91 protein-coding genes, 3 pseudogenes and 1 riboswitch are annotated in these 115,343 nt (G+C 72.2%); of the genes and pseudogenes, 56 read left to right on the top strand and 38 right to left on the bottom strand.

Annotation, left to right across the window (positions count from 1 at the left end; translation table 11 throughout):
* Nucleotides 1–90: 90 nt before the first annotated feature.
* The 4 genes from ACIF9R_RS27075 to ACIF9R_RS27060 all read left to right on the top strand — a co-directional run bounded on the left by ACIF9R_RS27075 (nt 91) and on the right by ACIF9R_RS27060 (nt 5,404).
* Nucleotides 91–1,494 carry an MmgE/PrpD family protein gene (locus ACIF9R_RS27075; RefSeq protein WP_399984973.1) on the top strand — a complete coding sequence of 468 codons (1,404 nt, stop codon included), beginning with the start codon at nt 91–93 and terminating at the stop codon, nt 1,492–1,494.
* A gap of 68 nt (nt 1,495–1,562) precedes the next feature.
* Entirely contained in the window at nt 1,563–2,402 is an 840-nt protein-coding gene (locus tag ACIF9R_RS27070; RefSeq protein ID WP_399984972.1) for an alpha/beta fold hydrolase, read from the top strand.
* Nucleotides 2,403–2,423: 21 nt separating this feature from the next.
* Nucleotides 2,424–3,596: a hydroxylase gene (locus tag ACIF9R_RS27065; protein WP_399984971.1), complete on the top strand. Its 1,173-nt coding sequence runs from the start codon at nt 2,424–2,426 to the stop codon at nt 3,594–3,596.
* Between the two features lie 593 nt (nt 3,597–4,189).
* The gene (locus tag ACIF9R_RS27060; RefSeq protein ID WP_399984970.1) at nt 4,190–5,404 is read left to right on the top strand and encodes an MFS transporter; all 1,215 of its coding nucleotides are present in this window, start codon (nt 4,190–4,192) and stop codon (nt 5,402–5,404) included.
* 163 nt (nt 5,405–5,567) lie between these two features.
* Here the strand turns inward: ACIF9R_RS27060 and ACIF9R_RS27055 are convergent, their stop codons facing one another.
* From ACIF9R_RS27055 to ACIF9R_RS27045, 3 genes are all read right to left on the bottom strand, one after another.
* A complete protein-coding gene (locus ACIF9R_RS27055) occupies nt 5,568–6,380 on the bottom strand; it encodes a helix-turn-helix transcriptional regulator (protein WP_399984969.1) in 813 nt (270 codons plus the stop codon).
* Between the two features lie 380 nt (nt 6,381–6,760).
* The gene (locus ACIF9R_RS27050) at nt 6,761–8,230 is read right to left on the bottom strand and encodes a multicopper oxidase domain-containing protein (protein ID WP_399984968.1); all 1,470 of its coding nucleotides are present in this window, start codon (nt 8,228–8,230) and stop codon (nt 6,761–6,763) included.
* A gap of 184 nt (nt 8,231–8,414) precedes the next feature.
* The gene (locus ACIF9R_RS27045) at nt 8,415–9,482 is read right to left on the bottom strand and encodes a multicopper oxidase family protein (RefSeq protein ID WP_399984967.1); all 1,068 of its coding nucleotides are present in this window, start codon (nt 9,480–9,482) and stop codon (nt 8,415–8,417) included.
* Nucleotides 9,483–9,718: 236 nt separating this feature from the next.
* On the opposite strand from ACIF9R_RS27045, the gene ACIF9R_RS27040 reads away from it, so the two are divergent.
* Together ACIF9R_RS27040 and ACIF9R_RS27035 are read left to right on the top strand one after the other, a co-directional pair.
* Nucleotides 9,719–10,522 carry a YcnI family protein gene (locus ACIF9R_RS27040; RefSeq protein ID WP_399984966.1) on the top strand — a complete coding sequence of 268 codons (804 nt, stop codon included), beginning with the start codon at nt 9,719–9,721 and terminating at the stop codon, nt 10,520–10,522.
* 128 nt (nt 10,523–10,650) lie between these two features.
* Nucleotides 10,651–12,777, top strand: a complete 2,127-nt coding sequence (locus ACIF9R_RS27035) for a copper resistance protein CopC (RefSeq protein ID WP_399984965.1) — start codon at nt 10,651–10,653, stop codon at nt 12,775–12,777.
* 334 nt (nt 12,778–13,111) lie between these two features.
* Here the strand turns inward: ACIF9R_RS27035 and ACIF9R_RS27030 are convergent, their stop codons facing one another.
* The 7 genes and pseudogenes from ACIF9R_RS27030 to ACIF9R_RS27000 all read right to left on the bottom strand — a co-directional run bounded on the left by ACIF9R_RS27030 (nt 13,112) and on the right by ACIF9R_RS27000 (nt 19,635).
* On the bottom strand, nt 13,112–14,320 hold the full coding sequence (locus tag ACIF9R_RS27030) for an MFS transporter (protein ID WP_399984964.1): 1,209 nt from the start codon (nt 14,318–14,320) through the stop codon (nt 13,112–13,114).
* Nucleotides 14,320–14,820 carry a GNAT family N-acetyltransferase gene (locus ACIF9R_RS27025; RefSeq protein ID WP_399984997.1) on the bottom strand — a complete coding sequence of 167 codons (501 nt, stop codon included), beginning with the start codon at nt 14,818–14,820 and terminating at the stop codon, nt 14,320–14,322. Before ACIF9R_RS27025 ends, ACIF9R_RS27030 begins: the two co-directional genes overlap by 1 nt.
* Nucleotides 14,821–14,874: 54 nt before the next feature.
* Nucleotides 14,875–16,077 (bottom strand): annotated as a pseudogene (locus ACIF9R_RS27020) (type III PLP-dependent enzyme); the annotation flags it as partial.
* A complete protein-coding gene (locus ACIF9R_RS27015) occupies nt 16,035–17,351 on the bottom strand; it encodes a DUF6271 family protein (protein WP_399984963.1) in 1,317 nt (438 codons plus the stop codon). The gene ACIF9R_RS27015 and the pseudogene ACIF9R_RS27020, both read right to left, overlap by 43 nt.
* Entirely contained in the window at nt 17,348–18,373 is a 1,026-nt protein-coding gene (locus tag ACIF9R_RS27010) for a phytanoyl-CoA dioxygenase family protein (RefSeq protein ID WP_399984962.1), read from the bottom strand. Before ACIF9R_RS27010 ends, ACIF9R_RS27015 begins: the two co-directional genes overlap by 4 nt.
* A gap of 123 nt (nt 18,374–18,496) precedes the next feature.
* Nucleotides 18,497–18,709, bottom strand: a complete 213-nt coding sequence (locus ACIF9R_RS27005) for a hypothetical protein (protein ID WP_399984961.1) — start codon at nt 18,707–18,709, stop codon at nt 18,497–18,499.
* Between the two features lie 161 nt (nt 18,710–18,870).
* On the bottom strand, nt 18,871–19,635 hold the full coding sequence (locus tag ACIF9R_RS27000; RefSeq protein WP_399984960.1) for a GntR family transcriptional regulator: 765 nt from the start codon (nt 19,633–19,635) through the stop codon (nt 18,871–18,873).
* A 372-nt stretch (nt 19,636–20,007) separates the two neighbouring features.
* Here ACIF9R_RS27000 and ACIF9R_RS26995 point away from each other — a divergent pair, with 372 nt between their 5' ends.
* The 4 genes from ACIF9R_RS26995 (at nt 20,008) to ACIF9R_RS26980 (ending at nt 24,687) form a co-directional block, all read left to right on the top strand.
* Nucleotides 20,008–21,285: an extracellular solute-binding protein gene (locus ACIF9R_RS26995; RefSeq protein WP_399984959.1), complete on the top strand. Its 1,278-nt coding sequence runs from the start codon at nt 20,008–20,010 to the stop codon at nt 21,283–21,285.
* Between the two features lie 88 nt (nt 21,286–21,373).
* Nucleotides 21,374–22,360 (top strand): carbohydrate ABC transporter permease, encoded by a 987-nt coding sequence (locus tag ACIF9R_RS26990; RefSeq protein ID WP_399984958.1) that lies wholly within the window; start codon nt 21,374–21,376, stop codon nt 22,358–22,360.
* Nucleotides 22,357–23,187 (top strand): carbohydrate ABC transporter permease, encoded by an 831-nt coding sequence (locus tag ACIF9R_RS26985; RefSeq protein WP_399984957.1) that lies wholly within the window; start codon nt 22,357–22,359, stop codon nt 23,185–23,187. Before ACIF9R_RS26990 ends, ACIF9R_RS26985 begins: the two co-directional genes overlap by 4 nt.
* A gap of 9 nt (nt 23,188–23,196) precedes the next feature.
* Nucleotides 23,197–24,687 carry a glycoside hydrolase family 3 protein gene (locus ACIF9R_RS26980; RefSeq protein ID WP_399984956.1) on the top strand — a complete coding sequence of 497 codons (1,491 nt, stop codon included), beginning with the start codon at nt 23,197–23,199 and terminating at the stop codon, nt 24,685–24,687.
* 72 nt (nt 24,688–24,759) lie between these two features.
* Here ACIF9R_RS26980 and ACIF9R_RS26975 read toward each other — a convergent pair whose 3' ends face one another.
* Complete coding sequence (locus ACIF9R_RS26975; protein WP_399984955.1) at nt 24,760–25,350, bottom strand: YdeI family protein; 591 nt, start codon at nt 25,348–25,350, stop codon at nt 24,760–24,762.
* 387 nt (nt 25,351–25,737) lie between these two features.
* Between ACIF9R_RS26975 and ACIF9R_RS26970 the strand changes: the two genes are divergently transcribed.
* The 10 genes from ACIF9R_RS26970 to fxsT all read left to right on the top strand — a co-directional run bounded on the left by ACIF9R_RS26970 (nt 25,738) and on the right by fxsT (nt 42,423).
* Nucleotides 25,738–26,133 (top strand): cell division protein SepF, encoded by a 396-nt coding sequence (locus ACIF9R_RS26970; RefSeq protein ID WP_399984954.1) that lies wholly within the window; start codon nt 25,738–25,740, stop codon nt 26,131–26,133.
* A 742-nt stretch (nt 26,134–26,875) separates the two neighbouring features.
* Nucleotides 26,876–28,084 carry an ATP-binding protein gene (locus tag ACIF9R_RS26965; RefSeq protein WP_399984996.1) on the top strand — a complete coding sequence of 403 codons (1,209 nt, stop codon included), beginning with the start codon at nt 26,876–26,878 and terminating at the stop codon, nt 28,082–28,084.
* Nucleotides 28,077–28,451 carry a nucleotide pyrophosphohydrolase gene (locus tag ACIF9R_RS26960; protein ID WP_399984953.1) on the top strand — a complete coding sequence of 125 codons (375 nt, stop codon included), beginning with the start codon at nt 28,077–28,079 and terminating at the stop codon, nt 28,449–28,451. Before ACIF9R_RS26965 ends, ACIF9R_RS26960 begins: the two co-directional genes overlap by 8 nt.
* Before the next feature lie 206 nt (nt 28,452–28,657).
* The gene (locus ACIF9R_RS26955; RefSeq protein ID WP_399984952.1) at nt 28,658–29,128 is read left to right on the top strand and encodes a DUF6099 family protein; all 471 of its coding nucleotides are present in this window, start codon (nt 28,658–28,660) and stop codon (nt 29,126–29,128) included.
* Between the two features lie 108 nt (nt 29,129–29,236).
* Nucleotides 29,237–30,160, top strand: coding sequence for an LLM class F420-dependent oxidoreductase (locus ACIF9R_RS26950; RefSeq protein ID WP_399984951.1), 924 nt, complete (start codon nt 29,237–29,239; stop codon nt 30,158–30,160).
* Nucleotides 30,161–30,325: 165 nt separating this feature from the next.
* The gene (locus ACIF9R_RS26945; protein ID WP_399984950.1) at nt 30,326–31,795 is read left to right on the top strand and encodes a 3' terminal RNA ribose 2'-O-methyltransferase Hen1; all 1,470 of its coding nucleotides are present in this window, start codon (nt 30,326–30,328) and stop codon (nt 31,793–31,795) included.
* Nucleotides 31,792–34,386, top strand: a complete 2,595-nt coding sequence (locus ACIF9R_RS26940; RefSeq protein ID WP_399984949.1) for a polynucleotide kinase-phosphatase — start codon at nt 31,792–31,794, stop codon at nt 34,384–34,386. The genes ACIF9R_RS26945 and ACIF9R_RS26940 overlap by 4 nt, the downstream gene beginning before the upstream one ends.
* Nucleotides 34,387–35,257: 871 nt before the next feature.
* Nucleotides 35,258–36,811, top strand: coding sequence for a hypothetical protein (locus ACIF9R_RS26935; RefSeq protein WP_399984948.1), 1,554 nt, complete (start codon nt 35,258–35,260; stop codon nt 36,809–36,811).
* Entirely contained in the window at nt 36,808–37,890 is a 1,083-nt protein-coding gene (locus ACIF9R_RS26930) for an AAA family ATPase (RefSeq protein WP_399984947.1), read from the top strand. The genes ACIF9R_RS26935 and ACIF9R_RS26930 overlap by 4 nt, the downstream gene beginning before the upstream one ends.
* A complete protein-coding gene (gene fxsT, locus ACIF9R_RS26925; protein WP_399984946.1) occupies nt 37,891–42,423 on the top strand; it encodes an FxSxx-COOH system tetratricopeptide repeat protein in 4,533 nt (1,510 codons plus the stop codon).
* A gap of 177 nt (nt 42,424–42,600) precedes the next feature.
* Here the strand turns inward: fxsT and ACIF9R_RS26920 are convergent, their stop codons facing one another.
* Nucleotides 42,601–43,923 carry a cation:proton antiporter gene (locus tag ACIF9R_RS26920; RefSeq protein ID WP_399984945.1) on the bottom strand — a complete coding sequence of 441 codons (1,323 nt, stop codon included), beginning with the start codon at nt 43,921–43,923 and terminating at the stop codon, nt 42,601–42,603.
* Between the two features lie 612 nt (nt 43,924–44,535).
* Between ACIF9R_RS26920 and ACIF9R_RS26915 the strand changes: the two genes are divergently transcribed.
* The 4 genes from ACIF9R_RS26915 (at nt 44,536) to argF (ending at nt 49,065) form a co-directional block, all read left to right on the top strand.
* Nucleotides 44,536–44,757, top strand: coding sequence for a hypothetical protein (locus ACIF9R_RS26915; RefSeq protein ID WP_399984944.1), 222 nt, complete (start codon nt 44,536–44,538; stop codon nt 44,755–44,757).
* A 93-nt stretch (nt 44,758–44,850) separates the two neighbouring features.
* The gene (locus ACIF9R_RS26910) at nt 44,851–46,674 is read left to right on the top strand and encodes an HEXXH motif domain-containing protein (protein WP_399984943.1); all 1,824 of its coding nucleotides are present in this window, start codon (nt 44,851–44,853) and stop codon (nt 46,672–46,674) included.
* Nucleotides 46,675–46,773: 99 nt separating this feature from the next.
* A complete protein-coding gene (locus tag ACIF9R_RS26905; RefSeq protein ID WP_399984942.1) occupies nt 46,774–47,997 on the top strand; it encodes an arginine deiminase in 1,224 nt (407 codons plus the stop codon).
* 60 nt (nt 47,998–48,057) lie between these two features.
* Nucleotides 48,058–49,065 (top strand): ornithine carbamoyltransferase, encoded by a 1,008-nt coding sequence (gene argF, locus ACIF9R_RS26900; protein ID WP_399984941.1) that lies wholly within the window; start codon nt 48,058–48,060, stop codon nt 49,063–49,065.
* Nucleotides 49,066–49,109: 44 nt separating this feature from the next.
* Here argF and ACIF9R_RS26895 read toward each other — a convergent pair whose 3' ends face one another.
* On the bottom strand, nt 49,110–49,553 hold the full coding sequence (locus ACIF9R_RS26895; protein ID WP_399984940.1) for an ATP-binding protein: 444 nt from the start codon (nt 49,551–49,553) through the stop codon (nt 49,110–49,112).
* Between the two features lie 337 nt (nt 49,554–49,890).
* On the opposite strand from ACIF9R_RS26895, the gene ACIF9R_RS26890 reads away from it, so the two are divergent.
* A complete protein-coding gene (locus ACIF9R_RS26890; RefSeq protein ID WP_399984939.1) occupies nt 49,891–50,718 on the top strand; it encodes an enoyl-CoA hydratase family protein in 828 nt (275 codons plus the stop codon).
* A 140-nt stretch (nt 50,719–50,858) separates the two neighbouring features.
* The gene (locus ACIF9R_RS26885) at nt 50,859–53,207 is read left to right on the top strand and encodes a bifunctional salicylyl-CoA 5-hydroxylase/oxidoreductase (protein ID WP_399984938.1); all 2,349 of its coding nucleotides are present in this window, start codon (nt 50,859–50,861) and stop codon (nt 53,205–53,207) included.
* 38 nt (nt 53,208–53,245) lie between these two features.
* Here the strand turns inward: ACIF9R_RS26885 and ACIF9R_RS26880 are convergent, their stop codons facing one another.
* A complete protein-coding gene (locus tag ACIF9R_RS26880) occupies nt 53,246–54,070 on the bottom strand; it encodes a PaaX family transcriptional regulator C-terminal domain-containing protein (RefSeq protein WP_399984937.1) in 825 nt (274 codons plus the stop codon).
* Between the two features lie 34 nt (nt 54,071–54,104).
* Complete coding sequence (locus ACIF9R_RS26875) at nt 54,105–55,715, bottom strand: AMP-binding protein (RefSeq protein WP_399984936.1); 1,611 nt, start codon at nt 55,713–55,715, stop codon at nt 54,105–54,107.
* 117 nt (nt 55,716–55,832) lie between these two features.
* Here ACIF9R_RS26875 and ACIF9R_RS26870 point away from each other — a divergent pair, with 117 nt between their 5' ends.
* The 3 genes from ACIF9R_RS26870 to ACIF9R_RS26860 all read left to right on the top strand — a co-directional run bounded on the left by ACIF9R_RS26870 (nt 55,833) and on the right by ACIF9R_RS26860 (nt 58,283).
* Nucleotides 55,833–56,960 carry an acyl-CoA dehydrogenase family protein gene (locus tag ACIF9R_RS26870; protein ID WP_399984935.1) on the top strand — a complete coding sequence of 376 codons (1,128 nt, stop codon included), beginning with the start codon at nt 55,833–55,835 and terminating at the stop codon, nt 56,958–56,960.
* Entirely contained in the window at nt 56,957–57,355 is a 399-nt protein-coding gene (locus ACIF9R_RS26865) for a RidA family protein (protein ID WP_399984934.1), read from the top strand. Before ACIF9R_RS26870 ends, ACIF9R_RS26865 begins: the two co-directional genes overlap by 4 nt.
* A gap of 103 nt (nt 57,356–57,458) precedes the next feature.
* Complete coding sequence (locus ACIF9R_RS26860; protein ID WP_399984933.1) at nt 57,459–58,283, top strand: alpha/beta fold hydrolase; 825 nt, start codon at nt 57,459–57,461, stop codon at nt 58,281–58,283.
* 63 nt (nt 58,284–58,346) lie between these two features.
* Here ACIF9R_RS26860 and ACIF9R_RS26855 read toward each other — a convergent pair.
* Nucleotides 58,347–58,430: pseudogene (locus ACIF9R_RS26855) on the bottom strand (DUF5999 family protein); the annotation flags it as partial.
* 96 nt (nt 58,431–58,526) lie between these two features.
* On the opposite strand from ACIF9R_RS26855, the pseudogene ACIF9R_RS26850 reads away from it, so the two are divergent.
* From ACIF9R_RS26850 to ACIF9R_RS26840, 3 genes and pseudogenes are all read left to right on the top strand, one after another.
* A pseudogene (locus ACIF9R_RS26850) lies at nt 58,527–58,987 on the top strand (nucleotidyltransferase domain-containing protein).
* Between the two features lie 252 nt (nt 58,988–59,239).
* Nucleotides 59,240–59,680, top strand: a complete 441-nt coding sequence (locus ACIF9R_RS26845) for a DUF6299 family protein (protein WP_399984932.1) — start codon at nt 59,240–59,242, stop codon at nt 59,678–59,680.
* Nucleotides 59,681–59,789: 109 nt separating this feature from the next.
* On the top strand, nt 59,790–60,575 hold the full coding sequence (locus ACIF9R_RS26840; RefSeq protein WP_399984931.1) for a hypothetical protein: 786 nt from the start codon (nt 59,790–59,792) through the stop codon (nt 60,573–60,575).
* Nucleotides 60,576–60,865: 290 nt separating this feature from the next.
* Here ACIF9R_RS26840 and ACIF9R_RS26835 read toward each other — a convergent pair whose 3' ends face one another.
* A complete protein-coding gene (locus tag ACIF9R_RS26835; RefSeq protein ID WP_399984930.1) occupies nt 60,866–61,927 on the bottom strand; it encodes a PucR family transcriptional regulator in 1,062 nt (353 codons plus the stop codon).
* 237 nt (nt 61,928–62,164) lie between these two features.
* On the opposite strand from ACIF9R_RS26835, the gene ACIF9R_RS26830 reads away from it, so the two are divergent.
* The 4 genes from ACIF9R_RS26830 (at nt 62,165) to ACIF9R_RS26815 (ending at nt 70,669) form a co-directional block, all read left to right on the top strand.
* Entirely contained in the window at nt 62,165–62,380 is a 216-nt protein-coding gene (locus ACIF9R_RS26830) for a hypothetical protein (protein WP_399984929.1), read from the top strand.
* Nucleotides 62,381–62,476: 96 nt separating this feature from the next.
* The gene (locus tag ACIF9R_RS26825; protein ID WP_399984928.1) at nt 62,477–64,555 is read left to right on the top strand and encodes a flotillin family protein; all 2,079 of its coding nucleotides are present in this window, start codon (nt 62,477–62,479) and stop codon (nt 64,553–64,555) included.
* A gap of 70 nt (nt 64,556–64,625) precedes the next feature.
* Nucleotides 64,626–69,620, top strand: coding sequence for a DNA repair ATPase (locus ACIF9R_RS26820; RefSeq protein ID WP_399984927.1), 4,995 nt, complete (start codon nt 64,626–64,628; stop codon nt 69,618–69,620).
* 335 nt (nt 69,621–69,955) lie between these two features.
* A complete protein-coding gene (locus ACIF9R_RS26815; protein WP_399984995.1) occupies nt 69,956–70,669 on the top strand; it encodes an SGNH/GDSL hydrolase family protein in 714 nt (237 codons plus the stop codon).
* 2 nt (nt 70,670–70,671) lie between these two features.
* Here the strand turns inward: ACIF9R_RS26815 and ACIF9R_RS26810 are convergent, their stop codons facing one another.
* The 4 genes from ACIF9R_RS26810 to ACIF9R_RS26795 are packed head-to-tail and all read right to left on the bottom strand — an operon-like array spanning nt 70,672 to nt 73,478.
* Complete coding sequence (locus tag ACIF9R_RS26810) at nt 70,672–71,520, bottom strand: energy-coupling factor ABC transporter ATP-binding protein (protein WP_399984926.1); 849 nt, start codon at nt 71,518–71,520, stop codon at nt 70,672–70,674.
* Nucleotides 71,517–72,266: a cobalt ECF transporter T component CbiQ gene (gene cbiQ / locus ACIF9R_RS26805; RefSeq protein ID WP_399984925.1), complete on the bottom strand. Its 750-nt coding sequence runs from the start codon at nt 72,264–72,266 to the stop codon at nt 71,517–71,519. The genes ACIF9R_RS26810 and cbiQ overlap by 4 nt, the downstream gene beginning before the upstream one ends.
* Before the next feature lie 7 nt (nt 72,267–72,273).
* Entirely contained in the window at nt 72,274–72,771 is a 498-nt protein-coding gene (locus tag ACIF9R_RS26800; RefSeq protein ID WP_399984924.1) for an energy-coupling factor ABC transporter substrate-binding protein, read from the bottom strand.
* Nucleotides 72,768–73,478 (bottom strand): energy-coupling factor ABC transporter permease, encoded by a 711-nt coding sequence (locus ACIF9R_RS26795; RefSeq protein WP_399984923.1) that lies wholly within the window; start codon nt 73,476–73,478, stop codon nt 72,768–72,770. The genes ACIF9R_RS26800 and ACIF9R_RS26795 overlap by 4 nt, the downstream gene beginning before the upstream one ends.
* Before the next feature lie 29 nt (nt 73,479–73,507).
* A riboswitch (cobalamin riboswitch) is annotated at nt 73,508–73,691 on the bottom strand.
* Nucleotides 73,692–73,894: 203 nt separating this feature from the next.
* Between ACIF9R_RS26795 and ACIF9R_RS26790 the strand changes: the two genes are divergently transcribed.
* The 5 genes from ACIF9R_RS26790 (at nt 73,895) to ACIF9R_RS26770 (ending at nt 79,367) form a co-directional block, all read left to right on the top strand.
* A complete protein-coding gene (locus tag ACIF9R_RS26790; protein WP_399984922.1) occupies nt 73,895–75,484 on the top strand; it encodes an ABC transporter substrate-binding protein in 1,590 nt (529 codons plus the stop codon).
* Nucleotides 75,485–75,504: 20 nt separating this feature from the next.
* On the top strand, nt 75,505–76,473 hold the full coding sequence (locus ACIF9R_RS26785) for an ABC transporter permease (RefSeq protein ID WP_399984921.1): 969 nt from the start codon (nt 75,505–75,507) through the stop codon (nt 76,471–76,473).
* Between the two features lie 146 nt (nt 76,474–76,619).
* Nucleotides 76,620–77,513 (top strand): ABC transporter permease, encoded by an 894-nt coding sequence (locus ACIF9R_RS26780; RefSeq protein ID WP_399984994.1) that lies wholly within the window; start codon nt 76,620–76,622, stop codon nt 77,511–77,513.
* A gap of 170 nt (nt 77,514–77,683) precedes the next feature.
* Nucleotides 77,684–78,703, top strand: a complete 1,020-nt coding sequence (locus ACIF9R_RS26775) for an ABC transporter ATP-binding protein (protein WP_399984920.1) — start codon at nt 77,684–77,686, stop codon at nt 78,701–78,703.
* Entirely contained in the window at nt 78,696–79,367 is a 672-nt protein-coding gene (locus tag ACIF9R_RS26770; protein ID WP_399984919.1) for an ABC transporter ATP-binding protein, read from the top strand. The genes ACIF9R_RS26775 and ACIF9R_RS26770 overlap by 8 nt, the downstream gene beginning before the upstream one ends.
* 75 nt (nt 79,368–79,442) lie before the next feature.
* Here ACIF9R_RS26770 and ACIF9R_RS26765 read toward each other — a convergent pair whose 3' ends face one another.
* Entirely contained in the window at nt 79,443–80,195 is a 753-nt protein-coding gene (locus ACIF9R_RS26765; RefSeq protein WP_399984918.1) for a futalosine hydrolase, read from the bottom strand.
* A 52-nt stretch (nt 80,196–80,247) separates the two neighbouring features.
* Complete coding sequence (locus ACIF9R_RS26760) at nt 80,248–81,810, bottom strand: acyl-CoA carboxylase subunit beta (RefSeq protein ID WP_399984917.1); 1,563 nt, start codon at nt 81,808–81,810, stop codon at nt 80,248–80,250.
* A 308-nt stretch (nt 81,811–82,118) separates the two neighbouring features.
* On the opposite strand from ACIF9R_RS26760, the gene ACIF9R_RS26755 reads away from it, so the two are divergent.
* The 4 genes from ACIF9R_RS26755 to ACIF9R_RS26740 are packed head-to-tail and all read left to right on the top strand — an operon-like array spanning nt 82,119 to nt 86,884.
* Entirely contained in the window at nt 82,119–83,924 is a 1,806-nt protein-coding gene (locus tag ACIF9R_RS26755; RefSeq protein ID WP_399984916.1) for a thiamine pyrophosphate-binding protein, read from the top strand.
* On the top strand, nt 83,896–84,549 hold the full coding sequence (locus ACIF9R_RS26750) for an SRPBCC family protein (RefSeq protein ID WP_399984915.1): 654 nt from the start codon (nt 83,896–83,898) through the stop codon (nt 84,547–84,549). The genes ACIF9R_RS26755 and ACIF9R_RS26750 overlap by 29 nt, the downstream gene beginning before the upstream one ends.
* Complete coding sequence (locus tag ACIF9R_RS26745) at nt 84,546–85,544, top strand: 3-oxoacyl-ACP synthase III family protein (RefSeq protein WP_399984914.1); 999 nt, start codon at nt 84,546–84,548, stop codon at nt 85,542–85,544. Before ACIF9R_RS26750 ends, ACIF9R_RS26745 begins: the two co-directional genes overlap by 4 nt.
* A 47-nt stretch (nt 85,545–85,591) precedes the next feature.
* A complete protein-coding gene (locus ACIF9R_RS26740) occupies nt 85,592–86,884 on the top strand; it encodes an aspartate aminotransferase family protein (protein WP_399984913.1) in 1,293 nt (430 codons plus the stop codon).
* Between the two features lie 353 nt (nt 86,885–87,237).
* On the opposite strand, the gene ACIF9R_RS26735 is transcribed toward ACIF9R_RS26740, so the two are convergent.
* Nucleotides 87,238–87,654, bottom strand: a complete 417-nt coding sequence (locus ACIF9R_RS26735; RefSeq protein WP_399984912.1) for a DUF6069 family protein — start codon at nt 87,652–87,654, stop codon at nt 87,238–87,240.
* Between the two features lie 213 nt (nt 87,655–87,867).
* Here ACIF9R_RS26735 and mqnE point away from each other — a divergent pair, with 213 nt between their 5' ends.
* The 5 genes from mqnE (at nt 87,868) to rfbB (ending at nt 92,546) form a co-directional block, all read left to right on the top strand.
* Nucleotides 87,868–89,034, top strand: a complete 1,167-nt coding sequence (gene mqnE / locus ACIF9R_RS26730) for an aminofutalosine synthase MqnE (RefSeq protein WP_399984911.1) — start codon at nt 87,868–87,870, stop codon at nt 89,032–89,034.
* Between the two features lie 43 nt (nt 89,035–89,077).
* Nucleotides 89,078–89,374 (top strand): ferredoxin, encoded by a 297-nt coding sequence (locus ACIF9R_RS26725; protein WP_399984910.1) that lies wholly within the window; start codon nt 89,078–89,080, stop codon nt 89,372–89,374.
* Nucleotides 89,371–90,267 (top strand): menaquinone biosynthetic enzyme MqnA/MqnD family protein, encoded by an 897-nt coding sequence (locus tag ACIF9R_RS26720; RefSeq protein WP_399984909.1) that lies wholly within the window; start codon nt 89,371–89,373, stop codon nt 90,265–90,267. The genes ACIF9R_RS26725 and ACIF9R_RS26720 overlap by 4 nt, the downstream gene beginning before the upstream one ends.
* Nucleotides 90,268–90,367: 100 nt before the next feature.
* Nucleotides 90,368–91,573, top strand: a complete 1,206-nt coding sequence (mqnC, locus tag ACIF9R_RS26715; RefSeq protein WP_399984908.1) for a cyclic dehypoxanthinyl futalosine synthase — start codon at nt 90,368–90,370, stop codon at nt 91,571–91,573.
* Between the two features lie 13 nt (nt 91,574–91,586).
* Nucleotides 91,587–92,546 (top strand): dTDP-glucose 4,6-dehydratase, encoded by a 960-nt coding sequence (gene rfbB / locus ACIF9R_RS26710; protein WP_399984907.1) that lies wholly within the window; start codon nt 91,587–91,589, stop codon nt 92,544–92,546.
* Nucleotides 92,547–92,612: 66 nt separating this feature from the next.
* Here the strand turns inward: rfbB and ACIF9R_RS26705 are convergent, their stop codons facing one another.
* Genes ACIF9R_RS26705 through ACIF9R_RS26685 form a run of 5 tightly spaced genes read right to left on the bottom strand, consistent with a single transcriptional unit; the run spans nt 92,613 to nt 98,719 of the window.
* Nucleotides 92,613–94,082, bottom strand: a complete 1,470-nt coding sequence (locus ACIF9R_RS26705) for a cytochrome P450 (RefSeq protein ID WP_399984906.1) — start codon at nt 94,080–94,082, stop codon at nt 92,613–92,615.
* The gene (locus ACIF9R_RS26700; protein ID WP_399984905.1) at nt 94,079–95,320 is read right to left on the bottom strand and encodes a macrolide family glycosyltransferase; all 1,242 of its coding nucleotides are present in this window, start codon (nt 95,318–95,320) and stop codon (nt 94,079–94,081) included. Before ACIF9R_RS26700 ends, ACIF9R_RS26705 begins: the two co-directional genes overlap by 4 nt.
* Nucleotides 95,317–96,534: a macrolide family glycosyltransferase gene (locus ACIF9R_RS26695; RefSeq protein ID WP_399984904.1), complete on the bottom strand. Its 1,218-nt coding sequence runs from the start codon at nt 96,532–96,534 to the stop codon at nt 95,317–95,319. Before ACIF9R_RS26695 ends, ACIF9R_RS26700 begins: the two co-directional genes overlap by 4 nt.
* Complete coding sequence (gene rfbA, locus ACIF9R_RS26690; protein WP_399984903.1) at nt 96,531–97,412, bottom strand: glucose-1-phosphate thymidylyltransferase RfbA; 882 nt, start codon at nt 97,410–97,412, stop codon at nt 96,531–96,533. The genes ACIF9R_RS26695 and rfbA overlap by 4 nt, the downstream gene beginning before the upstream one ends.
* Nucleotides 97,409–98,719: a macrolide family glycosyltransferase gene (locus ACIF9R_RS26685; RefSeq protein ID WP_399984902.1), complete on the bottom strand. Its 1,311-nt coding sequence runs from the start codon at nt 98,717–98,719 to the stop codon at nt 97,409–97,411. Before ACIF9R_RS26685 ends, rfbA begins: the two co-directional genes overlap by 4 nt.
* 166 nt (nt 98,720–98,885) lie before the next feature.
* Between ACIF9R_RS26685 and ACIF9R_RS26680 the strand changes: the two genes are divergently transcribed.
* Both ACIF9R_RS26680 and ACIF9R_RS26675 read left to right on the top strand, forming a co-directional pair.
* Nucleotides 98,886–100,532: a beta-N-acetylhexosaminidase gene (locus tag ACIF9R_RS26680; RefSeq protein ID WP_399984901.1), complete on the top strand. Its 1,647-nt coding sequence runs from the start codon at nt 98,886–98,888 to the stop codon at nt 100,530–100,532.
* 136 nt (nt 100,533–100,668) lie between these two features.
* Nucleotides 100,669–101,754, top strand: a complete 1,086-nt coding sequence (locus ACIF9R_RS26675) for an arylcarboxylate reductase (RefSeq protein WP_399984900.1) — start codon at nt 100,669–100,671, stop codon at nt 101,752–101,754.
* A gap of 91 nt (nt 101,755–101,845) precedes the next feature.
* Here ACIF9R_RS26675 and ACIF9R_RS26670 read toward each other — a convergent pair whose 3' ends face one another.
* Both ACIF9R_RS26670 and ACIF9R_RS26665 read right to left on the bottom strand, forming a co-directional pair.
* Nucleotides 101,846–102,805, bottom strand: a complete 960-nt coding sequence (locus ACIF9R_RS26670; RefSeq protein ID WP_399984899.1) for an ACP S-malonyltransferase — start codon at nt 102,803–102,805, stop codon at nt 101,846–101,848.
* 124 nt (nt 102,806–102,929) lie between these two features.
* Nucleotides 102,930–103,667, bottom strand: coding sequence for an FkbM family methyltransferase (locus tag ACIF9R_RS26665; RefSeq protein ID WP_399984898.1), 738 nt, complete (start codon nt 103,665–103,667; stop codon nt 102,930–102,932).
* 136 nt (nt 103,668–103,803) lie between these two features.
* Between ACIF9R_RS26665 and ACIF9R_RS26660 the strand changes: the two genes are divergently transcribed.
* Nucleotides 103,804–104,988, top strand: coding sequence for an alpha/beta hydrolase (locus ACIF9R_RS26660; protein ID WP_399984896.1), 1,185 nt, complete (start codon nt 103,804–103,806; stop codon nt 104,986–104,988).
* Between the two features lie 26 nt (nt 104,989–105,014).
* On the opposite strand, the gene ACIF9R_RS26655 is transcribed toward ACIF9R_RS26660, so the two are convergent.
* The 7 genes from ACIF9R_RS26655 to ACIF9R_RS26625 are packed head-to-tail and all read right to left on the bottom strand — an operon-like array spanning nt 105,015 to nt 111,682.
* On the bottom strand, nt 105,015–106,151 hold the full coding sequence (locus ACIF9R_RS26655; protein WP_399984894.1) for a DegT/DnrJ/EryC1/StrS family aminotransferase: 1,137 nt from the start codon (nt 106,149–106,151) through the stop codon (nt 105,015–105,017).
* The gene (locus tag ACIF9R_RS26650; protein ID WP_399984893.1) at nt 106,148–106,588 is read right to left on the bottom strand and encodes a sugar 3,4-ketoisomerase; all 441 of its coding nucleotides are present in this window, start codon (nt 106,586–106,588) and stop codon (nt 106,148–106,150) included. The genes ACIF9R_RS26655 and ACIF9R_RS26650 overlap by 4 nt, the downstream gene beginning before the upstream one ends.
* A 34-nt stretch (nt 106,589–106,622) precedes the next feature.
* On the bottom strand, nt 106,623–107,846 hold the full coding sequence (locus ACIF9R_RS26645; RefSeq protein WP_399984891.1) for an aminotransferase class I/II-fold pyridoxal phosphate-dependent enzyme: 1,224 nt from the start codon (nt 107,844–107,846) through the stop codon (nt 106,623–106,625).
* A 35-nt stretch (nt 107,847–107,881) separates the two neighbouring features.
* Nucleotides 107,882–108,685 (bottom strand): ABC transporter permease, encoded by an 804-nt coding sequence (locus ACIF9R_RS26640; RefSeq protein ID WP_399984889.1) that lies wholly within the window; start codon nt 108,683–108,685, stop codon nt 107,882–107,884.
* Nucleotides 108,682–109,656 carry an ATP-binding cassette domain-containing protein gene (locus ACIF9R_RS26635; protein WP_399984887.1) on the bottom strand — a complete coding sequence of 325 codons (975 nt, stop codon included), beginning with the start codon at nt 109,654–109,656 and terminating at the stop codon, nt 108,682–108,684. The genes ACIF9R_RS26640 and ACIF9R_RS26635 overlap by 4 nt, the downstream gene beginning before the upstream one ends.
* Nucleotides 109,656–110,912 (bottom strand): macrolide family glycosyltransferase, encoded by a 1,257-nt coding sequence (locus ACIF9R_RS26630; RefSeq protein WP_399984886.1) that lies wholly within the window; start codon nt 110,910–110,912, stop codon nt 109,656–109,658. Before ACIF9R_RS26630 ends, ACIF9R_RS26635 begins: the two co-directional genes overlap by 1 nt.
* A gap of 20 nt (nt 110,913–110,932) precedes the next feature.
* The gene (locus ACIF9R_RS26625; RefSeq protein WP_399984885.1) at nt 110,933–111,682 is read right to left on the bottom strand and encodes a thioesterase II family protein; all 750 of its coding nucleotides are present in this window, start codon (nt 111,680–111,682) and stop codon (nt 110,933–110,935) included.
* Between the two features lie 267 nt (nt 111,683–111,949).
* On the opposite strand from ACIF9R_RS26625, the gene ACIF9R_RS26620 reads away from it, so the two are divergent.
* The 3 genes from ACIF9R_RS26620 to ACIF9R_RS26610 form a co-directional block, all read left to right on the top strand.
* Nucleotides 111,950–113,329, top strand: coding sequence for an NDP-hexose 2,3-dehydratase family protein (locus ACIF9R_RS26620; RefSeq protein WP_399984884.1), 1,380 nt, complete (start codon nt 111,950–111,952; stop codon nt 113,327–113,329).
* Between the two features lie 187 nt (nt 113,330–113,516).
* The gene (locus tag ACIF9R_RS26615) at nt 113,517–113,756 is read left to right on the top strand and encodes a DUF5988 family protein (protein WP_399984882.1); all 240 of its coding nucleotides are present in this window, start codon (nt 113,517–113,519) and stop codon (nt 113,754–113,756) included.
* A gap of 36 nt (nt 113,757–113,792) precedes the next feature.
* Nucleotides 113,793–115,343: beta-ketoacyl synthase N-terminal-like domain-containing protein (locus ACIF9R_RS26610; protein ID WP_399984880.1), on the top strand; the 1,551-nt coding region annotated here is incomplete at its 3' end.

The raw sequence follows: 115,343 nt of genomic DNA, 5'->3' as shown, positions 1-115,343 counted from the left end.
CGACCGATCGGGGCGTGCTGCTTCAACACTGGGCACGTCGGGTCGCCGAGGGGCCCGAAGGACCCCCGTGGAACCCTAGAGAGGACAGCCGTGAGCGTTGCCTCGCCCGCATCGCAGCAGGCCGGCGCCACCGCGCAGCTGGTCGGCTTCGTCTGCGACCCCGACCGCCGCCCGGAGCCCGCACCCCGGGCGGCCCTGCGCGGGCTGGTGGCCGACACCGTCGGCGTCGCCGTCGCCGGGCTCGCCACCCCCGCCGCCGTGCTGGTGCGCGACTGGGTGGAGGACCAGGTTCCGTCCGGCGCGCCCGCACCGGCCGGGACGGCGACCGTCTGGGGTACGGGGAGACGGCTGGGGCCGGCCGACGCCGCCCTGGTCAACGGCACCGCAGCGCATGCCCTCGACTGGGACGACGCCGCCCCCTCCATGGCGATGCACCCCGCGGCGGTGCTGCTGCCGACGCTCTTCGCGCTCGCCGCCCGCCGTCCGGTGACCGGCGGCGAACTCGTCGCCGCGTACAGCGTCGGCTCCGCCGTCTTCCGCGCGGTCTCGGAAGTGCTCCCGCACGCCGTCCACTACGGCCGGGGCTGGCACAACACCTCCACCACCGGACGGCTCGCCGCCACTGCCGCCGCCTCCCGGCTGCTCGGCCTGGACACCGGCAGGACGGCCCACGCCCTGGGCATCGCGGCCTCCCAGGCGGCGGGGAGCCTGGCCAACTTCGGCACCATGACCAAGCCGATGCACGCCGGCCTCGCCTCCCGGGACGCCGTGATGGCCGTCGGGCTCGCCACCCGGGGCTTCACCGCCCACCCCGCCCAACTGGAGGCGCGCGGCGGCTTCCTGGACCTCTTCGGCGACCACGACCCCGAGCGCACCGCGGTCCTGGGCGCACGCCTGGAACACTGGATGACCGCCTGGGTCGACGACTACGCGATCAAGGCCTACCCCTCCTGCTTCGCCACCCAGCGCGCGATCGACGCGGGGCTGTCCCTGCGCGAGGAACTGGGTGCCGGCACCGACCGGATCGCCCGGGTGGAGGTGACCCTCGAACACGGCGGCACCCGGCCCCTGCGGGACACCCGGCCGGGCAACGGGCTCGAGGCCAAGTTCTCCCTGGAGTACACCCTCGCCGTCGCCCTGCTGACCGGGGACGTACGGCTCGACGACTTCACCGACGCGGCCCTGGAGCGCCCCGGCGTGGCCGGGCTGATGTCCCGTATCGATCTCGCGGAACGGCCGCCGGCCGACGAGCCCGGCCACACCGTCGTCCGGCTGCGCACCGACGACGGCCGGGTCCTGGTCCGCGACGTCCACCACTCCCGCGGCGACTCCCACCGGCCGCTGTCCCGCGACGAACTGGCCGCGAAGTTCCACCAGTGCGTGGGGCACGACCCGGTGGCCCGGTCCTGGTTCGACGCGCTCCACGCGGTCCCGGACGCCGATGAGCCGCGTGACCTGCAGACACTCCTCGCCGGACCGCCCGTACGGGGTTGACCCGGCCCCCGTCTCCCACCGGCCGCGTTCCGCCTCGCGCCGTATCCGATACCAGGAGAATCCCGATCATGACCGACATCTTCACCGAGGAAGCGACCAGCCGCTTCGTGGAACTGCCGAGCGGGCGGGTCCACTACCACGAGTACGGCGAGGGCCACCCGCTCGTGCTGCTGCACGGTTCCGGCCCCGGCGCGACCGGCTGGAGCAACTATGCGGCGAACATCCGCGAGCTCGGCAAGCGGTTCCGCTGCCTGGCCGTCGACATGCCCGGCTGGGGCAAGTCCGACCCGGTCGGCTACGACGACCGCGACCATGCCGCGACCGCGCTGGAGTTCCTCGACGCGCTGGACATCGAGAAGGCCGCATTCATCGGCAACTCGATGGGCGGAGCCACCTCGGTCCTGTTCGCCGCGACCCACCAGGAGCGGGTCAGTCACCTCGTCACCATGGGCGCGGGAGTCGGCGGCGCCCACCTCTTCGTGCCCGGCGGCGGCCCCAGCGAGGGCGTGAAGGTGCTGCAGCGCACCTACCGCGAACCCACCGAGGCGAACTTCCGCGACCTCGTCGACGTGATGACGTTCGACCCAGCGCACGCCTCGGAGGAGCTGGTCCGTCTGCGCCACAGGGCGGCCGTCGAACGCCCCGACCACCTCGCCAACTTCGCCGCCGGCATCGGCAGGCCCCGCCCGCACATGGCCACGCACGCCCAGATCGCCGGCATCACCGCACCGTCCCTGCTCTTCCACGGCCGCGACGACCGGGTCGTGCACTACGAGAGCTCGCTGAAGCTCGTCTCCCTGGTGCCCCGCTCCCGGATGGTGCTGCTGGCCGGTTGCGGCCACTGGGCCCAGCTCGAGCACGCCGACGAGTTCAACCGCACCGTCACCGACTTCCTGCTCCACAACTGAGGAAGAAAGGCCCCTTCAGTCATGCATGAGGTACACGAGCGGATCCTGGCCCGCGCCGAGGAGATCGCCGCCGAGGCCGGACCCAGCGATGAGCTGGGCCGACTGACCGACAAGGCCGCCGAGGTGCTGCGCTCCAGCGGCGTCATCCGGATGCTCCAGCCGGCCGAGTTCGGCGGCCACGAGGCAAGCCCGGTCGACTTCTTCCGCACCCAGCGCGACATCGGCATCCGGTCCTCCTCGGCGGGCTGGGTGGCCGGCGTGGTCGGAGTCCACGCGTTCGAGGTGGCGCAGATGGACATCGAGGTGCAGAAGGAGATCTGGGGCGAGAACCCGGACACCTGGATCGCCTCGCCGTACGCCCCCCTGGGGCGGGCCACCCCCGTCGACGGCGGGTACCGGTTCTCCGGCCGCTGGCCGTTCTCCTCGGGCACGGACCACTGCCAGTGGATCATCCTGGGCGGCCTGATCGTGGACGAGGACGGCACGCCGGTCCCGGGCGGACTCCGTCACTTCGTCCTCCCGCGGGCGGACTACGAGATCGACCAGGACTCGTGGGACGTGGTCGGGCTGCGCGGCACCGGCAGCAAGGACATCGTCATCGAGGACAAGTTCATCCCGGAGCACCGGATCCTCGACCCGGTCCCGATGGAGGACGGCGGCCTGGCCCAACAGGCCGGGCGGGGCGGTTCGCCGCTGTACCGGATGCCGTTCCACCCGATGTTCACCGCCGGCATCACCACCGCGACGGTCGCGATGGCGCAGGGCGCCCTGGCGGCGTTCGTCGCCTCCATGCGGGGCCGGGTCACGGCACGCGGGGTACGCACCGCGGGCGACCCGCACCAGCTCGCCGTGCTCGGCCGGGCGATCTCCGACCTGGAGGCCGGTGAGATCCAGCTGTTCGGGGACATCGAGCGAATGTGGGAGCGGGCGCAGCGCGACGAACGGTTCCCGGCCGAGGAGCGGCTCCGGGTCCGCCGCAACCAGGTCCGTATCGCCCGCCGCGCGGTCGACGCCGTCGACGAGCTGTTCCTGCACGCCGGCGGCTCGGCACTGCGCAGCGGCTCCACCCTTCAGCGGTGCTGGCGCGACATCCACGCCGCGATGAACCACGCCAGCAACAACGCCGACCCGATCTACCAGGCCTACGGTCTGAACGCCTTCGGCCACCCCGTACCGCCGTCAGTGCTCTTCTGAACCACCCACCGCCCGCAGCGCCCCGCACCGGGAGCAGCCCTGACCAGCCGTGACGCCGCCGCTGCCGTGGCCGAGGCGGGGGCTGTCCCGGAGGATGCCGCCCGCACCGGCACCCCCGTCCCCGGTGCGTGCGCTGCTTCCCGAGGTGGACGTCGACGCCGCCTACGCGGTGCAGCGGCTGAACCTGGACCGTGCTGTGGCGGGCGGGCGCCGCTCGGTGGGCCGCAAGATCGGCCCGACGCCCCCGCCGTCCAGCGTCGACTCGGCGTCGGCCAAACGGACTTCGGCGTGCCGTTTGCCGACATGGCCCCGGCCGCGGGCTGAGACGGAGCGGCTCGGTGGGGGCCGGGCGGGCGCGTGCGCCAGGACGACCGGCGGGTGACGGCGGCGGAGTCGCCGGTCGTGCCTGCCCGCTCTCACGGAACGCCGCCGTCAGCGGTGCGTCGGCCCGTTCGACCCTCACGCCGACTGCCCTCCGCGACGCGCGTGCGCGGTGCCGCCGGAGCGCCGGGAACAGCCGGAACGCCGGCCCACCTGCGCGGTCGGAGGGACAGGAGTGTACGAACGTACGCTCCCGGCGGTAGGCTCCCCGCATGACTGTTGACGTACTGCGCGAGCCCACCCGGGCCGACCGGCGGGCCCGCGCGGCCGTGGCGGTGCTGTTCCTCACCAACGGCGCCCTGTTCGCCAACCTGCTGCCGCGCTATCCGCAGATCAAGGACGATCTCGGGATCGGTAACGCAGCGTACGGGCTGGCCGTCGCCGCGTTCCCGACGGGCGCCATCGTCGCGGGCCTGGCGGCGGGGGTCCTGGTCCGCGCGCTGGGGTCGGCGCGCGTCGCCGTGCTCGGCACGCTGCTGACGGGCGCGGGGGTACTGGCGGCGGGAGTGGCCGGCTCGCCGGCCCTGTTCGCGGCGGCGCTCTTCCTGGCCGGCGCCATGGACGCGATCACGGACGTCGCCCAGAACGCCCACGCTCTGCGGGTGCAGCGCCGCTACGGACGCAGCATCATCAACTCCTTCCACGCCATCTGGTCCATCGGCGCCGTCACCGGCGGGGCCATGGCCGCCGGTGCGATCGCCCTCGATCTCTCCCGGGGACAGCACCTGCTCGTCTCCGGAGTGGTCTTCGGCGCCGCCGCCTGTGTCGCCCTGCGCTACTGCCTGCCCGGACCCGACACCGGGCCGACGGTGGAAGAGGCCACGGCGGCCGGCCACGACCCGGGGCAGGGGCAAGGCGGGGGAGCGGTGTCCCGGCGTACCGCGTACCTGCTGACCGCACTCGTCCTCATCGCCACCGCTGGCACTCTCGTCGAGGACGCCGGCAACTCCTGGGCCACGCTGTACCTTTCCGACTCCCTGGACGCGTCGGTGACCCTGGCGGCCTGCGGATTCATCGCCCTCGTCGGCGCGCAGTTCATCGGCCGCCTGATCGGCGACCGGCTCGTGGACCGGTTCGGACAGCGGCAGGTGGCCCGTGCCGGCGGTATCGTCGTGGCGGCCGGCATGGGCCTGGCGCTGGCCGTGCCCACGGTCCCCGGAACGATCCTCGGCTTCGCCGCCGCCGGGTTCGGCGTGGCGACCCTCGTGCCGGCGGCGATGCACGAAGCCGACGAACTGCCCGGCCTCAAGCCCGGATCGGGACTCACCATCGTCTCCTGGCTGATGCGCCTGGGCTTCCTGTGCTCCCCACCCGTCGTCGGACTCGTCGCCGACGCCACCAGCCTGCGGGTGGGCCTGCTCGTGGTGCCTCTCGCCGGACTGCTCGTCATCCTGCTGTCCCCGGTCCTGCGGGCACGACGCACCTGACCGCCGGCCGCCGGAGCGTGTGGCGGGTACGAAGGGTGGCGGACATCGCCCCGCACACGCTCCCGGAGCTCCCCTGCGCCCCCGCGGTGCTCACCCCGGGCACCGGGAGGACGTCATGCGGGGCCGCTTCGCCGCCGCGCTCGGGCCTGGATGCCAGGAGGCCCTAGTCCTGCTCGCTGTCGGGAGGCGTCACCGTCTGCGGGTCTCCGATGTGCGGTTCCGGGGACTCGGGAGGCTCGGGGCCCTCCCCGGTCGCGACTGCCCCGGCGGGTTCGAAGAGGGCGAGGCAGGGCTGGTCGGCGGTGTGCGACACCTCGAGGTCGACGGCGTGCAGCGGCGCGCCCATCTCCTTGAGCGCGCCGCGGATCAGGCCGAGATGGACCGAGCAGGCCACGTCCGGGCGGTCGGCGGCCACCGAGCGGAAGGGGCAGTTGTGGACCCGCAGAACGGTCAGCTCCTCGCCCGGTTCGATGTCGAAGCCGAGCTTGTCCATGACCGTGGTGACCTTGTCGAAGGCCTGCTCGGCGGAGATCGACGTGAACGGCGCGGGGCGGTCGGTGAGATGGCGGCCCCATTCGACGCCGGCGGCGACGGCGTCCTGCGAGGGGTTGGCCGAGGTCGCCGCCAGGTGGCCGGCCAGGATCTGGGCCAGCAGCCGGTAACCGTTGTGCCCGTCGGCTGCCTCGGCGGTTCCGGCATCGCCTCCGGCGGTCTCCTCGGCCGTCCCGGCGGTGACGGGCTCGTAGGCGAGCTTGGGCCGTCCCGGACCGCTGTGGTCGGCCCTTCCCTCCCGGACCCTGCCGTCCTTGGCGAGCCGGGTGAGGTGGAATCGGACCGTGTTGGCGTGCAGACCCAGGTCGTCGGCGAGCTCCTGCACGGTGAGCGGGCCGTCCGCGCCCCGCAGGGCTTCGAGGATGGCGGTCCGGGACGCTCCTGCGGGGGCGGGCCGGCTGCTGGAGGGCTGAGCTGGAGCCATGGTGTCAACGCCCGAAAGAATCGTGGAAACCAGAGTTGGTCTGAGAAATTCTCCTTCAGCCTAACAAGACCGGGCTCCTTGGCCACCGGCTTCTCCGGAGCGTTCCGTGCGGGTCGGCCGTCCTGTGCGCGGCCTGTGCCCAGGCTGTCCGGAGGACGGGGCCGGGGGCGCGGGGGGGGCCCCCCCCCCCCCCCCGGGCGGCGCCGGGCCCTGCCCCCCCGGGGCCCCGGGGGGGGCCGGGGGGGGGGCGGGGGGGGGGGGGGGCGGGGCCCCCGGGGGGGGGGGGGGGGGGGGCGGCCCCCGGCCCCCCCCCCCCGGGGCGCCCGGGGCGCCGGCGCCTCCCGTCCCGCTGTCGGGGCGGGTGTCGTCGGGACGGGTTCTCAGTGTGCCGCCGGACCGCCGTCACCGGCCACGAGCAGGCCGGCCGCGCCGCGCGAGAGGTCCTTCATGATGTGGTTCACGAAGGTGTAGGTGCCTGCCTTGTCGACGGTGAACTCGACGAAACCGCCCTGGGTGGTGGACAGGTCCAGGGTCTGCGAGCCGCCCTTGTCGGCGCTGCCCGGCTTCAACAGGTACGCGCCCTCCTTCCACACGGTGTCGAAGATCAGGCCGACGGTGTGGAACGCGAGGGGTTCGTTGATCGCGGCGTTGTCCAGCCAGATGCGGACCCGGTCGCCGACGTCCACCTTGACGGGATTGTGGACGTACTGGTTGAAGTAGCCGTTGAAGACGACGCCGTCGTTGGTCCCGGCCATCATCTTGTTGAGGTCGGCGGCCTTGCCCTCGGGGCCCAGGTACAGCTCCGACTGGACCAGGACGATCTCCTTGTCCACCTTGGGCAGGTTGGGCGGGTCGACGATCACGGCACCGAACATGCCGTTGCCCATGTGGTGGATCATCGGGGCCGCGCCGCAGTGGTAGGTGAAGATGCCGGCGTAGTTCGCCTTGAACTCGTAGACGAGGGATTCGCCCGGCTTGAGGTCACGCATCTCGACGTTCGGCGCCACCTTGGAGGCGTGGAAGTCGATGGAGTGGTTCATCGAGCCGTCGTTCGTCAGCTTGACCCGGAAGGTGTCACCCACCTTGCCGCGGAGGGTGGGGCCGGGGGCCGTGCCGTTGTAGGTCCAGAGGGTCTGGGTCACCCCGGGGGCGACCTCGGACTTCTTCTCCTTCACATGCAGGTCGACCTCGTGGACCGTCTTGCCGTCGGCCGGCTTCACGGTCGGGTCGACGGCCTTCCAGTCGGCCGAGGGCTTGGCGTTGGCGTCGATCTTGGCGTTGCCCGCGTTCGGGTCCGCCTTGGTGTCCGCGAGGACGGCGTCGGAGCCGCCGCCGGCGGCAGCGCCCTTGACCTTGATGTCGAGCACCATGCCGGCGGCCTTGTGGCCCTCGACGGTGCACCATGCCTGGGTCGTCTCGTTGATCGGGCCCCAGTCGAGGGTGGTCGCGGCACCCGGCTTGATCATCGGGGTGTCCTCGCCCTTGAGCGCGATGGTGTGGTCCATCGCCCCCTTGTTGACGACGTTGAGCTTGACCTTCGCGCCGGCGTCTATCTCGATCGAGGACGGCTTGACGTAGAGGTCGCCGAGTTCGATGTCGAAGGTCATGGTCTTGCCCGCGCCGGCCTGTGCGGCGGCCTGTGCGGCGCCGGGTCCCGCCGCGGACGAGGTGACCGGCGCCGGGTCGGGCCGGAAGACCCCGACCACGATCAGGCCGAGGACGAGGCCGAGGGCCAGCGCGGCGCTGATGACCGGGACGAAGGGGGTGACGGCGCGCAGCAGGACCTGTGCCCGTGGTCTGCTGTCCGGCTGCTGGTGAGGATCGGTGGGTGGGTCCGTGCTGATGGACACGGTGAGGCTCCAGTCTTGTCTTGACGGGGGTCGGAGGACCGGGTGGGGGAAGCCGGTGCCCCGACGGGGAGTGCGGCGCGGGGAGCCGGGAGGCGCGGGGCGCGGGAAGCGCGGCCGGCGCCGGATCGGCGGTCGGCCCGGGCCGGGTGAGCTGCCTCAGTCGGGCGGGTCGTGTGCCCGCTCGTCAGCTCACGATCATCTCGGTGAACATGCCGAACATCCCGGTCTTGCCTTCGGAGTGCGGGAAGATGTGGCAGTGGAAGGCCCACTTGCCGGGCCTGTCCGCCTTGACGAGCACGCTGTACCGCTCACCGGGTGCGACCAGTACCGTGTCCGCCTTGTAGGGGCTGTCGAGTGGGAACCCGTCCTTGGCGACGACCAGTTGGTCGAGTCCGTGCAGGTGCATCGGGTGCGCCATGGTGCCCGCGTTGAAGTAGTGGATGAGGACCGAGTCGCCCTTGCGGACCCGGACCGGCTCCGTCGCGGGGAACGACTTGCCGTTGAGGGTCAGTCCGATGGCACCGGCGTCCTGGAGCTCGATCGGGATCTCCTGGGCGATCTTCGTCTTGTCCGGCAGCGGCATGTCACCGATCAGGAAGGCGCCCCACAGTCCGTTGGTCACCTGCTCGGTGCCGTTGTGGTGCGAGTGGTACCAGCCCACGGAGGCCCGCTCGGCCTTGATCTTGTAGGTGAAGGACTTGCCGGGGGGCACCGGGTCCTGGGTGATGTTGGCGACGCCGTCCATCGCGTTCTCGATGGGGATGCCGTGCCAGTGGATGACCGTGGATTCCCGCAGTTCGTTCTTGAGTACGACCTCGACCTTGTCGCCGACGTCGACGTGGAGGGTGGGTCCGGGGACGGCCCCGTTGTACGACATGGCGTCGACGACCTTGCCCGGCTCGACCTCCCACTTCACGGACTTGGCCGTGAGCGTGAACTGCTTGGTGCCGTCGGCGAGGACCTTGGGCTCCAGGGGCTGTGCGCCCTTGCCCTCGGTCTTGGCCGGGAACGACTTGTCACGCTTGGCCATCTCCCGGTCCATGGCCTGCCAGTCGTGGGCCTCCTCCCCTCCCGGGGCGGCGGCATCGGCGGAGGGGGAGTCGTCGTGGGTGGTGCCTTCGTGGTCCGAGGCCGCCGCGCCGGCGGCCGACGAGGCTGGGGCGGGTGTGGTCTCCGTGGTGATCGACCACCAGGGGACGGCGAGTGCGACCCCGAAGGAGAGGGCGCCTGCCAGCACCTTTTTCCTCAACATGCTGCCTTCCTCAGGCTGTGCGGATGTTGAAGTAGTTTTTATCAGAGAAATTTAAGAGTGGACGTGTCTGCAACGTCACACCCGGACTGTACGGATGTCCGGTGTGTCCTTGAAAGTCGCTATCCACCTGCACGTATGTCGACGGATGGAGGTCGGTGCGTCCTCGGCGGCAGGCGTTCTGTTATTTATAGTAAGAACCTCGAGACTCTCAACGCCGTCCTGTTCTGGAGACACCCATGCGCCGTACCCTGCCCCGAGGAGCTGTCAGCGCCCTGTCGGTGGGCATCGTCCTGCTGATGGCGGCCGGCCCCGCCGCCGCTCACGTCGGCGTCCACCCGAAGAGCGCCGAGGCCGGGAGCTGGGCGAAGCTCACCTTCCGGGTCCCCACCGAGCGTCCCGACGCCGCCACCACGAAGGTCGAGGTCGTCCTGCCGACGGACCAGCCGGTCACCGCCCTCTCCGTCCGGCCGGTTCCCGGATGGACCGTCAAGGCGGAGAAGCGGACCCTGCCGAAGCCGCTGACCCACGGTGACAAGACGATCGACGAGGTCGTCTCACGGATCGTCTGGAGCGGCGGAGAGATCAACCCCGGCGAGTTCCAGGAGTTCGACATCTCCCTCGGCCCGCTGCCCGAGGACGGCGACCGGATGGTCTTCAAGGCGCTCCAGACCTACGACAGCGGCGAAGTCGTCCGCTGGATCGAGGTGCCCGGCAAGGACGGGGAGGAGCCCGAGCGCCCCGCGCCCGTCCTGACGCTGACTCCCGCGGCGGACGAGGCCGGGGCTTCGGCGGCATCGGCCCCCGGAGAGGCGGCCGCGGCCGCGAAGCAGCAGGCAGGGACGCAGGGCGACGCGGCGAAGGCCGCTGCCGGTCCGGCGGACGGCGACGAGGAGAAGCCGGCGGCGTCCGCTTCGGGGGACACCGAGGACGGGACGGCCCGGCTGCTGGGCGGCGCGGGTCTCGCGGCCGGGCTGACGGGTCTGCTGGCGACGCTCGCCGTGGCGCGGCGCCGTTCCGGCCGGAACTCCGGCCGCGCCTGATGGTGGACTCCCTGGCGAAGCGGAAGCGCGGGCCGGCCGCTCCCTCCGCCGGAGGGCCGACCACTCCTCCGGCGCGAAGGGTGACCGCCGCTCCGGTGCGAAGGGTGACCGCCGCTCCGGTGCGAAGGGTGACCGCCGCTCCGGTGCCCCCGCCCCCGGTCCGGTCGGCGGGCTCCCCCTCGCCGACCGGCCGGGTCCGGGTTCCGACCGGCCGGATCCGGGCGCTGTGCGCGCTGTTCTGTGCGGTCGTCGCCGTTCCGTTCCTGCTGGTGGCGGCCGCGGCGGCCCCCGCCTCCGCCCATGCCGAACTGGTCGGCACGACCCCGGAGGCCGGGGCGGTCCTGGACCGGGCGCCGGAGCGTGTCACTGTGCGGCTCAGCGAATCTGTCGAGGCCGCTCCCGACGGGCTGCGCGTGATCGGCCCCGACGGCGACAGGGTCGACAGCGGGGACACGGCGGCGGTGCCCGGAGAGCCCGGCGCCATCGCCGTCACCCTCGTCGAGTCCCGTACGGGAGAGGGGACGTACACGGTCTCGTGGCGGGCCGTGTCCGCCGACGCCCACCCGGTGCACGGGGCCTTCACCTTCGGCGTCGGCTCCGGCCCCGGTCCCGGCGACGCGCCGGCGGACGCCGACCGGGACTCCGATCCACTCCTCGCCGGTCTGGTCACCGTCGCCCGCGGGGCGGGCTATGCGGGCCTGGCGCTGCTCGTCGGAGGCATCGGCATGCCGCTCCTGGCGGCGCGGGGCACGGACAGGACACCCTTCGACCGGCTGGCGGTGTACGGAGGGACCGTCATCGTCACCGCCGCGTGCGTGGGCCTGCTCGTCCAAGGCCCGTACGCGGCGGGGGAGGGGCTCGGGTCCGTCATGGACCCGGCGCTGCTCGAGTCCACGGCGACCAGCCGGTCGGGTATCGCGCTGGAGGCGCGGATCGTGCTGACCGTCCTGGTCCTGGGGTGGCGGAGCGCGCACCGGCGGCGGCCCGCGGCGTCTCGGCGGCACGCCGTGCTCCGGGCGCTTTCGGTACTGGCCGGGCCGGCGGCCGTGGCCGCCACCTTCAGCGTCTCCGGGCATGCCGCCACCGGGCGGCGGGTCCCGCTGGCGCTGGCTGCCGACCTGGCGCACCTGCTGGCCATGGGGCTCTGGCTGGGCGGGCTGGTCGCCCTGGCCATGCTCTGCGCGCGGCGGGCCGGTCCCGCCTCCCACGCGTCCGCTGCGGTGACCGTCGAGCGGTTCTCGGTGGCGGCCGGCTGGTACGTCGCCGTCCTGGTGGTGACGGGGCTGATACAGGCGCACCGTCAACTCGAGGGCCCGGCCGACCTGATCGGGAGCGGATACGGGCGGCTGCTCGTCGTCAAGGTCCTGGCCGTCCTCGCCGTACTGGCGGTGGCGTCCCGAGCACGACGCTGGACCCGGACCCGGACCCGGACCCGGACCCACGCCCGGGCCCGTACCCGGGCCCCGGGGAACGGGGAGCCGCACCTGGACGGGGAGTCGTATCCGGCGGATGGGGAGTCCCACCGGGATGGGGAGCCGCCCCCGGACGGGGAGCCCTACCGGGATGGGGAGCCGCCCCCGGACGGGAGGCCCTACCGGGATGGGGAGTCCCACCGGGATGGGGAGCCGCCCCCGGACGGGAAGCCCTACCGGGATGGGGAGCCGCCCCCGGACGGGAAGCCCTACCGGGACGGGAAGCCCTACCGGGACGGGGAGCCCCACCAGGACGAGGAGCCGCATCCGGCGGACGGGGAACCCCACCCGGCGGCGCCGGACGTGCGCGCGCTGCGGCGGATCCTCGCGGTCGAGGCCGCGGGAGGCGCGGTGGTCATCGCGCTGTCCACGCTCCTGGCCGGCTCGGTCCCGCCGCACGGCGCCCCGGCCTCGGCGGCTGCTCCGGCGGCCGTACGCGTCACGGCCGACTACGACAGCGGTGGGCGGGACGGCCGCGGCACCGCGACGGCCCGGATCACCGGGCGGACCGACGGCGGTGTCGCGGTGGAGCTGCGGCTCAGCGACCCCTCTGGCGCGCCGGTGCTGCCGCGGGAGATGACGGCGTCCTGGTCGCTGCCCGCACTGGGCCTGGGTCCGCTGCCGGCCGGTCTGGCGCCCGCCGGTCCTGGCCGCTGGAGCGGTTCCGTGCGGCTGACGCCTGCCGGCGACTGGCGGCTGGCCGTCACGGTACGGACCTCCGACGTGGACATGGCCACCGTGGTGTTCGAGGACATCACGGGAGGCACGGGCACGGCCAGGTAGGCGTCCGGGGTTTCGCCCGAGCGATGGCGACCACCGTGGTGTCGGACCGCACGCTTGAGGCGGCGGGCGTGGAGCCGAGGGACACGGCCCCGCTCCCCGCCCGCGGTCCCCTCGCCGGACTGCTGGTCGTCCTGCTCGCCGGAGTGCCGCGGCCCCGGCGACCCCGACCGCCGGGCGCACCCGCGCCGGGAGACGGACAGCCTGCTGTGTGTGCCGTGACGGTGTGGCTTTGGGGTCCCCGCACCGTGCGGGGCCCCCGCGGCGTTCAGTGCGCCACCGTCTCGGTTTCGGCCCTGGCCCCGCTGTCCCGCACCGTGCGGGGCCCCCGCGGCGTTCAGTGCGCCACCGTCTCGGTTTCGGCCCCGGCCCCGCCGTCCCGTTCCTTCCAGGTGACCCGGCTCGAGCACACCGCAACCAGTACCGCGGAGGCCGCGACCACCGCCATGGCGACGGTCAGGTCGGTGTGACCGGCGACGAAGCCGATGAGCGCCGGGCCCGCGAGAAGGCCGGTGGTGCCCAGGGCGGCGACCAGGGCCAGGGCGCCCGGGCCCTCGGCCGCGGCGGCCACGTAGAGGCATGGGGTGACCGCCGCCATGCCCAGGCCGGCGCACGCGAAGCCGATGAGCGCCGGCCAGGTGCCGCCGGTCAGCAGGGCGAGAGAGAGCCCGGTGCCCGCCAGTACGCTGCCCGCCCGGACCAGGAGCGCGTCGCCCCACCGGCTCCGCCAGCCGTCGCCCAGCAGACGGGCCACCACCATCATCACCGAGAAGAAGGCGATGCCCAGCGGCGCCAGCCGCCCCGACGCCCCGGTCTCCTCGGTGAGGTAGAGCGCGGACCAGTCGTTCATGGCACCCTCGGTGACCGTGCCGAACACCATGGCGCAGCCCAGCCAGAGAGCCGTGCGGGAGGCTCCGGTCAGGCTTCTGAGGCCCGCCCCGTTGGTCTTGGCGGGCCGGTCGCCGGGCGGGGGAGCCGAGCTCTCGGCGAGGACCCGGGGTCTGGAGGCGGCCAGCAGCAGGACCAGCAGCACCGCCGCCACCGCGAAGTGCGCGGTGACGGAGTGGGTGACGGCGTTCGTCCCCGAGGCGAGCAGCGCGCCGCCGAACGCCCCGGCGCTGAACATCGCGTGCAACTGGGCCATCGCGGCCCGGCCGTAGTGCTCCTCGAGGGCGGCGCCCCGCGCGTTCATGGCGACGTTCAGACAGCCGACGGCCACACCGTCGACGAAGATCACCGCCAGGGCGAGCGGGTAGCCGCCGGCCGCGGCGAGCGCCGGCAGCACCGCCACCAGCACTCCCGCGGACCACACCGCCAGCAGGCGTGAGCCCAGCCGCCGCATCAACGGCGCGACCAGGGGGAAGGACACCGCCGCCCCGACACCGCAGATCATCAGCAGCAGCCCCAGCTGCGTTTCGCCCAGGCCGAAACGGGATTTGAGCGCGGGCAGCCGGGAGGCCCAGGTGGCGTACTGGAAGCCGAGGAAACAGAACAGCGCGGCCGTGGCCAGCTGGTCACGGCGGAAATCGCCGGGGGTGGGCAGCATCAGTGGTCAGGACCCCTCTTCAGATCTTCAGAGCCAGAGCCGCCGGAGCGGTGGTACGGGACCGGGCGGGACAGGTAGACGGCGCCGTCGCCGTAACTCCCGTGGAGTTCGGCACCCGGGTCGGGCCGGAAGCCGTGCCCGGCCCAGAAGCCCTCGGTCCCGCCGACGGCGATCAGCGAGATCCGCTCGTACGACAACCGCCCGGCGGCCGTGCCGAGATGCCGCAGCAGCCTGCTGCCCAGCCCTCGGCCGCGGAGGCCCTCCGCGATCACCAGGTCGTGCAGATGCAGATTGCGCGAGTCGAACGTCTCCTCCTCCGGGCGGGTGAGATCCGGGTAGCGGTACCGCGGGTAGGGCAGGGCGAGTACATAGCCCACGACGCGGCCGCCGTGCTCCAGGACGAAACACGTCTCCGGGGACGCGCGACCCCGGGAGCGCAGCGCCTCGGCCCCCTCGGACAGCGCGGCCGGCGCGTACACCTCGGCCTCCAGGGCGACCATCCGCGGCCAGTCCTCCTCGGTGACGGCACGGACGCGTACCTCCGCGGCGCGCTCGCCGACGCAGACGCGGGGGAGCGGGCCGAAGCCGTTGAACCCCTCGGTCATGTAACTGGCGGCGTACGCCCCGGCGGACAGCACCCACACCGGGTCGCCCGAGGCGACACCCCTCGGCACCCGCACCCCGCGGTACTCGTGGGCGTAGGCGTCGTCGCTGTCGCAGGTGGGCCCCGCGACGACGACCGGCACCGAGGCGGCGTCGGTCACGTCCGGGTGGGACGGGAAGACCAGCGGGTACCGCACCCCGTCCATCTCGTAGAGCCCGTTGAACTTGCCGCAGCTCAGGTACAGCCAGTGCTCACGGTTCCCGTCGGGCTGAAGGCGGGACGTCAGCCGGGAGACATGGGCCCTGATCGCGCCGTGGTCGGCGACCAGATGGCGGCCCGGTTCCACGACGAAGTCCAGGGGACGGGGGGACAGTTCCGCCAGCCGTTCCATGCCCTCGCGCAGCACGGCGAAGATCTTGTCCAGCGGAGGGTCCAGCCGCTCGCCCCGGCGGTCGGCGTAGCCGAGCGCGGGCAGACCCCCGCCGAGATTGACGTGGTCCGGCACGATCCCGCGGCCGTGCAGCGCGCTGAGCACCTCGGCGAGGGCCGCGAAGGCCTGCTGCCATGCCTCGGTGGTCATCTGCTGCGAACCGACGTGCACCGAAAGACCGGCGGGGACGAGACCCGCGTCCCGGGCGGCCTCCAGCACCCGTACGGCGTCGTCCGCCGAGCACCCGAACTTGCGGCTCAGTCCCCACAGCGCGCCCTCGCCCGTGGTCGCCAGCCGGCAGAACATCCGGGAGCCCGGCGCGTGTTGGGCGAGGGCCGCCACGTCCTCCGTGCTGTCCGTGGCGAAGTCCCGCACCCCGAGTGCGTACGCCTGAGCGATGTCCCGGTCGGACTTGACCGTGTTGCCGTAGTGGACGCGTCGCGCGGGCACATCCGTCGCCAGTGCCCGGACGATCTCCTGGGGGCTCGCCGCGTCGAAGCCGGCGCCCCGGCCCGCCAGACGGGCCAGCACCTCCTCCACCGGGCACGCCTTCATGGCGAACCGCACGTCGACGCCGGGCAGTTCCCCGGTCAGCGCGTCGTACCGGTCGGCGATCCCGTCCAGGTCGTAGACGAGCGCGTCCTCGGTCGCGGCCGCGAGCGCGGCGCGCAGGGTCCCGTTCACCGCAGAGCGCCCCGGCTCGCGTCCACCAGCGCCTCCCAGACGCCGATGAGCTGCACGAACTCCTCGGTGTCCAGCGCGGCCTCGTCCAGCAGCCGCTCCCGGCCGGCCGTCATGCCGTGCGCGAACTCGGCGTACCTCCCGCCGAGCCGGCCGTACACCGCGGCCACGGTGTCCAGCCGGCGCTCGTTCTCCGCACTGTCCAGCCGCACGCTCTCGGAGAGGAACGCGGCGAACGGCGCGGGGTCGAGCCGGCCCTCGTCGTCCAGCAGCGAGGTGCCCGCGTCGGCCATCCGGTCGTAGACGTAGTGGAAATACAGCATCGACAGCAGGAACTTCACGAACCGGGTCTGGTACGCCAGGAATCCGGCGTGGGTGCGGCGCTCCCCGGTGTAGTAGTTCTCGATGTGCCGGTTGTGCAGGACGCCGGGCAGGGCGGCGTCGTACACGGCGTGGATGAGGAAGTAGTCGCTGCCGATGGTCGCGGTGGCCGGCGGCAGCGGCAGCCGCTCGTACACGTCCCGGTCGAACGCGATGTTGGACATGTCGACCCGCATCGGGTCGACCAGTGTCAGCGTCGAGCGGTCACCGGTGAAGGGCATCAGCCCGGCGCCCTTGAAGGACTCCTCGGCCAGCTCCCGCCGCTGCTCGGCGGACCAGTGGCCGGGCGCCCAGAGTCCGACGACCTCGTCGTACGCGTCCTTGTCGAGCTCGCGGATCCCGCCGACGTCGACGGAGAGTTCCCCGATGAAGGAGGCACCCACCATCGAGACGGGGCGGTGGGCGAGCGCGGGGTCGAGGGCCACCTCCGTCACCCCGGAGAAGGCGTCGAAGGCGCGTTTGCCCAGGGAGGTCAGCTCGTGGTGGACGGGGTACACGGGCTCGCCCCCGAAGACCTGGTAGGCGCAGTCGGAATCGCGCCGGTGCACCGAACGGCAGCCCAGCGCCGCCGCGATCAGGAACGCCCGGTTGGTGCAGGCGCCGTAGGAGAGCGCGTCCGGGAGCAGGAGACCGAGGATCCGTTCCGGCTCCGGGAGCGCGGCCCGCTCGATCGCCCCCCGCAGGAACTCCCGTTGTGCGGACTCGTCGAGATGGTGCACGACGACACCCGGGTCGCCGGGCAGCGCGGCGACCGTCCGGGCGTGCCCCGCCCGGGTCGCCGGGTCGGAGGAGTCGAGGATCAGCAGCCGCACCTCGACGTCGAAGTGCGCCGCGGCGTAGGCGGCTTCGGCGCCGATGGCCGTGATGGTCGCGGAGCACTCCCGGTCGGTCGGGAGCGCCAGACATATCCGGTGCACGTCGGTCCCCCGCCTCATCGTGTCCGCTCGTGCCAGCTGTCGAGCCCCAGCAACGTACGGCCCAGCCCGTCGAGTTCGGCGGGCCCGTAGCGCAGGGACTCGTGCTTCGTGGCGTCGCCGAGCAGGGTCGCGTTCCAGTCGGGTGTGCTGAGCGTGCGCCAGGACTCCACCCGGGAGCGGCGCAGTTCCTCGTGCTCCTCCAGCGCGGGCATCATCGACAGGTACTGCACCGCCCGCACCCCGTCGGCGGAGGAGTTGCCGGCCACTCCGTGTGCCAGCATGCCGTTGAAGATCAGCAGGTCACCGGCACGCAGCTGGGGCCGGACCACCGGGAACTCCGTACGGTCGGTCCCGGGCCGGATCGGGTCACGGCCGGCCGGCTGCCCGAGCCTCCACTCCTCGAACCGGCGGAAAAGCTCCGGTGAGCACTGGAAACCCCCCTGGTCGGGTTCCGTGTCGGTGAGCGCGATGACGCCCTGCACCCGCTGCGGCGGCACGCTCGCCGTGGTGTCCACGTCCCAGTGCAGCTCGATGTCGAAGCCCTCGTCGGTGGGGTCGATCAGGGAGCGCGAACGGTTGCGCACATTGGGCGGATTGAGGTTGAGGCGGTCCAGGGTGACCCACAGTTCCTCGCAGTCCCAGACGTCCACGAAGGCGTCGTGGATCCGCCGGGTCTGTCGGCTGTCCCAGATCAGCTGGTGGTGGTACGCCTCGACGAAGCCGTAGACGAACAGGTCCCGGTCGAGGTCCGAACGGAAGGTGCGCTCCTGGTACCAGGTCTCGGGGCGCTGGGGGTCGAGGCCCTGGAACTCCCAGGCGAACTCCAGCAGCAGCTTGGCCGCGTCGGGGGAGATCGCCTCCGGGACCACCACGTAACCGTGACTCTGCCAGGACGCGAACTGCTCCTCGGAGAGCACCCGCAGCGGCAGGTCCTTCCTCAGATGCCTCAACTGCGTCTCGGCGAGGTAGGTCTCACCGTCGGCACTGAAGTAGGGGCGTTCGGAGGCGGCGCGGTGTAAGAAGCGGTGGTGCGTCGTCATGCGGTACTCCGGAACTCTGGATCGCTCACGGCATGCGGACAGAAGGAAGGAACAGAAGGAAGGAGCAGGAGGAAGAAACAGGAAGGGAAAGGGCGGGACGAGGGAGCCGGTGACCGGCCGGTACTACACGGTCCCCGTACGGTCCGGCGGTACCCCGGCCGTGGTGGCCGGCGGCGGCGCGGCCGGTGTGGGGGTGTTGGTGGTGCTGACATCGATGTCGCCGACCGGGACGGTGAGGCATGCCCGCCCCCGGTCCGGCGCCGTCGTCCCCCCAGAGCCGGGCCGGAGGACGGAGTGCCCCCACCGTGGCAGTCGCGGGCGGCTGCTCTCGGCCATGCGGGACCTCCGTGCGGGGCTGTGCACGCGGCGGGACGCGGGAAGCGTGCGCCGCGAATGGTTCAGACCACTGGGATGGTGGACTGGACCAATGTGCCCTGTCAAGAAAGGTGTTTCCCAACTCTCTTTCATATAAAGGAAGTTGAATAAAAACCGCCGGGTCAGGGCCCCGGGCGGGTCAGGGTCGCCGTGAACTTGTAGCGCGAGCCGCGGTACACCGAGCGGACCCACTCCACCGGCGTGCCCATCTCGTCCCGCGAGTGGCGGGACAGCAGCAGCATCGGCAGCCCCACGTCGGTACCGAGCAGTCCGGCCTCGCGCGGGGTCGCCGGCGAGGTCTCGATCGTCTCGTCGGCCTCCGCCGGCCGCACCCCGTACACCTCGGCGAGGGTGGTGTAGAGCGAGGTGTAGCGGGAGAGGTTGCGGCGCAGCTGGGGGAATCGCCGGGCGGACAGATGGGTCGCCTCGATCGCCATCGGCTCACCGCCTGCCAGCCGCAGCCGCTCGATCCGCAGCACCCGGTCCTCCGGCTCCACCTCCAGCAGGGCCGCCAACTCCTCGTCGGCGGCGACGTAGCCGATCTCCAGCACCTGGGAGGTGGGATGGAGTCCCTGGGCCCGCATGTCCTCGGTGTAGGAGGTCAGCTGGAGTGTCCGGTAGACCTTCGGGCGGGCGACGAACGTGCCTTTTCCCTGGATCCGGTCCAGCCGCCCCTCGCTCACCAGTTCCTGCAGGGCCTTGCGGATCGTGGTGCGGGAGGTGCGGAACTCGACGGCGAGCAGGCGCTCGGCCGGCATCGGGGCGCCGGGCGCGCGCTCGTCGGTCATCTGCAGTAACCGCTGCTTGATGCGGTAGTACTTCGGAACGCGACCGGTACGGCCCGGCGCTCCCGTTCGGGCCTGGGCGCTGCTGACGTCCGTGCTCATGACCTGCCTTCCGGCTGCGGTGTCCGGCGCGCGGACGGCAGGTGCCGGCCGCGGTGCACGTCGGCGGACGGCCGGGTTCGGCGCCGCACGCTCGGCGATCCCGTTATAACGGTGCGTTCTCGCTTTGGTCTAGTCCAACCCTCGAGGCGTCCCTGTTTGGGGTGAGTTCTGCCGCCGTTCGGGAGTGTCCGAGCCGTTACTCGGGCGTGAGTCCATGACCCTTGACAGGGCCATAGGTCTAGGCCAAGCTCCCCCTTGCTGGTCTAAACCATTTAGAGGAAGCCGGGTCCCAGCCCGCCGAGCTGTTGCGCCGTTGTGGGGGTCACTGCCGAGGGCGTGGGTGTGGAAGGCATTCCTGAGGAGGGGTGGCGCGTGAAGCGCAAGCTGATAGCCGCGATCGGGGTCGCGGGCATGCTGTTCTCCGTCGCTGCGTGCGGCGGCGACGACGGTGGCGGCGACAAGAAGGCCGGCGCGGACGGTTATGCCGGTGAGACGCTCACCGTGTGGGTGATGGACGGCTCGTCGCCGGACCAGTGGCAGAAGGACCTCGCCACGGAGTTCGAGAAGAAGACCAAGGCGAAGGTCACGTTCGAGGTCCAGCAGTGGAACGGCATCCAGCAGAAGCTGACCACCTCGCTGTCCGAGGAGAACCCGCCGGACGTCTTCGAGATCGGCAACACCCAGACCCCGGCCTACGCCAAGACCGGCGGCCTCGCCGACCTCGCTGACCTCAAGTCCGAGATCGGTGGCGAGTGGACCGAGTCCCTCAACGAGTCGTCCGTCTTCGAGGGCAAGCAGTACGCGGCGCCCTGGTACTTCGCCAACCGGGTCGTCCTCTACAACAAGAAGGTCTGGGCGGACGCCGGCCTCAAGGACACCCCCAAGACCCGCGACGAGTTCTACGCCGCGCTCAAGACGATCGGTGACAGGACCGACGCCGAGCCGATCTACCTGCCGGGCCAGAACTGGTACCACTTCGTCGGCCTGGTGATCGGCGAGGGCGGCGAGCTGGTCAAGAAGGACGGCGACAAGTACGTCTCCAACCTCGACGACCCGAAGGTCGCCGCCGCCGCGGAGACGTACAAGAAGTTCCAGGCGCTGTCCAAGGCGCCCAAGGACAAGGACGAGGCCACCCCGCAGCAGGGCGAGGTCTTCGCCGACGGCAAGGTCGGCGCGTTCATCGGCATGGGCTGGGAAGCCGGCATCGCGATCGAGGCCAACCCGAAGATCGAGAAGGACATCGGCTACTTCACCATCCCCGGTGCCACGGCCGACAAGCCCGAAGGTGTCTTCCTCGGCGGCTCCAACCTCGCGGTCGCCGCGGGCAGCAAGAAGCAGGAGCTCGCCAAGGAGTTCCTGAAGCTCGCCCTCTCCGACAAGTTCGAGGGCCAGTTGGCCAAGCTCAACGGCGTCATCCCCAACAAGGAGTCGCTGCAGAGCAACCTGAAGGGCAACGCCCCCGCCGAGGCCGCCGCACCGGCCGCCGCCGTCGGTGGCACCACCCCGCTGATCCCGGAGTGGGCCGCGGTGGAGAACGCGCCCAACCCGATCAAGACGTACCTGACCGCCGTGCTGAACGGCAAGTCCCCGGCCCAGGCCGCGGCGCAGGTCGAGGGCGAGTTCAACAAGCGCCTCTCGCAGCAGCAGTAGGCGCGGCGAGCGCACGGAGCGGGCGGGGGCCGGCCACTCGCCGGCCCTCGCCCCGGCGTCGAGTATGTCGAGAAGAGAGATCGCGAGCATGACCGTGCAGACCGAACGGCCGCCCTCCGGCCCGGCGGACGTCCGCAAGGCGGACGACGGGGGACCCGGCGGGCGGACACCGAGAGCGGCGTCGCGCGCCGGCGCTCTCGCCCCGTACCTGTTGCTGCTGCCCGCCTGCGTGGCCTCCGTGCTGCTGCTCGGCTGGCCGCTGCTGAAGGATGTACTGCTGTCCTTTCAGAACCTCAACATGGGGCAGTTGATCCAGCGCGTCACCGAATGGAACGGTGTCGACAACTACCGGGCGGCCCTCACCAGCGAGGACTTCTGGCGGGTCACCCTCCGCTCCATTCTGTTCACCGCGGCCAACGTGGTTCTGATCATGGTGCTGGGCGCGCTGGTCGGCCTGCTGCTCGCCCGGCTCGGCAAGTGGATGCGGTTCACGCTGATGCTCGGCCTGGTGCTGGCGTGGGCCATGCCGATCGTGGCCGCCACCACCGTCTACCAGTGGCTGTTCGCGCAGCGCTTCGGCGTCGTCAACTGGGTCCTGGACAAGCTCGGCTGGCACTCCATGGCCGACTACAGCTGGACCAGCAGCCAGATGTCGACGTTCTTCGTCGTCACCGTGCTGATCGTGTGGATGTCCATCCCGTTCGTCGCGATCAACCTCTACGCGGCGACCACCACGATCCCCAAGGAGCTCTACGAGGCCGCGTCCCTCGACGGCGCCGGCGCCTGGCGGAGCTTCACCACGGTCACCCTGCCGTTCCTGCGGCCGTTCCTCTACGCCACGACGTTCCTGGAGGTCATCTGGGTCTTCAAGGCGTTCGTGCAGGTCTACCTCATCAACGAGGGCGGCCCCGACCGGCTCACCGAGATCCTGCCGGTCTACGCCTACGTCGAGGGCGTCGGCAACCAGCACTACGGCATGGGCGCGGCCATCGCCGTCCTGACCATCCTGATCCTGCTCGCGCTGACCGCCTACTACCTCAGGATCGTGCTCAAGCAAGAGGAGGACGAGCTGTGAAGCGCTCGCTCTTCGGCCGCCTGTGGCCCAACGTCACGGCCGTCGTCCTGTTCATCGGCTTCGTCTTCCCCGTGTACTGGATGTTCACCACGGCCTTCAAGCCGACCGGCGACATCATCTCGCAGGACCCGGTCTGGTTCCCCACCGACATCACCTTCGAGCACTTCGGGACGGCGACCGACGTCGACCACTTCTGGACCTACGTCACCAACTCGCTGACCGTCACCGTCCTCGCCGTCGTTTTCTCGATGATCATCGCGCTGGCCGGTTCCTTCGCCCTCGCGCGGATGCGGTTCAAGGGACGGCGCGGCTTCGTCATCGGCTTCATGCTGGCCCAGATGGCGCCCTGGGAAGTCATGATCATCGCGATGTACATGATCGTGCGGGACGCGTCCATGCTGAACAGCCTGGTCCCGCTGACGCTCTTCTACATGATGATGATCCTGCCCTTCACCATCCTGACGCTGCGCGGCTTCGTCGCCGCAGTGCCGAAGGAACTGGAGGAGTCCGCGATGGTCGACGGCTGCACCCGCTCCCAGGCGTTCCGCCGGGTCATCCTGCCGCTGCTCGCCCCCGGCCTGATGGCCACCTCGCTGTTCGGATTCATCACTGCCTGGAATGAGTTCGCCCTGGTCCTGGTGCTCAACAAGGATGCCGAGTCCCAGACCCTGCCGCTGTGGCTGTCCAGCTTCCAGAGCCAGTTCGGCAACGACTGGGGCGCCACCATGGCCGCCTCGTCGCTCTTCGCCATCCCGATCCTGATCCTCTTCGTCTTCCTGCAGCGCAAGGCCGTCAGCGGCCTCACCGCGGGCGCCGTGAAGGGATAACGCCACCCGATGACGACATTCACCACCGGCACCGACACTCTGACCCGGGACGCGCTGGCCGTACTGCAGCCGGGCTTCGACGGCACCACCGCGCCCGACTGGGTGCGCCGCCGACTGGGCGAGGGCCTCGCCTCCGTCGCCCTCTTCGGCCGTAACGTCACCACCGCCGAGCAGGTCACCGCCCTCACCGCGCAGTTGCGGGCCGAGCGGGACGACCTGCTGGTGGCCATCGACGAGGAGAGCGGCGACGTCACCCGCCTGGAGGTACGCACCGGCTCCTCCTTCCCCGGCAGCCACGCCCTGGGCGCGGTCGACGACACCGGCCTGACCCGCGGTGTCGCCCGCGAACTCGGCCGCAGGCTCGCCGCGTGCGGCGTCAACTTCAACTGGGCGCCGTCCGCCGACGTCAACGCCGACCCGGACAACCCGGTGATCGGCGTCCGCTCCTTCGGCCGGGACACCGCCCTGGTCGCCCGGCACACCGCCGCGTACGTGGAAGGGTTGCAGTCCACCGGCGTCGCCGCCTGCACCAAGCACTTCCCCGGCCACGGCGACACCAGCGTCGACTCCCACCACGCGCTCCCGCAGATCGACCTCGACGCCACCACGCTGCACGAGCGCGAACTCCAGCCGTTCCGGGCGGCGATCGCGGCCGGCACCCGGGCCGTCATGAGCGCCCACATCCGGGTACCCGTCCTCGACCCGGACCGTCCGGCCACGCTCTCCCGGCGCATCCTCACCGACCTGCTGCGCGGCGAACTCGGCTATGAGGGTCTGATCGTCACCGACGGCATGGAGATGCGCGCCATCTCCGGTACGTACGGTCTCGAACACGGGGTCGTCCTCGCCATCGCCGCCGGCGCCGACGCGATCTGCGTGGGCGGCGGGCTGTGCGACGAGGGCACGGTGCAGAGCCTCCGGGACGCGCTGGTGCGCGCCGTACGCTCCGGCGAACTCCCGGAGGAACGGCTCGCCGACGCCGCCGCCCGGGTGCGTGCCCTGGCCGAATGGACCGCCTCGGTACGGCGCTCCCCGGCGGCCGCGGTCGACCCCGAGCCGGAGATCGGTCTTACGGCGGCCCGCCGGGCGGTGACCGTCACCCGCGCCGCCGGCTCCTCGCCGGTCACCGGGCCGGTGTACGTCGCCACCTTCAACCCGGCCCCGAACATCGCCGTGGGCGACGAGACCCCGTGGGGCGTCGGCGCGGAGCTGGAGCGGCTGCTGCCGGGCACCATCACCGGCCACTTCACCGGTCCCGACGCCGGTGACGCGGCCCTGAGGGCGGCGGCGGGCCGGCGCGTCGTCGCCGTGGTCCGCGACGAGCACCGGCACCCCTGGATGCGCACGGCCCTGGACACCCTGCTGACCGCCGACCCGGACACCGTGGTGGTGGAGATGGGCGTACCGCAGTCCGCCCCACGCGGAGCCCTGCACATCGCCACCCACGGCGCGGCACGCGTCTGCGGTGTGGCGGCGGCGGAGACGGTCACGGCGGGCTGATCCGCGGGTCCGGCCGCGTGGGTGGGGGCGTGGGCGTAGGCGTGGGCGTGGGCCCACGGCGGTCCGGTCCGGCTATGGGTGGAGCTTCTTTCCCTCGGCGAGCATGGCGACGAACTTCTCGATCCGGGCCGCGCGGGTCTGCGGCCGTTTGGCCTCCTCGACCCGGTGGAGGATCGCGTAGCGGTTGCGGCTGTCGAGGGTGCCGAAGAACTCCGCGGCGCCGGGGGCCGCGTCCAGCGCAGCCCGCAGATCGTCGGGGACGGCCGCCGTGCTCTGGCTCGCGTACGCGGCCTCCCAGCGGCCGTCCGCCCGCGCCCGCTCCACCTCCCGCAGGCCGGACGGCCGCATCCGTCCCTGTTCGATGAGGTCGAGAGCCTTCTTCCGGTTGACCGCCGACCATCTGCTGCGCGGGCGGCGCGGAGTGAAACGCTGGATCCAGTACGTGTCGTCCAGCCCCTTCTTGTGGCCGTCGATCCAGCCGTAGCACAGCGCGGACTCCAGCGCGGTGGCGTAGTCGACACCCACGATCCCGGAGCCCTTCTTCGCAATCCTCAGCCACACCCCGCCGTCGTCACCCTGATGCTCTTCCAGCCAGGCTTCCCAGTCCCCCTGTGTCTCGAAGGCGACAACGGGCCCCACGACACCATCCACTTCACCGGCCATACGCCCATGCAATCGGCCCTCGGGACGCCGGTCAACGCCTTGCACGTTCCGCGGGAGGCGGCCCGCGGGCCGGCCGGACCGGTGGGAGGCCGGGGTCGGCAACTCGGCGCGGTGGACGGTCCCGTGGCCGCCGCCGTCGAACGCGTGGCGGCGGCACGCGGCGGTGTGACGCGCCCGGCCCACGCCCCGCCGGCCTCCACGTTCCCGTGCGCACGGCTCCAGTTGTCGCCCGGGACCCACGCCCCGCCGGGTGTACGCGTGGGCGCCCCGGGCAAACGTCGTGGCAGGCGGGCCGTGCGATGGCGGAGCGTGTCGTTATTGGGCCGAACGGGTGACCATGGGTAAGAATTGCCCGATGCAGACAGCCAGTGCGACAGGGGACGGAGCATGCCGGTGAGCAGCCACGATGTCACCGACGAACAGTGGGAAGGGCTCGCCCAGGTCGTTCCGCTGCGGGGCCGCGACGCGTGGCCGTCCGCGGTGGGCCATCGCGCCCTGCCCGAGGCCGAGACGGAGGCGCGGCGCCGCTTCGTCGTCCTGCGCGTCAACGTGTTCGCGGACGCCCGCGACGTCGCCGAGACCCTGATGTCCGGGATACCGGTGCTGCTCGACCTGAGCAGTGCGGAACCCGATGTCGCCAAACGCATCCTGGACTTCAGCACGGGCGTCGTCTTCGGCCTGGCCAGCGGAATGCACCGGGTGGACCGCAACGTGTTCCTGCTGACCCCGTCCGGGACGGAGGTCACGGGGCTGATGGAGGGAATGGGGCTCCCGGGGATCTGAGCGGACCGACGACCGAGGGCACACCGGGGCCGGGCCGCCCGCCGCCCGGGGGCGCGTACGGTGCCGGGGGCGCGAGCGGCGGCTGAGCCCGCGCCGCCCGATCGTAGGAAGGCCCACCCAGCGGAACGGTTCGCCCCGCACCGCATCCCCTACGGTCCCGCACATGACCCCACACCCCCGCCCCCGCCCAGGCACACCCCGACCGCCCACCCTTTCGCCCCCGCACCGGATTCCGCCCCCGGCCCAGATCCCGCCCGCAGCCCCCACCCAGACCTCGGCCCCGGCTCCGACCTCGGGCCCGGCCCCGGCCTCGACCTCGGGCCCGGCTCCGACCTCGGGCCCGGCCCCGGCCCCGGCTCCGACCTCGGCCCCGACCCCGGCCCCGGCTCCGACCTCGGCCCCGACCCCGGCCCCGGCTCCGACCTCGGCCCCGACCTCGGCCCCGGCCCCGGCCCCGGCTCCGACCTCGGCCCCGGCCCCGGCCCCGGCTCCGACCTCGGCTCCGACCTCGGCCCCGGCCCCGGCCCCGGCTCCGACCTCGGCTCCGACCTCGGCCCCGGCCCCGGCCCCGGCTCCGACCTCGGCCCCGACCTCGGCCCCGGCCCCGGCCCCGGCTCCGACCTCGGCCCCGGCCCCGGCCCCGGCCTCGACCTCGGGCCCGGCTCCGGGCTCGGGCCCGGCCTCGACCTCGGCCTCGGCCTCGGGCCTGGCCCCGATCCCGGAGCCGGTCGCGTCGCCCGTCCTGGGCAAAGGCGTCGGTGCGGGACCCGGTCGGGCCGGGGGCGGTCCGCGTTCCACGCCCGCCGACCCGCCCGGCGGGGCAGCGCGGCGCCCCGCTCTGCCGCGGGTCACCGAGCTGCTGCTGTCCGCGTTCGCCGGGCACCGTGGCGTCGCGCTTCCCCTTGGGGCGCTCACGCTGATCGCCGGGCGCAGCGGGAGCGGCAAGAGCAGTGTGCTGCGGGCGTACGAGGCGCTGGCCCGGCTCGGTGGCGGGGCCGAACTGGGCGAGGCGTTTCCGGAACCCGGCGCCTGTGTGCCGGAGCGGGCCCGTGCCGACGCGCAGCGCCGCCGTGGTTTTCGCATCGGCTGCACGGCGGACGGCCCGGAGGGACCGGTGCGGCTGGAGATCGCCGTACAGGCCGAACCCGAGCTGCGCATCGTGGGCGAGCGGCTGACGGCGGGCGGGCAGGTCCTGCTGCAGACCGCCCTGCGCGACCCGGGCCGCCGCACCGTACAGGCCGCCTGGCACACGGCCGGGGCCGCACCGGTGACGCGCGCCCCGCTGCCGGACGACCGGCTCGGTACCGCACTGCTCCCGCTGCGCGTGGCCGGCAAGACGCCCGGCCAGCGCAGCGTGCTCGCCGCCGCCGAGCAGATGGTGGTCGCCCTGCGCTCGGTATTCCCCTGCGACCCCCGCCCCGAGCGGATGCGCGAGCCCGTACCCGCCGGCACCGGCCGGCTGCTCGGCGGCTGCGACAACCTCGCCGACGTACTGTGGCGCACCCGCACCGAGTGCGGACGACGGCACGCCCTCCTCGTGGACGCGGTGCGCGCCGGCTGTGCCGGGCCGGTCTTTGACCTGCTCGCCGAGCCGTACGACGCCGGCCGGCTGGTCCGCGCCCTGCTCGACCGGGGCGACGGCACCCGCACCGAGCTGCGGCGGCTCGGTGACGGCGAGCTGAGGTACGCGGCCCTCGCCCTGGTGCTGCTCACCGGCCCCGGCGTCCTGGAGACCGACGTCCCCGGGGAGGTCCCGGCCGCGCTGCGCACCCTCACGGTCCTCGCCGACGGTCTGGACCGCTGCCTCGACCCGGTGCAGCGCACGGAACTGCTCGGCCTGGCGGCGCGGATGTGCGAGCGCGGGCACATCCGCCTGGTCGGCGCGGTGAACGACGCCTCCTGGGCCACCGGGACGACCGGGGTGACAGTGGTACACCTGGACCGTGACTGATCCGTACGACGACGACACCGATCGCGAGCCCCTCGCACTCGCCGGACTCCAGCGCCGCCTCGCCGAGTTCGCCGCAGCGCGCGACTGGCAGCCGTACCACACCCCGAAGAACCTCGTCGCCGCGCTCAGCGTGGAGGCCTCCGAACTCCTGGAGATCTTCCAGTGGCTGACGCCCGAGGAGTCCGCCCGCGTCATGGACGACCCGGAGCGCGCGCACCGTGTCACCGACGAGGTCGCCGACGTCCTCGCCTATCTTCTCCAGCTGTGCCAGGTCCTCGGCGTCGATCCGCTGGCCGCTCTGGCGGCGAAGATCGAGCGGAACGAGCACAGGTTCCCGGCCGGAGAGCGGAAACCGTCGCACGAGTAGAGCGAGCAGAGAAGGAGGCTCGAGGGGAGCAGACAGCTCCGTTTTCACTCTCCGTGTTCGAATACCCGGGCATGCTCGAATTGTTGTCCACAGATTTCGGTCTTCCTCTGGCTTTTTGTCTCACGCCACCTCACTCTGGGTAGTGGACAAGGGAGTTCAACGGATGCGGACGCGTGGGCAGCGCGTCGGACAGACGGGGGCAGCGCATGGACGCTGTGCGGCTCATCGTGACGAGCAGAAGGGCACTGGCCGCGAGCGGCGGCGTGCCGGAGCTGTTGACCGAGGTGTGGCAGGCGCAGGCCTTGGCGCAGGCGATAGGCAGTCGGCTGGCGGTGGTCGGCCCACCCGAACTGCGCGGAGAGGCCCTGGGGCTGACCGAGCTGGCGGGCCGCGGCTGCGGTGTGCTGAGCACACCGGAGTTCGGCCCGGGCGAACTGCGCGCGGCCCAGCTCACCGAACTGGGTGAGGCCCGCCCGTGCCTGATGTACCTCGGTGGTCTCCTCGGCGAGGTCGGTATCGCCCTGCTCGGCATCGCCTGCTCCGTGGACGACGAGGCGACGTACTGGCAGTGCATGGAGGTCATCGACGCGGCGGACGAATCCCGCGACCGCGTCCTGGAGATGCTCCGCAGACTGGCGGACCGCGACGAGCTCTTACCGGTGCGGGAGGCCGGATGAGCGCACAGGGCCTCCCGCGCCCGTCCCCGTCGCACCGATCACCCGGCCCGGGGCACGCCGGAGTGCCGGGCGGGCCCGCCCCCGTCCGCGAGCGGGCAGGATGGGGACATGGATCTTCGCATCTTCACCGAGCCCCAGCAGGGGGCCACCTACGACACCTTGCTCACCGTCGCCAAGGCCACCGAGGAGCTCGGCTTCGACGCCTTCTTCCGCTCCGACCACTACCTCAGCATGGGCTCCGGCGACGGTCTGCCCGGCCCCACCGACGCCTGGATCACCCTCGCCGGGCTCGCCCGCGAGACCCGGCGCATCCGGCTCGGCACGCTGATGACCGCCGGCACCTTCCGGCTCCCCGGCGTGCTCGCCATCCAGGTGGCCCAGGTCGACCAGATGTCCGGCGGCCGCGTCGAACTCGGCCTGGGAGCGGGCTGGTTCGAGGAGGAGCACAAGGCGTACGGCATTCCCTTCCCGAAGGAGAAGTTCGCCCGCCTCGAGGAGCAGCTGGAGATCGTCACCGGCCTGTGGGCCACCGAGCCCGGCAGCACCTTCGACCACCACGGCACCTACTACGACCTCACCGACTCGCCCGCGCTCCCCAAGCCCGCCCAGGCCAAGGTGCCGGTGCTCATCGGCGGCCACGGCGCGACCCGCACCCCGCGCCTCGCGGCCCGGTACGCGGACGAGTTCAACATGCCCTTCGCCTCCGTCGAGGACACGGCCCGCCAGTTCGGCCGGGTCCGCGACGCCGCCCGGAAGGCCGGCCGCGACCCCGACGACCTCGTCTACTCCAACGCCCTCGTCGTCTGCGTCGGCAAGGACGACCGGGAGGTCGCCCGCCGTGCCGCCGCGATCGGCCGCGAGGTCGACGAACTCAAGGCCAACGGCCTGGCGGGCTCCCCGGCCGAGGTCGTCGAGAAGATCGGCCGCTACGCCGAGACCGGCTGCCGTCGCGTCTACCTCCAGCTCCTCGACCTCTCCGACCTCGACCACCTGGAGCTGATCTCCTCCCAGGTGCAGACCCAGCTGACGTAGGGCACGCACCCGGCGGGCCGGAACGCCCCCGGCAAGGGCGGTCCCGCCCGCCGTGCCCCCGAAATTCCGTGCCACCTCGCGGCCCCTTCCCTGTACGTTGACCGGACATGCCGGAGTCCCGGTGTGTAAGCGCAGTTCAGAAGGTGTTTGGTAGGTGTCACCACCGTGTTCCTGACGATCAGTACCACCGGCTCCGCCGAGTGCCCGGCGACCGACCTCGGTTTCCTGCTCCACAAGCATCCCGACAAGGCGCAGACGTTCTCCACGTCCTACGGCACGGCCCACGTCCTCTACCCCGAGGCCGACGCCGAGCGCTGCACGGTGGCGCTGCTGCTGGAGGTGGACGCGGTGGCACTGGTCCGGCGCGGCAAGGGCAAGGGGCGCGGCGGCGCGCCCGACGCCGCCCTCGCGCAGTACGTCAACGACCGCCCGTACGCGGCCTCCTCCCTGCTCGCCGTCGCGCTGAGCGCCGTCTTCTCCAGCGCGATGCGCGGCGTGTGCGGTGCCCGCCCGCACCTGCCGGGACAGCCGCGCCCGCTGCGCGTCGAGATACCCGCGCTGCCCGCGCGCGGCGGCCCCGCACTCGTCCGCCGGCTCTTCGAGCCGCTCGGCTGGACGGTCACCGCCGAGCCCGTACCGCTGGACAGCGAGTTCCCGCACTGGGGCGACTCCCGCTACGTGCGCCTGGTCCTGGACGCGGACACGCTCACCCTCGCCGAGGCGCTGCGCCACCTCTACGTCCTGCTCCCCGTCCTCGACGATGCCAAGCACTACTGGGTCGCCTCCGACGAGGTCGACAAACTCCTGCGGGCCGGCGAGGGCTGGCTGCCCGGCCACCCGGAGCAGAAACTGATCACCAGCCGCTATCTCTCCCGCCGTTGGTCACTCACCCGGCAGGCCATGGAACGCCTTGAGCTGGTCCGGCTGGCCGAGGCGGACGACAGCGACGTCGAGGACATCGACAACGCTGTGGAGGCGGAGGCCGAGCAGGAGAAGAAGCCGACCCCGCTCGCCGTACAGCGGCGCGAGGCCCTTCTCGCCGCGCTCCGCGCCTCGGGCGCCGCCCGGGTGCTGGACCTCGGCTGCGGCCAGGGACAGCTGGTGCAGCAGCTGCTCAAGGACCCGTCGTTCACCGAGATCGTCGGCGTCGACGTGTCCATGCGGGCGCTCACCATCGCCTCCCGGCGGCTGAAGCTGGACCGTATGGGAGAGCGGCAGTCCTCGCGCGTGCACCTCTTCCAGGGGTCCCTCGCCTACACCGACAAGAGGCTCAAGGGATACGACGCCGCCGTGCTCAGCGAGGTGATCGAGCACCTCGACCCGCCCAGGCTGCCCGCACTGGAGTACGCGGTGTTCGGCGCCGCCCGCCCCCGCACGGTCCTGGTGACCACCCCGAACGTCGAGTACAACGTGCGCTGGGAGAGCCTCCCGGCCGGCCATGTCCGGCACGGCGACCACCGCTTCGAGTGGACCCGCGGGGAGTTCCGCGCCTGGGCGGCGAAGGTGGCCGAACGGCATGGCTACGGCGTGGAGTTCGAGCCCGTCGGGCCCGACGACCCCGAGGTCGGACCGCCCACCCAGATGGCCGTGTTCAAGGCGACCACCGAAACCCCGAAGGAGGCGAAGGCCGCATGAGCACCACCGACACCACCCGCACCACCGGCACCACCGGGCCGGCCCGAGCCCTGCCCGTCACCGACCTCTCCCTCGTCGTGCTGATCGGCGCCTCCGGCTCCGGCAAGTCCACCTTCGCGCGCCGCCACTTCAAGCCCACGGAGATCATCTCCTCCGACTTCTGCCGCGGCCTGGTCGCCGACGACGAGAACGACCAGAGCGCGTCCCGCGACGCCTTCGACGTGCTGCACTACATCGCAGGCAAGCGCCTCGCCGCCGGCCGCCGCACCGTCGTCGACGCCACCAGCATCCAGCAGGACGCCCGACGCCGGCTGATCGACCTGGCCAGGCAGCACGACGTCCTGCCCATCGCCATCGTGCTCGACGTGCCCGAGCAGGTGTGCGCCGAGCGCAACGCCGCCCGCACCGACCGGGCGGACATGCCGCGCCGGGTCATCCAGCGCCACACCCGCGAACTCCGCCGCTCGCTGCGTCACCTGGAGCGCGAGGGCTTCCGCAAGGTGCATGTGCTGCGCGGAGTCGAGGAGACGGAGCACGCGGTCGTCGTCACCGAGAAGCGGTACAACGACCTCACCCACCTCACCGGCCCCTTCGACATCATCGGCGACATCCACGGCTGCTCCGCCGAACTGGAGTCGCTGCTCGGCAAGCTGGGCTACACCGACGGCGTCCACCCCGAGGGCCGTACCGCCGTCTTCGTCGGCGACCTCGTCGACCGCGGCCCGGACAGCCCCGCGGTACTGCGCCGCGTGATGACCATGGTGAAGGCGGGCACCGCCCTCTGCGTGCCCGGCAACCACGAGAACAAGTTCGGCCGCTACCTCAGGGGCCGCAACGTCCAGCACACCCACGGACTCGCCGAGACCATCGCCCAGATGGACGGGGAGAGCGACGAGTTCCGCGCCGAGGTACGGCAGTTCATCGACGGACTCGTCAGCCACTACGTCCTGGACGGGGGCGGACTGGTCGTCTGCCACGCCGGGCTGCCGGAGCAGTACCACGGCCGCACCTCCGGCCGGGTCCGCAGCCACGCCCTGTACGGCGATACCACCGGCGAGACCGACGAGTTCGGGCTGCCGGTGCGCTACCCGTGGGCCGAGGACTACCGCGGCCGGGCGGCCGTCGTCTACGGTCACACCCCCGTCCCCGAGGCGACCTGGCTCAACAACACCATCTGCCTGGACACCGGAGCGGTCTTCGGCGGCAGGCTCACCGCGCTGCGCTGGCCGGAGCGTGAACTCGTCGACGTACCGGCCGAGCGGGTCTGGTACGAGCCGGCCCGCCCGCTGCGCACCGAGGCCCCCGGCGGTCACGAGGGGCGTCCGCTGGACCTGGCCGACGTGCACGGCCGGCGGGTCGTCGAGACCCGGTACTCCGGCCGGGTGTCCGTCCGGGAGGAGAACGCGGCGGCGGCCCTGGAGGTCATGAGCCGCTTCGCGATCGACCCGCGCCTGCTGCCGTACCTCCCGCCGACCATGGCACCCACCGCCACCTCGCACCTCGACGGCTACCTGGAGCACCCGGTGGAGGCCTTCGCGCAGTACGAGCGGGACGGCGTCGCCCGGGTGGTGTGCGAGGAGAAGCACATGGGCTCCCGCGCGGTCGCCCTGGTCTGCCGCGACGCGGCCGCGGCGGCCCGGCACTTCGGCGCAGCCGGTGGCGAGACCGGGTCGCTGTACACCCGTACCGGTCGGCCCTTCTTCGACGACGCGTCCGTCACGGAGGAGATCCTCGGCCGGCTGCGCACCGCCGTCACCGAGGCCGGCCTCTGGGACGAACTCGCCGCATCCGACAGCGCCTCCGGCGCGGGCGACTGGCTCCTGCTGGACGCCGAACTGATGCCGTGGTCCCTGAAGGCGTCCGGTCTGCTGCGTTCGCAGTACGCCGCGGTCGGCGCCGCCTCCGGCGCGGTCTTCCCGGGCGCGCTGGCCGCCCTGGAGGGCGCCGCGGCCCGGGGCGTCGAGGTGCGGGAGCTGCTGGACCGCCAGCGTGAACGCGCCCGGTCCGCCTCGGCGTTCACCGACGCGTACCGCCGCTACTGCTGGACCACCGACGGCCTGGACGGTGTGCGACTGGCGCCGTTCCAGATCCTCGCCGTGCAGGGCCGGAGCCTTGCCGGCCTGCCCCACGACCAGCAGCTCGCCCTGCTCGACCGCATGGTCGAGCACGACCCGACCGGCCTTCTGCAGACCACCCGCCGCCTCTACGTCGACACCGCCGACCCCGAGTCGGTGCGGGCCGGCGTCGACTGGTGGCTGGAGATGACCGGACGCGGCGGCGAGGGCATGGTCGTGAAACCGGTCGGCGCCGTGGTCCGTGACTCCTCGGGCCGCCTGGTACAGCCGGGCATCAAGTGCCGGGGCCGCGAGTATCTGCGGATCATCTACGGCCCCGAGTACACCCGCCCGGAGAACCTGGCCCGGCTGCGCGGCCGCTTCCTCAACCACAAGCGCTCCCTCGCCGTCCGCGAATACGCGCTCGGTCTGGAGGCCCTGGACCGCCTCGCCGAGGGCGAACCCCTGTGGCGCGTCCACGAGCCGGTCTTCGCCGTCCTGGCCCTGGAGTCGGAACCGGTCGACCCACGTCTGTGACCCGCGCGCCGGCCCCCGCGTTCCCACGCGGGGGCCACCGGCCGGCCACGGTGACGTTCGCCGGGCGGCCGCGCCGCAACGGAGTCCGGAGCGGGGACGGGGGGATCCGGGCGGTCGTCCGCCGTGGCCAGGTGGGCGAAGGCGCTCGGCCGGCCGGGCAGGAGCCAGGGCGCCCGGTGTCCTCGGACGGCGGATCCCCCGGCCCGGCGGGCACGGCTGCGGCGATCGGGCGACGTTCCGTCTCGTGCGCGGCCCGCTCCCGTCTGGTCAGCGGGCCCGTCGGCCCGCACTCGACCGGTCCGGCTGTCGCAGGGGACCGGGAGGGGCGGCGCGGTGCCTCGCGCCGGCGTCCGGTCGCGGTGCGCCGGAGCTGTGCCGGCTGCAGCGGGAGGCCGGTCGGGATGGGGCACGTGGTGGGTTCCCCGGCACGCTCCGGTTCCCACGGGACGGCGTGGGCGCCGGTCGGCCGATGAGGGTCGGGCCCCAACTCGTGTGGCGCGGCCGCCGGTGCCGTCCCGCCTGGTGGTGCGGGGGATCAAGGAGCCGGAATCCGTGGGTCGGAGACGGCGGAGCCGCCGGATCGGGTGTTCGTCCCGCTTCAGCGCGACGCCTCGCGGGCTGCCACCACCGTGGAGATCGCCAGGGACCCCGAACCGGAGCGCGGGGCGCTTGATCCCCTGCACCACGACACGGGACGCGGCCTGGCCGCCCGGGGCGTGGGTGCGCATGATTTCGGCCAGGGATATCACTCGTGTGGGTGATCCAGGCGGGGGGCCGGGGTGGTGACCTCATTCGTCCCTGGTTAACCGCTGGTTGCCGTGCTAACTTCGCTGACCGGTCAGGCAGACGAACCGGCTCAGGGGGAAAGTCGGTGACAACGGACTCAGGGCTCGGTGATCCCGAGCGTGCGCGTGGCAGCCGGGTACTTCTGGGGTTGACCAACGCCCTGTGCGAGCTCGGCTGTATGGAGGACGCGCAGGGCCGACTGCACTTCGCCGTGGTGCTGGGCGATCTGCTGGGCGGTCAGGTCGACCTGCGGGGGGTCAAGTTACGTGAGGACGTCGCCCTGCTCGTGCGCGCGGCGCTGAACACGGCCGGCGGGGAGAGCGTACTGGTCGAAGTGGTGCGGATCCTCGAGGGAGACCTGGCGGGCGACGAGATCGACCGCATGCTCGACCGGCTGCTCGGCCGGTCGCGGGCCCCGGCCGGTCCGGGCCTCCTGGCCGGCCCCGTGATCTCCCGTGAGGACGAGCTCGGCGCCCGTGCCGTTCTCACCCGGGGCGAGTTACCCGCCACGCGGCTGCGCGACGCGCTCGTCGAGGAACTCAACGGCCTCGACCTGCCGACCGGGCTGACGCCCGATCAGCTCTTGTCGCACATCCTGGGCTGGACCGCGCAGCGGGACGGGCTGCCGCCCGCCGTGCTGCTCGTCGACCACGCCGCCCGCCTGGCGGCCACCCCCGCTCATCAGGACGCCCTGAGCGGCTGGGCCCACGACTGGGCGCAGCGGTCCGGCCTGACCGAGGCGCTGCGGGAGCGCCGGCGGGCCGCCGCTGTGGCACCGAGCGACCCGGACATCCCCTGCTGCCTCGTCATCGCCGTCGAACCGGCGCGCGACGGTACCCGGGACATCGTCGTACGCCCCTGGCTCAACACCGTGCCCGGACACTGGAACCCCCAGCCGGGTGAACCCGCCTACACGACCCTGGACGACCTCGGCACCGCCGTCGAACGGGCGCTGCGCCAGGGCACCCGGCTCTGGACGGCACCGCGCGAGCCGGACACCGGCGGACGCCGGCCCCCACCGCCGTACATCGAGTTCCTGCTTCCGTACGACCTGCTCAACCACGATGTGGCCGGGCTGACGCACCGGATCGGGGACGGCCAGCCGCTGCCGCTCAGCCTCAAGTACGGCGTCCACCTGCGCAGTCTGGAACGGATGTACTCGGACGACACCGTGATCCGCGACCAGTGGCGGCGGCGCTGGCGCACCCTGGGGGAGCAGGGCGTCACCGTGCACGGATGGCGTGAACCGGACGCTCAGCGGCCCGGGGCGTGGCAGGCGGGGCTCGCCGGGGAATCACGACATACGGCGGTGGTGCTGGACGCCCCCAGCGGCAACGGAGCCCTGGCGGCGCTCAAGGCCGCCATCGCGGAAGGGATAGGACTCGCCATATGGGACCGCAGGGGAGTCTTCGCCGAGGAACGACGGGAGGTGGTGACCGCGTTGTTCGCCGCCGCCCAGACACCGGCCCGGATCCCGACGGCCGTACACCTGCTGCGCAGAAACGCCGAGAGCAACGGCCAGGGGCCAGGTGAGCTGCTCGGCAGACATATTGGCTTCTTCTGGGACGATCCCACCCGTCCCATCGACGTCCAGCCCACCGATCCCGGCGATCTCGCCAGCGAGGAGGCACCGGCATGACCGCGCAGGAGCAGACGGCCCCAGGTGGCTGGCGGGTGTTCCACGGCACGGGCCGCGAGCCGGCCGTACCTCCCGCGCTGCCGGAGCCGCCGCCCTGGCGCCTGTTCCGCGGCGCCCCGTCCCGCCCGGTGCCCGGCGCCGACGCCCAGGCCGCCCTGCGCCGCCTCGGCCCCGGTGACATCGCGCCGCAGCTGGGCGAGGAGGAGATCCACGTCGTCAACGCCGCCCTGCTGCTGCGCCGGCCGTTGCTGATCACCGGACCGCCCGGCGTCGGCAAGTCCACCCTCGCCTACCTGATCTCCCGGGAACTCGGACTCGGCCGGGTGCTCGAATGGAACATCGTCAGCCGTACCACCCTCCGGGACGGCCTGTACGCCCATGACGCGATGGGCAGGGCGCAGGCCATCGCCGCCTGGCGTGCGGGACTGGGGGACGTGGCCGGGGACGAGGGGCCGAAGACCCCGGGGGACGACGCTGCCGACAAGTCGAGTACGCGTCAACTTCCCCCGGCATTGGGAGACTTCATCACGCTGGGTCCCCTCGGCACGGCCCTGCTGCCCTACGATCGACCCCGGGTGCTTCTCGTCGACGAGCTCGACAAGAGCGACATCGACCTGCCCAACGACCTGCTGCACGTGCTGGAGAATGGAAGCTATGACGTCCCGGAACTGGTGCGTGACGCCGCGGACACGGCCCGCGTCCACACCAGCGATCCGGGGAGCAGGGCGGATGTGCGCGACGGCCGCGTCGAATGCCGGGAGTTCCCGGTCGTGGTGATCACCAGCAACGGAGAGCGTGAGTTTCCGGCCGCCTTTCGCCGGAGGTGTCTGCCACTGGAGATGCGTACGCCCACGCGAGAGCAGCTGCTGGCCATGGTGGAAGGGCATCTCGGCGCCCGGCCCCAGGGCACGGAAGACCTGGTGGACCTGTTCGTCCAGCGGGTCCAGGCGGGCGGCACCCACTCGCTCGATCAGTTGCTCAACGCTGTCCAGATGACTACGGCGGGTGGTTTCCAGGCGGATGGTGACGGGCGTAAGCTCGTCGAAATGCTCCTGCGCGACCTCGCGAAGGGCCGCTGAATGAAGGGCTATCCCAGGGAGCACGCATCCGGGCTCGGCGACGGATTCCCCGTATCGGGATCGTCGCCTCCTTTGGCGTTCCCCGAGTCCGCCGGCCGGGCGAACGGGCGTGGAGCGACGACCACGGACGCCCCGGACCCGGCCGGGCCACGCTGGCAGGACATCGCCGACGCGGTCTGGCTGGCCGCCTACTGGGACCGTCACGGCGGCCCGGCCGGCGGAGCGCCGCCCCCGGCCGTCGAGCCCGGCGCCGCGCCACCGTCCGTACCTCCGCCCCCCGTGCCCACACCGGTGACGGACGAGGAGGGAGGGCCGGACACGCCCGCGGCCGACGAGGCCCCGGCCACGCACGCGCCGGTCCCCGGCTCGCCCGCCGATGACCGTCCGGCCCAGGCCGTCCCGCCCCGGTCCGCCGGCGCGGGCCGCACCGCAGGTGCACAGGCGGCCCATCTGTTACCCGACCCCCAGGGCCCCTTCGCGGTGGACGTCGGGCAGCCCCTGCTGCCCGCCGACGACCGGCCGCAGTACGGTCCCGGCCGGGTCACCGCACAGTTCGCGCGCGCCCTGCACCTGCTGGCCCGCCGGGTCCCCTCCCGCGACACCCTGGAGCTGGACGAGGAGACCACCGCCGAGCAGGGGGTCGTCGACGGCATGTGGATGCCCTTCCTGCGCCCGGCCCGCACCGCCGCCTTCCACCTGGTGCTGGTCGTCGACGACGCCCCGACCCTGCGGATCTGGAAGGACTCGGTCACCCGCCTCGCCCGGGCCGCCGAACACAGCGGCGCCTTCCGCACGGTGCGCACGGTCCGGGTGAACGTGCCGCGCACCGGCCCCGCCACACTCCGCCTGGGCACCGGACCGGCCACCTCCGATCCCGGCGAACTCCTCGACGGCGGCGGCGGCCGCGTCTACCTCGTCGTCACCGACGGACTGGCCCACGGCTGGGCCGCCCCCGCCGCCGACGACCTCCTAGGCCGGCTCGCCCACGCCGGCCCCACGGCCCTCGTCCACCTGCTGCCGCCCCACATGCGCCGCCGCTCCACGCTCTACCCGTACGAGGCCGTGTTGGAGGCCGGTGGCTTCGGCGCGGCCAACGACGCCCTCACCCACTGGCCCCCGCCCGGCGGCACCGACCCGCTGCGGCCGCTGCCGGACGGCGGCGACGGATCGGTGCCCGTGCCGGTGCTCTCGCTCAAACCCGGTTCGCTCGCCGCCTGGGCCGGCCTGGTGACCGGGGACCGGGGAGTGCGCCGTGCCCTGCCGATCGTGCTGGCCGGCACCCTCGTCAAGGGCGCGCCCGCGCCGGGACTGCGCGCCCCCCGCTTTCCGCGCGCCGCCAAGGCCGCCGTCCGCCGCTTCTTCACCCTCGCCACCCCGGCCGCCCGCAAGCTCGCCTCCCAGCTCGCCGCCGTGCCGTTCGACTTCGACCTGTTCGAGCAGCTCCGGCACCGCACCATGCCCGAGACCCGGCCGGACCATCTGGCGGAGATCCTGATGGGCGGGCTGATCGACTGGGAGAACGGCGTCGAGGGCCGGCCCGAGTTCGCCGAGGGGGTCCGCGAGGAACTGCTCGCCACCACCACGCGCAGCCAACTCGCCCGTACCGTCAGCGTGGTGGGCGAGCTGCCCGCGGCGGGCGAGCGCGGCCTGGCCCTGCGCGCGGCCCTGCGCGACCCCCTGGGCGCCAGTCTGCCGGACCCGTCCGAGCGCGGCTGGGCGCGCAGCGAGCTGGCGGTGATGAGGGCGCTGTCGGGGCCGTACTCCGAACGGGCCCGGCGGATCGAGCCCCGTCTCTCCCGCGGCACCGGAACGGGTACCGCCGATGGGGTGCATTCCGGTTCGTCCGGAGTTACGCCCTCCGAGGTGAACCGCGCCATTGAGGGGGGATCGTCCGGCGGAGGGGGAAACCTGCCACCGTCGAACGGTCCCGACGATCCAGGAGAGCCCGTGCCAAGCCCGGTAACCGACACCACGCGACACGAAGAAGCCCCGGAGGCTGAGCCGCTCATGCAGAGCACCACGACCGCAACGCCGCCCGCCCTTCTGGTGAACGTTCCCCTTCGGAACACTTCGTTCGTCGGCCGGCAGGCGCTGCTGCGGGCCGTGGAGGACCAGCTGGGTGCCCAGGACACGGCGGCCGTGCTCCCGCACGCGCTGCACGGTCTTGGTGGTGTCGGCAAGTCCCAGCTGGCGCTGGAGTACATCTACACCCACCAGCACGACTACAAGGTCATCTGCTGGATCTCTGCCGAACGGGAGAGCCTGATCCTGGCCGCCCTGACCCAGCTGGCCGCCCAGCTGGGCGTCGCCCCGGCAGGACAGGAGGCCATGGGCGCGCCCGCCGCCAACACCGCCGTGCCCGCGGTGCTCGAGGCGCTGCGCTCGGGCGTGCCGTACGACAACTGGCTGCTCGTCTTCGACAACGCCGAGGACGTCGAGGCGGTGCGCCAGTACTTCCCGACCAATGGGCCCGGCAAGGTCGTCGTCACCTCCCGGAACCGGGCGTGGGAACGGGTCGCCACCCCGCTCCCGGTGAACGTGTTCGACCGGGAGGAGTCCATCGAACTGCTCCAGCGGCGCTCCCCCGATCTCACGGTGGAGGACGCCGACCGGCTCGCCGAGGCCCTCGGTGATCTGCCGCTCGCGGTGGAGCAGGCCGGCTCCTGGCGCGCCGTCACCGGCATGCTCGTCGACGAGTACCTCGATCTTCTGGCCCAGCGCAGCCCCGAGATCCTCGAACTCGACCCGGCGCCCGACTATCCGGTCTCCGTGGCCGCCGCCTGGGACATCTCGCTGGGACGCATCCAGGAGAACAACCCGGGCGCCCGCCAGCTCCTCGACATCTGCGCCAGCATGGCCCCGGAGCCCATCCCGCGGTCCATGCTGCGCGGCAGCCGGGGGGTGAACGTGACGCCCGAGGTCGACCCGCTCCTGCGGGAGTCGATCAAGCTGAACCGCGCGATCCGGGACCTGAGCCAGTTCTCCCTGATCAAGGTGGATCCGCGGTCCGACACGCTCCAGATGCACCGCCTGCTGCAAACCGTGCTCCTGGCCAAGCTGAGTTCGCAGGAGCGCGAGCGGATGCGGAGCGCCGCTCATCAACTGCTGTCGGCCGCCAAGCCCGGACCGTACGGTTCGTCGCTGGAGTGGCGTGCCTACCAGGCGCTGCTGCCGCACGTGCTGACCTCCCAGGCTGTGACCAGCACCGACACCTATGTGCGCGAGCTGGTCTTCGACACCATCTGGTTCCTCTACACCTGGGGCGACCACGAGGGCGCGGCGGACTTCGCGCGGCAGGCGTGGAGTGCCTGGATCGCGGCGTCCGGCGAGGAGGACTTCCATGTCATCCGGATGATGAAGAGCCTGGGCTTCCTGCTCCGTCAGATCGGTCAGGTGCCCGAGTCGATCCCGCTCACCGAGAAGGCGCTGGAGGTGTCGCGCCGGATCGACGCCGACGCCGAGGAGATGATCGACTCGCTGTGCGAGCTGGCCGACGCGCGCGGCTACCAGGGACGTTTCGACGAGGCGCGGAAGCTGACGGAGGAGGCCACCGAACTGGCCCGGTCGCTGTTCGGCCCCGACGACCCGATGACACTGCGGGCCACCCATTCCTGGGGCGTCGACCTGCGGCTGTGCGGCAGTTTCCGCGAGGCGCTGCCGCTGGACGAGGAGAACGCCCGGCAGCGTGAACAGCTGTTCGGCACCACCAGTTTCTTCACCCTCAACTCCCTCAACGCTCTCGCCATCGACAAGCGCGAGAGCGGCGACTACAAGGGTGCGCGCGATTTCCAGGAGGACGTCCACCGCCGGGCCAAGGCGGCCTTCGGCGAGGAGCACCCCCTCACCCTGCGCATCGCCCGCAACCTCGCGGTGTGCCGGCGCCGTGACGGTGCGCTGGCGGAGGCGGCCAAGCTGTCCGAGGAGACGCTGCGCCGCTTCACCGCGCGGTACGGCGCGGACCACTTCGACTCCATTACGACGGCGGCCAACCTCTCCGTGGACTTGCGTCTGGCCGGTGACCTGGACAGCTCCCGTCAGCTGGCGGAGTCGACCGTACGGAGGTTCGAGCAGCGCCTCGGCGGCGACCACGCGTACACGCTGCTGACGAGGGCGAATCTCGCCGCGACCTGGCGGGCGTTGGGGGACCACGAAGCGGCCCATGGGCTGGAGGAGGACGTGGAGCGCCGACTGATCCACGGGCTGGGAGAACGTCACGTCATCACCTTGACCGTGGCGATCGGCCGGGCCAACACGGCGTACGGGCAGCTCGACTTCGACAGCGCCCACGCGATCGACTCGGCGAACCTGCCGCTGCTGACGGAGGTCGCGGGCGAGGACCACCCCCTCACGTTGGCGGTGACCGCGAACCTGGCCCTGGACAACAGAGGGCTGGGCCGTGGTGCCGAGGCGGAGCAACTGCAGCGCAGGGCCGTGGAGGGTTTCACCCGGGTGGTCCGCCCGGACCACCAGTGGCTCGCTGCCGCCCTCCAGCGCTCCCGCATCGAATGCGACATGGCCCCGATGCCCCTCTGACGCACGGCGACGCGCCCCGCTCCCGGATGTTCGGGAGCGGGCCCGCTGCCAGGACAGGGGTACCGGGGCGCCAGGCCCTCGCCCCGGTGCCACGCCGGGAGGAAACGCTCCCCTCACCGAACGGTGACGGGACGCGCCATCCACGTCCGGGCGTCCGGGAGCGGAGCCGGCGCTGTGTCAGAGGCCCGGAGCCGTCGTCGTACTCTCCGAGGGCGCCGGCAGCGGTGGACCATCGGACTCGTGCGGGGCGCGGACAGTCGTCCGCAGGGGCGTGAGTCCAGCTCCGCGGCCCACCAGGAGCAGCAGCGGCTGGGTGAGGAGTGTGGTGGCCAGGGCCATCAGCACGAGGACGGTGTACAGGGGTCCGCTCAGCAGGCCTGCCCTCAGGCCCGCGTCGAGGGCGATCAGTTCCGTCAGGCCGCGGGCGCTCAGCAGCACCCCCACGATCCGCGCGTCGTCCCGGTCCAGCCCGCCCAGTCGGGCCGCGGCCGTGCCGCTGCCGATCTTGGTGACCAGGGCCAGCGCCGTCACCACGGCGAACGCGGCCCAGCCCGTGCCGTTCAGGCTGTCGAGGGAGACGGCCTGGCCGGAGACTACGAAGAAGAACGGCAGCAGCAGGGAACTGATGTCGTGCAGCGGCCGCAGCAGATCCGGGTCGAGCGTGCCGTCCTCCTCCCGCGGGCAGACGATTCCGGCGAGCAGGGCGCCGCAGATCGCGTGCAGCCCCAGATACTGCGTCACGGACGCCGCCGCGAAGGCGAAGCCGATCAGCAGGGAGAGCCGGAGCAGTGGCTCCATCCGGGTCCGCCACAGCAGCCGGCGCAGCAGGGGCCGGGCCGCCACCAGGGTCAGCGTGAGGAAGCCGGCCGCGAGCAGCGCCCGCCACTGCCACGGCAGTTCCCGCCCGTCGCCGTTCTCCAGCAGGGTGCCGGCCAGTACCGTCCAGCCGAGCACGTCCAGCAGTCCGGCGGCGGACACCGCCACCACCCCCGGTACCGTGCTGGCCAGGCCGTTCTCCCGCACTATGGCCGTCAGCACCGGTACGGCGGTTATCGACAGGGCGACCCCCGCGAACACCACGGTGCCGGGGGAGAGGTGCGGTACGTCCAGCGCGCGCAACTGCTCCCTGAACAGCAGCGCGCATCCGCTGCCCACGGCCATCGGGACGAGGAAGGCCGTCAGCGCGACACCCACCACCGTGCGCGCACGGGTGCCGAGGATCTTCAGGTCCAGCTCGTACCCCACCGCGAACAGGAACACGACCAGGGCGAACTGGGCCAGCCCTCGCAGCGCCGTGCCGATCTGTTCCGGGAACAGCAGCGTGTAGGCGTCCGGCGCCACACTGCCCAGCAGGGAGGGCCCGAGCGCTATGCCCGCGGCCAGCTGGCCGACGATGTACGGCTGCTTCAGCCGCCGGGCCAGCCAGCCGGCCGCATGGCCGGCAGTGAGGACGAGAGCCGAGGCGAGCAGGAAATGCGTCACCGCCGCGTCAGGGTTCACAGGGTCCCCCTCCGGTCCGGACTTCGGGGCCGACGGAGCGGCCGAGGGCGGGTCGCCGCACATGTGCTCGACCCTCAACTCTCCCAGAGTAAGGACATTTTGAGCGGACGAGCGCTGTCCTGGCCGCGCGTCACCCGTGTCACGGGAGGCACATGACAGCGGTCGTCGTCACCGGCCGAAGCAGAGAGGCGCGGGCCGCTCTTCTTGAAGCTCGCGGGGCGCGCGCGGCCGAGGCGCGATCCGGAAGAACTGTTTCCGGCCGTACGAACACGTCTCGGGGTCCTCAGGGAATCGAGCCGTACTCTGCCGTACCCCGGTCACCGGCCGGGGAATGCGGGGTGTCGTGGGCTTCTCCGCGCGGATGCGCCCGCCACCGGCCCGGACAGATGGCGCAGGCCACCCCACCGGTCCCGTCCGGTATGCCCCGCACGGGGGGCGCACGGAACCGCGGCCCGGATCGCACGAGTCGGCGACCACGACATGGCGGACGAGACAGCCCAAAAGATCGGGTGGCGTGATCGTACGGTTTTCGACCCGGGTAGGAATGGCCATGATGGAAAAGGAACGTGGGGACGGGGCATCGCGTGCCACCGTGCGAGAAGGGGGAGCATCTTGGATCAGCCGCCCGCTCTGCGCCACACCGCCGACCGTCGGCCGGCCACCGGTGCGGGGACCGATGTCTGGGAGTCGGATCTGACCGACCTCGCGGGCGTACCCCTGACCGCGCTGGACGAGCTCGCGCCGCTGCCCCCGTCCGTCCGTGTGCTCGAAGAGGTGCTGCGCGCACGCGGTGGTATCCGAGGCGGAAGTGAGGGACCCGCCCGAGCCGAGTGACCGTCCCGCGCCTCGGCGGCGGCGGGGGCCCGGCCCAGGCCCCGACGGGCCGTCGGCCGTCCTGACCGCATCCGTGACCGGAGGTCCCGCCCCATGACCGGCGAGCCGCGCACCACCCCGTTCCGCATGCCCGAACATTTCTTCGTGGAACTGGCTTCCGGTGGCGGATCCGCGCAGGCCGTCGCCTTTCTCGAACAGGGTGAACGGGCGCGCCGGTTACTGCTCCTGCGCACCCTGCTGAAGCGCGTCTGGGATCTGCCCACTCCGCTGACCGGGGCCGCCGGCGCCTGGCAGGTGTTCAAAGAAGCGGCCGAGCGGGCGCCGGAGCCGGTCGAGCGGTTGCTGCTCGCCCCGACGACCGGCGCCTGGATCGCGCACCTGCTGCGCCGGCTGCACGGCACGTCGACCGGACCGCTCCTGTGGGCGGAGGCGGCCCGGCTGAACGCCCTCGCGGTGGCCGCCTCGCTGTACGCCGGTACGGAAACGTCCCTGCGCGTCGCGCTGGACGACGGCGCCCTGCACCTGCCGGGCCTGGGACTGGCCCGGCTGCCGGACGGGGCGCCCGGTCCGAGCGCGGGCAGAGCCGGCGTCCGTGCCGGGGTCATGACGCTGAGCGGGCCCGACCGGGCGGGCCGGCCCACGTCACTGACCTGCCGCCCCACCCCCGTGCCGGTGGACCGCTCGGGTCCCGGCGGCGTCGCCCGGCTGCCGCTGCGCACGCTCGCCCAGCCCCGGGGGAGCACTCCCACCGACCCCGAGGCCCCCGGCTGGCACCCGCTGCGGACCCTCATCCACGCCACCCCCGACGGCCCCGTCGCCATCCCCCTGGAGGACCTGGACCCCTACCGCGACCTGGACGGCCCGATCCCGCCCGCCCGGCTGGACCACGACGAGGCGGTGGCCTGGCAGCGGCTGTTCGAGGAGGCCGCGGCGATCCTCGCGCGTGCGGACGGAGCGGGACCCGGACGGCTCGACCCCGCCCTGATCCGGTCCGTCGTGCCCTGGGCCCGCACCACCCTGCTGCCCCCGCCCCCACCGGACATACGGGTGTCCGCGTCCAGCGGCGACGCCTACGGCGCGATGATCATCGCCCGCCCCTCCTCGCCGCTCGCCCTCGCCGAAACACTGGTCCACGAGTTCCAGCACAGCAAACTCGCCGCCCTGATCCACCTCTTCCGGCTCCTCGACGACGACCGCGCCGAGCTCTACTACGCGCCGTGGCGCCCGGACCCGCGCCACCTCACCGGGCTGCTGCACGGCGCCTACGCCTTCACCGGCGTCGCGGGCTTCTGGCGGGACCGGCTCGCCGACCCCGCGCACGCCGAGACGGCCGCCTACCACTTCGCGCTGCGCCGGACGCAGAGCCGCCTCGTCGTCCGCACCCTCCTCACCAGCGGCCGGCTCACCGAGGCCGGCCACGCCCTGGTCACCGGCCTCGCCCGGACCCTGGACCGCTGGCTGCGCGAACCCGTCCCCGCGCCCGCCAGGACCCGGGCCCGCACCGCCGCCGCACTGCACCGCACGGAGTGGCGCCTGCGCAACCTTCTCCCGCCGCCGGGACGCGCCGCGGGCCCCGATCCGGAAAGGCACCGCGTGCCACCCGGAGGCCGGGCCGACGGCGGGCCCGGCGCGCCGGACAACCTCCGTTTCCGGAACGACCGCGCCTCCTGGCCCGATGTCCGTACCCACCTCTTCGCCGAGCCGCCCGCCGAGCCCCGTACGCCGGACGAGCACCTTGCCGCGGGTGACCCGGCGGCCGCGTTCGACGGGTACGCCAAGGGGCTGGAGCGGGAGCCCGGGGACCCGCGTCTGCTCGCCGGCTGGATCGTCGCCCGGGCCGCGCTGGACCCGGGCCCGGCCGCCCGGCGGACGCTGGCCCGGCCGGAGCTGCTGCTGCCGCCCCCGGCCGCCGGGTGACGGAGGCCGGAATTCCGGACCGGGGCCCGCAGCGCGTCCCGGCGCCGCGGATCCGCCGAACCGGGGGTGAACGGGCGGCCGGGTGGTCAGGATGGAGGCATGACCTACCACGTCGACTCCGAGGCCGGGCGGCTGCGCCGCGTCATCCTGCACCGGCCCGATCTCGAGCTCAAAAGGCTCACCCCCAGCAACAAGGACGCCCTGCTCTTCGACGACGTGCTCTGGGTGCGCCGGGCGCGCGCCGAGCACGACGGGTTCGCCGACGTCCTGCGCGACCGCGGCGTCACCGTCCACCTCTTCGGCGACCTGCTCTCCGAGACGCTGGCGATCCCGGCGGCACGCGCGCTCGTCCTGGACCGGGTGTTCGACGAGAAGGAGTACGGCCCGCTGGCCACCGACCACCTCCGCGCCGCGTTCGAGACACTGCCCGCGCCGGAGCTGACCGAGGCGCTGGTCGGCGGGATGACCAAGCGGGAGTTCCTGGACACCCACCCGGAGCCGACCTCCGTGCGGTTCCACGCCATGGAGCTCGACGACTTCCTGCTCGGCCCGCTGCCCAACCACCTCTTCACCCGCGACACCTCCGCCTGGATCTACGACGGTGTCTCCATCAACGCGATGCGCTGGCCGGCCCGGCAGCGCGAGACCGTGCACTTCGAGGCGATCTACCGGCACCATCCGCTGTTCCGCAGGGAGAGCTTCCACCTCTGGTCCGAGGGGCAGGCCGACTACCCGTCCACCATCGAGGGCGGCGACGTCCTGGTCATCGGCAACGGCGCGGTGCTGATCGGGATGAGCGAGCGCACCACCCCGCAGGCCGTGGAGATGCTCGCGCACAAACTGTTCGCGGCCGGCTCGGCCCGTACGATCGTGGCCCTCGACATGCCGAAGAGACGTGCCCTGATGCACCTCGACACGGTGATGACGATGGTCGACGGCGACACCTTCACCCAGTACGCGGGCCTCGGCATGCTCCGTTCGTACACCATCGAACCGGGCTCCGACGAGAAGGAGCTGAAGGTCACCGACCATCCGCCGGAGCACATGCACCGCGCGATCGCCGCCGCACTCGGGCTCAGCGAGATCCGCGTGCTGACCGCCACCCAGGACGTGCACGCGGCCGAGCGCGAACAGTGGGACGACGGCTGCAACGTCCTGGCCGTCGAACCGGGCGTGGTCGTCGCCTACGAGCGCAACTCCACCACCAACACGCATCTGCGCAAGCAGGGCATCGAGGTGATCGAGATCCCGGGCAGTGAGCTGGGCCGTGGCAGGGGAGGGCCGCGCTGCATGAGCTGTCCCGTACAGCGAGACGCTGTATAGAAATACAAATCTTCGTATATAGTTCCAATGGTTCGTGTCCCCGCATCCCTGGAGCACCCCATGGCGACTGTCCCGACCGCCCTCGCCGGCCGCCACTTCCTCAAGGAGGAGGACTTCACCGCGGAGGAGTTCCGCGGTCTGCTGGAGCTGGCCGCCGAGCTGAAGGCCGCCAAGCGGGCCGGGACCGAGCACCGGTATCTGCGGGGCAGGAACATCGCGCTGATCTTCGAGAAGACCTCGACGCGGACCCGCTGCGCGTTCGAGGTCGCGGCCGCCGACCAGGGCGCCTCGACCACCTACCTCGACCCGTCGGGCTCGCAGATGGGGCACAAGGAGTCGGTGAAGGACACCGCCCGGGTGCTGGGCCGGATGTACGACGGCATCGAGTACCGGGGGGACAGCCAGGCGAAGGTGGAGGAGCTGGCGCGGTACGCCGGTGTCCCCGTCTTCAACGGCCTCACCGACGACTGGCACCCCACCCAGATGCTGGCCGACGTGCTCACGATGACCGAGCACAGCCCCAAGCCCCTCACGGAGATCGCCTTCGCCTACCTCGGCGACGCCCGCTTCAACATGGGCAACTCCTACCTCGTCACGGCGGCCCTGCTGGGTATGGACGTGCGCATCGTCGCCCCCAAGTCCTACTGGCCCGCCCAGGAGATCGTCGACCGGGCCCGCGAGCTCGCCGTGTCCAGCGGGGCACGCGTCACGCTCACCGAGGAGATCACGGAGGGGGTCGTGGGCGCAGACTTCGTCGCCACCGACGTCTGGGTCTCCATGGGTGAGCCCAAGGCGGTCTGGGGCGAGCGGATCGCCGCCCTCGCGCCGTACGCGGTGACCATGGACGTGCTGCGCGCCACCGGCAACCCGGACGTCAGGTTCCTGCACTGCCTGCCCGCCTTCCACGACCTCGGCACCGCCGTGGGCCGCGAGGTGTACGAGAGCCACGGCCTCGAGTCGCTGGAGGTGACCGACGAGGTGTTCGAGTCGGAGCACTCGGTGGTCTTCGACGAGGCGGAGAACCGTATGCACACCATCAAGGCGGTCCTGGTCGCGACCCTCGCCTGAGGTCCCGCCCCGTCCCGCCCCCGCCCCGTCCCGCCCCGCCCCGCTCAGACCGGGCGCCGCTGGCCGGGCAGCCGGAACCACACCGCCTTGCCGGACTCGGTGGGGCGGTGACCGCAGGACGAGCTCAGGGTGCGGATCAGCAGCAGCCCCCGCCCGTGCTCCTGCCAGGGGTCGGGCGGGGCGAGTGCCGGACGGGTGAGGTCACCGGGCGGCGCCGGGTCGGCGTCGTGCACCTCGACCTGGAAACCGGTCGGCAGCATCCGCACCACCAGCTCGATCGGAGTGCTCCCCGAGGTGTGCTCCACGGCGTTGGCCACCAGCTCCGCCGTCAGCAGCTCCGCCGTGTCGCTGTCGGCGACGTGCCTCCGCTCGGCCAGTGCCGTACGGACCAGCGCACGGGCCACGGGCACGGCCGCGGTGGAGTGCGGCAGCGCGACGCGCCAGGAGGTGGAAGCGGGGGAGGATTCGTGCACAACGGGTCCGTTCATGGAGCGGGTGCTCCTGCGTTCGACCGCCAATGGTACGGCGCACCCCGTGCCGCCTTGCGCGGGGGCGGGGCCGGAGCCCTGCCGGGGCGCCGTCCGGGGCGTCGGGCCCCGGCAACGGCGGCATACCCACGCGCGTGTCCCGCCGCGCACGCCCGGTCCCACCGTTACCGGTATGTCGACGAGTCGTGACGGATGCGACGGCCTCCGGGGCCCTCCGGCCGCCGCCCCCCGAACAGACTATCGCGCACTCGTGACGACGGTCACCAATCGATGATAACTTCATGGGGCAGAACTCGGTGAGCAGCGCAGTGCCCGCCCGCCCGAGGAGGCCGCCCTCATGAGTCCCTTCACCGGCTCCGCCGCCCGCACCGACCGCTGGGAGCATCTGCGCGTCGAGCTCGCCGACGGCGTCGCCACCGTCACCCTCGCCCGCCCCGACAAGCTCAACGCGCTCACCTTCGGCGCCTACGCCGACCTGCGCGATCTGCTCGCCGAGCTGTCCCGGGAGCGGGCGGTACGGGCCCTGGTGCTGGCCGGTGAGGGGCGCGGCTTCTGCTCCGGCGGCGATGTCGACGAGATCATCGGCGCGACCCTCTCGATGGACACCGCCCAGCTGCTCGACTTCAACCGGATGACCGGCCAGGTGGTGCGCGCGGTACGGGAGTGCCCGTTCCCGGTGATCGCCGCGGTGCACGGAGTGGCGGCGGGTGCCGGCGCCGTGCTCGCGCTGGCGGCCGACTTCCGCGTCGCCGACGCCGGTGCGCGCTTCGCCTTCCTCTTCACCCGGGTCGGCCTGTCGGGCGGTGACATGGGTGCGGCGTATCTGCTGCCCCGGGTGGTCGGGTTGGGCCACGCCACCCGGCTGCTCATGCTGGGCGACTCGGTCCGCGCCCCCGAGGCCGAGCGCATCGGCCTGATCAGCGTGCTGACGGACGAGGGCCACGCCGACGAGGCCGCCCGGTCCCTGGCCCGCCGCCTCGCCGACGGCCCGGCCCTGGCCCACGCCCAGACCAAGGCACTCCTCACCGCCGAACTGGACATGCCCCTGGCGGCGGCGGTGGAACTGGACGCCTCCACCCAGGCCCTCCTGATGACCGGCAAGGACTACACGGAATTCCACACGGCCTTCACCGAGAAACGCCCCCCGAAGTGGCAGGGGAGATAAGGCGCATGCTTTCGGCGGAGGGGATGGCAGCACCCCTGGGGGCGCGGGGAACTGCGCGACAGGCCACGGACGTCCCGCGGCCGCCCCATGCGGCTGTCGCCGTGCCTGGGGAGGCAGGGGGCATGTTCTCGGTGGAGGGGATGGCAGCTTCCTCAGGGGCGCGGGGAACTGCGCGACAAGCCACGGCCGGCCCGCGGCCGCCCCACGACGACAACCACCCCCTCCGCGTAGCGATCATCGGCGGCGGCCCCGGCGGCCTCTACACCGCCGCGTTGCTCAAACGCCTCGACCCCGCCCGCGACATCACCCTCTGGGAACGCAACGCCCCCGACGAGACCTTCGGCTTCGGCGTGGTCCTCTCGGACGAGACCCTCGGCGGTATCGAACACGCCGACCCCCAGGTCCACACGGCCCTCCAACAGCACTTCGTCCGCTGGGACGACATCGACATCGTCCACCGGAACACCCGCCACACCTCCGGAGGACACGGCTTCGCCGCGCTGGGCAGGCACCGCCTCCTCGCGATCCTGCACGACCGCTGCCGAGCGCTCGGCGTGGAGCTCCGCTTCCGCACCGAAGCCCCGGACCCCGCCCGGCTGGCGGAGACGTACGACCTCGTCGTGGCCGCCGACGGAGTCCACAGCACCACCCGCGAGACCTTCCGGCACGTGTTCCGCCCCCGCGTCACCACGCACCGCTGCCGCTACATCTGGCTCGCCGCCGACTTCGCCTTCGACGCCTTCCGCTTCGAGATCGCCGAGACCGAGCACGGTGTGATGCAGCTGCACGGCTACCCCTTCTCCGCCGACGCCTCCACCGTGATCGTCGAAATGCGCGAAGAGGTGTGGCGCGCCGCCGGGTTCGACGAGACGGGCACGACGGAGTCCGTCGGGCGGTGCGCCAAGATCTTCGCCGACGCCCTCGGCGGACGCCCGCTGAAGTCCGGCAACTCGGCGTGGACCACCTTCCGCACGGTCGTCAACGAGCGCTGGTCGCACGGCAACATCGTGCTCCTCGGCGACGCCGCCCACACCGCGCACTTCTCCATCGGTTCCGGCACCAAGCTCGCCGTGGAGGACGCGCTCGCGCTCGCCGCCTGTCTGCGCGAGCAGCCGACCCTCGACACCGCGCTGGCCGCGTACGAGACGGAACGACGCCCCGTCGTGGCCTCCACCCAGCGTGCCGCACGGGCCAGCCTGGAATGGTTCGAGAACCTGCCCCTCCATCTCGGCCGGCCGCCCCGCCAGTTCGCCTTCGACCTGCTCACCCGCAGCCGCCGCGTCACCCATGACAACCTGCGGCTGCGCGACCCCCGCTTCACCGAGGCCGTGGAACGCGGCTTCGGCTGCCCTCCCGGCACGCCCCCGATGTTCACCCCGTTCCGGCTGCGCGGCCTCACCCTGCGCAACCGGGTCGTCGTCTCGCCCATGGACATGTACTCGGCGGTCGACGGCGTCCCCGGCGACTTCCATCTCGTCCACCTCGGCTCCCGCGCGCTGGGCGGCGCCGGGCTGCTGATGACGGAGATGGTCTGCGTCAGTCCGGAGGGCCGGATCACCCCGGGCTGTGCCGGTCTCTACACCGGCCGGCAGACCGAGGCGTGGCGGCGGATCACCGACTTCGCGCACGCGCAGGCACCCGGCACCGCGATCGGTGTGCAGCTCGGCCACAGCGGGCGCAAGGGCTCGACCAAGCCGATGTGGGAGGGCATGGACGAACCGCTCGACGACGGCAACTGGCCCCTCGTCGCCGCCTCCCCGCTGCCGTACCGGCCGGGCAGCCAGGTCCCCAGGGAGCTGTCCCGTGCCCAGCTCACCGACATCAGGGAACAGTTCACCGCCGCCGCCGCGCGGGCCGCGCGGGCCGGTTTCGACCTCCTCGAACTGCACTGCGCGCACGGCTACTTGCTCTCCGGCTTCCTCTCCCCGCTCACCAACCACCGCACCGACGCCTACGGGGGCTCATGGGAGAAGCGGCTGCGCTTCCCGCTGGAGGTGTTCGACGCGGTGCGCGCGGTGTGGCCCGCGGAGCGGCCGATGACCGTCCGCATCTCCGCCACCGACTGGGCGGAGGGCGGCACCACGGCCGAGGACGCGGTCGCCTTCGCCCGTGCCTTCGCCGCCCACGGCGCGGACGCGATCGATGTGTCGACCGGGCAGGTCGTCGCCGACGAGAAACCGGAGTTCGGACGCTCGTACCAGAGCCCGTTCGCCGACCGGGTGCGGGGCGAGGCCGGGATCCCGGTGATCGCGGTCGGCGCCATCTCCTCGTGGGACGACGTCAACTCCCTGCTCCTCGCGGGACGTACGGACCTGTGCGCGCTGGCCCGTCCGCATCTCTACGACCCGCACTGGACCCTGCACGCGGCGGCCGAACAGGGCTATGAGGGGCCGGGCGTCGTCTGGCCGGCGCCCTACCGGGCGGGCAGCCGCCGGCCGCCGACCGGCCGCGGTGACGCCCCCAAGCCCCGGCTCACGCTGAGCGACTGACACCGCGGGGCGCGGGCGGGGTCAGCCGGCCGTGTGGGTCAGCCGGCCGCCTCCAGGGCCGCGTAGAGCGCTCCCGCGTCGCGGAGCCGGTCGTGCAGCGCCCGGAAGACGGCCGCGGAGCGCGTGCCGGGCCAGTCCCCGGGGAGCAGTGTGGCGGGCAGGCCCGGGTCGGCGTAGGGGAGGTGCCGCCAGGAGTCCAGGGCGAGCAGGTAGTCGCGGTAGGCCTCCTCGGGCGGGGTGTCCGCGCGCCCCTCCCAGGAGCGCAGCACGGGTGCGTGCCGGTCCAGGAACTCCTCGTGCCGCCTCGCGACCGCGGCCAGATCCCACCAGCGGGCGACCGCGTCCGCGGTGGGCGCGAAACCCAGGTGCGCACCGCGGAAGAGGTCGACGTACCTGTCGAGGCGCAGACGTTCCAGGGTGTGCCGGGTCTCCTCGTACAGCCGTGCGGGGGCGATCCACACCCCCGGCGCCGCCGTGCCGAAGCCGAGACCGGACAGCCGGGAGCGCAGGACGTGCCGCTTCTGCCGCTCGGACTCCGGCACGGAGAACACGGCGAGTACCCAGCCCTCGTCCACGGGCGGGGTGGTGGCGTAGATGCGCCGGTCACCGTCCTCCAGCAACTGGCGTGCCTCGGAGGACAGTTCGTAACCGGCCGCGCCCCGTGCGGTACGCGCGGGGAGGAGCAGCCCGCGCCGTTTGAGCCGGGACACCGAGGAACGCACGGACGGGGCGTCCACGCCGACCGCGGCGAGCAGCCGGATCAGCTCGGCGACGGGCACCGGTCCCGGCGCGAAGCGGCCGTACGCGCCGTAGAGCGTGACGATGAGGGACCGTGGAGCATGTGGGTCGGACACGTTGATCATCTTAGGTCGTGCCGCTGGACGTTGTTCCCCGGCATCAGCCCTGGTCATCTCCCGTACCGGCAGGAGCGCGCAGCCGGAACCGCTGGAGCTTTCCGGTGGCCGTACGGGGCAGCGCGTCCAGGAGGACGATCTCGCGCGGGCACTTGTACGGTGCGAGCTCCGACTTCACGAAGGCGCGCAGCGCCTCGGCGTCGCGTGCGGCGCCCTCCCTGAGGACGGTGTACGCCACCACGACCTGGCCGCGCGCCTCGTCGGGCCGCCCGACCACCGCCGCCTCCACCACGTCGGGGTGGCGCAGCAGGGCGTCCTCGACCTCGGGGCCCGCGATGTTGTACCCCGCCGAGATGATCATGTCGTCGGCGCGCGCCACATACCGGAAGTAGCCGTCGGGGTCGCGGACATAGGTGTCACCGGTGATGTTCCAGCCGCCCCGCACGTACTCGCGCTGGCGCGGGTCGGTGAGGTAGCGGCAGCCGACGGGGCCGCGTACCGCGAGCAGTCCCGGCTCCCCGTCCGGCACGGGAACGCCGTCCGCGTCCTGGACGCGCGCCTGCCATCCGGGCACCGGGACCCCGGTCGTCCCGGGCTTGATGTGTTCGTCGGCGGCGGAGATGAAGATGTGCAGCAGCTCGGTGGCGCCGATGCCGTTGATGATGCGCAGCCCGGTGTGCTCGTGCCAGGCGTGCCAGGTGGCGGCGGGCAGGTTCTCGCCCGCCGAGACGCAGCGGCGCAGCGAGGAGATGTCGTGGGCGGCGGCGTCGCCGAGCATCGCGCGGTAGGCCGTGGGCGCGGTGAACAGCACGGACACGCGGTGCTCGGCGATCGCCGCCAACAGCTGCGGGGGACGGGCCTGTTCGAGCAGCAGCGCGCTCGCGCCGGCGCGCATCGGGAACACCACGAGACCGCCGAGTCCGAAGGTGAATCCGAGCGGGGGACTGCCGGCGAACACATCGTCCGCGACCGGCCTGAGAACGTGCCGGGAGAAGGTGTCCGCGATCGCCAGCACATCCCGGTGGACGTGCATACAGCCCTTGGGGCGTCCGGTGGTGCCGGAGGTGAAGGCGATCAGGGCGACATCGTCGGCGGCGGTCGGCACGGCCTCGTACGGGCCGGCGGGTGCGGGGCGGTGGGTCAGGTCGCCGGGGGAGTCGCCGCCGTAGGTGGTGATCGTCAGTCCCGGCACGTCGGCCTTGGCCAGGTCGTCGACGGCCCGGATGTCGCACAGGGCGTGGCGGACCCGGGCGATCCCGCAGATGGTGGCCAGTTCGTGCGGGCGCTGCTGGGCCAGGACGGTGACGGCGACCGCTCCGGCCTTCAGCACGGCCAGCCAGCACGCGGCCAGCCATGGCGTGGTGGGCCCGCGCAGCAGCACCCGGTTGCCGGGTACGACCCCGAGGTCCCCGGTGAGCAGATGCGCGAGCCGGTCCACCCGGGCCCGCAGCTCGCCGTACGTCCAGGGCGCTGTGCCCGGTGCGTGGAACACCGGGCGGTGGTCGGGCGGGCCGTGCAGCAGTTCGGCGGCGCAGTTCAGCCGTTCGGGGTAGCGCAGCTCCGGCAGGTCGAAGCGGAGCTCGGGCCACTGGCCGGGTGGCGGGAGATGATCGCGGGCGAAGGTGTCGACGTGCGCGGTGGCCCGTGGATGCATGACGGTTCGCCCCCTCGGCGTGGTGGGCTCGCCCCAGGAGCGTATCGCGTTGGTGACGGCAGTCAACGGTCCGCGATAACCTGGGATGTGGACTGGCGGCGAGGGAAGGGCCACGAGATGACCGCGTTCTCGCTCGAACCGGCACAACACGCCTGGTGTGCGGAGCTGCGCGGGCTGGCCGCGCGGCGACTGCGACCGCTCGCCGAGAAGGGCGAACCCGGCCGGGTCAACCGCGCCCTGGTCGCCGAACTGGGCACCCTCGGCCTGCTGTCCCGGCTGTTCACCTCCGGCGCGCTCGACCTGTGTCTGATGCGCGAGTCCCTCGCCCGTGTCTGCACGGAGGCGGAGACCGCCCTGGCCCTCCAGGGCCTCGGCGCCCACCCGGTGCACGCCCACGGCACCCCCGCCCAGCGGGAGCGCTGGCTCCCCCGGGTGAGTGACGGCAGCGTGGTCGCGGCGTTCGCGCTGAGCGAGCCGGGCGCCGGCTCGGACGCGGCGGCACTGTCCCTCACCGCACACCCGGACGGGTCCTCCGGCTGGCGGCTCACCGGGGAGAAGTGCTGGATCTCCAACGCCCCCGACGCCGACTTCTGCACCGTCTTCGCCCGCACCACCCCCGGTGCCGGAGCCCGGGGCGTGACCGCCTTCCTGGTCCCCGCCGACCGGCCCGGCCTCACCGGAAGCCGCCTCGACATGCTCTCCCCCCACCCCATCGGCGCCCTCGCCTTCGACGCCGTACCGGTGACCGCCGACGACGTACTGGGCACGCCGGACGGCGGCTTCCGGGTCGCCATGGACACCCTCAACCTGTTCCGGCCCAGCGTCGGCGCCTTCGCGGTCGGCATGGCCCAGGCCGCCCTGGACGCGACCCTCGCGCACACCGCACGGCGGGACGCGTTCGGTGGCAAGCTGAAGGACCTGCAGACCGTCGCCCACCAGGTCGCCGAGATGGCTGTGCGCACCGAGTCGGCCCGGCTGATGGTGTACGCGGCGGCCACCGCGTACGACGAGGGCGCCGCCGATGTCCCCCGGCGCGCCGCGATGGCGAAACTGCTGGCCACCGAGACGGCGCAGTACGTCGTCGACCGGGCCGTCCAGCTGCACGGAGCACGCGCCCTGCGGCGCGGGCATCTGCTCGAACACCTCTACCGCGAGGTTCGTGCACCCCGTATCTACGAGGGGGCGAGCGAAGTCCAACGGGGCATCATCGCCAAGGAGTTGTACAAGAACCTGGAGGACCGGTGACCGCCGAGCGCGTCAACCCGCCCGCACTCTCCCCGCCGGCCGGCTTCTCCCACGCCGTCGTCGCCACCGGCTCCCGGCTGGTGTTCCTGGCCGGCCAGACCGCCCTCGACGCCGACGGCAAGGTGGTCGGTGACACCCTGCCCGAACAGTTCACCCGCGCCCTCACCAACCTGCTCACCGCCCTGCGCGCGGCCGGCGGCACCCCCGCCGACCTGGCCCGCGTCACCGTCTACGCCACCGACATCGCCGCCTACCGCCTCCACGCCCGCGCGATCGGCCGCGTCTGGCGGGAGCTGGCCGGCCGGGACTACCCGGCGATGGCCGTCGTGGAAGTGGTCCGGCTGTGGGACGAACGTGCGCTGGTGGAACTCGACGGCTTCGCCCTGCTGCCCTGACCCTCCGGGCGCGCCAGGGGGTGTTGCCCGGGTCCTGCTGGGGTCGCAAAGATGCCGTTGCCCGAAGTCGGCCTGATCCGAACGACACCCCTAGCCTGACGGCATGCCGGAGATCGAGCTGAGCGCGGGCACCGTCGAGTACGAGGACACCGGAGGTGACGGACCGGTCCTCGTCCTGCTGCACGGACTGCTGCAGGACTCCTCGGTCTGGCGGAAGGTCGTCGCCGGACTGCGGACCGGCCACCGGCTGATCGCGCCGACCCTGCCGTACGGATCGCACCGCAGACCCATGACCCGGCCGCCCACGCCCGACCTGGTCAACGAGTTGGTCGCGGAGTTCCTCGACCGCCTCGACCTGAGGGACGTCACCCTCGTCGAGAGCGACTGCGGACGCGCCCAGACGGTCGCCGGCCGGCACCCCGAGCGGCTGGCGCGGCTGGTGCTGATCTCCTGCGAGGCCTTCGACAACTATCCGCCCGGACTGCCCGGCAAGATGCTCACCCTGGCCTGCGGGGTGCCCGGCGGCATCCCGCTCATGGTGCGGACGCTGGGCCTGAAACCGCTGCGCAGGCTGCCCATCGGCCTCGGCGTGCTCACCAAGCGTCCGGTGCCGGACGAGATCGTCGACCGCTGGCTGCGCCCCCTGCGCACCGACCCGGCGATCCGGCGGGACTTCCGGCACTACGGGACCCATGTCCGGCGGACCGAACTGCTCGAAGCGGCGCAGGGCCTGCGCCGCTTCGACCGCCCCGCGCTGGTCGTCTGGGCGACCGAGGACCGGATGATGCCCCGCGCCCACGGCCGCCACCTGGCCGAACTGCTCCCGCACGGCCGGCTGGTGGAGATCAGGAACACGCGGACGCTGATCGCCGAGGACCGGCCGGAGCGGCTGGCCTCCCTGCTGCGGTGGTTCGTCGCCGAAGGGTGAACGCGGCGGCGGCCGGGGCCGGGCGGCGACCACGAGGCGATCGGCGGACACCCGGTGCGGGTCGGCCATCCGGCCGTCGGGGAACAGCTCGCCGGTGTCGTCGAACACGACCACACCGTCGCACCGCAGGCTCCTCGTTCTCCGCACCTCACCCGGATGGGTGGGCTCGAGGGTGGTGGGTGCCGAGAAATGGGGTCGCAGTGAGTGGTCCGGTTCTGCAGACTCCGGCCTGTGGATCGTTTGATGGTGATCGCGGATCGGTTGACCGACGTCGGCGGAGTGGTCGGCGTGTGTCTGGGCGGCAGCCGAGCGAGGGGAACACACCGGCCCGACTCCGATTTCGATGTCGGTCTGTACTATCGGCGGCCGCTGGACACCGCTGCTCTGCGTCTTCTGGCGTCCGAGCTGACCGGTGAGTCGGTCGAGGTGGAGCGGCTCGTGGAGATGCCTTCTATGTCGCCGGTTGCCTCTTCCGGGTGGTGGGGCTTCTTGTGCAGGGCCTGCATGCTCACGCGGGTTGCTGGGTGTTGAACGAAAAGGGAGCCGTCCAGGCTGCGGGACTGCTCCCGGCTGCTCCCGCGGACTTCACGGCGAGGGCTCACGGGTTGTACGCCATGTCCGGCACGACCCCGGACGTTCTGTCCGCCGTGCTCGATGCCGCTGACGCTCTGGCTGCCGACGTATGCAGGCGGCTTGCGTCCTGAGCGGAGCCACGGTGACGTAGTCGACCATGCGCGGGCCTCACGACTTCAGCACATCTTCCCGATCTTCCACGCTCGCGCTCGCTCCCCGGTGTTGGTCGGATGGTGAGCCGCACCGATACCGGCGGATGCCGGCGGTGGCCGTCCCCCGACGGCCGGTACCGTCCGGCCACCGAAGGGTGACGACGAGTGGCCGCGGGCCCGTGGGCCGGGTACTGGTGGAACGTCTTGTTCCGATCGCTCACGGAGGCTTCCATGCGTGTACGCCCCTACCTCGGCGCGGCGGCCGGTGCCGCGCTTCTGCTGCTCGGCACCGCGGCGGTGGTCACCCCGGCCACCGCGTCGGCCGGTCCCACGGAGGCCGTGACGGTGCACGCGGAGGGACGCATCGCCGACGACGGCTCCGTCACCCTCTCCGGCACGTACCGGTGCCTCGCCACCACCGGAGAGGCCTTCATCGGCTCCTCGGTGAGCCAGTCCGCACCCACGATCCGCTACGGCATCGGGGGCACCCGCGCGGTGTGCGACGGAGAGGAGCACCCTTGGAAGAACACCGGTCGCGTGCCCGACGGCGTACTGAAGGCGGGACCCGCGGACGTCGAGGCCACGGTCGTCGAATTGCGCCCCGCCGGCATCCTCCTGGAGCCCGTCGTCCATGCCGTCGATAACCGGGACATCACCCTCGTCCAGGTCTGACCGGCGACCGTCCGGCCCCGCGGACTGCCGGGGACCGGAAGAACACCGGCGTCCCCACTGCCGTGTCCGGGCATGGACCGGCGCCCCGCCGGTTCGTCACGCTGACCCCATGGTCGCTCTCCGCCACACGATGGTCCTCACCCCCGTGCCGCGTCCCTGGCTCACCGACGCCCTCGCCGTTCTCCTGGACCTGGCGGAGGACACCCGTACGGAGGCGGGGCGGGTGCTGCTGCCCGACGGGCGGGAGGTACCGGACGTACGGCACGCCGAGGGACGGCATCTCCGGCCCGGAGCGGTGTACGAGAGCACGGGGGGCGGGGAGCCGGGGGAGACGGGCCGGATCACGGTGGAGGAGTGGAACCGCCGGAGGGCGCTGCGGCTCGCGCTCGCCGTGTCCGCGCCGGAGGGCGCCTTCGCGCTCCGGTGCTCACTGCACCGTCCGAACCGCCCGCGCCTCCTCGAGATCGACGGGCGTGCCCGCGTGGAGAACGTGTGGTCCGCGCTGTCCCGGGTGAGCGGTGGGGCACGGCTGCGGTGCGACGACTGGTGGGCGGCGGCCGACACCGGCCGGACGGGGCGTACGGCACCGCTGCGGGCGCGCCTGGAGTGCGGCGCCGCCCGGGCGGACCTGCGGGCGGTCCCGGAACCCGGCGGCCTCGACGGCCACTGGGCCGTCACGGTCACCGTGGGCCTCCGGGGCAGGCGCCTGCTCCGCCCGGTGGCGGCCGTCGCCCTCCACCTCTTCAGGGGGCATCTGCAACGGTCCCTGGCCACCACCCTCGACGAACTCGCCGCGGAGTGGAACGACACGGTTCCCGGCCTGGTGGCGATGGGGCCCGATGCCCTGCGTCGGGAGATCCTGACGGCGGAAGGGGCGGGCGGGGCCCGACCGTGAGCCGGACGACGGCGCACGGTTGTCGGGCGGGACCGCGTGGCGGCGTGTCCGCCGCGCGGTGGAGCGGCGTCCGGTCCTGCCCCGCGTCGTGGTGTACGGGATCAAGCGTGACGCGTTCCGCTTCGAGGCCCATGACGGCCTCGGCAGGGGACGGCAGTCCACGAGGCGCGCTGCTGCGGCACGTTGACCCCGGATCGTCGGAGCAGCCGGCCTCGCCCGCGGATTCCGGCGCCCGTCAGGAAGGGGGGCGGCGGGCGGGGCGTGCCGCCCGCCGGGTGCCGGCCGGTGGCTCATGGCAGTCCGTCGGCCGGCCAGTCCAGCAGGCGTGCCCCGATCACGGCCGTCTGCAGCATGTAACGGTGTGCCGGATCGGAGGGGTTGGCGCCGGTGAGCCGGTGGATGCGCTCCAGCCGGTAGGTCAGCGCGCGCACGCTCAGTGAGAGCCGCCGGGCCGCCTCCGCGGCGACACAGCCGGAGTCGAAGTACGCGGTGAGCGTGTCGAGCAGAGGCCCGGCGCCGCCGCGGGCGGTGGTCAGCGGGCCGAGGGTGTTGTGGACCAGGTCGGCCATGGCCTGGCGGTCGCGGGCCAGCACCGGGTAGACGAGCAGATCGGAGGCGCGCAGCACCGGATCGTCCAGCCCCAGCCGCTCGGCGATCTCCAGGGAGCTCAGGGCTTCCTCGTACGACTGGACGACGCCGCCGGGCCCGGACTGCGGGCGGCCGATGGCGACCTGGCCGCCGTCGGTGGCGGCGTGTGCCTGCTTGGCGAAGTGGGTGAGCACCTCGCCCTGGTGCCCGGGCGCGATGCACAGCAGCCGCCCGTCCTTGGTGGTGAGCAGGACGCTGCGGTCACCGAAGCGGGACAGGAGCGCGTGCTCCACCTGCCGCGGCACGGGGTCGCCCTCGTCGTAAGGGACCGCGCCCCGGGCTACGGCCACCGCGTGTTCGTGGGACAGCCGCAGACCGAAGCGCTCGGCGCGTTCGGCGAGCCGGCCCAGATCGCTGCGACCGTAGAGCAGGTCGTCGATGAACTCCCGTCGCGCGGCCTCCTCCTGACGGACCGCCAGCCGCTGCGCGCGTTCATAGCCCTCGGCGAAAGCGTCCACGACCTGCTGTACGGCCGTGAGCGCTCCCTCCGCCGAGTCCGCGCCGCGCGGCCACGCCCCGCGGGCGGCGGACAGGTGCGCGCTGACGAGGAACCGCAGACCGAAGCCCGCCTCCGCCGCGCGCTCCCCCAGATCGCGCCGTGAGGCGATCTCGTCCCGGGTGAGGCGTCTGCCCGTCGCCGCCACCTCGGACAGAATGCGGGCATAGCCGTCCAGATACTGCTCGGGAATCTCCCTTTGTGTCACGCGGTCCCCCCAACTCCTGACGCATCCCTGATGCGTTCGTGTGGACGCACCGGCATGCAGAGCCTAGTGAACCTTGCCGGAATCCGGCAATGCGCGGTCCGGACCTCGCGGTGCACCATGGCCGCGGGGAGCACCGCGGAAGGTTCCGGTGCCGGGCACCGGCAGGTGTCCCGCACCGGAACCCGAGGGGAGCCGTGCTGCCCGACGACGTCGAGTGGTGAAGGGGAGGGGGCTCCGATGCGCAGGTTCGTGAAGCCCGCCGCGGGTCTGCCCGCACCCCGGCTCGTACGGCCGCTGCTCCGTCTCGCCCCGAACGAACCGGACGAACCGGAGGAACCCGGGCCGTCCCGGTCCCCGCGTGAGCGCGGTGCGGACCGGGACAGTGCGCCCGCGGCGCGCCGGACGGTGGACGGCATCCGTCCGTGCCGGTCGCAGAACCGCGCCGCCGCCTGACTCGTCTCCCTCATCACCGGACATTCACCCGCCTCGCCAACGAGGCGTCATTTCACCTGACTTCTGCCATCTTTTCAGCCCAGAAGGACGTACCCCATGGATGCCTCCACGGTGGGCATCGCCGTACTCGCCGGCGTCGCCCTGTTGTTCGTACTCATCGGTCTGCTGCTGGTCACCAAGCTGTTCCGCAAGGTGGAACAGGGCAAGGCGCTGATCGTCTCCAAGCTTCGCAAGGTCGATGTGACGTTCACCGGATCGGTCGTGCTGCCGGTGCTGCACAAGGCCGAGATGATGGACATCTCGGTGAAGACCATCGAGATCACCCGGGCCGGCAAGGAAGGTCTGATCTGCCGGGACAACATCCGCGCGGACATCCGCATCACGTTCTTCGTCAAGGTCAACAAGACGACCGACGACGTCATCAAGGTCGCCCAGGCGGTCGGCACCGCGCGGGCCAGCGACCGGAACACCCTTCAGGAGCTCTTCCACGCCAAGTTCTCCGAGGCGCTGAAGACCGTCGGCAAACAGATGGACTTCACCGACCTCTACACCAAGCGCGAGGAGCTTCGGTACCGGATCATCGAGGTCATCGGTGTCGACCTCAACGGCTACCACCTCGAGGACGCGGCGATCGACTACCTGGAGCAGACGCCGCTGAGCCAGCTCGACCCCGGCAACGTCCTCGACGCGCAGGGCATCCGCAAGATCACCGAGCTGACGGCCGTGGAACACGTCCGCACCAACGAGGCCCAGCGCAACGAGGAGAAGGAGATCACCCGGCAGGACGTCGACGCGCGCGAGGCGATTCTGGAGCTGGAGCGTCGGCAGGCCGACGCCGAGATCAAGCAGAGGCGGGAGATCGAGACCGTACGGGCCCGCGAGGAGGCGGAGACCGCGCGGGTGATGGAGGAGGAGCGGCTGCGCGCGCAGAGCGCCTTCCTGCGCACCGAGGAGCAGCTCGGCGTGCAGCGCGAGAACCAGGCTCGTGAGGTGGCCGTCGCGGCCAAGAACCGCGAGCGGGTCATCGCCGTCGAGAGCGAGCGCATCGAGAAGGACCGGCTGCTGGAGGTCATCGCGCGGGAGCGGGAGACCGAACTGACCCGGATCGCCGCCGACAAGGAGGTCGAGGCGGAGAAGCGGGAGATCGCCGAGGTCATCCGCGAGCGGGTGGCGGTGGACCGTACGGTCGCCGAGCAGGAGGAGTCCATCAAGAAGCTCCGCGCCGTCGAGGAGGCCGAGCGGCAGCGGCAGTCCGTGATCATCGCCGCGGAGGCCGAGGCGCAGGAGAAGCTGGTCAAGGACATCAAGGCCGCGGAGGCCGCCGAGCAGGCCGCCACCCACCGTGCCGCCGAGGAACTCACCCTAGCCGAGGCCCGGTTGAAGACCGCCGACCTGAACGCACGGGCCAGGCTGCGGACCGCCGAAGGAGTTCAGGCGGAGGCCGCGGCCGAAGGGCTGGCCGCCGTACAGGTCCGCGACAAGGAGGCCGAGGTCATCGAGAAGGCGGGCCGCGCCGAGGCCGGGGCCACCGAGGCACGGATGCGCGCGGAGGCCGAGGGAGTGAAGGCCAAGGCGCTCGCCGACGCCGAGGGGGCGCGGGCGCAGGCCCTCGCCGACGCGGAGGCCATCAGCGGCAGGCTCCGCGCGGAGGCGGCCGGTCTCACCGAGAAGGCGGCGGCGATGGCCGCCCTCGACGAGGCGTCCCGCGGCCACGAGGAGTACCGGCTGCGGCTGGAGGCCGAGAAGGACGTCCGGCTCGCCGGCCTCGAGGTGCAGCGGCAGGTCGCCGAGGCGCAGGCCACCGTCCTCGCCACCGGACTGGAGAGCGCGGACATCAGCATCGTCGGCGGGGAGTCGGTGTTCTTCGACCGGCTGATGTCCTCGATCTCGCTCGGCAAGAGCGTGGACGGCTTCGTCCGGAACTCCGAGACCGCGCAGGCACTCGCCGGCCCGTGGCTGGACGGCTCCGCGAGCTTCACCGACGACCTGAGCCGTGTCCTGGGCTCCGTCTCCACCTCCGACGTGCAGAACCTCACGGTCTCGGCCCTGCTGATGCGACTGATGCGGCAGGGCGGCGAGAACACCGGTCGGTTCAAGGAACTGATCGACAAAGCGGGTGAGTTGGGCCTTTCGGACACACCGCTGGCCGAGCTGAACGGCCACGCCAGGGCCTGACCACCATCCGGCCGGGAGCCGCCGCACAGGGGACGGCGGCTCCCGGCCGGTCCCATCCCGAGAGGCAGTCATGACCAGCAGCACCCACGAGTCCGCCGTCCGTCACCACACCCCCGGCGCGGCCGGCCCCGCGACGGATCCCGCCGGGGCTCCCGCGACGGACTCCGCCGCGACCCCCGCGACGGTCGACGGCGGCGCCTATCAGGTACTGCGGGACCGCCTCAGCGGCCGCGCCGCCGAGCTCGCCCGCCGGGCCGAGGCGCTGAACCACCGGAGGGCGGAGGAGTTCGGCGCCCCCGCCCTGCGCCTCACCGCGGCCGAGCGGCTGCGCACCGACCGGGGCAGCGTGCCCCGTGACATCGTCGCCGTCGGTGACGTGCTCCTCTTCGGCTACGAGGCCCGTCCCCGGCCCGACCGGGAGACCTCGGTCGGCGACGTCCTCGCCCCGCACGACCGCGAGCTGAACCGCCTGCCCGACGACGCCGTGCCCGGACTCCTCGACGACCCCCAGTTCGTCCGTGAGTTCGACGCCCTGCACCGCTACTACCGCCAGGCCCGCCTGCTGCGGCTGCGCCGCGTCGACGGCAAGCTGCTCGCCGTCTTCCAGACCGGTGAGAAGGCCGGCGACATCCGCGTGCTGCGCTGGTCGGTCTCCGAGGACGGCCGTGCCAGGTTCCTCGACGCACGCGGCGACCGCGACCACGCGCTCACCCCGCCCGTCGACGTCGACTGGCTGCCCACCACCCGCGAGCACCACGTCCTCGGCCGTCACCCCCATGTCTCCGTCCAGGGCGAGATCTTCGTCGACACCCTCGGCGGCACCCTCACCGTCAAGACCGACAACGACACCGACACCCCCCACGGCATCCACTCCGAGCCGGTCGACGAGCCCCTGCAGTCCCTCGCCGACGCCGAGATCGCCCACGCCCGCGTCGGCCCCCTGATCCTGCTGCGGATCCTCCCCTACAAGGAGACCGCCCACCGCTATCTGGTCTTCAACACCCTCACCCGCACCCTCGTCCGCCTCGACGGCATCGGACAGGGCTGCCGCCGGCTGCCCGAGGACCAGGGCATCGTGTTCCCCGGCGGCTACTGCCTCGCCGCCGGCCCGCACAAGACGTACGAACTCGACACCGAGGCAATGGAGTTCGAGCGCGAGGTGCGCTCGCCGTACGGCGAGGACGTGCTGTACGCCTTCCATGCCCCGGTGCGAGGACGCGGTCTGCTGCTGTCGTACAACCAGATCCGCGAGGCCGTCGCCACCCCGATGGCCTGCCACGGCTGGGCCCTGTTCGACGACGGGCACCTCGTCCTGCTGCGCCCCGAGGGGGACGAACCAGCCCGCGTCCACCCCGTCCAGCTCTGGGACTCGCCCTACGTCTCCGACACCTTCGCCGCCGCACAGCCCGCCGGCGAGGGACCGCTGGCCCGGGTCGGCAACGCCGACCTGGTCCGCGGCATCTCCGACTGCCTGTCGCTGGCCCGCTCCGCCGCCGAGACCACCCCGACGGCCGAGATCTACACGACCCTGGCGGCCGCCTGCGTCCGCGCCCTGGACACCCACCACTGGCTCGGCGACAGCGAACTGGGTGACCTGCGCACCCCGCTGGAGGAGGTGCGGGCCACCGCCGAGCAGGTGCTGGCCGAGTTCGAGACCGTACGCGACCTCACCCGGCGGGCCGCGGAAGCACTCGACGAGGCGGCGGACCGGATCGCCGCGGTGGTGCGCCGGCTGCGCGGTGAGCAGCCCCGCGAGGCCGCCGCCTGGGTCACCGGACTCACCGAACTCCGCCACGCCCAGGGCCATCTGCTGACTCTCAAGGACATGCGGTACGCGGATCACGCCCGCATCGACGCCCTCGCCGGCGAGGCCGGGGAGGACCTCGCCTCCTTCGGGCAGCGGGCCATCGCCTTCCTCGCCCGCGAGGACGCCTTCGCCACCCACCACACGGACCTCGAACGGCTGCACGCCGAGATCGAGTCGATCACCACCACCGCCGGGGCCGCCCCGATCGCCGCTCGCCTCGACGAACTCGCCGGCGGGCTGCGCACGGTGACCGAGGTGGTCGCCGGGCTCGACATCACCGACGCCACCGTCCGCACGGCCGTCCTGGAACGGGTCGCCGAGGCCCTGGGCGGTGTCAACCGGGCCCGCGCCACCCTCGACACCCGCCGCCGCGGCCTGCTCGACCGGGAGGCGCGCGCCGGGTTCGCCGCCGAACTCGCCCTGCTCGGCCAGACGGTCACCGGCGCCCTCGCCGCGGCCGGTGACCCCGAGACCTGCGACGACCAGCTGACCCGGGTCCTGACCCAGCTGGAGGCCCTGGAATCCCGCTTCGCGGAGTTCGACGACGTCCTCGGCGAACTCGCCGCCCGGCGCACCGAGGTCTACGAGGCGTTCTCCGCCCGCAAGCAGAGCCTCACCGACGCCCGGGCCCGCCGCGCGGAACAGCTCGCCTCCGCCGCCGAGCGGGTCCTGACGACGATCACCCGGCGGTCCGCCGCACTCGCCGACACCGACGCGGTGAGCACCTGGTTCGCCTCCGACCCGCTCGTCGCCAAGATCCGCCGCACCGCAGGTGAACTGCGCGAACTGGGCGACCGCGTACGGGCGGAAGAACTCGACGGACGGCTGCGCTCCGCCCGCGAGGAGGCCGTCCGCGCCCTGCGTGACCGCACCGACCTCTACGCGGACGGCGGACGCGTCATCCGCCTCGGCGGACACCGCTTCGCCGTCTCCACCCAGCCCTTCGAACTCACCGTCGTCCCGCACGGCGACGGCCTCGCCGTCGCCCTCACCGGGACCGACTACCGCGCCCCCGTCACCGACCCCGCGCTCCTCGCCGACCGTCCGCTGTGGGACCGGCACCTGCCGTCGGAGTCGCCGGAGGTGTACCGCGCCGAACACCTCGCCGCCCGCCTGCTGCACGAGCACGGCCCCGACGCCCTGACCGGCGCCGACGACCTCGCCGCCGTGGTCCGGGGGGCCGCCGAGGAGGCGTACGACGAGGGCTACGAGCGGGGCGTCCACGACCACGACGCCACCGCCGTCCTTACCGCCGTACTGCCCCTGTACGAGGCGGCCGGACCCCTGCGCCACGCGTCGGCCGCCCGCGCGCACGCCCTGCTGTACTGGGCGCACGGCACCACGGACCGGGAGCGCGAGGACCTCACCCGCCGCGCCCGCTCCCTGGCCCGGGTCCGTGACGCCTTCGGCCCGCCGCCCGCGCTGGACGCGCTGCGCGCCGAACTCGCCCGCGCCGTGGCGGACTGGGGCGTCGACTCCGGCGTCCGACCCGAGGCCTGCGCCGCGTACCTCTTCGACGAACTGACCACAGGACCCGACGGTTTCGTCATCAGCACCACCGCCCGCACCCTGCTCGACAAGTTCCGCCGCACGGTCGCCACCGACGCCTACGACGCGGACCTGCCCGCCCTCGGCGACCTCACCGCCCGCCGCCAGCTGGTCGAGGCCTGGCTGACCGCGTACACCGCCGCCACCGGGGACCGGGTGGCCCGCGGCGACCTCGCGGAGGCCGTGGCCGCCGAGCTCTGCCCGGACCTGCCCCGTCACGAGTCCGACGCGGCCCTGACCGTCACGGTGGAGGGGCTGATCGCCACCCACCCCAGGATCACCGACCGCCGCCTCACCCTCCGCCTCGACGAATTCCTCTCCCGCACCCAGGAGTTCAGGGACCACGACGTACCGGCCTTCCGCGCCTTCCAGCGCCGCCGCACCGCCCTGGTGACCGCCGAGCGCACCCGTCTGCGCCTGGACGACCACCGGCCGCGTGTGATGGCGTCGTTCGTCCGCAACCGGCTGGTCGACGAGGTCTACCTGCCGCTGGTCGGCGACAGCCTCGCCAAGCAGCTCGGCACCACGGGCGAGTCCGCCCGCACCGGCACCGGCGGACTGCTGCTGCTCGTCTCCCCGCCCGGCTACGGCAAGACGACCCTCATGGAGTACGTCGCGCACCGCCTCGGCCTGGTCCTGGTCCGGATCAGCGGCCCGGCGCTCGGTCACGCGGTCACCTCCCTGGACCCGGCCGAGGCGCCGAACGCCACCGCCCGCCAGGAGGTCGAGAAGATCAACTTCGCGCTGGCCGCCGGCAGCAACACCCTCCTCTACCTCGACGACATCCAGCACACCTCGCCCGAACTGCTGCAGAAGTTCATCCCGCTGTGCGACGCCACGCGCCGGATGGAGGGCGTGTGGGACGGCGAGCCGCGCACCTACGACCTGCGCGGCAAGCGGTTCGCCGTCTGCATGTCCGGCAACCCCTACACCGAGTCCGGCGAGGTCTTCCGGGTCCCGGACATGCTGGCCAACCGTGCCGACGTGTGGAACCTCGGCGACGTCCTGACCGGCAAGGAGGACGTCTTCGCGCTCAGTTTCGTGGAGAACGCCCTCACCGCCAACCCGGTCCTCGCCCCGCTCGCCGGACGCGACCGCGCCGACCTGGACCTGCTGCTCCGGCTCGCCGGGAACGACCCCACGGCCCGCCCCGACCGCCTCATCCACCCGTACGCGCCCACCGAACTCGACCGCGTGCTGGCCGTGCTGCGGCATCTGCTCACCGCCCGCCGTACGGTCCTCGCCGTCAACGCCGCCTACATCGCCTCCGCCGCCCAGTCCGACGAGGCCCGCACCGAGCCGCCGTTCCGGCTCCAGGGCTCCTACCGCAACATGAACAAGATCGCCCAGCGGATCCAGCCCGTCATGGACGACACCGAACTGACGGCCGTCATCGACGACCACTACACGGCCGAGGCCCAGACCCTCACCACCGGCGCCGAGGCGAGCCTGCTCAAGCTCGCTGAACTGCGCGGCACCCTCACCGCCGAACAGACGGCGCGCTGGGCCGAGTTGAAGGCGGCTCACGTCCGCACCGTCACCCTGGGCGGCTCCGGCGAGGACGCGCTGGCCCGCGCGGTGGCCGCGCTCGCCCTCCTCGGTGACCGCATCGCCGCCGTCGAGTCGGCCATCACCCGCGCCGCCGATCCCCGGCGCCTCCTGGCCGGCCCGTCGCGACCCCGGGGCACCGGGTCCGGAGACGGCGACTGAGGCGGCTCGGCACGCGGCCCGCGCCGACGGGGACCACGGATCCTCCGCGCAGGAGCCAAGTACGCCGGAGATTGGCCTTCCGGACGGGGGGTCAGGGGTTTATCTACGCGCGGAGCAGGTTTGCTCACCTCAGTATTCGGGTCATTCCGGAAGACTTTTTGCAGGGGAGTTACCGATCGGTATCGCGGACTGCTACAACCCTTCTTGCTTCCTCAACTACCCCCGTGAGTTTCATGCCTGAAGGGCGGAGACACGTGTCAACGCGTTCTCTCGGAGCAACTCTCGTCACCCTGATCCTGGGTGCCGCGACCGTACTCGGTCTGGCGCAGCCCGCCATGGCCGCCGGACACAACTACGTTGCTCTCGGCGACTCCTACTCCTCCGGAGTGGGCGCCGGGAGCTATACGTCCGAAAGCGGTGACTGCAAGCGCAGCACCAAGGCCTACCCCGAGCTGTGGAAGAACGCCAACGCCCCGTCGTCGTACAAGTTCGTCGCCTGCTCGGGCGCCACGACGACGAGCGTGGCCGGCAGCCAGCTGGGCGCGCTGTCCTCCTCGACCACCCTCGTCAGCGTCACGGCCGGGGGCAACGACGTCGGCTTCGCGGACGTCATGCAGACCTGCGTGCTGCAGAGCCAGGCGACCTGTGTCTCCCGGGTCAACACGGCGGTCTCACAGATGCAGAACTCCCTCCCCGGTAAGCTCGACTCGCTGTACTCCGCCATCCGCTCCCGCTCCCCGCAGGCGCGCGTCGTGGTCCTCGGCTACCCGCGCTTCTACAAGCTGTCGGGCAGCTGCATCGTCGGCCTCACCGAGACCGAGCGCGGCGCGATCAACAACGCCGCCGACGTGCTGAACGGGGTCATCGCGAAGCGTGCGGCCGACGCCGGGTTCACCTACTCCAGCGTGGTGGACGAGTTCACCGGACACGAGATCTGCTCGGGCTCCGCGTGGCTGCACAGTGTGACGCTCCCGATCACCAACTCCTACCACCCGAAGGCCGCGGGACAGTCGGGCGGATACCTGCCCGCCTTCCGCTCGGCGGCGTAACCTCACGGTCGGAGTTCCGGAGGGGCGGCCATGGCCGCCAGCTCCTCGGGGGTGCGGGGCCCGGTGGCCGCATCGGCCAACAGCCCTCGCCCCCGCAGGAGTTGCCCGGCCGCCACTCCCCAGGGCAGCCGCAGACCCGCGGCTCGCAGAAGATCGTCGCGGGCCAGCAGTTCGGCGACGTGGCCGGTGCTCACCCCAGCCGGGGTCAGCAGGGCCGCGTCGTCGGCCCAGCGCAGCGCGAGGTCCACGTCGTGGGTGGCCATCACCACCGTGGTGCCGCCCGCGCGCAGTCCGTCGAGGGCGGTGAGCAGACGCTCCTGACCCTCCGGATCGAGGCCGGCCGTCGGCTCGTCCAGGATCAGGACACGGGGCCGCATGGCGACGGCGCCCGCGATCGCCGTCCGCTTGCGCTGCCCGTAGGAGAGCAGATGCGTGGGCCGGTCGGCGAGCGCCGTGATGTCCAGCGCGGCCAGCGCCCCGGCCACCCGGGCGCGCACCTCCGTATCGGGCAGACCGAGGTTCAGCGGCCCGAACGACACGTCCTGCCCGACCGACGCGGCGAACAACTGGTCGTCCGGGTCCTGCACCACCAACTGCACCGCGGTCCGCAACCGGGTCAGCCCCTTCCGGTCGTAGCGCACGGGGACGTCCCCCAGCAGCAACGCACCACCGGCCGGCCGCAGTCCTCCGCTCAGCAGCCGCATCAGCGTCGTCTTGCCGCTGCCGTTGCGTCCCAGCAGGGCCAGCGCGCGCCCCTCGCGCACCCCGAAGTCCAGCCCGGTGAGCACGGGCGGGCCGTCCTCGTACGCGAAGGACGCGTCCCGCAGAGCCACCAGCACGGACTCGCTCACCACAACAGCCTTTCCAGTACGAGGGACAGGGCGGCCAGCGCCCCCAGGAGCGCCACGCTGAGTGCCGTGAACCGGACGGAGACCCGGGCCTCGGGCACCAGCACGCGCAGGGTGCCGTCGTAACCCCGCCCGGCGAGCCCCGTCTGCAGCCGCGCCGCCCGGTCGAAGGACCGGACGAACGCGGTCGCGCCGAGCCCGCCCAGCGAACGCCACGTCGCAGCCCGGGTGGTGTGCCCCAACCGGGCCGCCTGTGCCTCCCCGACCCGGCGCACCGAGTCCAGCAGCAGAAAGCTCATCCGGTACGTCACCAGCGCCACGTCCACGAGCGGCGCGGGCACCCCGGCGCGCACCAGCCGCGGCAGCAGATCCGACAGGGGCGTGGTGAACGCGAACAGCAGCACGCCGAGGGAGGCTGCCGAGGTACGGAGCAGCAACTCCCCGGCGTGCAGCGGCCCGTCCGGTGCCGGGGACACGAAGCCGCCCGGCCCGCCCACCCGCACCAGCAGCGGCAGTGCCCCGGTGACACAGAAGCCCAGCGGCACCCGGTACGCCCGCCACAGCCGCCGGGCGGGCACACCCGCCGGGCCGAGCAGCACCACGAGCGCGGTCACCAGCACCAGGGCCGCGCCCGGCCGGGGCGGCAGCGAGATCGCGAGCACGGTGAGCCCCAGTCCCAGCACGGCCTTGTCCACGGGGTGACGGCGGCGCCAGCGACTGCTGTGCGCCGCCGCGTCGATCGGCAGCACCCGGCGATCAGACCGGTCGTCCGGCGGCGGCGCCGTCGCCGGTTCCGGTACTCGTGTCCACCCCGGCACCGGTGCCGTCGACCGGGCCCGCCCCGTCACCTTCGCCGGTACCCGGGCCCGCCCCGTCACCTTCGCCGGTACCCGGACCCGCCTCGTCACCTTCGCCGGTATCCGTGCCCGCCCCGGCCCGGGAAGGCCCCGACGACCGCGCATCGCCCTGCCGCCGCCCGCGCCGCAGCCCGAAGTAGTAGGAGAGGACGCCCGCGCCGATCGCCGCCTGGAGGGCGAACAGCCCCGACTCGACCTCGCCGGACGGCGGTTCGTACAGCGGTGAGAACCACGGCTCGTACTCCGGTGCGATCTCGGTGATCGCCGTCTCCGCCTCGCCGTCCGCGCCAGTGAACGGCTCCTCCTTGTGGTCGCCGAGCCCGAGCACCAGCGGGAGCACGGCCAGCGCGGCCACCAGCGCCAGCAGCAGTGTGTTGATCCTCGCGTCACGGCTCATCGGGCCACCGCCCCGGCCGACTCCGCCGGCTTCCGCCCGGCCACCGACGTGACGAGCACGCCGAGCCGCGTCAGTTCGCCCCTGCTCGACCGCACCAGCATCCGCATCACCAGCACGGTCAGCAGCCCCTCGCTCACCGCGAGCGGGATCTGCGTCACCGCGAAGATTCCCCCGAACTTGCCCAGGGCGCCGAGGAATCCGCTGCCCGGGTCGGGGAAGGCGAGCGCCAGCTGCACGCTGGTCACGCAGTACGTCGACAGGTCGGCGACGAACGCGCCGCAGAACACGGCGGCCATCAGCGGCACGTCGCAGCGGCGCAGCAGCCGGTAGACGCCGTACCCGGCCCACGGGCCGACGATCGCCATCGAGAACACGTTGGCGCCGAGGGTGGTCAGCCCGCCGTGGGCGAGCAGCAGCGCCTGGAACAGCAGGGTGATGGTGCCCAGCACCGCCATGACCGGCGGCCGGAACAGGATGGCGCCCAGTCCCGTGCCGGTGGGATGGGAGCAACTGCCCGTCACCGACGGCAGTTTCAGCGCGGACAGGACGAAGGTGAACGCTCCCGAAGCGCCGAGCAGCAGGGTGCTCTCGGGATGTTCCCTCACTTCACGGATGAGCGACCGGGCTCCGTGGACGACGAACGGCGCCGACGCGACGCCCCAGGCGACCGCGTGCGCCGGAGGCAGAAAACCCTCGGCGATATGCATGGCTCAGCAGACCCTCTCCAGCACCTCGTGGATGGTTGACGCGCCCTGGCCGGTCTCCTGGCTGACGGGTACCACCGCCCGTGCTCCGCCTTCCCGGGTCCCGAAGAACCCAGTGGCTGCCCGTGAGGGCCGGAGCCGGACTTCCCGATCACAGTGGCGAGGGCCGCACCGGTATCGCACCGATTTCCCGTCACCAAGGCGTGGCGACAGTAATGCCCGTTCCGGTCCGGTGACAAGCGGCCCTCGGGGGCGCGCGGACGGCGCCCGGCGGCTCGCGGCCCGGCGCACACCCACGCGCTTGACAGGAGCTGCGCCGACCGTCGGGACGGGGGGACTGAGGGCCCGCCGTCCTGGGCAGAACCTTGCTGCAACTAATATGCAACAGCGATTTGGAGGCAAGAGGGATGCGAGGTTCGATGACGACCCGACGAATACGGGCCGCCGCCGCCACGGTGGCGCTGGCCGGGGCGGTCACCGCCTGCTCGGCGCCGGGCACCGGCGGCGCGGACGGCGGGGCGTCCGCCGCATCCGTGGTGATCGGGGTCTCCAGCGAACCGGACACCCTCAGCCCGCTCCTCGGTTACGGCAAGGACGGCAACTCCAAGATCTTCGACGGGCTCCTCGCCCGCACCGCCGACCTCGGCCTCGAGCCCGCGCTGGCGAAGGCGCTCCCCGAGGTCACCGACGGCGGCCTCACCTACACGTACACCCTGCGCGACGGCGTGAGGTTCAGCGACGGCGAGCCGCTCACCGCCGACGACGTGGTGTTCACCTACCGCACCGTGCTGGACGACAGGACCAACAACACCGCCAAGAGCGAACTGGACGCCATCAAGGAGGTCAGGGCGGTCGACGACGACACGGTCGTCTTCACCCTCGACCACCCGTACGCCGCCTTCGCCGCCCGCACGGTGCTGCCCGTCGTCCCCGAGCACATCGCCGGACGGCAGGACCCCAACACCGGCGCCTTCGGCACCGAACCGGTCGGCACCGGGCCGTACGTCCTCACCGGCTGGAGCAAGGGCGAGAAGCTGACCTTCAAGGCCAATCCGGACTACTGGGGCGGCGCTCCGAAGGTGAAAAAGCTCACCATGGCGATCATCGCCGACGACGACGTCCGCGCCACCCGGCTGCGCTCCGGCGACCTCGACGGCGCGGTCCTGCCGCCCGACCTCGCCGCCACCTTCAAGAGCGGCGACCACAGGAGGACGTACCGGGCGACGTCCTACGACTTCCGCGCGGTCTCCCTCCCCACCGGCAACCCCGTCACCGGCGACACCGCCGTCCGCCGCGCCCTCGACCTCGCCGTGGACCGCCGGGCCATGGTCGACACGATCCTCGACGGCGCCGGACGCCCCGCCTACGGTCCGCTGCCCCTCGACGACCCCTGGTTCGCCAAGGACGTCGAACGCCCCCAGGACCTCGCCGAAGCCGGGCGCGTACTGGACCGGGCCGGCTGGAGGCCCGGCAAGGACGGCATCCGCGCCAAGGACGGCCGCCCCGCCCGCTTCACCCTGTACTACCCCTCCGGCGACAAGGTCCGCCAGGACCACGCCCTCGCCTACGCCTTTGACGCCAAGAAGGCCGGCCTGGACGTCAGGGTCGAGAGCGCCACCTGGGAGGTCATCGAACCCCGGATGGAACACGACGCCGTCCTCGCCGGCTTCGGCAGCACCGGCGACCCCGACTTCGGCCTCTACACGCTGCTGCACTCCACCCTCGCCGGGGACGGCTTCAACAACATGGCCCGCTACGACAACCCCGCCGTGGACCGGGCCCTCGACACCGCGCGCCGCAGCCAGGACACCAAGGTCCGGAAGGAGGCCTACGACACCCTGCAGCGCGCTCTCGTCGAGGACCCCGGCTACACCTTCCTCACCCACATCGACCACATGTACGTCCTCGACGACCGCTGGAAGGACCTCACCACCCAGACCGAACCGCACGAGCACGGCTTCGCCGGCGGCCCCTGGTGGAACGTCGAGGACTGGCGGCCCCAGGCATGACCCGCGCCCCCTGGGGAGCGATGGCACGGCTCACGGCACGGCGGGCCCTGTACGCCGTGCCGGTGCTCCTCGTCGTCACCTTCGGCGCGTTCGCCGTGGCCGCGGCCTCCCCCTTCGACCCCGTCAAGGCATACGCGGGCACCGCCGCGCTCGGCGCCGACCGGGCCACCCTGGACCGGCTGCGGGACAACCTCGGCGTCGACCGGCCCTTCACCGCCCGCTGGTGGGACTGGCTGACCTCGGCACTCGGCGGCGACCTCGGCCTGTCCACCGTGATGCGCCGGCCGGTGGCCGAGGTCATCGGCGAACGCCTCGTCTGGTCGACGCTGCTGTGCGCCGTCGCGTTCGCCGTCGCCGTCCTGCTCGGCACCGCGCTCGGCGTGCTCGCCGCGCGCCGTCCCGGCTCGCTCCTCGACCGCGCGGTCACCTCCCTCGCGTACTCCCTGGAGGCGGCGCCGGTCTTCTGGATCGCCCTGCTCGCGGTCTGGCTGTTCGCCCTCCACCTGGACGTCCTCCCGGCCGGCGGCCTCACCGACACCGGCAGCGACCGGGTCACCTTCGGACAGGTCGCGAGCCACCTGGTGCTGCCCGCCGGCGTCCTCGCCGTCTCCCAGCTGCCCTGGTTCATCCTGTACGTCCGTCAGGGGGTCGGCGACGCCCTCGCGGAGGACCCCGTACGCGGAGCCAGGGCCCGCGGCCTGAACGAACGCACCGTCCTGCTCGGCCACGCCCTGCGCTGCGGACTGCTGCCCGTGCTCACCCTGATCGGCTCCCGCGTCCCGGAACTCATCACCGGCGCGCTGCTCGTGGAGAGCGTCTTCAGCTGGCCGGGCATCGCCGCGGCCACCGTGGAGGCGGCCACCGCCGTCGACTTCCCGCTGCTGGCGGCGCTCACCGCCCTCGCCACCGCGGCCGTCCTCGCCGGGAACCTGCTCGCCGACCTGCTCTACGGACTGATCGACCCGAGGGTGAAGCCGAATGAGATGTGACTCCCGTGGCTGACACCACCGCAGAGAAGACGGGCGGGGCGGCAGAGACCCGCGCCGTGGAGAAGACGGGCGCCGCGGAACACGCGCGCGCCGTGGAGCACACGCGCGCCGTGGAGCACGCGCGCGCCGTGGAGCACGCGCGCGCCGTGGAGCACGCGCGCGCCGTGGAGCACACGCCCTCGACCGTGTGGCGCTCGCACGGCACCACCCGCCGCTCCACCCACACCCTCCGCCTGCGCGTCTCCGCCGCGCTGATCGCCGTGACGGCGCTCGCGGTCCTGCTCGTACCGCCCGTGGTCCAGCTCGACCAGCAGGCCGTCGACCTGGCCGCCAAGCTCCTGCCACCGAGCTGGGCGCACCCCTTCGGCACCGACGACGTGGGCCGCGACCTGCTGCTGCGCTGCGTCTACGGACTCAGGGTGTCGCTCATGGTGGGCGTGGTGGCCGCGCTCACCGCCACGGTGATCGGCACCGCCGTCGGCGCCACCGCCGGCGCGCTCGGCGGCCGGGCCGACCGCCTGGTCATGCGCGTGGTCGACACCCTGTCCTCCGTCCCGCACCTGCTGCTCGGCATCTTCATCGTCGCCATGTTCCGGCCGGGTGTCTGGCCGGTGGTGATCTCCGTCGCCCTCACCCACTGGCTGTCCACCGCCCGCATCGTCCGCGCCGAGGTCCTGTCGCTGCGCTCCCGTCCCTACATCGACGCGGCCGTCTCCGGCGGCGCGTCCCGGTGGCGGGTCACGGTCCGTCACCTCCTCCCCGGCGTACTGCCCCAGGCCGGCCTCGCCGCCGTCCTGATGGTCCCGCACGCCATGTGGCACGAGTCGGCCCTGTCCTTCCTGGGCCTCGGCCTGCCCACCCACGCCGCGAGCCTCGGCACCCTCATCCAGGGTGCCCGCGGCTCCCTGCTCGCCGGACAGTGGTGGCCCACCCTGTTCCCCGGCCTCTTCCTGATCATCCCCACCCTCGCCATCGCCGGCCTCGCCGGTGTCTGGCGGGAGCGGATCAACCCGCGCCGCCGATCGGAGCTGATGCTTTGACCACCGAGCGACCTCCCGTGCCGGCCGACGTGGTGACGTCGGAGGGGTCTGCTGTGCCGTCGGCCGACGCGGTGACGACGGAGCGGTCCCGTGTGCCGTCGGCTGACTCTGTGCCGGTGGAGCCGTCTTCCGTCCCGTCGGCTGACGGCGTGCCGGGGGAGCGGTCTTCCGTGCCGGCGGCCGACGGCGTGGCGGGGGAGGGGTCTCCCGTGTTGGCGGTCCGTGGGCTGTTCGTGCGGTTCCTGCTGCCCGGTGGCCGTCGCGTCGCCGCCGTCACCGACGCGTACTTCGACGTGGCGCCGGGGGAGTGCCTGGCCCTGATCGGTGAGAGCGGTTGCGGCAAGTCCGTCCTGGCCTCCGCCCTCCTCGGCCTGCTCCCGGGCAACGCCCGCACCGCGGGCAGTGCGCTGCTCGGCGACCTGGACCTGCTCACCGTCGGCGAACGCACCCTCGCCCGCACCGTACGGGGCCGCCGTATCGGTCTCGTCCCGCAGAGCCCCGCCGCCCACCTCACGCCCGTCCGCACGATCCGCTCCCAGACAGAGGAGGCGGTCGCCCAGCTCACCGGCACCCGCGGCCGTACGGCCCTGCGCGCGGCCGCCGAACAGGCCGCCGAACGCGCCGGGTTCCCCGCGGACCACCTCGACCGGCACCCGCACGAACTCTCCGGCGGCCTGGCCCAGCGAGCCGCCACGGCCCTCGCCCTGATCGGCGACGCCCCCCTGCTGCTCGCCGACGAACCCACCACCGGACTGGACCGGGACCTCGTGGACCGCACGGTCGACGAACTGCGCCGTCACGTCGACGCCGACGGCGACCGGGCGCTGCTGATGATCACGCACGACCTGGCGGCGGCGGAACGCGTCGCCGACCGTGTGGCGGTGATGTACGCGGGCCGCATCGTCGAACTGGTTGACGCGAGGACCTTCTTCGGCTCCCCGGGCCCTCGCCACCCCTACAGCCGGGGCCTGTTGGAGGCCCTTCCCGAAAGGTCCTTCACCCCCGTCCCCGGACTGCCGCCCGAACTCGGCGACCTCCCCGACGGCTGCGCCTTCGCCCCCCGCTGCGACCGCGCCACGGACCTCTGCACGACCCTCCCGCCCTTCACGGGCCCGGTCGCCTGCCATCACCCGGCCCCGGCCGCCGCGGTCCCCGCCCCGGCCCCCACCTCGGAGGACATCCGTGCTTGAACTGCGCGCCATCACCGCCGGTTACGACCGCCGCGCTCCCGTCGTATGCGACGCGACCCTCACCGTCGCCCCCGGCGAGGCCGTGGGCCTGCTGGGCCCCAGCGGCTGCGGCAAATCCACCCTCGCGAGGGTCGCCGCCCTCCTCCACCGCCCCGACTCCGGGGAAGTCGTCCTCGACGGCACCCCCGTCCACCGCTACCGCCACCGGGCCCCCCGCGCCAGGCGCACCACCGTCGGCGTGGTCTTCCAGCAGCCCCGCCTCTCCGCCGACCCCCGGCTGCGCCTCACCGACCTGATCGCGGAACCCCTGCGGGCGACGGGCCGCCGCTCGGCGGTCCCGGGTCGGGTGACCGAACTCGCCGAAACGGTCGGCCTGACCCCGGACCTGCTCACCCGCCGCCCCCACGAGGTCAGCGACGGCCAGCTGCAACGCGCCTGTCTGGCCCGCGCGCTGGTGCTGCGCCCCCGCTGGCTCGTCTGCGACGAGATGACGGCGATGCTCGACGCGTCGACCACGGCCGCGCTGGTGCGCGTCGTCGAGGACTACCGCACGGCCACGGACGCGGGCCTGCTGGCCGTGGGCCACGACCGGACCCTCCTGAACCGCTGGTGCGACCGCACGGTCCACTGGGACACGGTGACGTCGGCGGGGGCACCCGTCTGAACCGAGCTGCCCCCGGCCGGTCGTGGACGCGGCGCGACGGGGGACCGGGACGGCCGGACCCGGGGGACGCGGCGGTCACGGCGATGCCGGTCGGAGCGTCCTCTCCGCGCAGTGGCGCGTCAGTTTTACGAATGCCCCGGTGAGGGCGGTCAGCGCGTCCTCGACGCGCCACAGGTCGCGCTCGCGCGGCCCGACGGGGTTGGACACGGCCCGGATCTCCAGAACGGGGCAGCCCGCCACCGAGGCCGCCTCGGCGACGCCGAAGCCCTCCATGGCCTCGGCGAGGACGCCCGGATGCCGGGCGCGCAGTGCGGCGGCGCGCCGGGCGCTGCCGGTCACCGTGGAGACGGTGAGCACAGGACCCACCCGCGCTCCGGTCGCCGCCGCGCACCGGCGGACCAGGCCCTCGGGCGGACGGTGGGTGACCCGGCCGAAGCCGAGGGCGGGCAGCGACAGGAAACCGTCCGCCGTCTCGGCGCCCAGATCCCCGGCGACGATCTCGTCCGCGACGACGAGCGACCCGACGGGGGCGTCGGGCGGGAAGCCGCCGCCGATCCCGGTGCTGACGACCAGGTCGTATGCCGCGCCCGTGAGCGCGGCGGCGGTCAGGGCGACGGCGGCCGCGGCGGCCGCGGCGGCGGGACCCACCCCTCCGGCCAGCAGGTCCACGGTGGTGCCGGGCGCCGTCACACGGTGCAGGGTCACCCCGGCGCGCGGAATCTCCTGCCGGGGCCCGCCGAACGCCGCGGCGACCGCGTCGCGTTCCGCCGACACCGCGGTGACGACGAGGACGTGAGCGCCGGCCGGGTCCGGGCGTGCTTCCTCCACGACGTTCAGCCTTCCTGCCGGGGCCGGGGCCGGGGCCGGGGTGCGGGTGTCCTCACTGGGGCGGGTTGCCGTGCTTGCGGCTGGGCAGGTCGGCCCGTTTGGCCACGAGCATCGCGAGCGACCGGATGAGCACCTGACGTGTCTCGGCGGGGTCGATCACATCGTCGACCAGACCGCGTTCCGCCGCGTAGTAGGGATGCATGAGTTCGGCCGTGTACTCCTTGACGAGTCGGGCACGCAGCGCGTCGGGGTCGTCCGCCGCGGCCAGTTCGCGCCGGAAGATGATGTCGGAGGCCCCCTCGGCGCCCATCACCGCGATCTCGTTGGTGGGCCAGGCGAAGGACAGGTCGGCGCCGATGGAGCGGGAGTCCATCACGATGTACGCGCCGCCGTAGGCCTTGCGCAGAATGAGCTGGATCCGCGGGACGGTGGCGTTGCAGTACGCGTACAGGAGTTTCGCGCCGTGCCGGATGATTCCGTCGTGCTCCTGTTCCGTGCCGGGAAGAAATCCGGGCACGTCGACCAGGGTCACCAGCGGAATGTTGAAGGAGTCGCAGAACTGGACGAAACGAGCCGCCTTTTCGCTCGCCCCGATGTCCAGCACACCCGCCAGGACCTCGGGCTGGTTGGCGACGATGCCGGTGACCTGTCCACCCAGCCGTACCAGACCGCAGATCACGTTCCTGGCCCACGACGCGCCGGTCTCGAACAACTCGCCGTCGTCCGCCAGTTCTTCGATGACCGCGCGCATGTCATAGGCGTGCGCCGGATTCGAGGGAACCAGATCGAGGAGGGATTCGTTGCGCCGGTCCGGCGGGTCGTCGCAGAACACCGCGGGCGGCAGCTCCCGGTTGTTCGCCGGCAGCATCGACAGCAGATAGCGGACCTCCTCCAGACAGGTCTCCTCGTCGTCATAGGCGAACGCCGCCACCCCGGAACGGGTGGAGTGGACGTCCGAGCCGCCCAGCTCGTCGACCGACACCGCTTCCCCGGTGACCGCCCGGACCACGTCCGGACCGGTGATGAACATCTGGGAGATGCCGCGCACCATGAAGACGAAGTCCGTGAGAGCCGGGGAGTAGGCGGCGCCGCCCGCACACGGGCCGAGCATCACGCTGATCTGCGGGATGGTGCCCGAACAGCGGGCGTTGCGCTGGAAGATGCCGCCGTATCCGGCGAGCGCGGACACTCCCTCCTGGATGCGCGCCCCGGCGCCGTCGCACAGGGCCACCACAGGCGCTCCGGTCGTCAGCGCGAGATCCTGCACTTTGTGGATCTTCGCGGCGTGGGCCTCGCCCAGCGCTCCGCCGAAGATGCGGAAGTCGTGGGCGTAGGCGAACACCTTGCGGCCGTGCACCTGGCCCCAGCCGGTGACGACACCGTCGGTGTGGGGCCTGCGCCTCTCCAGGCCGAAACCCGACGCGCGGTGTCTGCGCAGTTCCTCGATCTCGGTGAAGGTGCCTTCGTCGAAGAGGAGCCGAAGCCTCTCGCGGACGGTCAGTTTTCCCTTGGCGTGCTGGGCCTCGGTGGCCCCGGCGCCGGGTCCGCGCCGGATCCGTTCCCGCAACGCGGCCAGCTCCCCTGCGCGTGCGTGCGGCGGCTGAACTGGTGTCATGCGGGAAGTGTGGGGCCCGGACGACCGGAACGGCTCATGGGCCGGCCTGAAGACTAGTGAAGGTTCCAGTCGGAATGAGCGCGGCGCCCCTGGGCATATGGCGCCGTCTATGTTGTGCCCCGTAGCCCTCTGTTCCACCAGGGCCCATGGGCTCCGGAGGCCGCGGAATCCCTGGAATCCCCCGTCCGGTATTCCGTGCCGGGGTCTCCACCGGATGTCCGGTGGAGACCCGGGACCGTCTTCCGCGCGGAAAGAACGCAGCATCCATCGGTGGGCCACGGATCACCGGACCCAGGGGAGGCAGCTCCATGCGAAACAGCCGGCCGCGTGTCGCCGACCGCATCATATCCGCACTGGCCGACTTCGGCGTCGACCACCTTTTCGGAGTCGGTGGCGCGAACATCGAGGACCTGTACGACGCCGCCCAGGCAACGGGCGGAAAGGTCCGTGCGGTGGTCGCCAAGCATGAATTCTCGGCCGTGACCATGGCCGAGGGATATCACCGGACGTCCGGAAAGCCAGGCGTCGTGATGGCGACCTCCGGTGCCGGCGCGATGAATCTGGTGCCGGGTCTCGCCGAGGCCCACGCCGCCCGCATTCCGCTGCTCGCCCTGATCGGCCAGCCGCCCCGGCCGCTGGAGGGACACGGCGCCTTCCAGGACTCCAGCGGCCTGGCCGGTGCCTTCGACGCCGTCGAACTCTTCCGGACCGTCTCGCGTTTCTGTGCCCGGGTCGACGACCCCTCGGACCTCGGCAAGCTGCTCACCGAGGCGGTGGCCGCCACCCGGGCGCCGCGCCGGGGCCCGGCGGTCCTGCTGCTGCCGAAGGACGTCCAGCAGGCTCCCTCGGACCCGGTGCCCGATCTCGCCGGGCTGCTGTCCGGGCCGGAGACGGCACCCGCCGGGGCTGACCCGCGTGCGGCGGCCGACCGGGACGCCGCGGCCGATCTGCTCGCCGACGCCGTCGGGCGCGGCGCGGACGTCCTCGTCGTCGCCGGGGACGGTGTCGGACGGGGGGACGCCCGCGCCGAACTCGCCCGGCTGGCGGGCCTGCTGGGAGCCGCCGTGGCGGTGACCCCCGAGGCCAAGGACGCCTTCGACAACCACGATCCGAGGTTCGCCGGAGTAGCTGGCGCGATCGGGCACCCCACCGTGCCGCGCCACCTGGAGAAGGCGGAACTCTGCGTGCTCGTGGGCACCCGGCTGCCGGTGATGGCCAGGACCGGGCTGGAAGAGGCCCTGGGGAACACCTCGTTGATCTGCTACGACCCCGAGCCGCCCTTCACCGCCCGCACCGTCGACGGCCCGCCCGTCCTGCACGTGGACGGTGATCTGCGGACCGAACTGCGCGCGGCCGCCGAGCGTCTGGCCGCGCTGCCGCTCCGCCCGGAGCCGTCCCGTGGCACCGTCGGAGGGCTGGAATACCTGGCGGCACCGGCACCGGCACCGGCACCGGCATCGGCATCGGCACCGGCCTCGGACACAGCCGGACTGCGACTCGTCGACGCGGTCCAGGTGATCGAGTCGCTGCTCCCCGACGACGCCACCGTGGTCTCCGACGCGGGCAACGCGAGCGCGGCGGCCATCCACCATCTGTCCGTGCCCCCGCGCGGACAGTTCGTCCTCGCCCTCGGCATGGGCGGGATGGGACACAGCTTCGGAGCCGGGATCGGGGCCGCGTTCGCCACCGGCCGGCGCAGCTATGTGCTCTCCGGGGACGGCGGCTTCTACGCCCACGGCATGGAGGTGCACACGGCCGTCGAGCACGATCTGCCGGTCACCTTCGTCGTCTTCAACAACAACGCCCACGCGATGTGCGTCCTGCGGGAGCAACTGCTCTACGCGGCCGACTACTCGTACAACACCTTCCGGCCCGCCGACATCGCGGCCGGCGCGGGTGCCATGTTCCCCACGCTCACCGCCCGCTCGGCGCGGACGCCCGACGAGCTGCGCCGGGCCCTGGCCGAGACGAACGCCGGTGCCGGTCCCGCGCTGGTCTGTGTGGAGTCCGACCCGTACGAGACACCGCCCTTCGTGCCCTTCCTCCGTCTGATCGACGACCCTCCCAGCGAACCAGGAGCTGCTCATGGCGACCGCGTCACACCAGTTGGCTGACGTCCCCGGCCTGATCCGGTGCGAGACCACCCCCCGCGAGGACATCCTCGCCCTCGCCACGGCCGGCACCCGGCCGCAGTACGCGCACGACGAGGTGTACGGGGACTTCTGCACGGTCCAGGAGTACATCGACTGTCCGCCCGAGGACGTGTTCGACTACCTCTGCGACATCAACAGCCTCGACGAGTACTCCGTCAGCACCCGTGCGTTTGAGCCGACCGAAGAACCCGGGCTCTACGCCGGCTGGGACACCCTGGGTGACGACACCCGGATCTTCATGCGGCTGAAGCCGAACCGCGAGGCGCTGACGCTCGACTACCACTGCGCCTGGGACCAGGGCGAGGAACTCTGGATGATCTACCTCTTCCGGATCGTTCCCGCGGAGCAGGTGCTGGGCAGGCCGGGCTCCGTGGTCCTGTGGACCAACTGCCGCCACCCCCACTACGACAAGAACCCCTACCCCGAACTGGCCCCGAGCCCGGACCGGGTCTGGGTGGGCGACCTGTGGCCGCTGTTCTTCGCGGGGCACCGCATCGAGCTCGAGAACCTCAAGCGGATCCTGGAGTACCGCCACAGCCGAGGGCTGCCGATCGAGGTCGCCTCCGGCGCGGAGGTCGGTGCGTGATCCCGGTCAGCCTCACGGACGTGGGCAGCTACCTGCCCGCGCACAGCGTCGACACCTCCTTCTACACGGGTGACGAGGCGCCGCCCGCCGACGGCGTCATGTTCGGGCCGCCCGCCCGCAGACGTCATGCGGCGCCGCACGAGACCGCCACCCACATGGCGGTCGAGGCGGCCCGGCCGGTGCTGGAGCGCCGACGCGCCCTCGGCGAGGACCGCGTGGACGTCGTCCTGACGAACGTGGCACTCCCCGACCGCGCGTTCACCGGAGCCGGGGCCGACATCGTGGCCCGGCTGGGGCTCGACCCGGTCCCCGAGTGGATCATCGACGTCCACAACAGCGGATGTGCCTCGTTCGTGTACCTGATGAAGCTCGGCCGCAGCCTCATCGCCTCCGGGCAGGCGCGTACGGCGCTGATCTGCTGTGTGCAGAACATGGCCGGCCAGCTCTTCGCCCGGCCGGAGGTGAGGGGCCGCAAGCACGCCGCGGTGCCCGGCGACGGCTGCGGCGTCGGGTTCCTCTCGGCCGGCGACGCATCGCCCGTCCTGGACCTGGTGACCTACCACGGGGTGGAGTACGCCAACGACATGACGCTCGCCGTGGACACCCGCAAGTACTGGGAACCCGGCGAGGGCGAGATAGACATCGGCTTCACCGAGAGCAGGGTCAAGCAGATCGTCGCGCGCGGCAACCGGCTGGTGCCGCAGGTCACCTCGGAGCTGTGCGCGCGCCTGGACACGCCGACCAGCGACATCGATGTGCTGATCACCAACCAGCCGAACCGGATGTTCCTGTCCAACTGGCACACGGAGCTGGGACTGAAGCCCGAACGCCACCTCGACACCTTCGACCAGTACGGCAACCTCTTCGGCGCGGGCATCCCGGTCACGCTGGCCCAGGCCCGCGACGAGGGACGGATCACCAAGGGCGATCTCCTCGTGCTGTCCGGCTTCGCCCATGCCGGTGACTTCGCCGCGGCGGCCGCGGTGCGGTGGTAGCCGATGACCACCCCAGCCCGCCCCGACCTCTCCCTGGAGCCGTGCCGATGACCGACACCGCATCACCCGCAGCCCACGCGCCGGACGGCGACGAACTGGCCGCACTCGACCGCCGTCACCTGCTGCACCCGTGGACCCCGATGGCGGGTGCCGACCCGCTGGTGCTGGTCTCCGGCGAGGGCTGCGAGATCACCGACTCCTACGGGCGCACCTATCTGGACGGCCGCAGCGGCCAGTTCAACGCGACCCTCGGCTACCGCCATCCGAAGATCCTGGCCGCCCTCGGCGAGCAGGCCGGCAAACTCATGACGTACGCGCTGCTGGGCGCGTCGAACGAGGCCGCCGTCAGGCTCGCGGCCCGACTGGCCCAGCTGCTGGGCGAACCCCTGAGCCACACCCTGTTCTGCAACTCCGGCTCGGAGGCGGCGGAGGCGGCGATCCGGATCGTCCGGATGCACCACGCGCTGCGCGGCGAGCCCGGGCGCAGCACGGTGATCTCGCTCGCCGACGGTTACCACGGGACCACCCTCGCCACCGCGGCGATGTCGGCCTCCCCGCTGGCGTGGACCGGATGTGGGCCCCGCCCCGAGGGGTTCGTCCAGATAGCGGGACCGCACGGCTCCGGGTCCGGGGCGGCGGATCTTGAGCGGGCCGTCCTGGCGGCCGGCCCGGAGAGCGTGGCCGCGTTCTTTGTGGAACCGGTGCTCGGGGTCGGCGGGATCCGCCCCCTGCCGCCCGGGTATCTGCGCGAGGTGCGGGAGATCTGCGACCGGTACGGGATCCTCCTGGTCGTCGACGAGGTGACCACCGGTCTCGGCCGCACCGGCGCCTGGTTCGCACACCAGCGGGAGGGAATCCGCCCGGATCTGGTGACCCTGGCGAAGGGGCTGACGGCCGGATACGTGCCCCTCGCCGCCGTCACGACGACCACGGCGGTCGCCGAGGTGTTCGCCGGGGACCCGATGCTCGGCGGTCTGCGGCACGGGCACACGACGAGCGGTCATGCCCTCGGCGCGGCGGTCGCGCTGGCCGTCCTGCGGACGATCGAGGAGGACGGGCTGGTCGAGCACGCCGACGCCATGGGCCGGCTCCTCCTGGGCGGGCTGACCGACCGGCTCAAGGACCTGGACGGAGTACGCGACGTACGGGGAGAGGGCCTGCTCGCCGGGATCGAGTTCGACACGTTCGAGCGCGCCGCCCAGGTGGCCGGCGGCTGCCTGGCCCGCGGGGTCGTCGTGCGCAGTGAGGGCCCGGTCCTCGCGGTCGCCCCGCCGCTGATCGTCACCGCCGACCAGGTGGACCGCATCGTCGACGCGCTCCACGCGAGCGCCGCGGCCTGACGCGCGGCGGACGAGGCGGCCGGGGCACTCCACGAGCCCTCGTCGTCCCCCGGCCCGGCACCTCCCGTCGAAGCCCTGGGGGCGCCTCGGTCCCCCGAGGCGCCCCCAGGGCCGCCGCCGATTCCGGCGCCGCGCGCCGATGCCGAGCGGCGCCCCGGCGGTCGCGCGGAGGCCGCGGCGCCGGAACCGGGCGCCCGCCCGCGCCGAGGGTGCGGCGCGCGGCGCGCGGGACGGCTTCGCCAGGCCCGAGTGCTTCGTCAGGCCCGTGGGACGGGCCGGCACGTCCTGCGGGCGCCGGGGCCGCCCGCGGGGCGTGCCGGCGACGGCCGGTGGGCGGACCACCGGTGCGGTGCTCAACTCCTGCGCGCGGTCCGGGCGAAGCCGGGAATAAGTACCAGCGCGACCACGAGGTGCATGCACGCCAGGGCGATCTTCGCCCCGGTCCCCTCGGCCCCGGCCGGCCCCATCAGGGACAGCAGGAACACCACGGTGCCGACCGCCGTCCACACCGTGCGCGCCGCCGCCGTCGTCCGGTCGAGCACCGCCAGCAGGCCCCAGGCGGCCAGGCCGGCCACGAGCGACGCGCCGACGACCGCGGCGAGGCCCACCTCCTGAGCCTCGCCGCCGCTCGTCTTCGCCTTCAGGGAGATGTCGAGGAGCGGATGCGCGACGAGCCAGACGGCCACGGCCGCCCCCGTCGCGATCACGAGGTACACGAACCGCCCGCCGGCCGTGCGCCGTGTGGGGGTGGCGGTCTCCGTACGTGACATGCGTCAACTTCCTTACGCCGAGGGTGAGTTGTCCGATCGTTCGGGACGGCTCACGGTACGGGCCGCCGGGGGCGCCGGGGCCCGGGCAACGGAGCTGTAGGGAATCTCTTAGGGGTGCCTCCCCCAGCATGGAGCTGCGCTGCCCCAGCTGTTGTGCTGGCGGCCGAGCGGACCGTTCCCAGGGCGGAACCCGAATCTGAGGAGATGGCACGGGTGGACGCAGGATTCAAACGCGAGGTCGAGCAGAAGGTCGAGGCCGGTGAACGGCTCAGCCGCGAGGACGGCATCGCCCTGTACGAGTGCGACGATCTGGCCTGGCTCGGCGGGCTGGCGCATCAGGTACGGATGCAGCTGAACGGCGACGTCGTCCACTTCAACATCAACCGGCACCTCAACATGACCAACGTGTGCACGGCCTCGTGCGCCTACTGCTCCTTCCAGCGCAAGCCGGGGGAGAAGGACGCGTACACGATGCGCATCGAGGAGGCGGTGAAGCTCGCCAAGGAGATGGAGTCGGAGCAGCTCACCGAGCTGCACGTGGTCAACGGCCTGCACCCCACCCTGCCGTGGCGCTACTACCCGCGCTCGATCCGGGCACTGAAGGAGGCCCTGCCGCCGAACGTGGCGGTGAAGGCCTTCACCGCCACCGAGATCCACTGGTTCGAGCAGATCTCGGGGCTGAGCGCCAGTGACATCCTCGACGAGCTGATCGACGCGGGCCTGGAGTCCCTGACCGGCGGCGGCGCGGAGATCTTCGACTGGGAGATCCGGCAGCAGATCGTCGACCACAAGACCCACTGGGAGGACTGGTCGCGCATCCACCGGCTGGCCCACTCCAAGGGCATCAAGACGCCGTGCACCATGCTCTACGGGCACATCGAGGAGCCGCGGCACCGCGTCGACCACGTCCTCAGGCTGCGGGAGCTGCAGGACGAGACCGGCGGCTTCCAGGTCTTCATCCCGCTGCGCTACCAGCACGACTTCCACGACTCGATGGACGGCGTCGTACGCAACCGGCTGATGGCGAAGACGAAGATGGCCACGCCGGCCGAGGCGCTCAAGACGTTCGCCGTCTCGCGGCTGCTCTTCGACAATGTGCCGCACGTGAAGGTCTTCTGGGTGATGCACGGCCTGGGCACCGCCGCGCTCGCCCTCAGCCACGGAGCCGACGACATCGACGGCTCGGTCGTCGAGTACAAGATCACGCACGACGCGGACAACTACGGCACCCCGGACAAGGTGTCCCGCGAGGGCCTGCTCGACATGATCCGCGACGCCGGTTTCCGGCCCGTCGAGCGCAACACGCGCTACGAGGTCATCCGGGAGTACGAGGGCCCGGACCCGGCCCGCCGGGAGTCCCCGCAGCCCATGCGGGTCTGAGCCCGGTGCCCACAACCACGACAAGGATCGGTAGGTGTGCGCGATGACCGCGCAGGACGAGACCCTAGAGGTCTGGATCGACCAGGATCTGTGCACGGGTGACGGCATCTGCTGCCAGTACGCGCCCGACATCTTCGAACTGGACGTCGACGGCCTGGCCTATGTCAAGGACGCGGACGGCGAACTGCTCCAGGACGCGGGTGCCACCGTCGTGGTGCCCACCATCGCCCTGCGCGACGTCACCGACTCCGCCAAGGAGTGTCCGGGCGACTGCATCCACGTGCGTCGGGCACACGACGGCGTGGAGGTCTTCGGACCGGACGCGGCCGACGACTCATGACGACGGTCACCGGCCGCCGGGCGGCCCACGAAGGCCCTCGCACCACGGCCGGCCGGCCGCGCGTCGGTCACATCGACTTCCTGAACTGCCTGCCCCTGTTCTGGGGCCTGGCCCGCACGGGCAGTCTGCTCGACCTCGACCTGCGCCGGGACACCCCGGAGCGGCTGAGTGACGCTCTGGTCTCCGGTGAACTGGACATCGGCCCGATCAGCGTCATGGAGTACCTGCGGCACGCCGACGAGCTGGTGGTGCTGCCCGAGATCGCGGTGGGCGCGGACGGACCCGTAATGTCCTGCCTGCTGCTCAGCAAGGTGCCCCTCACGAGCCTGGACGGCGTCCCGCTCGCTTGCACCACCACCAGCCGCACCTCCGTACGCCTCGCCGAGCTGCTGCTCACCGACCACATCGGTGTGCGGCCGAGGTACTTCACCTGTCCGCCGCATCTGCCGACCATGCTGGCGGACGCCCCCGCGGCCGTGGTGATCGGCGACGCCGCGCTGCGGGCCTCGCTCCTGGAGGCGGACACCCTGGGGTTCGAGGTGCACGACTTGGCCGACATGTGGCGCCGGTGGACCGGGCTGCCGTTCGTGTTCGCCGTGTTCGCCGCCCGGCGCGACTTCCTCACGGACCGCCCCGACCTGGTCCGCGAGGTGCACTCCGGATTCCTCGCCTCGCGCGAGCTGTTCCTCGCCGAGATCGACGAGGTGTGCCGCAAGGCCGCCCGCTGGGCGGAGTTCGACGCCGCCACCCTGAAGCGCTACTACCTGTCCGCGCTCGACTTCAGCCTGGGCGAACGGCAGTTGACGGGCCTTCGCGAATTCGCCCGGCGGGTCGGCGGCGACGCCGCCGGGTTCCCGCCGGACGTGCGGATCGGCCTGCTGGACACCCCCTAGGGCCCCTCGCGGGAGTGCCCCGCCTGCCGGGCGACGCCACTCCCGCCGCAGGCCCCAGCACCGCGAGCCCGACCACCCAAGAGAAGAAAGGTGGCCCGACGTGGCCAACCCGCCCAGTCATCTCACCGCTGTTCTGGACCGTGCCGCCACCGGAGGCCGTATCACGCCCGACGAGGCTCTGGAGCTCTACCGGGACGCGCCACTGCACGCGCTGGGGCAGGCCGCGGACGCCGCACGCCGTCGCCGCTACCCCGACACGCAGAACCTGGCGACGTACATCATCGAGCGGAACATCAACTACACCAACGTGTGCGTCACGGCGTGCAAGTTCTGCGCCTTTTACGCGGCGCCGAAGGACACGGCGAAGGGCTGGACCCGCGACCTCGACGACATCCTGCGCCGCTGCGCGGAGACCGTCGAACTCGGTGGCACGCAGATCATGTTCCAGGGCGGTCACCACCCCGACTACGGCGTCGAGTACTACGAGGGCATGTTCCGCGCCATCAAGGAGCGCTTCCCCGAGCTGGTGATCCACTCGCTGGGCGCGTCCGAGGTGGAGCACATGGCGAAGGTCTCGGGCGTCTCCGTCGACGAGGCGATCGGCCGCATCAAGGAGGCGGGTCTCGACTCGTTCGCCGGCGCCGGCGCCGAACTGCTGCCCGCCCGCGCCCGCAACGCCATCGCCCCGCTGAAGGAGTCGGGCGAGCGCTGGCTGGAGATCATGGAGATCGCGCACGGGATGGGCGTGGAGTCCACCACCACGATGCTGATGGGCACCGGCGAGACCAACGCCGAGCGCATCGAGCACCTGCGGATGATCCGGGACGTGCAGAGCCGTACCGGAGGCTTCCGGGCGTTCATCCCGTACACCTACCAGCCGGAGAACAACAAGCTGAAGGGGCAGACGCAGGCCACGTCGCTGGAATACCTGCGCCTGATCGCCGTCGCCCGCCTCTTCCTCGACAACGTGCCCCACATCCAGGGCTCCTGGCTGACCACCGGCAAGGAGATGGGCCAGCTGACGCTGCACTACGGCGCCGACGACCTGGGCTCCATCATGCTGGAGGAGAACGTGGTGTCGTCGGCCGGGGCCAAGCACCGCTCCAACCTGGCCGAGCTGCTGCAGCTGATCCGGGGCGCCGACCGGGTGCCGGCCCAGCGCAGCACCACGTACGACATCCTGCGCGTGCACGACGACCCGGCGAACGACCCCGCCGAGGAGCGGGTCGTCTCGCACCTGTCCTCGATCGCGGACACCGGCGACGGCGTACAGCGCCGCTCGCTCAAGGTCCTGCCGGTCGGCTGAGGGGCGGAGCGACGTGAAGGTCTTTGTCACGGGCGGCGCGGGATTCATCGGCTCGCAGTACGTCCGCGCGATGCTCGCCGGCGAGTACGCCGGATACGAGGACGCCGAAGTCACCGTGTTCGACCTGCTCACCTACGCGGGCACCACGGACAACCTGCCGCTCGGCCACGCACGGCTGACGTTCGTGCGGGGCGACATCCGCGACGCCGACGCGCTCGCACAGGCCCTGCCCGGCCATGACGTGGTGGTCCACTTCGCGGCCGAGTCGCACGTCGACCGGTCCCTGGTGGGCGCGGCGCCGTTCGTGTCGACGAACGTGCTCGGAACCCAGCTGCTCCTGGACGCCTGCCTGCGCCACGGCGTGACGACGGTGCTGTGCGTGTCCACCGACGAGGTGTACGGCTCCATCGAGTCCGGTGCCTGGGACGAGGAATGGCCCCTGCTGCCCAACTCGCCGTACTCGGCGTCGAAGGCCGGCAGCGATCTGATCGCGCGGGCCTGCTGGCGCACGCACGGCCTGGACGTCCGGATCACCCGCTGCTCCAACAACTACGGCCCGTACCAGAACACCGAGAAGCTCATTCCGCTGTTCATCACCAACCTGTTGCGCGGCAGACCCGTGCCGCTCTACGGCGACGGCCGCAACGTCCGGGAATGGCTGCACGTCGCCGACCACTGCGCGGCGCTCCAGCTCGTGCTCACCGACGGGGCGCCCGGCGAGATCTACAACATCGGCAGCGGCGTCGAGGTGGCCAACGCCTCGATCGCGCGCCGGCTCGTCGACCTGTGCGGCGCGGACCCGGCGCTGATCCACCATGTCGCCGACCGCAAGGGCCACGACCTGCGGTACGCCCTGGACTTCGGCAAGATCACGAAGCTGGGCTTCAGCCCGGCGATCGAGTTCGACCAGGGGCTGGAGAGCACGGTGCGGTGGTACCGGGAACACCCCGAACGGTGGCCGGACGAGAGCTGACGGCACGGCACCATACGAAGGTGGCCGCCGGACCCCGTGGTCCGGCGGCCACCTCCTTTGTCGCGTTCAGCCCCCGGCGCCCCAGGCGACCGGCAGCTCGTGCACGCCGTAGTGCAGCATGTCCGAGCGCAGGGGAACCTTCGCGGGGTCGGTCGCCAGGCGCAGGTCCGGGAAGCGGTCGAACAGCGCAGGCAGGGCGACGCGCAGCACGCTGCGGGCCAGGTGCTGGCCGATGCACTGGTGCTCGCCGTGCCCGAAGGCCACATGGCCCTGGGCGGACGCGGTGATGTCCAGCCGTTCCGGGTCCGGGAAGTGCGCGGGGTCCCGGTTCGCCGCGGGCAGCGCCACCACGACCGTGTCACCCGCCGGGATCCGGACGCCGTTCAGCTCGACGTCCGTCAGGGCGGCGCGGCTCGCCCCCAGATGGGAGATGGTGAGATAGCGCAGCAGCTCCTCGACCGCGTCGTCGGCCAGTTCGGGCCGGGCGCGCAGGGTGGCGAGCTGCTCGGGGTGGGTGAGAAGGGCGAACGTGCTCAGGGCGATCATGTTCGCGGTGGTGTCGAAGCCGCCGCCGAGCAGCGCCCAGGCGATGTTGACGACCTCCTCGTCGGAGAGTTCCCCGTTGCCGGCCAGTTCGCTCAGCAGGTCCGTGCCGGGCTTCTCGCGCCGCGTCGTCACCAGGTCCGTCAGCAGCTCGGCGACGGCCGTGCACGCGGCGATCAACTCCTCGACGGTGTACGACATCCGGGACAGCACCGCGAAGTGCCGGGCGAGGGGTTCGCGGACGGCGTCGGGGACGCCGAGCATCTCGCACATCACCTGGACGGGGAGCGGCTCGGCGAACGCGGTGACGAGATCCACCGGCCCCTCGGAGCGTGCCATGGCATCGAGGTGTTCCGCCGTCAGCCGGGTGATGACCGGTGTCAGTCCGGCGATCGCGCGCATCGTGAACCGGCGGGTCACCAGCCGGCGGTAGCGCGAGTGGCCGGGCTGGTCCATCTTGATGAAGGCACCCGGCGCGGCGGGCGGCGGCGTGTACCCGGCCATCGGGAACGGCGGCGGGATGGGCAGGCCGATCAGCTCGTTGCGATGGCTGAAGCGGCGGTCGCTCAGCACCGCCCGGGCGTCCGCGAGCCGGGTGACCAGCCAGCCCGTGCCCCCGCCGGGACCGACGGTCAGGGCCAGCGGCGCGACCGGGGTCTCCTCGCGCAGAGCCGTGTACGCGGCCGGCGGATCGAAGGGACACTCACGCGCCACCGGCAACGTGACCGGCGCCGGGGAAGTCTCCCCGGCCTCCGGACCGGGGGGCCCGTCGCTCCGCCCGCCGGGCCCCGCGCCGGGCCCCGCGCTGTGTCCCGCGCCGGGCCCCGCGCCGGGCCCCGCGTTGTGTCCCGCGCCGGGCGTGGCGCCGCCCCGGGCACCGCGCGGGGTGTCGGGGCCGGTGCCGGGCCGGGCAGGGGGTGGGGCGTCGGTGCCGGGGCGGGCGCCGTGGACGGAGTCCGGACGGGTGGCGGGACGGGGATCCGGGTGGGTCATGGCGTCTCCAAGGTCACGGCGCGCAGCCGTCGTTCGATCGCGTCGGCCGCGAGCAGGGCACCGCCGGCCGATTCCACGTGCGGTCGCATGGCCCCGACACGGGCACGCAGCGCGGTGTCGCCCGCGACGTCCAGCACGGCCGCGCGCAAGGTCCCGGCGGTCGCGTCCTCGCGCCGTACGACCCGGGCCAGGCCCAGTTCGGACAGCCGGGCCGCGTTGACGTGCTGCTCGGGGTGGTGCGGGACGACGACCATGGGCACTCCAGCGCGCAGCCCCTCCAGGATGCTGCCCATGCCCGACTGGCAGAGGAAGACCGAGGTGTGCGGCAGGACGGCGCTCAGCGGCACCCAGGAGTGGGCCTCCACATGAGGAGGCAAAGGCCCCAGCTCGGCGGGGGAGACCCGGTCGCCGAGCGCGAGGACGGTGTGCCAGGGCAGGTCGGCGAAGGCCGCCACGCACGCGCGGAAGAAGTCCGGCCGGTTGTTGACGGTGGTGCCCAGCGAGACCAGCAGCACCGGTCTGCCGTCGGACGGCGGCTGCCATGCCCCGTCCTCGCCCGAGACCGTCGGCCCCACGAACACATGCCGTTCGTCGAACGTCCCACCGGCGAACTGGAACGCCTTCGGCACGAAGGCCACGGTGAACTCCTGCCGCCCATAGAACAGCTCGGCCTGCTGCTCGGCCGCGAGACCGCTGCCGGCCACGATCTCGGTCAGCCGCTCGCCGAACTCCACGATCGCCGGATGCGCCGGATCGATCCGCCCGGCGAACTCCTGATGCCGCTCGGAGAGGTCGAAGTGCTCGTTGGAGATGAACGTCGGCGACAGCTGCACGCTCGGGCACGCCCAGCGCGCGGCCAGCAGGCGCCCCGTCAGCCACAGCGTCGTGTCGTACGCGACGGCGTCCGGTGGTCCGTCCACGAAACGGGACTCGATCGCCGGCAGCACGGCGGTACTCGCCTCGAGCAGCTTCAGCGGGGCCCGCGCGCATTCGTCGGCGTCGATGACGTCCGGCGGCGGGTCGGACGAGAGCGGTGGGTCGTACAGGCACGCCTCGGCCCCCGTCGCGCGGACCCGGTCGGTGAACGCGTCCGTGGTGAAGCAGGTCACGCGGTGGCCCCGCGCCACGAGTTCGGAGACCACCGGAAGGACCGGCACCATGTGCCCGTACGCCGGGTAGGGCAGGAAGGCGAGGTGCCGCGGCGGACCACCGGGTTCCGCCGGGGAGGGACCGGTCATGCCGCGCCCGCCCGGGCCTCGATCGTGTCGGCGGCGAGTGCGGGCCCGCGCCGTGCGGCGATGCGCGCCGACAGCTCCCGCACCCGGCTCCGGGTGGCCGTGTCCTCGGTGAGCCCGAGCACCGCGGCCCGCAGGCCGTCGGCGGTCAGCTCGCCCGGCGCGATGGCACGGCCCAGGCCCAGCTCGGCCACCCGTGCGGCGACCAGGTCCTGTTCGCCGGTGCGGGGCACCACGACCGGCGGCACACCGAAGGACAGCGACTCCATGGTGCTGCCCATCCCGGCGTGCGAGACGAAGGCCGACGCGTGTTCCAGGACCGACAACTGCGGCACCCAGGGCCGGGCCTCGACGTTCGCCGGGAGCGGGCCCAGATCGTCCGGGCCGACCAGCCCGCCGAGCGACATCACGACGTGCCAGGGCAGGTCGGCCAGCGCGGCCAGCGCGTCGCGGTAGAACGCCGCCTGGTTCTCGTACCCGAAGCTGCCGAGTGCGACGAGCACCACCGGGCGTCCGTCGTCCGGGCGCCGCCACTCGCCCTGCAGGGCCCGGTCCCCGATGCACGGACCGACGAAGACGTGCCGTTCGTCGAACGTATCCGCGCCCGGCTGGAACTCCGGCGGTACGAAGACGATGGTGCGTTCCTCGGCGGCGCCGGTGAACTCCTCGTTCGACAGTTCACCGAGTCCGTGCGCGTCCAGTGTGGCGCGCAGCAGATCGCGATGCCGGGCGAGCGCCGGGTGTCCGGGGTCGGGCGGGGTCATGGACGCGGCGAGCGCGGCGTACGGGTTGCAGGCCTCGCTGACCACGAACGTGGTGGCGGTCAGCACCGAGGGCAGCTGCCACTTGCGCGCCAGCAACCGCCCCGACGCGTAACCGAACGCGTCGTACACCATCACATCGGGCCTGTCGTCGCCCAGCCGCTTCTCCACCTCGTCCAGGGGCGCGAACGCCTCGGAGAGGTGGACCACCGCCGCCTCCGCCATGTCGTTGCCGGTGATCTTCGCCGGGATGGCCACCGTGTTCCAGGACGTCGGCACGACGGAGCCGTACCCGATCACCTCGGCGCCGGTCGCCGCGACCACGTCCGCGAACTGCTCGGCGACCACGTACGTCACCCGGTGGCCGCGGCGGACCAGCTCGGCGACGACCGGCAGGGTCGGGTTCACATGGCCGTGGGCCGCGTAGTTGAAGAAGGCGATGTGCCGGGCGCTCATCGAAGCTCCATCTGCTTCTTGGCGACGTGCATCACGTACTCGCCGTATCCGGACTTGGGCAGGCGCGCGCCGCGCCGGTGGCAGGCCTCGGCGTCGATGAAACCGCGGCGCAGGGCGATCTCCTCGATGCAGGCGATGCGTACGCCCTGGCGGCGCTCCAGCACCTGGACGTACTGGCCGGCGTCGATGAGCGAGTCGTGGGTGCCGGTGTCCAGCCAGGCGAAACCGCGGCCGAGGTCGATCACCTTCGCCTTGCCCTCCTGCTGGTAGGGGCGGATGACATCGGTGATCTCCAGCTCGCCGCGCGCCGACGGGGTGAGGTTCTTGGCGATGTCGAGCGCACGGTTGTCGAAGAGGTACAGGCCCGTGATGGCGCGGTCGGTGCGGGGCCGTTCCGGTTTCTCCTCGATGCCGATGAGCCGGCCCTGGTCGTCGACCTCGCCCACGCCGTAGCGCTCCGGGTCGGAGACGCGGTAGCCGAACAGCACGCACCCGTCCAGGCCGTCGCGGCTGTCCCGCAGGAAGTCGGACATGCCGGGGCCGTAGAAGATGTTGTCGCCGAGGATCAGCGCGATGGAGTCGTCGCCGACGAAGTCCGCGCCGATGACGAACGCCTCGGGCAGACCGTTGGGTTCGGCCTGGACGGCGTAGCTGAGCCGCAGTCCCAGGTCGGAGCCGTCGCCGAGCAGCCGCTGGAAGAGCGGCTGGTCCTCGGCCGTGGAGATGATGAGGATGTCCCGGACGTCCGCGAGCATGAGCACGGACAGCGGGTAGTAGATCATCGGCTTGTCGTAGACGGGGAGCAGTTGCTTGGAGACGGCGAGGGTCACGGGGTGCAGGCGCGTTCCGGCGCCTCCGGCGAGGATGATGCCCTTCATGGCTGAGTCACTTCCATAGATGGCGCGTTGAGGGTGTGTGGACGTGCGGGACGACGCATCAGGGCCTCGACGACGTCCGCGCCCCGGGGCGCGCCGCCCGCTTCGATCACCTGCCGGCGCATCCCGGCCACGGCGGCCGCGACACGGGGGCTGCCGGTGACCTCGTCGACGGCCGCGCGCAGCGCGTCCGCGCCGGCCGCCTCGCGGAGCAGGACCCGGCCCAGGTCGAGCTCGGCCGCCCGCCGGGCGATGACCCGCTGGTCGATGTGGTACGGCACGAGCACCATCGGAACCCCGTGGAAGAGGGACTCCATGACGCTGCCCATGCCGGCGTGCGTGACGAACGCGGCGGCGTGCCGCAGCACTTCGGGGTGGCGCAGCCACTGGTGGACCTCGACGTTGCCGGGCAGCGGGCCCAGCTCGGCGGCGGTGACGCGATGGCCGAGGGTCACCACGACGTGCCACGGCGAGTCGGCGAGCGCGGAGACACAGCCGCGCAGGAAGTCCGCCTGGTCGGGGGTGTGGGAACTGCCGAGCGACAGCAGCAGCACCCGGCGGCCCTCCGGCGGACGCCAGTCGTCCGGGGCCGGAGTGTCGTCCAGGCACGGGCCGATGAAGGCGAACCGGTCGTCGAACGTCTCCGGGGCGATCTGGAACGCCTTCGGCAGAAAGACCACGTTGGGGCCGTGTTCGGGCCCGGGGCCGTCGGCCGGGACGCCGTCGAGGCCGTGCCGGGCGAGCAGTTCCGCCTTGCGCCCGACGAACGAGGTGATCGCGGGATCCGCCGGGTCGATCGGCTCCGGGGGAGGCCCCGTGGCCTCCCGGCTCTGCCGCTCGCCCATCGAGAACCCCGGCCCCGAGGCCATGGTCGGGCAGAGCTGCAGAACCGGGACGTCCCAGGCACGGGCCAGCAGCCGGGCCGCTTCACAGGCCGCCAGATCATGGGCGAGGAGGTCGGGCCGGTCGCCGGCGAAACGGGCCACCGCCCTGTCCAGCGGGGCGATCGCCTCCTCGAAGAAGTCGAGGATGTTCTCCAGCGCCGAACCGGAGGGACCCGAGGCCCACGGAAACGTGGACGGGTAGACGACGGGCTCCGCCCCGGCACCCCGGACCAGGTCGCCGAACCGCTCCGGGACGAGGCAACTGACCCGGTGCCCGCGCCGCACCAGCTCGGCCAGCATCGGCACGGCGGGCGCGATGTGCGCGTACGCGGGGAAGGTGAAGACACCGATATGGCCGCCGGGCCGGCCGGGCCGGCCGTCCGTGTGCCGCTGCGGTGGTCCGTTGTGCGCCGGTGGTCCGTTCACGGCGCGAGTATGTACACGCCCGGCGGACCGCATCGAGCGCGTGGCGCGAAGACTAGGGCTCCCACTGGACCGTAAAGACTAGGGCTCCCACTGGACCGAGTTCGCCAAGCTGATCGCCGATGGGTTCAGGACACCATCGAGCTTCGACAGAAGGACACGGTCACACATGAAGGCAAGAGCGAAACCGCCGAGGCGCCTTGGCTCCCGGCGTACGAAAGTCACGGTCCTCGGGGTCGTGGTGGCGGTCACCGCCTCCCTCTCCGCGGCGACGCCGTCGCTCGGCGGGCCCTCGGGGACGCCGGGTGCCGTACCGCTCGCCAAGGTGGTCCCGCTGCCCGCTGAGGTCCGCACCGCGCAGGGCTCCTTCGCCCTCGGCCCGGACGACGCGATCTACGCGACCGACGGCTCGGCGGACGCCAGGGCGGCCGCCGCGTTCCTGGCCGGCCTGCTGCGCAAGCCCACCGGCTACGACCTGCCGGTGCGCACGCTCCGGGCCGGCGCCGAGCCGGAGGGCATCGTGCTGGCCCTGGGCGGGGCCAACTCGGTCACCAGGACCGAGGGCTACCAGCTGGACGTCACCTCCCGGGCCGTCACCATCCGGGCCGACGACCGGGCGGGACTCCTCAACGGGATCGCCACCCTGCGTCAGCTGTTCCCGGTCAAGGTCGAGCGGCAGCAGCGGATGCCGGGTCCCTGGCGGGTCCAGGCCGGCCGCATCGCCGACGCGCCGCGCTACGCCTACCGCGGTGCCATGCTCGACGTGGCCCGGCACTTCCTGCCGGTGGCGAACGTGAAGAAGTACATCGACGCCATTGCCCGCTACAAGATCAACTACCTGCATCTGCACCTCACCGACGACCAGGGCTGGCGCATCGAGATCAAGGAGCGGCCGAAGCTGACCGAGGTCGGCGGCAGCTCCGGCGTCGGCGGCATGATGGGCGGCTCCTACACGCAGGAGGAGTACCGCGAACTCGTCCGGTACGCCTGGGCGCGCGGTGTCACGGTGGTCCCCGAAATCGAGGGGCCCAACCACTCGCACGCGGCCCTGGCCTCCTACGACGAGCTGAACTGCGACGGCACCGCGCCGGAGCCGTACACCGGCTGGATCCAGAGCGAGGAGGGCGCGCTGTGCCTCGACGATCCGGACACGTACGAGTTCCTCGACGTCGTCATCGGTGAGCTCGCCGACCTCACGCCAGGCCCGTACCTCCACATCGGCGGCGACGAGGCCGCCGGCCGGACGCAGGAGGAGCTGGACGGCTATTTCGAGAAGGTCGAGAAGCTCGTCGAGAAGCACGGCAAGAAGGTCTTCGGCTGGCAGGAGTCGGCGGGTTCGCTGACCCCGTCGGGGTCGATGACCGAGGTCTGGGCCCCGGGCCTCAACGACGGGCAGATGATCTCCGCCGCCGAGGCGGGCGGCAAGGTCGTCATGGCGCCGGCCTCCCACACGTACCTCGACATGAAGTACACGGCCGAGCTGCCCGAGTACCCGGTGGGCAACTCCTGGGCCGGCACGTCCACCGTGGAGAAGTCCTACGACTGGAAGCCGGAGGAGCAGATCGCCGGTCTTCCCGCGAACGCGATCGCCGGTGTCGAGGCGACGATGTGGACCGAGACGGTGTTCGGGATCAACCAGTTGGAGAACCTCGCCTTCCCGCGGCTGCTGTCGGTCGCGGAGATCGGCTGGGCGAAGGCGTCGGCGCACGACTGGGACACCTTCAAGCGGCGGCTGGCCGCTCAGGGCCCGCGGCTGCGCGAGGCGCGGGTGAACTACTACCTGTCGCCGGACGTGCCCTGGCCGATGGGCAGTTGAGCACAGGTGACATCGCGTCGGGCCCGGCGGCTTCCCCGCCGGGCCCGACCCTGTCGTCGGACCGGTCAAGCGCCCGCGCCGCCGGGCGAGCCGCGCTCTAAGGAATCCCCCACTGTGCCGCCCGGATACTGACGCCATGTTGGTGAAGATGCGCACGGAGACGCTGAGGGCGTTGACCGACGGCTGGCTGGCGCAGGATCTCGATGCCTGGACACGACATGTGCTGCGGCGTCACTTCGACCCGGAGGGCGGCTCGGCGTACTGGCTGAAGCAGCGCTCCGACCTCGGCTTCGACCCCCTGGAGATCTCCCGCTACGACGAGCTGTCCACGTTCGGCTCCTTCGACCTGGCACTGCTGCGGGACCTCGACCCGGCCGATCTCGTGCCGCGGAGCGTGCCCCGGCCGCTGCGGGGACGCGTCTTCGAGTCGGGCGGCACCACAGGCAGGCCCTGCCGCGTCTTCTACACCGAGGCGATGGCACTCCAGTGGACCGCCTGGCACCAGCGCGGCCGCGAGACGGCCGGCTTCGAACCCGGGCGGGTCTGGCTCGACGCCGGGCCCAGCGGTCCCCATGTCGTCGGCCAGGAACTCAACCACCTGGCCGAGATCTTCGGCTCGACCGTCTACGCCATCGACCTGGACCCCCGCTGGATCAAGACCCTCATCCGAGGCGGCCGGCTCGCCGAGATGCAGGAGTACGTCGACCATGTGACCGACCAGATCGTCGACGTTCTCGGCACCCGCCCGGTCGACTACCTGCGCACCACCCCCGCGACCGTGCAGGCCCTGATCAACCGCCGCCCCGACCTGGTGGCCGCCCTGCGCGGTGTCGCCCTCGGCGGCACGCAGTTCACCCCGGACGCCTACCGCAAGCTTGCCGCGGCCATGCCGAACGGGGTGATCGGCACGACCTACGGCAACACCTTCGGCAACGGCTACGGTCTGCCCTCGCCCGACGGCGGGGCCACCCTGCCGTACGTACCGGGCTTCCCGCACACGACGATGGCCGTCGTCGACAAGGACGACCCGATGCGGGTCGTGGAGTACGGCGAGGTCGGCCGGGTGCGGCTCACCGTGCTCCAGGAGGACCTCTTCCTGCCCAACGTCCTCGAACGCGACCAGGCGATCCGCCACCGCGCCTCGCCCGACTGGCCCTGCGACGGAGTCGCCAACGTCCAGCCCCTCCAGGTCTCCGCGGACCGGCCCGAAGGCCTCTATTAGCACGCTGTGCCGTCCCCCGTCCCCCGTCCCCCGTCCCCTGTCCCCGCCTCTTGTCCTGCCCCCGTCCGTGGGCCCGGAGCCGGTCCCGGTCTCAGGCGCGGCGCAGGCGTACGCCGTGCTCGAAGACGGCTGCCACCGCCTGGGCCACGGCCGCGGGTGAGTCCACGAAGACCGCCGGGAACGGGTACCGCAGCGCGTTCATGACGGGGGAGGGGCCCACCACCAGGGCGAGTTCCGTCTCGTGCCGCCGCAGCTCCTCGTTCAGATGGACCAGGCTGATCGGCTTCACCACGTTGTCCACGAACATCTCACGCACCTCCTCGGCCGTGCCGAGGGTGCGCTGTTCCAGACACGAGCACAGCGGCAGCCTCGGGTCCTGGAACACGACCGGCGCGACCTGGGCGCGGGTCACTTCCCGCAGGTGCTCCCGCAGCGGGCTGTGCACGGCGAGGTCGGCACCCTCGGTGACGTTGACGAGGCCTTCCGGCTCCTCCGCGGCCAGTTTCTCCAGCGCGTCGCGGTACCCGCTGAGCATGGTGATCCGGACCCTGCCCTGCGCGTCGTAGCCGAAGTCGGCACTCAGGAAGACCCCCTCGCGCCGCTCCCCGTAGTAGCGGTCGGGGTCGAAGCCCGGGGTCAGGTAGGCCGAGGCGAGGCCCTCGGGCCGGCCGGCGTCGGCCGGCTCGGGGTCGTGGTCCGCCTCGGCCAGCATCCGCATCAGGTCCTGCCGCTCGACCGCGCCGGCCACGCAACTCGCCACGAGACCGCCGAGGCTGAGCCCGCCCACCACGTCGGGCAGCAGCCCCTTGTCGGCGAGGACGTCCTGGATGCCGAGCTGCGCCGCGGCAAGTCCCACCGAGACCGCCCGGATACGCAGCGTCTCGTTCTCGTACGTGCCGTTCTGGTACAGCAGCGGCTCGACCTCCAGTTCCGTCCACCGGGCGGCCTGTTCGAAAGAGGCACGGACCGCCGGGTACGCCTCGTAGAACTCGACGACACCCTTGGGGTCGTAGTGGAAGAGATTGGTACCGAAGACGGATGCGAGAGCCACGCTGTTACCTCGACAGGGGGAAAGGGCCGACGGGGGAAGGGGCCGGGGTGGGAAGGGGCCGACTCGGATGGCGGCCGGCACCGAGGTGGAAGCAGGAGCGAAGTCAGGAGCCAAAGCGAAAGGGTCAGTGGCGTGCCGCGTGCACCATGTAGTAGCGGTTCTCCTCCTCGGTGAGAGGGGCCCGCTGTGGAACGACATCGAAGCCGGCCTTACGCAGGATGCCGCATACGCGATCCAACTGCCCGTCGAGATCGGCTACTTCGACGACCACCCGGCGGATCCGTGACCACTGGGAATCATCGATACCCAGCAGCACGTCGGCCTCGGCGCCCTCCACGTCGACCTTGAGCAGATCGACGTGGCGGTCCTCGGGGAGGAACGCCGCGAGCCGCTCGACGTCGACGGTCACCTTCTCGGCGTGATAGATCTGCTCCACCAGCGCCCGGTCCACCTTCTCGGCCATCTGCGCCTTCGGTAATTCCTTGATCTCCGGATATCTGGTCGAGTTGGCCGGAAGCATGGGGAAGAAGGAGAAGGTGACCCCGGATTCCGGCACGCTGCCGAGTGCCGTGCGGTGCAGGGTGACGTCGTCGAGACCGTGCAGGGCCATGTTCGCACCGAAGAGTTCGATGGAATCCGGCATCGGTTCGAAGGAGACCACTTCGGCGTCCGGGTACTTGTTCTTGATGAACAGGACGAACATTCCGATGTTCCCGCCGATGTCGAAAACGAGAGGCCGCTCGGCGAGTTCGATCCCGTCGTAACAGCCCTGCTCGAATATCTCGTCGTAGATGTACTGCGCTTCGAGCGGGCTCTGTGTGTAGACCTTCAGGTTGCCGCCCAATTCGACATACTCCGCCACGTTCGCCCCTCCGCAGAATATCATGGTGAATGTCCGCCGCAGCGTATCCACGCGAACACCAGTCCAGGGCATGGATTTCTGACCGACTAGGGAAACAACTAACTGTCGAAACAGTGGCGTTGATACAGTTCAGGGCATGCCGATCGGATACTTGATGGCGACCGCCCTCGTCACGTGGTGCACACTCTTCGCCGCGGTCGCCCCGCGCCGGCCACGGCTGATGGGTGCCCTGAGTTTCCGCTTCGGCCTGGTGCTCAACGAACTGCCGTTCCTCGGCCTCTACTGGATCCTCGCCTCGACCCTGCCGGCGCTCGCCCAGGGCGATACCGCCTCTCCCGGTGGCCGGGCCGTGCTCGGGGCGGCCGTTCTCACCACGGCCGCGCTGGGGGTCGTGATCCGCCGGGGGCTGCGGGCGCGCCCGGTGGTCGAGGACGCCCTGAGCGAGGGCCTGGGGGTCGGCTGGCGCTCCGCCCTCGACCCCGGCACCGCCGCCCGCCTGCGCCGTCGTCCTCCGCTCGCCCGCATCCTGCTCCGGCCGTTCCTCGTGCGTCGCCGGGACGTCGAACGGGTCGCGGACATCCGCTACGGAGAAGCGAGCCGCCGCAACCTGCTCGACATCTACCGTCACCGCTCCCGACCCGAGGGCGCCCCCACGCTGGTCTATTTCCATGGTGGCGGCTTCTCCAGCGGCCGAAAGGACCGCGAGGCGCGTCCCCTGCTCTACCGGCTGGCGAGCCGGGGCTGGGTGTGCGTGAGCGCGAACTACCGCCTGATGCCCGACGCCAGGTTCCCCGACCACCTCGTCGACGCCAAGAAGGTGATCGCCTGGGTGCGGGAGCACGGCCGGGCGTACGGCGCCGACCCGTCGACACTGGTCGTCGCGGGCAGTTCCGCGGGAGGCCACATGGCGTGCATGGCCGCACTGACCCCCGGCGACCCCGTCTTCCAGCCGGGTTTCGAGCAGGCGGACACCTCGGTCGCCGCCGCCGTCTCCCTGTACGGCTACTACGGTCCCGCGGTGACCGAGAACCGGCCGCCCTCCACGCCGTGGGCGTACCTGCGGGCGGACGCGCCACCGTTCTTCCTGACGCACGGCGACAAGGACACCCTGGTGCCCGTCGAGAACGCCCGTGCCTTCGCCCGGGCGCTGCGCGCCGCGTCGACCGGTCCCGTGGTGTACGCCGAACTCCCCGGTGCGCAACACTCGTTCGACCTGTTCCATTCACTGCGCTTCGAAGCAGTCGTCGACGGGGCGGAGGCCTTCCTCGGGTGGGTGCGCGCGACACGGACCGGCCCGCGCGCGGACGGCCAGAAGGCCTGAGCGTCCGGCCGGACATCTGCGGACGCCTACCGGGACCCGGTTGCGGCGAGGTCCAGCGCCGCGGTGCGTACGGCGTCGACGACCCGCTCGACGGTCTCGTCGGTCAGGTGGGGACCGATGGGCAGACTCAGCACCTCCTGCGCCAGCCGTTCGGCCCGGGGCAGGCCACCGGGCGGGGTGATCCGCTGACCGGCGTATGCGGGTGTGCGGTGGTTCGCCACCGGATAATGGATCAGGGTTGCCACGCCCGCCTCCTGAAGCCGTTCGCGCAGTGCCGTACGGTGCGAGGCGCGCAGCACGTACTGGTGCCAGACGGGCTCCGCCCAGGGCGCCACCCTCGGAACGACGATGCCGGGCAGCGCGGCGAACGCCTCCGTGTAGCGCCGGGCGACGGCGCGGCGCCGCTCGTTCCAGCTGTCGAGGTGAGGTAGTTTCGCGGCGAGCACCGCGGCCTGGATCTCGTTTAGACGGGAGTTGAATCCCTGCACCTCATGCACGTACTTCTGGCGGGAGCCGTAGTTGCGCAGCAGCCGTAATCGGTCGGCCAGTTCCGCGTCGTCGGTGAGGACGGCGCCGCCGTCGCCCAGGGCGCCGAGGTTCTTGCCGGGATAGAAGCTGAAGGCCACGGCATGGCCGCTGCCCACCCGCCGGCCGCGGTGCCGGGCGCCGTGCGCCTGGGCCGCGTCCTCGACCACCGCGATCCCGTGCCGCCCGGCGAACCGGCCGACCGCGTCCAGGTCGACCGGGTGCCCGTACAGGTGCACCGGCAGTACCGCGCGGGTGCGTTCGGTGACGGCCGCCTCCAGCAAGTCCGTGTCGAGCAGGAAGGAGTCCTCGGCCGGCTCCACGGGCACCGGGCGGGCACCGGTCGCCGACACGGCGAACCAGGTGGCGACATAGGTGTGCGCGGGCACGATCACCTCGTCGCCCGGGCCCACCCCCGTCGCCCTGAGCGCCAGTTCGAGAGCGGAGAAACCGCTGCCCGTCGCCACGCAGTGCGCGTTGTCGCAGTACGCCGCGAAAGCCGCCTCGAAGGCGTCCAGTTCGGCACCCAGAATGTAGCGGCCGGAGCGGGACACCCGCAGCACGGCCAGATCGATCTCCTCCTGTGTGCCGGTGGCCGCGTGCAGTTCGCGCAGGTCGAAGAACGGGATTTCGGTCATACCAGGCTCCGGCTGTCCAACAGGAAGTCCTCGTACCCGCGGTAGTAGTCCGCCTCGTCGTAGTGGTGCGAGGCCAGGACCAGACAGACCCCGCCGGGTGAGAAGTCGCTGAGGTCCCGCCACACCATCGGACCGACGTAGAGCGCCGTCGACGGACTGTCCAGACGGTGCTCGGCCTGCTGGAAGCCGTCGTCGATCCTGATGGTGAAGCTGCCGTGGGCGGCGATGAACAGCTGCTCCAGCTCGCGGTGGGCGTGCCCGCCCCGGGAGGTGCCGTCCGTCAGGTCGTGCAGGTAGTACACGCGCCGGATGGGGAAATCGGCGGTCCTCTCCGACTCGACGACCGATATGCAGCCGCGTTCGTCCTTGTGCTGTTCCAGATCGATGAGCCGGCTGGGCCTGACCCTGCCGACCGGTGTGGTGGTGGTCGCTGCCATCGCGGCCTCTCCTCGCTCCTGTCCGTCGTGCCCGCTACGCTCCGGTCGCGCCGGCCGGCTCCGTGCGCCGTCGCGCGGTGACCTCGCCGGAGAGGGCGACCGCGGCCCGTACCACGTCGCCGATCACCTCTACGTCGGTGGTGCTGACCCCGGGGCCGGTCGGCAGGGCCAGCAACTGCCCGCACAGCCGCTCCGCGTGCGGAAGCGGGGCGGGCGACTCGTCGGCGTACGGGCGCAGTTGATGCATGGCCTGGCGGAAGTAGGGCTGGGCCAGGATGTTCTCGGCGCGCAGCACCTCCAGCAGCAGGTCCCGGTGCACCCCGGCGCCCTGTTCCTCCACGTTGATCATCATGTAGTGGTGGTTGTTGCGGTGCTGCGGGTCGTACTCCAGCACCCGCACCCCCGGGACACCGGAGAGCGCGGCCAGGTACGCCTCGTACATGGCCCGGTTGTGGGCGATGTTGTCCTCGAGCGCGTCCAGCGAGGTGAGCCCCATCGCGGCCGCGGCCTCGCTCAGCTTGCCGTTCGTGCCGAGCAGTTCGACCAGCCCGTCGGGTCCGAAACCGAAGTTCCGTACCGCCCGCATGCGTGCGGCGAGCGCGTCGTCGTCGGTGACGATCGCGCCGCCCTCGAAGGCGTTGACGACCTTCGTCGCGTGGAAGCTGAAGACCTCCGCGTGACCGAAACCGCCCAGGGGCCTGTCGCCGTGCGTGCAGCCGAGCGCCGGGGCCGCGTCGAAGAACAGCCGCAGGCCGTTGCTCTCGGCGATCTTCTCCAGGCGGAGCACGTCGCACGGCTGCCCCCACAGATGAACACCCACGATCGCCCGGGTGCGGGGTGTGATCAGCGCCTCCACCGCGTCCGGGTCGATCAGGCCGGTCACCGGGTTCACGTCGCACACGACCGGCCGCAGGCCCCGCCACCGCACGGCGTGCGCCGTCGCGGGGAACGTCAGCGCCGGCACGATCACCTCGTCGTCCGGGGCACCCCCGGTGGTGGCATCGCCGACCAGCATCTGGAGCGCCACCGTCGCGTTGCACAGGGAGACGCAGTGCCGTACGCCCACGAGCTGCGCGACGCGCTCCTCGAACTCATACATGAGCGGGCCCATGTTGGACAGCCACTCGTTGTCCAGAACCCGGTTCATCCGCTCCAGGAACCGTGCGCGGTCGCCCTGGTTCGGCCGGCCGACGCGGCGGTTGTGCAGGAACGCCGGTGGCCCGCCGAACAGCGCGAGGTCTTCCGTGCGGTGCTTCATCACTACCTCTCCCTTGGCAAGCGGTACGGATCGCCTCAGACCCGTCTGCGGTACGCCCGCATGGCGAGCGGGGCGAACACGGCCGTCAGCACGGCGGTCCAGCCGAGCGTCCACCACACCGAGGAACCCACCGGCCCGCCCGTCATCAGCGCCCGCAGCGCCGTCGCCTCGTACGAGATGGGGTTGATGTCCGCCCACGACTGGAGCCAGCCCGGCATGGTGTCGGTCTGCACGAACACGTTGCTGCAGAAGGTGAGCGGGAACAGCAGCACACCGCTGAACATGTGGACCGTCGTGGCGGACTTGGCGGCCAGCCCGACCAGCATCGACGCCCAGGCCAGGCTCGTTCCGAACAGCGTGGCCAGCAGCAGGCCGGCCAGGGTGGACCAGAACCCGGTGTGCACGTCGAAGCCCTGCGCGGCGCCCACGGCCAGCAGCATCAGCACCCCGGCCGCGACCCGCACCATGTTGCCGATCAGATGCCCCATCAGCGGCGCGATCCGGGCGATGGGCAGGCTGCGCAGCCGGTCGAACACGCCGTTGCTGATGTCCTGGTGCAGTCCGGCACCGGTGGCGAGCACGGAGGTGACCGACGACTGCACGATCAGACCCGGCAGGGCGTACTGGAGGTACGTCTCGGTGTCTCCGGCGATGGCCCCGCCGAAGACGTACACCAAAAGCGCGATCACCATCAGCGGCTGCACGACGGCGAACCCGATGATCTCCCCCGGATTCGCCTTGAGGTGCAGCAGGTTGCGGCCCGCGAGGGTCAGACAGTGCCGGGTCGTCGCCGCGATCCCCAGCCGGTGTCCTGGTCGCGTGCGGGCGATCGTGCTCATGCCGTGCTCCGTTCCGTCTCCACTGTCCACGCCGGATCCGTCCGCCTGCCGCTCCCGGTCAGGGACAGGAACACCTCGTCGAGGCTGGGCCTGCGCAGCGCCAGCTCGACGACCTCGATGCCCGCCTCGTCGAGCCGGCGCAGCAGCGCGGGTGGCAGCGCCGAGTCGTTGACCTGGAACCGCAGCCGCTTGCCCTCCGTCGTCGGCCGGATGCCGCTGAGCTCCTCCACGATCCGCGCGGCACGCCCGAGCTGGCCGTCGTCGGCGGGCTGGAGCTCCAGCGTCTGCCGGTCGATCTTCGACTTCAGCTCCTCGGGGGTGCCGGTGGCGATGGCCACGCCCCCGTCGATCACCACGATGTCGTCGGCGAGCCGGTCGGCCTCGTCCATGTACTGCGTGGTCAGCAGCACCGTCGAGCCGTCCGCGACCAGATCGCGGACGATGTCCCACAGTTCGTAGCGGCTCTCCGGGTCCAGACCCGTGGTCGGCTCGTCCAGGTACAGCACCTCGGGGTCACCCACCAGGCTGACCGCGAGGTCGAGCCGGCGTCTCATGCCACCCGAGTAGGTGCTCGCCTTGCGTCCGGCCGCGTGTCCGAGCCCGAACCGCTCCAGCAGCTGTGCCGCCCGGCTCCGGGCGTCGGCCCGGCTGAATCCCAGCAGCCTGGCCACCATGAAGACGTTCTGCGAGCCGGTGAGTTCCTGGTCGACGGCCGCGTACTGGCCGGTGAGACCGATCACCCGGCGGACCTCGTGGGGGTCGCGGGCCACGTCGTGGCCGCAGACCCGGGCGGTCCCCTCGTCCGGCCGCATCAGCGAGGCCAGGATGCGCACCGCGGTCGTCTTCCCCGCCCCGTTCGGACCGAGGACGCCGAGCACGGTCCCCCGATGCGCCGCGAGGTCCAGTCCGCCCAGCGCGGTGACCTTGCCGAAGTGCTTGACCAGGCCTTCGGTCTCGATGGCATACGTCATCAGGTGCCCGCGCTCTCGGGCGCACCGGACGGGACCGTGTGCTCCATGGATTCTCCAGACGTCGGGAAGGGTTCGTTCAGCCAGTCGTCGATCACCCGCGCGGCGCGGGCCGGCCCGCCCGCCGCGAGCAGGTTCATGCGCATCCGGGCGACCCGGCGGCGGATGTCCGGGGAGCTCACCACGTGTTCCACCGCGGCGCGCAGCCGCTCGGCGGTGGCCTCCGTGCCGGGCACCTCGACGCCCAGACCGAGTGCGGTGACGCGTCTGCCGTTGACCCGGTCCTCGGGCGTGTACGTGACGACCACCAGGGGTTTACCGAAGGAGAGGGACTCCAGCATGGTGCTCATGCCGGAGTGGCACACCACGGCCGACACATGCGGCAGAACCGTGTTGAACGCGAGCCACTCGTGCATCTCCACATGGCCGGGCACCGGTCGGCCGGCAGGCAGGTTGCCCGGGCCGACCGTCACCACCAGATGCCATCCGCCGTCGGCGAAGGCGGCACCGCAGGTCTCGAAGAAGTCCGGGCGATCGTTCACCTCCGTGCCCAGCGTGATCAGCGCCACCGGACCGTCGCCGGCCGGGCGGGACCACGAACCCGTGCCGGGCCGGTCGGCGGGCAGGCTGTGCCCGGTGAAGGTGTACCTCTCGTCGAAGGTGTCACCGTGGGGCTGCAGTTCCCTCGGCAGCAGCACGATGTTGCGCTCGTCGAAGTTGGCCAGGAACGGCCAGACGGCGTCCGGACCCTCACCCTCCCCGGTCAGGAAGTCCGCCACCAACTCGACGGATTTCTCCAGGCTCTCACCCGCCCCAGCCATGACCTCCCGGTTCAGTGAATAGTGCTCGTTCGTGGCGATGTACGGGAACAGTTGCGCGGTGGGCCGGCCCCAGCGCCGGGCCGCGGTGCGCGCGGTGAAGAAGCTCTCCAGGTCGTACAGGACCAGGTCCGGTATGTCGTCCTCGAACGCCTCCAGGGTCAGCGGCAGGATCACCTCCATCGACTCCCGCAGGAACGTGAGGCCCAGCGCGGCGATCTCCTCCCCGCTCACGGTGCCCGTACCGCCAGCCAGCCGGCCGCGCCGCGAGGTGTACGGCACCGTCCGGGCACCGGCCGCCGCCACCGGTCCCGCCAGGCGCTCGTCCAGGACATAGCTGACCCGGTGGCCCAGCGCGATCAGCATGCGGCTGATCTCCAGCGTCGGGTTCACATGGCCGTACCCGGGAAACAGGAGGACCAGGACATGCTTCGGCGTCATCACTCCACTCCGCTCCCCGGTCATCGCAGGGCCGGTTCGCTCAGCCGCTCGTCGATGACGCGCAGGACCTCCGGGACATGGTCGACGAGGTAGAAGTGCCCGCCGGGGTAGGTCTTCAGCTCGAAGGCGGCCGCGGTGTGCGCACGCCACGCGTCCACCTCCTCGTGACTCGCCTTGGGGTCGCTGTCGCCGGTGAGAGCGGTGATCGGACAGCGCAGCCGGGGACCGGGCGTGTAGCGGTACGTCTCCGCGGCGCGGTAGTCGTTGCGGATCGCGGGCAGCACCATGCGAAGGATCTCCTCGTCACCGAAGATCCGCTGGTCCGTGCCGCTGAGCGCGCGCAGTTCGGCCACCATGCCGTCGTCGTCACGCAGATGCACCCGCTCGTCGCGGACCCTCGACGGCGCCCGCCGCCCGGAGGCGAACACCCGCATCGGGAACATCTGACGGCCCTCCAGCCGGGACGCCGTCTCGAACGCCAGCGTGGCGCCCATGCTGTGCCCGAACAGCGCGAAGGGACGGTCGACGGCCGCCGCGACCGCCTCGCACACCCGGTCCGCGAGCACCCCCAGGTCGTCGATCATCGGCTCGTGGCGCCGGTCCTGGCGTCCCGGGTACTGGACGGCGAGCACCTCCACCCGCGGGCTCAGCGCCTGCGCCACCGGCCGGTAGAAGGGCGCCGAGCCTCCCGCGTGCGGCAGGCAGACCAACTGGACCGCGGCATCGGCACTCGGAAAGTAGCGTCGTATCCACACATCGGTGTCGTTCATCCCGGCCTCTCTGAATCGCGAACACGGCCGGCGAGTGGGGAGGCGGGAGCACACTCCCTGTCGGCCGCTTGGGTCAAGGGAAGTTCGCCGACCGTCCCCGCGGCACTCCCCCCGGCACGGATCTGAGTGAACACCTAGATCGGTCCGCTCCGCCTGGGACAGCTCCCACCGACGTGTTCACCTGGTGTGCGACGCCACGGGCCGAGGCCCCGGTCGACCCGACCGGAGTGCGAACGCCCCACCGAACACACGACGGGGGAGAGGACCATGCCGCTGACCACCGGACCCGGCGTGCTGCGTCACGAGGACCCACACCTGGGGGAGCGGCTCGCCCGGTCGGCCCGTGCCACCGGCGGTGTGGCCACCAGCCCCGAGCAGTTCGAGAAATGGTTCGCCGAACGCGGCGCCGCCCAGGTCCACGACGTCACCCGCATCCCGTTCAGCCGGCTGCGCAACTGGTCGTTCGCCGAGGACACCGGGAACCTGGTGCACGACAGCGGCCGGTTCTTCTCGGTGGCCGGCCTCCGGGTCGAGGTCGACGAAGGCCCGGTACGGCAGTGGTCCCAGCCCATCATCCTCCAGCGGGAGATCGGACTCCTGGGCATCGCCGTACGGGAGATCGACGGGGTCCTGCACCTGCTCATGCAGGCCAAGGCGGAGCCCGGCAACCCCCACGGCGTCCAGCTGTCACCCACGGTCCAGGCCACCAAGAGCAACTACACCGGAGTGCACCGCGGCCGGACCGTGCCCTACGTCGAGCACTTCGCCCGCGCCGAACCGCGCCGGGTCGTCGCCGACGTCCTCCAGTCCGAGCACGGCGCCTGGTTCTACCGCAAACGCAACCGCAACATGGTCGTCGAGGTCGGGCCCGAGGTGGAGGCCGGGGACGACTTCTGCTGGCTGACCCTGGGCCAGGTGCAGCAACAACTGCGCATCGACCACCGGGTGAACATGGACGCCCGCACGGTGCTCTCTTGCCTGCCCGGCTTCGACACGGACGGCCCGGCCCTGCACACCCGCACCGAGATCGTCAGCTGGATCACCGCCAACCAGGCCGTCCACGACGTCGACACCACCGTCGTGGGCCTGCGCGACCTGCCCGGCTGGCGGCAGACGGACATGTCCATCTCGCACGAACGCGGAGTGTTCTTCGACGTCATCGCCGTCGACGTCGTCGCCAACAGCCGCGAAGTGTCCGGCTGGACCCAGCCGTTGATCGAACCGCACGGCGTCGGCGTGGTCGCGATGCTGGTCAAACGGTTCGACGGGGTGCCGCACGTCCTGCTCCGTGCCCGCATCGAGCCCGGCTACCTCGACGCCATCGAACTCGCCCCCACCGTCCAGGGCACCCCGGAGAACCACGCCCACCTGCCCGGCCCCCTGCGGGAACAGCTCCGCGACATCGAACGCCACCGCCACACCGGTCGTGTGCTGTTCGACGCGGAGTTGTCGGAGGAAGGCGGCCGCTTCCACCACTCCCGCAGCCGGTACACGATCATCGAAGTGGGCGACGACCACCCGGACGAGGAGCCGCCCGGCTTCCGCTGGATGACCCTGCCCCAGATCACCTGGCTGCTCCAGCACCGGCACTACCTCAACGTGCAGGCCCGCAGCCTCATCGCCTGTCTGCGCGCCTGCCTGGACTGACCGCGACCGACAGCACCACGACCACGGCATCCACCGGCACGCGGTGGGCCGCCCCCGCCCGGACGGTCCACCGCCCGGACGGTCCACCATCCGGACGGTCCACCGGCCGCCCACGACGGCGCGTGTTCGCACCGCGAGCGCGCGCGGACCGCATCGCTTCACCCACGAGACACGGAAGGGGTACCCCATGACCGGAATCGGCGAGGAGACCGGTGAGCGCATGGTGAACGTCACCTTGATCGGCGGTCCCGACGACCTCCCGGCAGACCGGCGGACGGTGCTCATCGACACGGCCAACGCCCCGGACAAGATCAAGATCGAGTACTACGGCGGCTACCAGCACTTCGAGCCGGCCGACGAACCCGGCGGCGCCGGCCGGGGGCCGAGGATCTTCCGCTGGACCGGCTTCACCAAGATCGCGGAGTAGGCGGGAGCAACGCGCCCTATGGAGACCTCGCGACCCATGGACACCCCTCGCACCAGCATCCCCGCCCAGCCCGGCACCGCCACCGCCAACCAGCCGGTGGCCATCGTCGGACTCGCCTGCCGGCTGCCCGGGGCCCCCGACCCCGACGCCTTCTGGCGACTGCTGTGCGACGAGGACAGCGCGGTCACCCGGGTTCCCGCCGGACGGCAACCGTCCGGCGGGAACTGGGGCGCGTTCATCGACGACGTCGACCGGTTCGACGCCGACTTCTTCGGCATCACCCCGCGCGAAGCCGCCGTGCTCGACCCTCAGCAGCGGCTGATGCTCGAACTGGCCTGGGAGGCCATCGAGGACGCCCGGATCGTCGCCGACGCCCTGCGCGACAGCACGACCGGCGTGTTCGTCGGCGCGATGCGCGACGACTACGCACTCCTCCTCGGCAGGGCGGGCCACACCGCACTCAACCACCACGCGATGCCCGGGGTGAGCCGCGGCATCATCGCGGGCAGGACCTCCCACTTCTTCGGGCTGCGCGGGCCCAGCCTGGTCATCGACGCCGGCCAGGCGTCCTCGCTCGTCGCGGTCCACTCCGCGATGGAGAGCCTGCGCCGCGGTGAGACCACCCTCGCCCTCGCGGGCGGCATCAATCTCAATCTCGCCGCCGAGACCGGCACCGCCGCCGAACAGTTCGGCGGCCTCTCACCGGACGGCCGCAGCTACACCTTCGACCACCGGGCCAACGGCTTCGTACGGGGTGAGGGCGGCGTCGTCCTCGTACTCCGGCTGCTCCCCGACGCGATCGCCGCCGGTGACCGCGTCTACGGTGTCCTCCGCGGCGGCGCCGTCAACAACGACGGCACGGCCGAGCACCTGACCACCCCGAGCCCTCAGGCCCAGGCGGACGTCCTGCGCCAGGCCTACGAGGCCGCCGGCATCCCGGCGGGTGCCGTGCAGTACGTCGAACTCCACGGCACCGGAACCCCCGTGGGCGACCCGATCGAGGCCGCGGCGCTGGGCGCCGCCCTGGGCTCACCCCGGGCGGACACCAATCCGCTGCTGGTCGGCTCGGTCAAGACCAACGTGGGACACCTGGAGGCCGCCGCCGGCGCCACCGGTCTGCTCAAGACGGTGCTGGCACTGTCCCACGGGCGCATCCCCGCAAGCCTGAACTTCGAGGAAGCCAACCCGGACATCCCCCTGAACGAACTGAACCTTCGCGTCGTGGACCGCGCGATGGAGTGGCCCGACGTGAGCCGTCCCCGGATCGCCGGGGTCAGCGCGTTCGGGATGGGGGGCACCAATTGCCACCTGGTTCTTTCCGAGGCGCCCACGGGGGATGCGGCGGATTCGGGTGCGGAACTGCCGGTGGTTCCGTGGGTGTTGTCGGGGCGGAGTGCTGCGGCTCTGCGGGGTCAGGCCGGGGCGTTGCTGCCGTTGGTGGGTGTGGCGGATCCGGTGGGTGTGGGTTGGTCGTTGGTGTCGACGCGGGCGTGTTTTGAGCATCGGGCCGTGGTGGTGGGTTCGCATGCGGCGGGGCTTGGGGCTCTGGTGTCGGGTGAGCCTGCGGGTGGGGTGGTGTCCGGGGTC

It is taken from the genome of Streptomyces sp. NPDC086080 (genome assembly GCF_044540255.1).
Classification (GTDB): domain Bacteria; phylum Actinomycetota; class Actinomycetes; order Streptomycetales; family Streptomycetaceae; genus Streptomyces.
The sequence above is the reverse complement of the archived record's forward strand: the minus strand, read 5'-3'. Positions and strand labels throughout refer to the sequence as shown.

Coding starts and splice junctions, on each gene's coding strand:
- ACIF9R_RS27070 (WP_399984972.1), top strand. CDS start 1,563: ATGACCGACATCTTCACCGAGGAAGCGACCAGCCGCTTCGTGGAACTG.
- ACIF9R_RS27065 (WP_399984971.1), top strand. CDS start 2,424: ATGCATGAGGTACACGAGCGGATCCTGGCCCGCGCCGAGGAGATCGCC.
- ACIF9R_RS27060 (WP_399984970.1), top strand. CDS start 4,190: ATGACTGTTGACGTACTGCGCGAGCCCACCCGGGCCGACCGGCGGGCC.
- ACIF9R_RS27055 (WP_399984969.1), bottom strand. CDS start 6,380: ATGGCTCCAGCTCAGCCCTCCAGCAGCCGGCCCGCCCCCGCAGGAGCG.
- ACIF9R_RS27045 (WP_399984967.1), bottom strand. CDS start 9,482: ATGTTGAGGAAAAAGGTGCTGGCAGGCGCCCTCTCCTTCGGGGTCGCA.
- ACIF9R_RS27040 (WP_399984966.1), top strand. CDS start 9,719: ATGCGCCGTACCCTGCCCCGAGGAGCTGTCAGCGCCCTGTCGGTGGGC.
- ACIF9R_RS27030 (WP_399984964.1), bottom strand. CDS start 14,320: ATGCTGCCCACCCCCGGCGATTTCCGCCGTGACCAGCTGGCCACGGCC.
- ACIF9R_RS27025 (WP_399984997.1), bottom strand. CDS start 14,820: ATGGTCGCCCTGGAGGCCGAGGTGTACGCGCCGGCCGCGCTGTCCGAG.
- ACIF9R_RS27015 (WP_399984963.1), bottom strand. CDS start 17,351: ATGAGGCGGGGGACCGACGTGCACCGGATATGTCTGGCGCTCCCGACC.
- ACIF9R_RS27010 (WP_399984962.1), bottom strand. CDS start 18,373: ATGACGACGCACCACCGCTTCTTACACCGCGCCGCCTCCGAACGCCCC.
- ACIF9R_RS27005 (WP_399984961.1), bottom strand. CDS start 18,709: ATGGCCGAGAGCAGCCGCCCGCGACTGCCACGGTGGGGGCACTCCGTC.
- ACIF9R_RS27000 (WP_399984960.1), bottom strand. CDS start 19,635: ATGAGCACGGACGTCAGCAGCGCCCAGGCCCGAACGGGAGCGCCGGGC.
- ACIF9R_RS26990 (WP_399984958.1), top strand. CDS start 21,374: ATGACCGTGCAGACCGAACGGCCGCCCTCCGGCCCGGCGGACGTCCGC.
- ACIF9R_RS26980 (WP_399984956.1), top strand. CDS start 23,197: ATGACGACATTCACCACCGGCACCGACACTCTGACCCGGGACGCGCTG.
- ACIF9R_RS26975 (WP_399984955.1), bottom strand. CDS start 25,350: ATGGCCGGTGAAGTGGATGGTGTCGTGGGGCCCGTTGTCGCCTTCGAG.
- ACIF9R_RS26970 (WP_399984954.1), top strand. CDS start 25,738: ATGCCGGTGAGCAGCCACGATGTCACCGACGAACAGTGGGAAGGGCTC.
- ACIF9R_RS26955 (WP_399984952.1), top strand. CDS start 28,658: ATGGACGCTGTGCGGCTCATCGTGACGAGCAGAAGGGCACTGGCCGCG.
- ACIF9R_RS26950 (WP_399984951.1), top strand. CDS start 29,237: ATGGATCTTCGCATCTTCACCGAGCCCCAGCAGGGGGCCACCTACGAC.
- ACIF9R_RS26940 (WP_399984949.1), top strand. CDS start 31,792: ATGAGCACCACCGACACCACCCGCACCACCGGCACCACCGGGCCGGCC.
- ACIF9R_RS26930 (WP_399984947.1), top strand. CDS start 36,808: ATGACCGCGCAGGAGCAGACGGCCCCAGGTGGCTGGCGGGTGTTCCAC.
- fxsT (WP_399984946.1), top strand. CDS start 37,891: ATGAAGGGCTATCCCAGGGAGCACGCATCCGGGCTCGGCGACGGATTC.
- ACIF9R_RS26910 (WP_399984943.1), top strand. CDS start 44,851: ATGACCGGCGAGCCGCGCACCACCCCGTTCCGCATGCCCGAACATTTC.
- ACIF9R_RS26905 (WP_399984942.1), top strand. CDS start 46,774: ATGACCTACCACGTCGACTCCGAGGCCGGGCGGCTGCGCCGCGTCATC.
- argF (WP_399984941.1), top strand. CDS start 48,058: ATGGCGACTGTCCCGACCGCCCTCGCCGGCCGCCACTTCCTCAAGGAG.
- ACIF9R_RS26895 (WP_399984940.1), bottom strand. CDS start 49,553: ATGAACGGACCCGTTGTGCACGAATCCTCCCCCGCTTCCACCTCCTGG.
- ACIF9R_RS26890 (WP_399984939.1), top strand. CDS start 49,891: ATGAGTCCCTTCACCGGCTCCGCCGCCCGCACCGACCGCTGGGAGCAT.
- ACIF9R_RS26885 (WP_399984938.1), top strand. CDS start 50,859: ATGGCAGCTTCCTCAGGGGCGCGGGGAACTGCGCGACAAGCCACGGCC.
- ACIF9R_RS26880 (WP_399984937.1), bottom strand. CDS start 54,070: ATGATCAACGTGTCCGACCCACATGCTCCACGGTCCCTCATCGTCACG.
- ACIF9R_RS26875 (WP_399984936.1), bottom strand. CDS start 55,715: ATGCATCCACGGGCCACCGCGCACGTCGACACCTTCGCCCGCGATCAT.
- ACIF9R_RS26870 (WP_399984935.1), top strand. CDS start 55,833: ATGACCGCGTTCTCGCTCGAACCGGCACAACACGCCTGGTGTGCGGAG.
- ACIF9R_RS26860 (WP_399984933.1), top strand. CDS start 57,459: ATGCCGGAGATCGAGCTGAGCGCGGGCACCGTCGAGTACGAGGACACC.
- ACIF9R_RS26845 (WP_399984932.1), top strand. CDS start 59,240: ATGCGTGTACGCCCCTACCTCGGCGCGGCGGCCGGTGCCGCGCTTCTG.
- ACIF9R_RS26840 (WP_399984931.1), top strand. CDS start 59,790: ATGGTCGCTCTCCGCCACACGATGGTCCTCACCCCCGTGCCGCGTCCC.
- ACIF9R_RS26830 (WP_399984929.1), top strand. CDS start 62,165: ATGCGCAGGTTCGTGAAGCCCGCCGCGGGTCTGCCCGCACCCCGGCTC.
- ACIF9R_RS26825 (WP_399984928.1), top strand. CDS start 62,477: ATGGATGCCTCCACGGTGGGCATCGCCGTACTCGCCGGCGTCGCCCTG.
- ACIF9R_RS26820 (WP_399984927.1), top strand. CDS start 64,626: ATGACCAGCAGCACCCACGAGTCCGCCGTCCGTCACCACACCCCCGGC.
- ACIF9R_RS26815 (WP_399984995.1), top strand. CDS start 69,956: ATGGCCGCCGGACACAACTACGTTGCTCTCGGCGACTCCTACTCCTCC.
- ACIF9R_RS26800 (WP_399984924.1), bottom strand. CDS start 72,771: ATGAGCCGTGACGCGAGGATCAACACACTGCTGCTGGCGCTGGTGGCC.
- ACIF9R_RS26795 (WP_399984923.1), bottom strand. CDS start 73,478: ATGCATATCGCCGAGGGTTTTCTGCCTCCGGCGCACGCGGTCGCCTGG.
- ACIF9R_RS26790 (WP_399984922.1), top strand. CDS start 73,895: ATGACGACCCGACGAATACGGGCCGCCGCCGCCACGGTGGCGCTGGCC.
- ACIF9R_RS26785 (WP_399984921.1), top strand. CDS start 75,505: ATGGCACGGCTCACGGCACGGCGGGCCCTGTACGCCGTGCCGGTGCTC.
- ACIF9R_RS26760 (WP_399984917.1), bottom strand. CDS start 81,810: ATGACACCAGTTCAGCCGCCGCACGCACGCGCAGGGGAGCTGGCCGCG.
- ACIF9R_RS26755 (WP_399984916.1), top strand. CDS start 82,119: ATGCGAAACAGCCGGCCGCGTGTCGCCGACCGCATCATATCCGCACTG.
- ACIF9R_RS26750 (WP_399984915.1), top strand. CDS start 83,896: ATGGCGACCGCGTCACACCAGTTGGCTGACGTCCCCGGCCTGATCCGG.
- ACIF9R_RS26740 (WP_399984913.1), top strand. CDS start 85,592: ATGACCGACACCGCATCACCCGCAGCCCACGCGCCGGACGGCGACGAA.
- ACIF9R_RS26735 (WP_399984912.1), bottom strand. CDS start 87,654: ATGTCACGTACGGAGACCGCCACCCCCACACGGCGCACGGCCGGCGGG.
- ACIF9R_RS26725 (WP_399984910.1), top strand. CDS start 89,078: ATGACCGCGCAGGACGAGACCCTAGAGGTCTGGATCGACCAGGATCTG.
- ACIF9R_RS26720 (WP_399984909.1), top strand. CDS start 89,371: ATGACGACGGTCACCGGCCGCCGGGCGGCCCACGAAGGCCCTCGCACC.
- ACIF9R_RS26705 (WP_399984906.1), bottom strand. CDS start 94,082: ATGACCCACCCGGATCCCCGTCCCGCCACCCGTCCGGACTCCGTCCAC.
- ACIF9R_RS26700 (WP_399984905.1), bottom strand. CDS start 95,320: ATGACCGGTCCCTCCCCGGCGGAACCCGGTGGTCCGCCGCGGCACCTC.
- ACIF9R_RS26695 (WP_399984904.1), bottom strand. CDS start 96,534: ATGAGCGCCCGGCACATCGCCTTCTTCAACTACGCGGCCCACGGCCAT.
- rfbA (WP_399984903.1), bottom strand. CDS start 97,412: ATGAAGGGCATCATCCTCGCCGGAGGCGCCGGAACGCGCCTGCACCCC.
- ACIF9R_RS26680 (WP_399984901.1), top strand. CDS start 98,886: ATGAAGGCAAGAGCGAAACCGCCGAGGCGCCTTGGCTCCCGGCGTACG.
- ACIF9R_RS26675 (WP_399984900.1), top strand. CDS start 100,669: ATGTTGGTGAAGATGCGCACGGAGACGCTGAGGGCGTTGACCGACGGC.
- ACIF9R_RS26660 (WP_399984896.1), top strand. CDS start 103,804: ATGCCGATCGGATACTTGATGGCGACCGCCCTCGTCACGTGGTGCACA.
- ACIF9R_RS26655 (WP_399984894.1), bottom strand. CDS start 106,151: ATGACCGAAATCCCGTTCTTCGACCTGCGCGAACTGCACGCGGCCACC.
- ACIF9R_RS26650 (WP_399984893.1), bottom strand. CDS start 106,588: ATGGCAGCGACCACCACCACACCGGTCGGCAGGGTCAGGCCCAGCCGG.
- ACIF9R_RS26645 (WP_399984891.1), bottom strand. CDS start 107,846: ATGAAGCACCGCACGGAAGACCTCGCGCTGTTCGGCGGGCCACCGGCG.
- ACIF9R_RS26640 (WP_399984889.1), bottom strand. CDS start 108,685: ATGAGCACGATCGCCCGCACGCGACCAGGACACCGGCTGGGGATCGCG.
- ACIF9R_RS26635 (WP_399984887.1), bottom strand. CDS start 109,656: ATGACGTATGCCATCGAGACCGAAGGCCTGGTCAAGCACTTCGGCAAG.
- ACIF9R_RS26630 (WP_399984886.1), bottom strand. CDS start 110,912: ATGACGCCGAAGCATGTCCTGGTCCTCCTGTTTCCCGGGTACGGCCAT.
- ACIF9R_RS26625 (WP_399984885.1), bottom strand. CDS start 111,682: ATGAACGACACCGATGTGTGGATACGACGCTACTTTCCGAGTGCCGAT.
- ACIF9R_RS26620 (WP_399984884.1), top strand. CDS start 111,950: ATGCCGCTGACCACCGGACCCGGCGTGCTGCGTCACGAGGACCCACAC.
- ACIF9R_RS26615 (WP_399984882.1), top strand. CDS start 113,517: ATGACCGGAATCGGCGAGGAGACCGGTGAGCGCATGGTGAACGTCACC.